Origin of the sequence: Janthinobacterium sp. 1_2014MBL_MicDiv (assembly GCF_001865675.1) — a bacterium.
Classification (GTDB): Bacteria; Pseudomonadota; Gammaproteobacteria; order Burkholderiales; family Burkholderiaceae_D; genus Janthinobacterium.
Window position 1 is genome coordinate 5,464,479 of the sequence record NZ_CP011319.1, and the last position, 115,343, is coordinate 5,579,821.

Sequence of the window (115,343 nt, forward strand, 5' to 3'; positions counted from 1 at the left end):
ACCTGGGCTTGCGCCAGAAGGTCACGCCGGACCCCATGCTGGGCCGGATGACCTCAACCATGCGCTTCCTGACGGTGGCGACGGCGCCGCTGGGCGCGCTGGCCGCCGGCTGGGTGGCCGAACACTTCGGCGTGCGCAGCGGCCTGGCCTGCATTGCGGCCGGCAGCATTGCGCTGACCATTGCCATGGTGTGGGGCACGCCGCTGCGTAGCGTGCGCACCTGAAGCGGAGAACGGGCATACACTGTGAAAGATTGCCTTGACGACACTATTCACGTCTAAGCCTGCGAGGTTTGATTTACATCAAGGTTTTGCTTGAGGTAAATCCATAAGCTGTCTGACATCACTTGAGGAGCACGCCATGTTTAACACCATCTTATTTCCCACCGACGGCTCGCCGCTGTCCGACAAGGCCGCCGAAACGGCCATCACCTTCGCGCAATTGAACAAGGCCAAGCTGGTCGCCATCAGCGTGGTGCAGCCGTTCCCGTTTTCGCCGATGGCGGACGGCGGCATCGTGCTCGACGCCAGCCTGTATGAACAGCAAATGCAGGAAGCATCGCAGCGCGCCATCGACAAGATCAGCGTTGCCGCGCGCGCCGCGGGCATTCCCTTCGAGGGCGTCGTGGCCGTCTCGCCCAGTCCGCACGAAGAAATCGTCAACGCGGCGCAAACCTATCATTGCGACATCATCCTGATGGCTTCGCATGGACGCAAGGGCTTGAACAAGCTGTTCGTCGGCAGCGAGACGCAGAAAGTGCTGGCGCATACCCACCTGCCAGTCATGGTCCTGCGCTAAACCATCACCTTCCGGCGCCGCCAAGGCAACCTTAGCGCGCCGGCGCCTGCTTGGGCAGCAATACCCACACGGCGCCGCTCTGCTTCATGCGGCCCGCATTCTCCGCCGCTTCCGCGCCAAAACCAAAGAAGTAGTCAACACGAATGGGGCCGCGAATGGCGCCGCCCGTATCCTGTGCCATCACCAGGCGTTGCATCGGGATATCGCTATTGGCTTGCGTGGTCGACAGGAAGACGGGCGCACCGAGCGGCAGGAAGCGTGAATCGACGGCCACCGAGCGCTGCGGCGTCAGCGGTACGCCCAGCGCGCCTTTCGGCCCCACCTTCGGATCGGGCAAGCGCTCTTCCTTGAAGAATACATAGCTGGGGTTGGCGTTGAACAATTCATCCTTGCGCGTGGGATGGCCGGCGATCCACGCCTTGATACCCTGCGCGGACGCCTGGCTCAGGGTCAGCTCGCCCTTGTCGACCAGGTAGCGGCCGATCGACTTGTACGGATGGCCATTCTGCTCCGCATACGCCACGCGCACGGTTTCCTGGGTGTCGGTCAGCTGTACGCGGCCGGAACCCTGTACTTGCAGGAAGAATGCCTCCACTTCATCATCGACCCACAGCAACTCCTTGCCGGTGACGGACGTGGCCCGCTCGATATCGGCGCGGGTCGCGTACGGCACGACTTTCTTGCCGACCAGCTTGCCGCGCAGGCGCATGTTTTTCAGTTCCGGATACACGCTGGCCAAGTCCACCGAAATCAGGTCATCCGGCACCTTGTACAGCGGCGTCTGGTATGGGCCGCCACGCTTGCGCGCGCCATGCAGCAACGGTTCGTAATAACCGGTCACCAAGCCAGTATTGACGCCATCGGCGGCCACGACTTGATTTGGCACAAAGAAGGTTTCGAAAAACAGGCGGATCGCCTTGTCGCTGTCGGCATTCACCTGGCGCGCGATCGTGCACGATTCCTTCCAGTCGGGACGCTTCACCAGCACGCCGCACGAAGCCATGAAGGCGGGCCAGGCGGCGCGCAAGTCATCGCGGGCCCAGCCAGGCAAGGCGGCAAACTTGGCGGGCACGAACGTGGGCGCCGCCGCATCCGTGGCATCCTTCGCTTCAGGCGTACCGGGCTTGGACGGCACGGGCTTGACGACGCTCGGGGCGATGGCGGGCGCCTTGCCGCCGGCGGCAGCGGGCGCCGTGGGCGGCGTGGTACAGGCAGAAAGGGCAAGCGCGACGGCGCCGATTGAAACGAGTAGACTACCGCGTGTAAATGCGCTGCGGGTATGGAAGCTGCGAGTAAATAACATAGGGGTGCGTATGTGGATCTTGATGATTGAGGCGTTGGTGGCGTTCTTCTTGCTGGCATTTATTGTCTGGTGGACCATGTATTCAGGCAAGAAACCCACGCCGCCAGCACGCAAACAAGTGAGCGAAGAAAAAAACGCCACTGAAAAACTGAAATGACAGGCGACGGCCCGCAGGCCTGACGCTCTTAATGCAGGGTGCGCGGCAGCGACAGCACGAATTCCGGGATGGCCGCCACGAACTGGTGCCCGTCTTCGGCCACGCAGAAGTACTCGCCGCGCATCGAGCCTTGCGGCGTGGCCAGCATGGTGCCGCTCGTGTATTCGAACTGCTCGCCCGGCTGCAGCAGCGGCTGGTGGCCGACGGCGCCCAGGCCGCGCACTTCCTCCACCTTGTCATTCGCATCCGTGATGACCCAGTGGCGCGAAATCAGTTGCGCGCCGACGGTCCCCGTGTTGACGACGCGAATCGTGTAGCTGAACACATGGCGGCCCTGCTCGGGCGCCGATTGCTCAGGCAGGTACTGCGTCTTGACCGTTACCGTAAATTCATAAGTCGCCATCATCGTTCCTATTCAGACATTGCCAGTCATATTGTGTGTCGCGCGCGCCTCACTGGCCATCGCGCGATGCGTATTCTGTGTTTCACCGTGCTGCAATCAGGCATGGCAGCGGCGTCAAGCGTAAAATAGCGCAACTTTGCATTTTCTATCCTTTGGCTACTTCACCATGACTACATTCCGTATCGCTCCCAGCATCCTGTCCGCCGACTTTGCCCGCCTGGGCGAGGAAGTGCGCAACGTCGTTACCGCCGGCGCCGACATCATCCATTTCGACGTGATGGATAACCATTACGTACCGAACCTGACCATCGGCCCGCTCGTGTGCGAAGCCATTCGCCCGCACGTGCAAGTGCCCATCGATGTGCACCTGATGGTCGAACCAGTCGATCGCATTATCCCGGATTTCGCCAAGGCTGGCGCGAACATCATCACCTTCCATCCGGAAGCGTCGCATCATATCGACCGTTCGCTGCAGCTGATCCGCGATAACGGCTGCAAATCGGGCCTGGTTTTCAACCCGGGCACGCCGTTGCACTACCTGGAACACGTGATGGACAAGATCGACATCATCCTGATCATGTCCGTCAATCCGGGCTTCGGCGGCCAGTCCTTCATTCCGCAAGCGCTGAAGAAAATCGCCGAAGCGCGCCGCATGATCGACGAATCGGGCCGTGACATCATGCTGGAAGTCGACGGTGGCATCAAGATCGACAACATCGCCGCCGCCGCCGCCGCCGGCGCCGACACCTTCGTCGCCGGCTCGGCCATCTTCGGCAAGCCGGACTACAAGGCCGTCATCGACGCCATGCGCGCCGAGCTGGCAGCGGTAGCGGGCGCCTGATGCAGACGGGCACGGTGAAGCACCACGTACTGGCCGGCGTGCGCGCCGCCATCATCGACCTCGATGGCACGATGCTCGACACCGTGCCCGATTTCCACATCGCCATCAATGGCATGCGCGCCGAATTCGATCTCGCGCCCATCAGCGCCGACGCCATCGAGCTGATGGTGGGCAAGGGCTCGGAAAACCTGATCCGCACCGTGCTCGCCCTCGACTTCGATGCGGCCGGCGTGGAACAGCGCTTCGAACAGGCGATGGAAGCCTATCAGCGCCACTACCTGGCCATCAATGGCCAGTACAGCACCCTGTACCCGGATGTGGAAGCGGGATTGGCGGCGATGAAGGCGGCGGGCCTGCGCCTGGCCTGCGTCACCAACAAGCCGATCGCCTTCGCCCTGCCCCTGCTGAAACTGAAAAATCTGGATCAGTATTTCGAGATCGTCTACGGCGGCGATTCGCTGCCGAGGAAGAAACCGGACCCGCTGCCGCTGCTGCAAGTGTGCGCGGACTTCGACCTGGCGCCGGCCAAAGTGGTGGCCATCGGCGACTCCTCGAATGACGCGCAAGCGGCCCGGGCTGCGGCTTGCCCCGTTTTGACGGTACCGTATGGCTACAATCACGGACACTCTATACACGATACCGATTCCGATGGTATAGTAAAGACACTGCTCGAAGCAGCCCGTTTTATTAGCATGCAAAATTAACCGGCATACTGACCAAACCCAACACCATATCGTGAACACGTTTCTCATCAAAAAACACAATGTCACCCAAACCGGCTCGATTGAGGCCTGGCTTTGGCGACGCTGGCAATCCTGGCAGGCCTAAGGGCCGAGCCGTTACGATTGCTGCCGGCTGCACACGCATACTTTGCGCATTTAGCGTGCACCGGCAAGTTTTTTGATAACCCACCGCAGGGTTTGTGCACTATGCACACGCATACCCTGACGGCATGGAGAGAAACATGACCGAACTCGAATTCAAATCGCTGGCCCAGCAAGGCTACAACCGCATCCCCCTGATCGCGGAAGCGTTCGCCGACCTGGAAACCCCGCTCACCCTGTACCTGAAACTGGCACAGGCCCAACAAGGCGGCAAGAACACCTTCCTGCTCGAATCCGTCGTCGGCGGCGAACGCTTCGGCCGCTATTCCTTCATCGGCTTGCCCGCCACGACCGTGCTGCGCAGCTATGGCAAGCGCACCGAAATCGTCAAGAACGGCGTCGTGATCGAAGAACACGAAGGCAATCCGCTCGACTTCATCGAACAGTTCCAGTCGCGCTTCAAGGTGGCCCTGCGCCCCGGCATGCCGCGCTTCTGCGGCGGCCTGGCCGGCTACTTCGGCTACGACACCGTGCGCCACATCGAGAAGAAACTCGCCGGCGGCGCGCCGAAAGACGACTTGAAGCTGCCCGACATCCAGCTGATGGTGACGGAAGAACTGGCCGTCATCGACAACCTGTCCGGCAAGCTCTACCTGATCGTGTATGCCGACACCACGCAGCCCGAATCGTTTTCGAAAGCGCAGCAACGCCTGAAGGACTTGCGCATGATGCTGCGCCGCGGCGTCGATGCCCCCGTCACCAGCGCTTCCGTGCGCACGGAAACCATCCGCGATTTTTCCAAGGAAGACTACCTGAAGGCGGTCGCCAAGGCGCATGAATACGTGATGGCGGGCGACCTGATGCAGGTACAGATCGGCCAGCGCATCCGCAAGCCATATGTCGATTCGCCGCTGACCCTGTACCGCGCCTTGCGTTCGCTCAATCCGTCGCCGTATATGTACTTCTATAATTTCGGTGACATGCAGATCATCGGCGCCTCGCCGGAAATCCTGGTGCGCAACGAAAAGACGGCGGACGGCGGCAAGAAAGTCACCTTGCGCCCGATCGCCGGCACCCGTCCGCGCGGCGCCACGCCGGAGCGCGACGCCGAGCTGTCGGCCGAGCTGCTTGCCGATCCGAAAGAGATCGCCGAGCACGTGATGCTGATCGATCTGGCGCGCAACGATATCGGCCGCATCGCCGAAACGGGCAGCGTGCAAGTCACCGACCGCATGGTCATTGAAAAATACTCGCATGTGCAGCACATCGTCTCGAACGTGGAAGGCAAGCTGAAGGATGGCCTGTCGAACCTGGACGTGCTGCGCGCGACCTTCCCCGCCGGCACCCTGACGGGCGCGCCGAAAGTGCGCGCCATGGAAGTGATCGACGAACTGGAAATCACCAAGCGCGGCATCTACGGCGGCGCCTGCGGCTACCTGTCGTTTGGCGGCGAAATGGATGTGGCGATCGCCATCCGCACGGGCGTGGTCAAGGACGGCATGCTGTACGTGCAGGCCGCGGCCGGCATCGTCGCCGACTCGATCCCCGAGATGGAATGGCAGGAAACCGAAAACAAGGCGCGTGCCGTGCTGCGCGCCGCCGAACAAGTGCAAGATGGCCTGGATGGAGGGTTTTAAGATGCTGCTGATGATCGACAACTACGACTCCTTCACCTACAACATCGTGCAGTATTTCGGTGAACTGGGCGAAGACGTGCGGGTCTACCGCAACGATGAAATCACGATCGCACAGATCGAGGCGCTGAACCCGGACCGCATCTGCATCTCGCCCGGGCCGAAAGCGCCGGCACAGGCGGGCATTTCGGTGGAAGTGCTCAAGCACTTCGCCGGCAAGAAACCGATATTGGGCGTCTGCCTGGGCCACCAGGCCATCGGCGAAGCGTTTGGGGGCAAGGTCATCCGCGCCAAGCAAGTCATGCATGGCAAGACTTCCCTCATCGCGCATACGGGCGTGGGCGTTTTCAAAGGCATGCCCAGCCCCTTCACAGTGATCCGCTACCACTCTTTGGCGATCGAACGCGCCTCGCTGCCTTCCTGCCTGGAAGTGACGGCGTGGACGGACGACGGCGAAATCATGGGCGTGCGCCACCGGGAATTCGATATCGAGGGCGTGCAGTTCCACCCCGAATCGATCCTCTCGGAGCACGGCCACGCCCTGCTGAAGAATTTTCTCGAGCGCTGATTCCATGCGCACGCCCCGGCGTGCCGTCAGTGTCCTCCTGCGCCATCATTGAAGAAGGAAGCATCATGCCGATCACCCCACAAGAAGCCCTGCTGCGCTGCATCGAACACCGCGAAATCTTTCACGACGAAATGCTCTACCTGTTCCGCCAGATCATGTCCGGCGAAATGTCGCCCACCATGATCGCCGCCCTGACCGTGGGTTTGCGCGTGAAGAAGGAAACCATCGGCGAAATCGCCGCCGCCGCGCAAGTGATGCGCGAATTTTCCACCAAGGTGCCCATGGCCGACACCACCAACCTGCTCGACATCGTCGGCACGGGCGGCGACGGCGCGCACACATTCAACATTTCCACCGCCTCGATGTTCGTGGCGGCGGCGGCCGGCGCGCGCGTGGCCAAGCATGGCGGGCGCAGCGTGTCGTCCTCGTCCGGCAGCGCCGACGTGCTCGACTCGCTGGGCGTCAACATCAACCTGCAACCCGAGCAGATCGCCCAGTCGATCGCGCAAACGGGCATCGGCTTCATGTACGCGCCGAACCACCACGCGGCCATGAAGCATGCGGCGCCCGTGCGCAAGGAACTCGGCGTGCGCACGATCTTCAATATCCTCGGTCCGCTGACCAATCCGGCCGGCGCGCCGAACATTCTGATGGGCGTGTTTCACGCCGACCTGGTCGGCATCCAGGTGCGCGTGCTGCAGCGCCTCGGTGCGCAGCATGCGATCGTCGTGTATGGCCGCGACAATATGGATGAAGTGTCGCTCGGCGCCGCCACCCTCGTGGGCGAGCTGGTCAACGGCGAAATCCGCGAATATGAAATCCATCCCGAAGATTTCGGCTTGCAGATGATCGCCAGCCGCAACCTGAAAGTGGCCGATGCCGTCGAATCGAAAGCCAAGATGATGGAAGCGCTGCGCGGCGAACCCGGCGCGGCAAGCGACATCGTCGCCCTCAACGCGGGCACGGCGCTGTACGCGGCCGGCGTCGCCAGCTCGATCGAAGATGGCCTGGCGCGCGCGCGCGCCGCCGTCAGCTCGGGCGCCGCCATAGCAAAACTCGACCAATTCGTGCAGGTGACGCAGCAGCTGGGCACCCCGGCGCAAGCATAACCTCCCGCCACCTTGATAGAACAGCGACCATCATGTCCGACATACTCGATAAAATCCTGGCCGTGAAAGCCGACGAAGTGGCCAAGGCGAAAGCCCATCGCAGCCTGGCCAGCCTGCGCGGCGACGTGGAAAACGACCGTGCCCTGCGCGCCGACCTGCGCAATTTCGAGGCGAGCCTGCGCCAGCATATCGGCGACGGCAAGTCCGGCATCATCGCCGAAGTCAAAAAAGCATCGCCGTCAAAAGGCGTCATCCGTGCCGATTTCCGCCCGGCCGACATCGCCGCCAGCTATGCCGCCCATGGCGCGGCCTGCCTGTCCGTGCTGACGGACGAACAGTTCTTCCAGGGCGCCGTGGACTACCTGAAGCAGGCGCGCGCCGCCTGCGCCATTCCCGTGCTGCGCAAGGACTTCATGGTCGACATGTACCAGATCTATGAAGCGCGCGCCATGGGCGCCGACTGCATCCTCCTGATCGTCGCAGCGCTCGACCATGGCTTGATGGCCGAGATGGAAGCGTGCGCCCACGAACTGGGCATGGGCGTGCTGATCGAAAGCCACGACGGCGACGAGCTCGATGCGGCGCTAAAGCTCAAGAGCGCCCTGATCGGCATCAACAACCGCAACCTGCGCACGTTTGACACGTCGCTGGAGACCACCATCGGCCTGCTGCCGCGCATTCCGCAAGACAAATTGATCATCACGGAATCGGGCATCCACAGCACGGCCGACGTCCAGCGCATGCGCGAAGCAAGCGTCCATAGCTTCCTCGTGGGCGAGGCCTTCATGCGTGCGCCCGACCCTGGCGTGGAACTGGAACGCCTGTTCGCCTGAGAAGTGGTAGTCTGGCGGTCATGAGACAGCTACTGACCGTCCTTGCCGCCGCCACGCTGCTGGCCGCGTGCCAGAAGGCCCCCGCGCCCATCGCGCAGGCGCCGGCCCGCGCGCCGACGGCGAGCACGCCGCGGCCAGGGCCGGTCCAGCCACCGGCCACCATCGACGCCTACAAGCTGCTGGTGGCGCAGCAAATCATGGACGCCAATCCCCAGCATACCTTCAGCGGACGCCTGCCGCCCATGCTGCCGGCCATCGTCGTGCTGGACCTCAGCGTGGAACGCGATGGCAGCCTGAAAAATGTCCGCGTGCACCGTTCGCGCGACAACGAAGCGTCGAAGGCGGCGCTGGCCGCCGTGCGGCGCGTGCCCGCTGCCTTCCCGCCCGCAGCCCAATTGATGCGCGGCCGCGACAAGACGCTCGATTTCTCCGAAACCTTCTTGTTCAACGACGAGTATCGCTTCCAGCTGCGGACGTTGTCCGGACCACAGTAGTCACTTCGCAGACATCGACTTCGATGCGGTCGCGGCCATTTTCCTTGGCCTGGTACAGGGCCGCATCGGCGCGCGACAGCAACTGGTCCAGTTCCTCCTGCACCGACGCCTGGCAGGCGATGCCGATGCTGACCGTGCATGGCGGTAATCCCCGTCCATTCGGTTCGCGCAGCAGGGCGCGGATGCGTTCGGCCACGCCGAGCGCGTTGTGCGGCGCCATGTCGGGCATCAGCACGATGAATTCCTCGCCGCCAAACCGCGCCACGCAATCCGATTCGCGCAGGGCGCCGCCGATGATGGTGGCCACATGCGCCAGCACCTTGTCGCCCGTCGCATGGCCATAGCGGTCGTTGATCGACTTGAAAAAATCCAGGTCGATGCTGAGCAAGGTCAAGGGCCGGAGATTGCGCCGTGAATTGGCCTTTTCGCGCTCGTACACATCGCCGAAACCGCGCCGGTTCAACACCTGCGTCAACGGGTCATGCGTCGAACGGCGCTCGAGTATCATCTGCAGGCGGCGCGTCGCCACCGTCATGAAGCCCACCGTCAGCAGCAGCGCCATGAAATTGGCCACCGCCAGGTAGATGCTGGCCAGCGTGCCCGTCACCAGCAAGTCCACGCTGGTGCCGCCATGCAGCAGGGCCGAGCAGCCGCGCGCCAGCACCACGCCCGCCTGCACCAGCATCAGGGAGCCGAAGAACAGGCTGGAAAAATGGCGTTCGCCGTACGCGTACACCAGCTGCGCCTGGCGCGCATAGAAAAAGAAGACAATGCAGGAAAAAACCGCCACGCGCCGCGAAAAGTCGGGCGTCGCAAGCAGCCACCAGGCGATGCCGGCGGTGCCGAGGCAACACGCCGCAAGATAGAAGCGCAGGCTGGGCGCCTGCTCGTAGAATTTTTCCGTGCCCAGCATCGACAGGCCGATGCCCAGCATCAGCGTCACGTTCGCCCCCAGCAGCGCCACCGCATCGGGCAGGGAGCCGCGCGCGCCAAACAGGAACGAGGCGCACACCAGCAGCAGCAAGCCGGCCGACCAGTGGCCCAGCCCATGCACCTCGCGCCGGAAGCTGCGGTACACGGAAAACATGACCACGCTCATGGCCCCGCACATCAGGGTCGTCATCAACATGATGGTGCGGGGGTCGAGAGTTTCCACGGTCTGGCAAAGTCCAAGAAATCAATAGGGACGCCTGTCCAATTCGAGACTACGATTTTGCAAGGCGCTGTAGAGCAATTTTAGTTCAGTTATGGAAAATTTAGTTCAGTGAAGGCAAATATGATGTTGCTGTTGCAACGATGCCGGCGCCTTCTCCGCCACTTCGACACGGTCGCGTCCCAGCTGCTTGGCGCGGTACAACGCCTTGTCCGAACGCAGCAGCAGGCTGTCCAACGTTTCCCCGCCTCCAGCCTGGCAGGCAATGCCGATGCTCAGCGTATAGCGCGGCAGGGCGGCATCGGGGCGCGGCTGGCGCAAGGTGTCCTGGAGGCGCTGCGCCACCAGTTCGGCGCGCGCCAGCTGCGTATCGGGCAGCAGCACGACAAATTCCTCGCCGCCGAAACGCGCCACCGCGTCGCTGTCGCGCAAGACGCTGCGGATGACGCCGGCCACGTCGACCAGCACCAGGTCGCCCACGGCATGGCCATGGCGGTCATTGATGGCCTTGAAAAAATCGAGGTCGATGCTCAGCACAGCCAGCGACTGCTCCGCACGCCGCAAACGCGCGCTGACGCGCGCATGGAATTGAGCGAAACCGCGCCGGTTCAGGACGGCCGTCAGCGGGTCGTGGTTGGAGTGCTGCTCGAGTATCGTCTGCAGGCGGCGCGTGGCCACCGCCATGAAGCCGACCGGCAGCAGCAGGGTCATGAAAGCGAGTATCGCCAGATACAGGCTGTGGTGCGGGCCGCCATGCAGGATGTCGCTGCCGGCGCCCCCCTCTTGCAGTGCGCTCAAGCCGCGATGCAGCATCGACAGTGTTTGCACCAGGGCCAGCAGGCCAAAAAAAACCGTGGAAATATGGCGCTCGCCATGCCGCGCGATGACAAGAAATTGCGCGGCATGCAAGGCCAGCATGAGAAAGGAGAACAGCGCCACGCGCATGGCAAAGTCGGGACGCAGGTACAGCCAGCACAGCATGACCAGCAGTCCCAGCAGCCACACGAGGTGAAACAAACGCCAGCTGGGGCGCACGCCATAGAAGCGCTGCGTGCCGATCAGCAGCATGCCGACACCGCACAGCAGGACGGAATTAGCCACCGGCAACAGGAGTTCCGGCACGACCCTGCCGCGCAAGGCAAACAGGCCGCTGGCCAGTATCAGGCCCAGCATGCCTGTCACCCATTCGCGCAGCCCCTGCACACTTTGGGGGAAGCTGCGCTGCGCGGAAAACATCACCACGCACATGGCGCCCGTCATCAGGGTGGACATCAGGACGATGGTGGCGGGATCAAGTTTCACGGAGGAGTCGGCACGGTCAACGGATGGATCGCGCCGCACATGCTTGCAGGCACGAGGAATTTCGTGCGAGAAATTGTACCGTGAAAAACAGGCTGGCAACCGCCGGCAGGGAAATCTTGTGCGTAGCACTATCCTCCCTGCCGGCCCAGGCAACAGATGCCAGAAATTACGCGGCGCTTGGACGCTTCGGTCCCGTGGCTTTTTTCGGCGCCGGCAACAGGGCCAGGCTGACACCCGGCACGCGGTCGCCCTGCAACACGGCCGTCAGCGTCATCAGCTCGTCACGGCGGAAGGCGTGGATGGCCACCTTGGCGCCGACCGCGTAGCGGCCCAGCAAGGTGTCGAGGTTGGCCGGGTTGCCCGTCACACGCAAGCCATCGACGGCCACCAGCACGTCGCCGGCCGACAGGCCAGCCAGATGGGCGGCGCCGCCCTGGTGCACCTGCGCCAGCCTGGCGTCGTTGCCGTCGCGGCCCAGGTTGACGTCGAGGCTGGCTTTTTCCGCCTTGCGCGCATCGCTGTACTTGACGCCGAACGGCGCCAGCAGGCGCGCCAGCGGCACATCATCGGTGCCGCGGATGTAGCGCTCGAAGAACGGTTTCATGCGCGTGCCGGAAATCTCATCGAACAGCGCTTCGACTTCGGCCGGCGTGACGCCGCGCGCTTTGCCCTTGTAGAAATCGCGGCCATAACGCTGCCACAGCGCCTGCATCACGTCGTCCAGCGACTTCGCGCCATGCGTCTTGGTGCGCAGGGTCAGGTCGAAGGCCAGCGCGATCAGCGAGCCCTTGGTGTAGTAGCTGACGATGGCGTTCGGCGCGTTTTCATCCTGGCGGTAGTACTTGCCCCAGGCGTCGAAGCTGGAATCGGCCACGCTTTGCTTGTTGCGGCCGCTGCCGCGCAGCACGCTGTTGACGGTCTTGCCGAGCAGCTTGAAGTAAGCCGCCTCGTCGATCAGGCCCGCGCGCACCAGCATCAGATCATCGTAATAGCTGGTGAAGCCCTCGAAGAGCCACAGCAGCGGCGAATAGCTTTCCGCCTGCAGGTTGTACGGCGCGAAAGCGGCCGGCTTGATGCGCTTGACGTTCCAGGTGTGGAAGTACTCGTGGCTGCACAGGCCGAGGAATTTCAGGTAGCCGTCGCCGATTTCCGTGCTGGTCGACGCCGTCGTCGGCAAGTCGGCGCGCGCGCAGATCAGCGCCGTCGAGGCGCGATGCTCGAGGCCGCCATAACCGTCGCCGACGGCCATCGTCATGAACACATAGCGGTCCATCGGCGCTTTTTTCGTCTTTGGCTCGAAGAAGGTGATCTGCGTTTCGCAGATGGCTTTCAGGTCGCGGCACAGACGGTCCAGGTCCAGGTTCGGCACCTTGCCGGTGACGACGATATCGTGCGGCACGCCATGCGCGCTGAAGGTGGCCAGGGCGAAGTCGCCCATCTCCACCGGGTGGTCGATCAGTTCATCGTAGTTGACCGCCTGGTAGCTGCCGAAGCCATAGCGCCTGGCCTTCAGTTCCGGCAAGGTGGTGGCGACTCTCCAGGTCTTGCAGGCCGCGTCTTTCGGCTGCAGGATATGCACTTCATGCGGCTCGGCCTCCTGGCCCAGCACGCGCAGGAACACGCTGGTGCCGTTGAAGAAGCCATGGTTCTGGTCCAGGTGGGCGGCGCGCACGGACAGGTCCCAGGCGTAGACGTCGTATTCCACCGTCAGGGCGCCCTTGCACGGCGCGGCTTGCCACGAGTGCTTGTCCAGCTTGGTCAGCGCCACGGCCTTGCCTTCGGACTCGGCGCGGATGCTGACGATGTTGCGCGAAAATTCGCGGATCATGTAGCTGCCCGGGATCCAGGCCGGCAAGGCAAATACCTGGCCGATGGCTGCCGGCGACTTGACCGTCAAGGTCACCTTGAACATGTGGCCGGCCAGGTCGGCCGCGGCGATGCTGTAGATGATGCCCGCAGCCGGCATGGTTTTCACTGCGGTTTTCGCCGCGGCTCTGCTTGTGACTTTGCCGCTCGCCTTGGCTGCCGCCTTGGCGATGATTTTCTTGATCGGTGCTTTCTTCATGTTTTCCTCGTGTCTGGCCTGTCTTCCCGGGAGCGCCACTGCCCCGCCTTACAAATCGTCAGGTGTATCAATATCGCGCAAGATGCCGCTGTCGTCCACCGCCACTTCGCGCACGGCATGGCCGCGCACGATGCTGCGCGCACCCTGGTCGCCGTCGAGCGCCAGCAGCAGCGGCAAGTGAACGGCGCTGAACGCGACGGGATTGCCGCGCCGGCCCTGGAAGACGGGCACCGCGATGCGCGCGCCATCGGCAATGGCGTGCGACAAGGCGGCGATTGTAGCCGCTTCCACCCAAGGCATGTCGCCCAGCGCGATCAGCCAGCCCGGCGCGCCGCGCACATGCTCGATGGCGCAGGTGAGCGAGGCGGCCATGCCCATGTCGGCATCATGGCAGACGCGCACTTCGCAGCCCAGCGCGCCCAGCACGCGCGCCACCTGCGTGTCATCGGCGCGCACCACGGCCAGCACGCGCGGCAGGGCCGCCAGCATGGCGCTGGCCGCCGCCGCCACCACGGGCAAGCCCGCGTACGGGCCGTCAGGCAGCGGCTGCAATAATTTATTCTGTACGCCGGAAGGGTCGAACCTGCGTCCCCTTCCGGCTGCCAGCAAGATGCCGACCGTACTCAAAAGACCACTGCCATCATGCGGTCGCCAGGTCAAACGGCAGCTTGCGCAGGCGCTTGCCCGTCAGGGCGAACAGCGCATTGGCGAATGCGGGCGCCAGCGGCGGCACGCCAGGCTCGCCCATGCCCGTCGGCGCATCGCCCGAGGCCACCAGGTGCACTTCGATCACCGGCATGTCGGGCATGCGCGGCACGGGGTAATCGCCGAAGTTCTGCTGCTCCACCACGCCATCCTTGAGCGTGATGGCGGCGCCGGGAATCGTCATGCCCAGCGCCATCAGCGCGGCGCCCTGCACTTGCGCCTCGATCGTCAGGGGATTGACGGCCAGGTTGCAATGCACGCCCGCCCACACCTGGTGCAGCTTGGGCGCGCCTTCCACCACCGAGGCCGTCACCACGTAGGCAACCACGGAATTGAACGATTCGTGCATGGCCACGCCCCAGGCTTGCCCCTTCGGCAGCTTCTTCTTGCCATAGCCGGACTTGGCCACGGCCAGGTCCAGCGCGGCGATGTGGCGCGTATGCTTGGCGTCGATCAGCTGCTTGCGGTAGGCGACGGGGTCCATCTTCGCCACGTGCGCGGCCTCGTCGATCAGGGTTTCCATGACGAAGGCCGTGTGCGTCGAGCCGACGGAACGCCACCACAGCACGGGCACGTTCGCCTTGGCCGTGTGCACGGACAGCTTCATCGGCAGGGTGTACGGCTCGCCCATGCCTTCGACCATGGTGCCGTCGACGCCGTTTTTCACCATGAACGCTTCGAACGGCGTGCCGGCCATGATGGACTGGCCCACGATGGTGTGGTCCCAGGCAAGGATTTTTCCCTTGGCGTCGAGGCCTATCTGCGCGCGGTGCACATGCGATGGCCGGTAGTAGCCGCCCTTGATGTCATCCTCGCGGCTCCACATCAGTTTCAGCGGTCCGCTCTTGCCCGCCGCCCGCCAAGCCTTGGCGACGTTGACCGCTTCGACCACGTAGTCGGACGACGGCACGGCGCGCCGGCCGAAGCCGCCGCCTGCCATCATCGTGTGCAGGGTAACCTGCTCGGGTTTCAGCCCGGAGGTGGCGGCGATCGCCGCCTGGTCGCCCGTCTGGAATTGCGAGCCGACCCACATCGTGCATTTGTCGGCCTGCAGGTCGACCACGCAGTTGAGCGGCTCCATCGGCGCGTGCGCCAGGTAGGGAAACTCGTAGACGGCTTCGATCTTTTTCGGCGCCGACGCCAGCTTGCCCATGTCGGCAGGTCTGGCGACGGTGCCCGGCGTTTTCGCCAGCGCCTTGAAGGCCGCCAGCTGCTGGACGCTGCTGACCTTCTCCACGCCACTGGTATCCCACTCGATCGCCAGCGCATCGCGGCCCTGCTTGGCCGGCCAGTAGCCGTCGGCGATCACGGCCACGCCGCTGCCGCCACGGTCGGTCTTCACTTCCAGCACCTCGAGCACGCCCTTGATGGCCTTGGCCTTGCTGGCGTCAAATTTCGCCACTTTTGCGCCAAACACGGGCGGGCGCGCCACCACGGCCACTTTCGCGCCAGGCGGCTTGAAGTCGATGCCGAACTGCTGCTTGCCGGTCGACTTGGCGGCCGCGTCGAGGCGCTTCACGGGCTTGCCGATGATGGAAAATTCGCGCGGATCCTTCAGCTTGACTGTGGCGGGCACGCTCTGGCGCATGGCGGCGTCGGCAAATTCGCCATAGGTCGCCTTTTGTCCGCCAGGCCCATGCAGCACGCCCTTGGCGGCGCGCACCTGGTCGGGACTGACTTTCCACTGCGCGGCGGCGGCGGCCACCAGCATGGCGCGCGCCTTGGCGCCGATTTCGCGGTACTGCGTAAACGAGTGGGCGATGCTGCCCGAGCCGCCCGTCATCTGCATGCCGTAAGCGGCATCCTTGTACTGCTCGCCGGCCGGCGCCAGCGCGCCCTTCACTGTCGCCCAGTCGGCATCGAGTTCCTCGGCGATCAGCATGGGCAGGCTCGTTTGCACGCCCTGGCCAAATTCCAGCCGGTTCACCTGCACCGTCACCGTGTTATCGGGCGCGATATGCAAAAAGGCGTTCGGCGCGTACACGGGCTTGGCGGGGGCGCCATCGGCCGCCAGCGCCAGCTTGCCGGCGCCAGGCAGGAAAAAGCCCAGCATCAAGCCGCCGCCGGCCACCACACCAGCCTTCATGAAACCGCGCCGCGACACGCCATCGGCCACCGCCACCGGCGCCGACGCCAGCGCCGCGCCCAGGGTCACTCCGCCATGCTGCAATGCTTCCTGATTCAACCATTCGATACGCATGTCGCTCTCCTCAGGCCAGGGTCTTGGCCGCGTCCTTGATGGCTGCGCGGATCCGTTGATAGGTGCCGCAGCGACAGATATTGCCGCTCATGGCGCCGTCGATATCGGCATCGCTGGGCGACTTGTTCGTGCGCAGCAGCGCCGTGGCGCTCATCACCTGGCCGCTTTGACAGTAGCCGCATTGCGGCACGTCGTGGCGCACCCATGCCGCCTGCACCGCCTTGCCGACCTGGTCGTTCTCCATCGCCTCGATGGTGGTGATCTTTTGCGCCCCCACGGAGGAAATCGGCGTGATGCAGGAGCGTATGGCCTGGCCATCGAGATGCACCGTGCAGGCACCGCACAGGGCCATGCCGCAACCGAACTTGGTGCCCGTCATGTTCAGATTATCGCGCAGCGCCCACAGGATGGGCGTGGATGGATCGGCGTCGACCTGCGTGTCGCGTCCGTTGATATTCAATGTAATCATCTGCTGCTCCCCCTTTGAATTGTTATTGAGTCTACAAACAACACCTGATCATACGACAGCGGAAAAAAATGCAAAAAAAAAGCGCACCTTGCGAGGGCGCGCCGTCCAGCCTTCCTGGCGACAGCCCGGATTACTTAATGGTCGAGAATTTCTGTTCCAGCGTTTTCGCATCGACCGCGCCCGGGATGCGGCTGCCGTCGGCAAAGAAGATGGCTGGCGTGCCCGAGACGCGCAATTGCTGGCCCAGGGCGAGGATTTTTTCATGCGGATTGGCGCACGTGGCGGCCACCGTAGCCGGCGCCTTGCCGTTCAGCATCCAGTCATCCCAGGCCTTGTTGCGATCCGGCGCGCACCAGACATTGCGCGACTTGACGATGGAATCGGGCGACAGGATGTTGTACATGAAGGTGTAGACGGTGACGTTGTCGATTTCCTTCAGCGCGTTCTGGCGGAAGCGCTTGCAATAGCCGCAGTTCGGGTCTTCGAATACGGCGATCACGCGCTTGCCATTGCCCTTCACGGTCTTCATGGCCGAATCGAGCGGCAGGTCGGAGAACTTGATGCGGTTGACTTCGTCCAGGCGCACCTTGGTCAGGTCCTGCGACGTCTTGGCGTCGAAGACGTGGCCGACGAACAGGTATTGCGCGGCCTTGTCCGTGTACAGGATGTCGCCGCCCGTGCGCACTTCGTACAGGCCGCCGTACGGGGTTTCCTTGACCGAGTCCACCTTGGCGCCTTCGCCCAGGCGCGGCTCGATCAGTTTCTTGATGTTCGCTTCCGTAGGCGTTTCCGCGCCGGCGCACGACATCATCAGGCCCGAGGCCAGTACCAATGCGATTCTGCTCATTTTTATCACTATCACTTCTCCACTTGAAACGCCTGGCGGAACTGGCATCTGGCCCGGCGCAGTTATCTCTTTAACAAAACGATCGCCGCAGACCAGCTGCGGCGACCTTGAATTTTCACACCTGCCATTATCCAGCGATATCTTAAGACTTACTGATTTCCGAGGGCATGCGAAATCATTTTCCGCTTCAGGGCCGGCAATTTATCCAGCAAGTTTAATCCCAAATTGCGAACCACGCGCAGCGGTTCCAGATCGGCGCCGAACAAGCGCGCCAGACCATCGGTGGCCAGCTGCATCAGCAGCACGTCTTCCTTGCGCGCGCGCGCATAGCGGGCCAGCACGCGCTCGTCGCCAATGCCGCGGTGCGCCTCGCGTTCGGCGATGGTCTTGACCAGCTGCGCCACGTCGGCAAAGCCCAGGTTCATGCCGTGGCCCGCCATCGGGTGCACCACGTGGGCGGCGTCGCCCACCAGGGCCACGCGCGGCGCCACCATGGCATGCGGGCGCATCAGGGTCAGCGGGAAGGCGCGCACCAGCTCCGGTTGCAGCGGTGTCAGCTTGCCCAGTTTGTCGTGGCAATAGGCGGCCAGGCGCGCAGCCAGGGCGTCGGCCGATTCGTTCATCAATGTATCAGCCAGCGCATCGGGTGCCGACCAGACCAGCGAGACGCGCTCGCCCGGCAATGGCAGCAGCGCGACGATGCCTTCGCTGCCCGTGAACCACTGGTGGGCCGCGCCATGGTGCGGCTTTTCGCAGGCGAAGTTGCTGACCACGCCGCGCTGGCCATACGCACGGTAATCGAGGCCGATGTCGCACTGGCCGCGCACCCAGGACTGGGCGCCGTCCGCGCCGACGACCAGCGCACAAGTGATGGTGTCGCCGCCATCGAGGTGCACGACGGCCGAATCATTCGTCCATTCCAGGCGGCTGGCGCGGCCTTGCACGACGTTGACGTTCGGCGCGAACTTCAGGGCGGCGTCCAGCGCCTGGCCCAGGTTGCGGTCTTCGACGATCCACGCCAGGGTGCCCACATGGGCGCCGTAGGCGTCGAAACCGAGTCCGCCCGCCTGCGCGCCGTCGCCGTTGACCAGCATGGCGTCGACGGGCGCCACCCGGTCGGCCGCCAACGCGCCCCACACCTTCAGCGACGACAGCAGCTGGTGCGCCGTGTGATTGAGCGCATACACGCGCACGTCCCAGCTCGGCTCGACCGGCTTGACGGCGGAAGCGGCTGCGGGCGCGCTGGCCGGGCATAACAGGGTGACGCTTTGTCCTGCCTGGGCAAACGCCAGCGCCGTGGTTTTCGCGATGGCGCCGTTGCCGACGATGCAAACGTCGCTGTGGCTATGCATGAAGCGCCGCATGGTAGGGGGAGTGGGACTGTTCATGCGGCCATTATAGCGTTTGCCCCACCGGTTTCAGATAGTCCGGAAGTACAGGACGCCTGCTCCAGGTCAAGCGGCGCCATGAAACACGGGCAATACGTGGTCCGCGATTTCCTGCAGCGCCTCGGCCAGCGGACGGCGGTTCTGCCGCAGCTGCAAGCCGATATGCCGCACGCCGGCCTCGCGCATGGCCTGCAATTCCGCGATCAGGCCGTCGCGCCCCGTGCGCCCGCCGAAACGGAAGCGCTGCAGCGGCATGGACGCATCCTCGTCCAGGTCCAGGTGGATGAAGCTGACGTACGGCTTGTCGCCGCCGGCCACGGCGCGCCACTGCGCCGCACGCCGCGCATGGTCGTCCGGCGTGCCCGGATAGGCGAGCCAGCCATCCATCTGCGCGCCGATCCAGGCCGGCGTTTGCTGCGCCAGCCCCGCCACCAGCAGCGGCAAGGGCGCCCCCGGCCTGGGCAGCAGGCGGATGCCGGGCGGCAGATGCGTCAGGCCCCAGTCGCGCAGCATGGCGACCTGCTCGCGGAAGGCGGCGCCGCGCTGCCCGAAGTCGCGGCCGAACACGGGATACTCGACGGGTCGGTCGCCGCTGGCCACGCCCAGCAGCAAACGCCCGCCACTGAGCTGGTCGACGCTGGCCGCCGCCTTCAGGGTCAGTACGGGCTCGCGCAGGGGCAGCACGACGGCTGCCGTGCCCAGCAAGATGTTCTCCGTGATGCCGGCCAGGTAGCCGAGATAGGTAAACACCTCGAAGACCTGGGCCGCGTCGCCGAACGACGGGTCGTACAGGGGCACGTCGCGCAGCCACAGCGCCCTGAAACCGAGGCGGTCGGCCAGCTGCGCCAGTTCCGCGTGCCGGCGCAGGTCCGGCTCGCCCGGCACGCGGCTGGATGCCGCATTCGCCTGGCGCCCCGTGGACGACCAGTCATTATCGAGCGGCAGTTCCAGGCCGATGCTCAGACTCCCCTGCTGTCCCAGCTTGTGCATCGCAGTCATGGCGCCCATATCAATCCCACTGCGGCGCCAGGCCGTCCGGGTTGGCCAGGCGCTCGCCGCGCTCCAGCGTGGCCATCTGCGCCATCTCTTCCGGCGACAGGGTGATGCGCCGGAAATGCAGGTTCGCTTCCAGGTTGGCGCGTTTTGTGGAGGATGGAATCACGGCAAAGCCCTGTTGCAGCGACCAGCTCAAGGCCACCTGCGCCGGCGTCACGCCGTGCCTGGCGGCGATGGCCGCAATCACGGGATCGGCAACCACCTTGCCATAGGCGAGCGGCATGTAGGCCGTGATGTGGATGCCCTGGCTGCGCGCGAAGTCGATGGCCTTGCGGTTTTGCAGGAAGGGGTGGATCTCGATCTGCTGCGTGGCGATTTCCGCCGCACCCACCGTGGCGATGGCCTGCCGCAGCTGCGCGTTGGTGAAATTCGATACGCCGATGGCCCCGGTCAGCCCCTGCGCCTTGGCTTCCGCCAGCGCCGCCATGTACTCGGCGACGGGAATGGCGTCCTGCGGCGAGGGCCAGTGGATCAGGGTCAGGTCCAGCTGCTCGAGCTGCAGCTTGTGCAGGCTGTCCTTCAGGCTGGGAATCAGTTTGTCGCGCTGCAGGTTCTCGATCCAGATCTTCGTCGTGACGAACAGCGCGTCGCGCGGCACGGGGCTGGCGGCGATGGCCTGGCCCACTTCGGCTTCGTTGCCATAGATTTGCGCCGTGTCGATATGGCGGTAGCCGACGTCGAGGCCCGTGGTGACGGAATCGATGACGACCTGGCCCTGCAGGCGGAAGGTGCCCAGGCCGATGGTGGGGATGGCGGTGTGTTGGGTAATGGCATTCATGCGGTATTCCTCTCAAGTCAGTAACGATGAGCACACTATGCGCCCATCCTTTGTTGAGAAAAATACCGCTCACCTCAAATAATATTTGACCCACAAGCAAATAAATACAGACATCGCCGGAAAATCCAGGAAAAGTCGCCGCCAGCCCTTGCATTCGCGTTTTGGTCTGCTATAATTCGCCACCTTGGCCTGGTAGCTCAGTCGGTAGAGCAGAGGATTGAAAATCCTTGTGTCGGTGGTTCGATTCCGCCCCGGGCCACCAAGAATACGCAGAACATATCAGAACGCCAACCTTCGGGTTGGCGTTTTTGTTTGTGGGCCACGCAAAAACGGGCCGTTTCCGGCCCGCAGCGGCTCCAGTCCGGCGCCGTCAGCGCCGGGCAAGCATCCCTCTTACCACATCAAATCATCAGGAATCTGGAACGCCGCGTACGGATCGTCCTCGTCCACTTCGGTGCTGGCCTGCTTCACGCGCACGACGATGGCGGCGTCGCGTTCGGCGATCTTGTCGGCGATGATGCGCGGCACCAGTTCCACGGCGCCACCCAGGCAGACGATCACCAGGCGGCCCGCCACCAGATGCGCCTGCACGGCGGCCGTCACGTAGATGCGCTCGATCTTGTTATTAAATGTAAAGTTGTACGGCACGTCGCCGTGGTTGCCCTTGCTCTGGCGGTTCTGTTGCACCAGCTGCGCGATCTGCGCCACGATGGCCTTCTGGTTCGCGGCCGCGTCGCGCTGGGCGTTCAGTTCACGCGCCCGCTCGGCGTTCTTGCGCTGCGTCTCAAGCGCGGCCAGGCGCACCTCGTCGACGCTTTGCGTGCCGCTCTTACGCTCGTCCTTTTTTTGCTTGCTCTTGTCCTGGTTGGCCAGCTTGACCTTCTTCTTGTCGACCAGGCCGGCCTTTAAAAACTGCTCTTGCAACGAGACCATAACTACTCCGTATTGAGGGTGCGCCGGCCAAGGCAGCGGCATCGGCCGGTGGAAAGACGCTAGCATAGCAAAAAAAGGCGCGCCCGCCGCCGCCGCGTGGCGGCCCGGGCCAGCTCCGCGCCGGTATGGCGCCACGCCCTCATGCATCGGTAACAAAAAGACACACTCAATTGGATTTTTTGTTGATAAATGTCATATAGTTAGTTACGTTTTGCATATCGGCATTCCCATGCCGGTTGCATGCCCCTTCCCTAGCCCGCGTCTACAAGGATTTGCCATGAAACAATTAATCGCCCTCTGCATCGCCGCCGCGTTTGCCGGCTCTGCCTTTGCTGCCGCGCCGGAAGCGGCCCCTGTCGCCAAGACGGCGCAACAGTCGAAGATGACCACCTGCAATGCAGATGCCGCCGGCAAGAAAGGCGATGAACGCAAGGCGTTCATGAAGGAATGCCTGAGCGCCAAGCCGGCACCGGCCATGACGCAGCAAAACAAGATGAAGGCGTGCAATGTTGACGCCAAGGACATGAAGGGCGACGAGCGCAAGGCCTTCATGAAATCGTGCCTGAGCGCGCCCAAGAAATAAGCGCCAGCGCGCGTTTCGCCCCACAGCGCCAGCCGGAAGGCTGGCGTTTTCATTTCCACCGTACGGAGTTCCTCTTGTCCTGTCCGCATTCCTTCTGCCTCTCTTCCGCCGGCCGTCTGCTGGCCACGGCTGGCCTGGCCGTCCTCTTGCAAGGCTGCAACACAACAACACCGGCGCCGAGCGCCACACCGGCCGTCGTCGTGCCGGCCAGCATGCCGGCCGGCTGCGCAGCGCCAGCCTGGCCGCTGGAGGCGAAACGGCACGGCGCCCAGGGCAGGGTCACGCTGCGCTTCACGGTGGAAGCGGACGGCAAGGTCAGCAAGGCGGCAGTCATCCGCTCCAGCGGTTATCCCGCCCTCGACCAGGCGGCCCGCGAGGCGCTGGCCAAGTGCGTATTCAATCCCGAAACGCTGGACGGCAAGCCCGTCGCCAGCAAGGTAACCATGCCCTACCAGTGGATCAATGAATGATCGGCATTGAACGCTGGCTATCATGATTAATGATCAAGATGACATGAGGATTGATAGCGCGTAATATTTACTCAGCAGTATGAACGGCGCGGCAATAGCTCACCCAGGGGGAAGGACGGCAGCGTGGCGATATCGAGCGATCTCGCGCACTGGCGCGGCCTGGTCTTTACCCGCCTGCTGCAGGTGGTGTTGCTGCTTGGCATCGTGACTGCCATTCCCAGCGCGCTGCTGGCCGCGCGCGAAGCTATCTGGTCCATAGTCGCCCTCGACATACTGGCCATCGGCTGGATCGGCGTCATCTGGCATCTGCGCGCCATGCCCTACCGCTGGCGCGTGTGGCAATTCCTCATCGTCGCCTACCTGGTGGGCGTCGGCCTGCTGCTGAAAATCGGCCCCGTCAGCCAGATCTACATGATGATCATGCCCGTGCTGGCGGCGCTGTTGCTGGGCATGCTGCCAGCGCTGTCGACGCTGGCGCTGACCTCGCTGACCATCTTTTTCCTGGGCCTGCATCCCGACGTCGCCCTGCACATGCACGGCGTGCCCGACTCTCCCGTGCTGCGCGCGCTGATCGTGGCCCTGAACTTCCTGTTCATCGCCGCCGTGCTGACCCTGTCCTGCGCCTTCCTGCTGCGCCACCTGGAACGCAGCGGGCAGGCCCTGTCGCAGCTCAACGCCGAGCTGGGCCTGACCGCCACGGCGCTGGCCCGCCTGAACGACATGGTGATGATCGCCGAGGTGGCCGACGCCCATGCCGGTACGGGCGCGGCGCCTGCCACGCGCATCATCTTCGTCAACGACGCCTTCGAACGCAGCAGCGGCTATGCGCGCGCCGAGGCGCTGGGCCGCAGCCTGCTGTTCCAGCAGGGCCCCGCCACCGATGCGGACGAACTGGCGCGCATCGCCGCCGCCATGGCCGGCGCCCAGCCGGCACGCGCGGAATTGCTGAACTACGACAAGAGCGGCAAGGCGTACTGGGTGGAAGTGGAACTGGTGCCGTTCACGGATGCGGACGGCAGGCAGACGCACTGGGTGGCCGTCGAGCGCGAGATCGACGAACGCAAGAAATCGGAAGCGGACATCCACCGCCTGGCCTTCTACGATGTGCTGACGGGCTTGCCCAACCGGCGCCTGCTGATGGACCGCATCGGCCACCTGCTGGCCGCCGCGCCGCGCGACCATACAATCAGCGCGCTGATGTTCATCGACCTCGACCACTTCAAGCACATCAACGACGCGCGCGGCCACGCCACCGGCGACGCGCTGCTGCGCATGGCGGGCGAACGGCTGGCACAGCTGATGCGCAAGGCCGACACGGTGGCGCGCCTGGGCGGCGATGAATTCGTCGTGCTGCTGGCGCACCTGGCCGCCGACGTCGACAGCGCCGCCCGCGCGGCGGCCCAGGTGGCCGAGAAAATCCGCGCCGCCATCGCGCGCGACTTCGATATCGGCGGGCAGTCCTACCACTGCTCGGCCAGCATCGGCGTGACCCTGCTGCCGAAAGCGGGCCAGCAGGCGCACGACCTGCTGCGCGAAGCCGACATCGCCATGTACCGCGCCAAGGCGGAAGGACGCAATGGCATCGCCTTTTTCGAGGCAGCCATGCAGGCGGGCCTGGAGCGCCGCCTGACCCTGGAACGGGCGCTGGCGCGCGCCCTCGATGCGGGCCAGCTACGCATGCACGTGCAGTCGCAGGTCGACCGCCACGGCCGGGTGACGGGCGCCGAATTGCTGATGCGCTGGCCGCAGCCGGACGGCAGCCAAATCGCGCCCGGCGTGTTCATCCCCATCGCCGAGGAATCGGGCCTGATCGTCAGGCTCGGGCACTGGGCCCTGCGCGAGGCGTGCCGCGCCGCCACGCTGCTGGCGCAGGCCGGATCGCCCATCGCCGTGTCCGTGAACGTCAGTCCGGCGCAGTTTCGCCAGCCCGATTTCGCCGCCCGCGTGCAGGCCGCGCTGGCCGAGCATGGCACGCCGGCCACCGCCCTGATCCTGGAACTGACGGAAGGCCTGCTGATCGACCAGCGCGACGCCTCGCTGGCGCGCATGCGCGAACTGGCAGCCCTCGGCATCCGCTTTTCCATCGACGATTTCGGCACCGGCTATTCCAGCCTCGCCTACCTGACGTCGATGCCGCTGTACGAGCTGAAAATCGACAAGCGCTTCATCCGCGACGCGCGCGACACGGCCATCGTGCAGGCGATCCTGGCCATGGCGCGCCACCTGGGCTTGCGCGTCGTGGCCGAAGGCGTGGAAACGCAGGAGCAGGCCGATTTCCTCACCGCCCACGCCTGCGACGGCCTGCAGGGCTACCTGATTGCGCGGCCCATGCCGCTCGACGACTTTGTCGCTTGGCTGGCCCGGCCCCGCTCTTAGCTTTCCGACATTTCCTGCATGAAACTCCTCCGCTAGAATACCGGCCTCATAGCCTGTACCTTCACCATCTCCTCGTTAAAGTGATCTCCGATGCGTCTGGTTCTTCCCCTGTTGGCCCCTTCCCTGCTGCTGTCTCTGCTGGCCGCCGCCCTTCCCGCCGTCAGCGCGGCCCCCACCACCACCGCCCCCACGCCGATCACGCTGGACCAGGCCATGGCCGATCCCGACTGGATCGGCACGCCCGTCGAAGCGGCATGGTGGGGCTGGAATGGCCAGCTCTACTACAAGCAGAAACGCCTCGGCTCGCCCCTGCGCGACACCTATCAATTGCCAAACGCCAGCGCCAAGCTCAATAGCGGCAAGAAAGTCGACGATGCGCAACTGGCGAACCTCGACGGCCAGCAGATGGTGCTCAACCGCGCCGGCACGCGCGCCATCCTGCTGCGCAACGGCGACTTGTTCGAGCGCGACCTGAAAAGCGGCAGCTTGACCCAGATCACGCGCGGCGTCTCGGCCATCAGCGACCCGCAATATTCAAACGACGGCGCCGCCGTGCAGTACCGCAGCGGCACCGACTGGTTCAGCTGGAACCGTGCCGAGCGCCTGAGCGCCCCCGTCGCCCTGCTGCGCGCCGCCAAGGACCCGGACGCCAAGCCGGAAGCGGACGCCTTGCGCGAGCTGCAGCTGCGCCTGATCGTCAACCTGGCGCGCCAGAAGGAAGACCGCGAGGCGAGCCGCGAACGGCGCCAGGAAGAGCGCCGCCTGGACAGCACGCGCGCGCCGGAACCGCTCTACCTGGGAGACAAGGTGACGATTTCCGGCAGCGCCCTGTCGCCGGACGGCCGCTGGCTGCTGTTCGTCACGCAGGACAAGGCCGCCGAAAAAGGCAAGCTGGGCAAGCTGGCCCGCTACGTCACGGAAACGGGCTACCCGGAAGCGGACGACGAGCGCACGCGCGTGGGCCGCAACATGCCCATCGCGCAAAGCCTGAAACTGGCCGACCTGCGCACGGGCCAGGTACGCGAGATCGGCTTCGACAGCCTGCCCGGCATCGCCACCGACCCGCTGGCCTCGCTGCGCGCCGAACAGAAGCTGCCGCCCCTGAAAGGCAACCGTGGCGTGCGCGTCGATGCGCAGCGCGACGGCATCGCCTGGACCGATGACGGCAGCAAGGTAGCAGTGCGCATCCGTGCCATCGACAACAAGGACCGCTGGATCGCCAACGTCGACCTGGCCAACGCCGCCCTGCTGCCCGTGCACCGCATCAGCGACACGGCCTGGGTCAACCGCCGCGCCGACGAATTCGGCTGGCTGCCCGACAACGCCACCCTGTGGTACGTGTCCGAGGAAAGCGGCTATGCCCACCTGTACACGAAGACGGGCGCCGCGCCCGCGCGCGCCTTGACCAGCGGCCAGTGGGAAGTGAGCGCCGTCGAATGGAGCCGCGACGGCAAGACCGCCTACTTCATGTGCAACCCGCAGGCGCCAGGCACGTACGAAGTGTGCGCCAGCACGGCCAGGGATGGCGGCGCGCGCGAAGTGACGAATCTGAAAGGCGTGGAAAACTTCGGCCTGTCGCCCGATGGCGGCAAGCTGCTGCTGCGCTATTCCACCAGCTATATGCCGGCCCAGCTGGCGACGGTTGCCGTCGCGGGCGGCAAGGCGACGATCCTGACGGATACGCGCAGCGACGCCTTCAAGGCGCGCAACTGGGTCATGCCGCAGCTGGTGCAAGTGCCGTCCACGCATGGCGCGGCCCCCATCTGGGCCAAGCTGTACCGCCCCGCCAAACTGGAAGCCGGTAAACAGTATCCGATCGTCATGTTCGCGCACGGCGCCGGCTACCTGCAGAACGTGACCGAGCGCTACCCTGTCTACTTCCGCGAACAGATGTTCCACAACCTGCTGGTGGAACAGGGGTATATCGTGCTCGACGTCGACTACCGCGCGTCGCTCGGTTACGGCAGCGCCTGGCGTACGGCCATCTACCGCCAGATGGGCCACCCGGAACTGGAAGACTTCATTGATGGCGCCAATTGGCTGGCTCGGCAGCATCAGGGCGACATCCGGAACGTGGGCATCTATGGCGGCAGCTACGGCGGCTTCATGAGCCTGATGGCCCTGATGCGCGCACCGGACGTGTTCAAGTCCGGCGCCGCCCTGCGTCCCGTAACGGACTGGACCACCTACAACCACGAGTACACGGCGAACATCCTGAACACGCCGGACGTCGATCCGCAAGCGTATAAAATCTCGTCGCCGATCGAATACGCCGACAAGCTGACGGGCAACCTCTTGATCGCCCACGGCATGATCGACGATAACGTGTTTTACCAGGACTCCGTGCGCCTGTCGCAGCGCTTGATCGAGCTCAAGAAGGACAACTGGGAAATGGCCAGCTACCCGATGGAGCGTCACGGTTTCGTGCAACCGGAAGCGTGGTATGACGAGTACCGCCGCATCTATCAGTTGTTCCAGAGAACATTGAAATAAACCGCGATGCCCGCTTGATGCGGGCATTTTTTATGCCGGCGCATTCGGCGGCACGGAAGCAACGGAAGGGGTCAGACCCGCCGGATCTGTCCCCGGGCCAATCACTCAGTCAAACGGCACGGGCCGCGGCGTGGTATCCGACGATGGCGGCAGGATCGGCAGCACGATGTGCGGCTGCTTGCCCGTCAGGGTTTTCAGGAAGGCCACCAGCTTGGCGTTCTCGTCCGGCGTAAACGTGCGGCCCAGCTGCAATCGGCCCATGACGTCGACGGCCTGCGTCAGGGTCGCCGCCTCGCCATCGTGGAAGTAGGGGTAGGTCAGCTCCACGTTGCGCAGGGTCGGCACCTTGAAGTTGAAACGGTCCCCATCCTTGCCCGTCACGGCCGAGCGCCCTTCGGCCGTCATCGCCGTCTTGTACGGTTCCACCACGCCCATCTTCTGGAAGGTATTGCCGCCCACGGCAGGGCCGTTATGGCAGGCGATGCAGCCGCTCGACTTGAACAGCCGGTAGCCGGCCAGCTCATCCTTCGTCAGCGCGCTTTTCTTGCCGCCTAGCCATTGATCGAAACGGGACCCGGGCGTCACCAGCACTTCCTCGAAGGCGGCGATGGCGCGCGTGACTTGTTCGATGGTCAGTTTATCCTGGCCAAACACATGCCGGAATTGCGCGCGGTAGGCGGGAATCGAGGCCAGCACGTCGATGGCAAGCTCGTGCGTAAAAGCCATCTCGCCGGGATTGGCGATGGGGCCGCCCGCCTGCTCCTGCAAGTCCTTGGCGCGGCCATCCCAGAATTGCGCCACGTTCATGCTGGAATTGAGCACCGTCGGTGAATTGATGGGGCCGCGTTGCCAGTTGTGGCCGATCGACGTCTTGATGTTATCGGTGCCGCCCATGCTCAAGTTATGGCAGCTATTGCAGGAAATAAAGCCCGAGCGCGACAGGCGCGGGTCGAAAAACAGCTTCTTGCCCAACTCGACCATCGCCGGATTGCCCACCTTGGCGGCGACAATGGGCTGGATCGGTTCTTTCTCGGCGGCATGCAGGGGGACGCCGAATGCGAGGCTGGCGATGAAGAGGAAGGGGGATATGGTGCGGCGCATGGTCTAACTCCTGGAAACATTCCCGAATCGGCGGCGCGCGCCGGCGCGGGAATGCAGCGCGCCGGCCCGGTCGCCACCCGTACATCGCGGATTGGATGTTAATTTATATTAACTTTGACGAGTTGATAATGAAAATGACGGGGATCAAGGTTCTCGCCTAGCGCGAATCGTGCTTGCCATTTACGCAAGCGTGGCACATGATGAAGGCATGACGACATCCACCACCTCCGCCCTGCTGCGCGCCGCGTGCGCCAGCTTCCTGCTGCTGGCCGCCAGCGCCTGCGGCAGCGCCCCCACGCAAGACGATGCGCCGCCCGCTCCCGGCAATGCCGGCTTGCTGGCGCAAATCCAGGCGGAAGTGGGCACCGCCGCCTGCGATTCCACCCAGCAATGCCAAACCATCGCCATCGGCGCCAAGGCGTGCGGCGGCCCCGAGCGCTACCTGGCCTGGTCCAGCAAAGTTAATGATGGCAAGAAACTCAAGGCACTGGCCCAGGCGCAAGCCGAAGCGAGCCGCAAGCAGCAGCAAGCCGATGGCATGATGTCGACCTGCTCCATCGTCACGGATCCGGGCGCCACTTGCGAAGCGGGACGCTGCGTGCTGCAAAAGAGCGGCCTGGGCGGCAACTCCGCGCTATAGCCGCTGGCGCAGCGGCTAGTGGGGGATTGCAACCTGTCAGGACTGCAGCTGCAAGGTCTTGACGATCCTGCTTTCCACCTTCTCGCCCGCGCCCGACATGGCGCTCTTGCTTTCCTTGCGCAGCAACAATAAATGATCGCCGCTGACGCCGTACTGGCGCGTCTCGTCCGTTTTCTGCGTAAAGCTGACGACGACGAAGGCGCGCCCGCTCACGTCGACATGAAAACGGCTGGCCAGCGGCATGCCATCGGCGGCGATCCACACGTCGATACCGCCATCGAATTTCTTCACATACTTGCGGTCCTTCTCCGGCACCTTGTCGAGCGACAGGGTAAAACTGAGCAGGCGCGCCGGCTTGCCCTTGTAGCTGTCCATCTTTTCGCCACTGAACACGGCTTCGTCGATCTCGCGCGACAGGGCGTCCGCTGCCGACACCATGGAGCGCAGCTCCGACGCCTTCATTTCCCCCAGCGCAAAGCCGATCGGCGTCTTGCCCTTCGGATCCTTCACCTTGGCGCGCTGCTCGGCCTCGACTTTCGCCAGCAAGTCCTTGCTGTAGAGCACCTGCAAGCCGGCCGGCCCGCCCTCGACGGCCACCGTGGCCTGGCCGCTATCCTCTTCCGCCTCCTTGCCCTCGCCCTCGCGGCGCCAGGTCTTCGATTCGACTTGCGCCTTGATCGGCGCTTGTCCCTGCAGCCGGGCCAGCGCCGCATTCAAATCGGCCAGCCCATCGGCCCGGGCAGTCCCGCACGCCACGCTGAACAAGCCGCCCAGCACCAGCCATTGCACGCCATTACGTCGCTGCATCGTCGCATCCTCATGGTACATTGGGATGCCAAAACACCATGTTTTGGCTATCTGTTGCATTTGAACACAGCCAGCCCTGGTCAGGTGGAATCTCTTTCTGCTATAATTCGCCGCCTTGGCCTGGTAGCTCAGTCGGTAGAGCAGAGGATTGAAAATCCTTGTGTCGGTGGTTCGATTCCGCCCCGGGCCACCAAGAATTCAGTAGCACATAGAAAAAAGCCAACCTTCGGGTTGGCTTTTTTTTGACTTGCCCGCATCCATCCTAGCGCCAGTCACACTGGTAAGCCACGCTGCGCTGCACAGCTTGCAAATACATCCACACACATTATGCCAATTCATCACCTTGAATTTTAAGCAAAATATTGCCTAAAAGATATATACTTTCCATTAACAGTCTGACTCTGGCAGGGGCATGGCCGTTCAAGCGTGGCGCCACCAGGCATCACTTGAAAAATTAAAAATGGATAGAATAGATGAAGACTCTGGCAATAGCGCTTGGTTCGTGCATGCTCGCTGCATGCGGTGGTGGTGGTAATGGCGGCGGTGGTGACTCGCCGCCGCCCCCTGGCACTTCCACAAGCGTAACCGTCAGCGGTACTGCCGCAACTGGCAAGGCCATAGCCGGCGCCATTGTTAATGCGAAGTGCCAGACAGGCGCAGGTAACACCACGACGCTGGCCGACGGCAGCTACAGTCTTGTGGCCCCCAATGGCAAACTCCCTTGTCTACTCCAGATCACCGATCCGGCAGATGGATCAAAATTACATACACTCGCCCTGGGAAGCGGCAGCGCGGCTTCCGCCAACATTACACCGCTGACCGAAATGCTGACGGCAAGGGTATTGACGAATGAACCTTCCGTCTCTTTTGCCGCCTTTGACGCGGCTGTTACCAGCAGCAGAATCAGCGCCAGCACGGTAAAAGCCGCGCAGAGCGACGTAGGCGCGGTGCTGGCCGGCATCGTCGACACGAACCAGCTCGCTGATTTTATTGCCACGCCGCTGAAAGCCGCTACGCAAGGCAATCCAGCCGGCGGAGATATGCAGGACAAACTCCTCGACGCGCTCAGGATAAAAATCAACGCCGCCCAGCTTACCCAAGTCGTGGCCGCGCTGGCCAGGATCCGACATACCGACGATATCAGGCAAATCATCGCCGAGGTGGCCGCCGTTCCGCCTGTTGCCCAGGCCGGGGCTGCACAAAATGTCCTCACGGGAGCTGTTGTCACCCTCGATGGCAGCGCCAGCTCGGCGGATGCAGGGCGCAAGCTAAGCTATGCATGGACCCTGCAATCCAGACCGGCAGGCAGCGCGGCAAGCCTGTCTGCACCAACCTCCGCACGGCCCACTTTTACGGCGGACTTGGCAGGCGAGTATGTTGCCAGCGTCATTGTCCATGACGGCAAAGTCAGCAGCAACGCGGCAGCTGTCACCATTACGGCCAGCACGGCCAATGCGGCGCCCGTGGCGAATGCAGGCTCCGCGCAGTACGTCTTCTCCGGCAGCGTCGTCAAACTCGATGGCAGCGCCAGCTCGGACGCCAACGGCGATGCACTGACTTTTTCCTGGGACCTGATGGCCAAACCGGCGAACAGCTCGGCGACCCTGTCTTCGTCCACCTCGGTCAAGCCTACATTTACCGCCGATGTAACGGGCTCGTATGTCGTCAGACTCAATGTCAACGATGGCAAAGTCAGCAGTGCAGGCGCAACGGTCGCGATCATCGCCAGCGCGATTGACAAGGCAGGTCCTGCCGTCACGGCCATCACCGTCACGCCCGCGAACGTCGACGTCTCGCTGACAAGCCAGCAGGTGAGCGCCACCGTCACCGTGCGGGATGCCACCGGTGTCAATCTCAGCGCACTCCCCAGCCCTTATTGGCACCATGTAGCCGATACGGTCGGCACGCGCATCGATAGCAAATGGGTACTGCTCTCGGGCGACGCGAAGCAGGCTATTCTTCGTTCGACAATCACAATCCCTGCAGGCGCCAAAGCCGGGCAATGGGAGATTGGCACGACCGCTTTTCGTGACGTGGCCGGGTATGCCAGTACGACTGGGGGATACGAACAGGGTTTCACCGTGCACAACACGCAAGGCAATGACACGTCGGGACCTGCCGTATCGGACATCATCGTGAGCCCCTCTTTCGTTGAGGTCTCCCAATCAAGTCAAGTGGTGACGGCCACGGTCGCCGTGACGGACGCCACCGGGATAAATCTCCATGCCCTGCCCAGTCCCTACTGGCATCACGTGGCGGATATCGGCGGTACCCGCATCGATAGCAACTGGGTATTGGTTTCCGGCGATGCCAAGCGTGCCACTTTCCGTTCGACTGTGACAATACCGGCACAGACAAAAAATGGGCAATGGGTATTGAGTTCACCAGCGTTTCTCGACGTGGCAGGATACACCAGCATGAATGGTGGCCAGCAAGTGACTTTCAGCGTGCAAAACACGCAAGGCAATGACACATCAGGGCCTGTCGTTTCGGAAATCACGGTGAGCCCCCGCTCCATTGACGTCTCCCAGGCAAGTCAAGCGGTGACGGCCACAGTTACCGTGACGGATACCACCGGCATCAATCTCAATGCCCTCCCCTCCCCCTTTTGGTATAACGCGGAAATTGACACTCCCCGCATCGATAGCAACTGGGTGCTGGTCTCCGGCGATGCGAAACATGCTACCTTCAATTCAACGGTGACCTTACCCGCAGGAACCAAAGGTGGGATATGGAAAGTTGTCTCGACAGCGTTTCGTGATGTGTCTGGATATACCAGCACGAATGGCGGATACGAGGGCGGCTTCACCGTTAAATAACGGTTGGGGAGGCAAGTGTCCTATGCCACCCCGGCAGCATTAGAAGTAACGCCAATCCGGACCGGTTGGCGTTCTCGAATTAAAGTGTCTTTTATCCTGACAGGTTAACTGATCGCCTCCTCGGCTGAGAAAGCTGCCCGGCATCGCCCCTATGCGCTGTACCGCACAGTAACATTCGGCAGATCGGCCTACCCTGTTCCTATTACACAGGGAGATATCGCATGCTCAAGATTGCTCTGCTGGTGGCCCTGCTGGGCCTGCTTCTACTCTTCGCGCCCGGCCCCGCGCGCCGCGCCCTGCTCACCCCGCGCCTGCTGGCGCTGTTCAATCGCATCCTGCCCACCATGTCGGACACGGAACGCGACGCGCTCGAGGCGGGCACCACGTGGTGGGATGCGGACCTGTTTTCCGGCCGGCCCGACTGGTCCAAGCTGCTCGCCTATGGACGCGCCTCGCTCACTGCCGAGGAACGCCACTTTCTCGACCACGACGTCGAGCGGCTGTGCGAATTGGTCAACGACTGGGAAACCCAGCAGGAGCAAGACTTGCCGGCCCAGGCCTGGACCTACATGCGGGAACACGGTTTCCTCGGCATGATCATCCCCAAACAATATGGCGGCAAGCAATTCTCCGCCTACATGCACTCGCAAGTGGTGATGAAGCTGTCGAGCCGCTGCTCGGCGCTGGCCGTCAGCGTGATGGTGCCCAATTCGCTGGGACCGGCCGAACTGCTGCTGCACTATGGCACCGAGGAACAGAAGGATTATTACCTGCCGCGCCTGGCCGCCGGCGTCGAAATTCCCTGCTTTGCGCTGACCAGCCCGTATGCGGGTTCCGATGCGGCCGCCATCCCCGACCTGGGCGTGGCGTGCATGGGCATGCATGAAGGGCGTCCCACCCTGGGTTTCCGCCTCAGCTGGAACAAGCGCTACATCACGCTGGCGCCCGTGGCGACCTTGCTGGGGCTGGCATTCCAGACCAGCGACCCCGACCACCTGCTCTCCGGGGACGACACTCCCGGCATCACCTGCGCCCTGATTCCCGCCAGCCACGACGGCGTCGTGATCGGACGCCGCCACCACCCGCTCAATGCCGTATTCCAGAACGGTCCCACCTCGGGCCAGGACGTCTTCATTCCCATCGACTGGGTCATCGGCGGCCAGGCGCAAGTGGGCAAGGGCTGGCGCATGCTGATGGAATGCCTGGCAGCCGGGCGCGCCATTTCGCTGCCCTCGTCCAGCGTCGGCATGGGCAAGATGGCCGTGCGCGGCACCAGCGCGTATGCGGCCGTGCGACGCCAGTTCAACATGCCGATCGGCAAATTCGAAGGGGTGCAGGAAGCGCTGGCCCGCATGGGCGCCAATCTGTACTTGATGGATGCGGCGCGCACGCTGGCCGCGCACGCCGTCGACCTGGGCGAGAAGCCGGCCGTGATTTCCGCCATCGTCAAATACCACGTCACGGAACGGGGCCGCGCGCTCGTCAATGACGGCATGGATATTCTCGGCGGCAAGGGCATTTGCATCGGTCCCAACAATTTCCTCGCCAGCGCCTACCAGCAGATTCCCATCGCGATTACCGTCGAAGGCGCCAACATCCTCACCCGCAGCCTGATCATCTTCGGCCAGGGCGCCATCCGCGCGCATCCGTATGTGCTCCGGGAAATGGCCGCCGTGGGCGAAAGCGACCACGCCAAGGCGCTGCGCGATTTCGACGCGGCCTTCTTTGGCCACGTCGGCTTTGTGCTGGGCAACCTGGCCCGAGGGCTGTGGTACGGGCTGGGCGGCGCGCGCCTGGCCGCCGTGCCCGCTGCCGGCGCGCCCGAGCTGGCGCCCTATTACCGCGCCCTGACGCGGCTGTCGACGGCGTTTGCCGTCATGACGGACATGTCGATGTTCGTGCTCGGCGGCGAACTCAAGCGGCGCGAGCGCCTGTCCGCGCGCCTGGGCGACGTGCTGTCGCAACTGTACCTGGCCTCGGCGGTGCTGAAGCGCTACGAGGACGATGGCAGGCCGCCGGCCGACCTGCCCTACGCGCACTGGGCGCTGCAGGACGCGCTGCTCAAGGCGCAGCAGGGCTTGACGGGCGTGCTCGAGAATTTCCCCGCGCGCGTGCTGGCCGCGCTGCTGCGCGTGCTGCTGTTCCCCGTCGGCCTGCCCCACCGCCCGCCATCCGATGAACTCGGCAGCGCGGTGGCGCACGCCATGCAAACGGCCGGCGCCGACCGCGAACGCCTGCTGGCCGATGGCCATGTCGCCAGCGAGGGTAGCCACGGCGGCGATCCGCTGGCCTGCGCCGAGCGGGCGCTGGCCTTGCTGCCGGACGTGCTGCACATCGAAAAACGCCTGAAAGACACGCCCGAAGGTGCGGCCCTCAGGCACCTGCCGCAAAGCCTGCACGCCATGCAGCAGTGGCTGGCGGCGGCCAAGGCGGCAAGCTCGGTCAGCTGCCAGGAGCACAACACCTTGCTGGAATTTGCGCGCCTGGTCGATGGCCTGATCCAGGTCGATGATTTTCCGCCCGCTGCGGCGCCGCAGGCACAGGGCGGCGGCGCCGCGCACCGGCTGGATGACGAACCGGCTGGCGAGAGCCGCGCGGCCTAGGCCTCGCTGGTTTGCGGCCTATACTGAATTGAGCGGGTGCGGTGCCCGCTCAATTCAGAAAGGAGTCGATCATGACACGCAAATTCATCGATTGCCGGGAATTCCCTAGCGACATGCATTGCTCGGTGGCCATCTCGGCCGACAGCGAGGAAGAGCTGCTGGGCATTGCGGTAGAGCACGCCGTCTCGGTACACCATCACCAGGATACGCCGGCGCTGCGCCAGCAGCTGCGTCAGATGTTCAAGGATGGCATGCCGCCCGAACATCTGCCCATGAGCGGGCAGGCCGGCAGCAGCGGCGCCTCGCACGCGCACTAGCCAGCGGGGGCCGCCGCCGGCTTCTGCAGGCGCAAGCCCAGCACGAGGGGCACGAGGGCCACATACACGGCGATCACCGACAGCCAGATCGCGCCGGGCCAGTGCGCCCTCACGCCAAAATAGATGCTGGAAAACACCAGCGGACAGAAGACCGACGCCAGGCTCACGGCCGAGGCCAGCACGCCCTGGAACTGCCCTTGCAGGCCTTCATCGACCTGGCGCGTCGCCAGCGATTGCAGGGCTGGCGCGCCGATGCCGCCCAGGGCGAACACGGGCATGATGGCAAAGATCATCCAGCTTTGGCTGGCGAACGCCATGACGACCAAGGCGAGGCAGGCGCAGGCGAGGCCCGCCAGGATGGTGGCGCGCTCGCCCAGCAGTTTCACGGCCGGGCCGGGCAAGAAGGCCTGGGCCAGCGCCTGGCACACGCCGTATGCGCCCAGCGACAGGCCGATCCACAGCCCGTTCCATGCGAAGGCGTCGTGGCCCCACAGCGCCCAGCACACGCCATACACTTCGCCGGCCGCGCTGAAGGTAAAGAAGATGACGGTGATCGGCAGCAAGCTCTTGTCTGAAAACACCCAGCGCAGCGGCCGCAAGGGATTCAGCGCCGCCAGGTCGAACGTCCCGCGCGTCGGCGTGCGCGAGGGGTGGCGTGATTCGGGCAGCAGATACCAGGCCAGCAGCAAGTTGCAACCGTTCAACGCGGCCGCCGCCATGAACGGCAGGCGCAAGCCGTAGTCGCCGAGTGCGCCGCCCAGCACGGGACCGATGATGAAGCCCGCGCCGAACATGGCGTTGAGCAAGCCGAAACGGCGCGCCCGCGTTTCTTCTGCGGAAATATCCGTGATGTAGGCGGTGGCCACGGAAACGTTGGCGCTCGTCAGCCCGGCGATGGCGCGCCCCAGCAACAGCATCCACAGGCTCGGTGCAAAGGCGAGAAACAGGTAGTTGACGGCCGCTCCGGCCAGCGACAGCAGCAGCACGGGCCGCCGGCCCAGACGGTCGCTCAGCGCGCCCAGCACGGGCGCGAAAACAAATTGCATCAACGCATACAGGGCCGTCATGACGCCGATGTAGGGCGCCACGTTGTCGGCATGCGTGACGTCGCGCAGCAGCGCGGGCAAGATGGGAAAGATCAGGCCGATGCCGACGGCGTCGAGCACGACGGTGGCGAAGATGACAGGCAGCGCCGCCACGGAAATGGATAATTTCATATACTCAATCTAAATATGTACTCAGTACATAAATAGTATACCCAGCCTTGCCGTGCCATCAAGCGTTATCTGTACTCAGTACACTTCGTGTATGATCGCGGCAACATGACGATTCCTTCCGACCTCCGCTCCCGCAAACGCCTTGCCACACGGCAAGCCATCTCGAATGTCGCCACGCGATTGTTCTTCGTGCGCGGTTTCGACCAGGTGACGGTGGACGAGATCGCGGCGGCGGCCAGCGTGGGGCGCATGACGGTGTTCAACCACTTCCCGCGCAAGGAAGACATGTTCTTCGACCGCGAGGAAGAAGGCCGCGAACTGCTGCGCGCCGCCTTGCGCCAGCGCGATCCCGCCGTGGCGCCCCTCGACACCCTGCGCCTGCTGGCGCACCGGCTGGTGGCCGAAGACAGTCCCTACATCACGTTTTCCGCCGCCGGCCAGGGTTTTATTGCCACCATCGCGGGCAGCGACACCTTGAAAGCGCGGGCGCGGGCGATCCGCGACGAGCTGGCGCAAGTGGTGGCGACGGCGCTGGCCGAGAGCACGCAGAGCGAGGCGCACGATCCCCAGGCCCAGCTGGCGGCGCATCTGCTGCTGGCCACCTGGAGCACGGCCCTCATCGAGGCGCACCGGGCCTTCCGCCAGCATGGCGACGCGCAGCAGGCGAAAAGCCTTTTTCTCGCCATCGTGGAACGGGGCCATGCCGGCCTCGACGCGGCCATGGCGGGCACGCCTTACGCCTGAGAAGTCCAGCATCGGCGCGGAATGGCAATTCCTTGACGCCAGGCAAGGCGCCACGGCGCCAGCCCGCCTACAATCGCCGGCTTTGCCCTTCGCCCATGCGCCACGCTCCCGAACTCCTCCTGCCTGCCGGCTCGCTTGCCAAGATGCACGCCGCCTTCGACTTTGGCGCCGATGCCGTCTATGCGGGCCAGCCCCGCTACAGTTTGCGCGTGCGCAATAATGATTTTTCGACCTTGCAAGCCTTGCAGGAGGGAATTGATGGCGCGCATGCGCGCGGCAAGCAGTTCTTTGTCGCCAGCAATATCTTCGCCCACAACGCCAAGCTGAAGACCTATCTGCGCGACATGGAACCGGTGATCGCCATGCGGCCCGACGCGCTGATCATGGCCGATCCCGGCCTGATCATGATGGTGCGCGACAAGTGGCCGGAGATCCCCGTCCACCTGTCCGTGCAGGCGAACGCCGTCAACTGGGCCGACGTGAAGTTCTGGCACCGCATGGGCCTGACGCGCGTGATTTTGTCGCGCGAGCTGTCGCTCGACGAGATCGAGGAAATCCGCCAGCGCTGCCCGGAAATGGAACTGGAAGTGTTCGTCCACGGCGCCCTGTGCATCGCCTATTCGGGCCGCTGCCTGCTGTCCGGTTACTTCAACCACCGCGACCCGAACCAGGGCACGTGCACGAATTCCTGCCGCTGGGATTACAAGGTGAAAAATGCCGCGGAAGACGCCAGCGGCGACCTCGGCGGCATGCAGGTGGTGCCGCTGGAATTTCATCAGGCGCTGGCCGAGGCCGACAACAACGCGTTTTCCGCCCTGCACCAGCAGCCGCGCCACCCGTTGGCCGACCAGCCCTACCTGATCGAGGAAGCGCAGCGCCCGGGCCAGCTGATGCCGATAATCGAAGACGAGCACGGCACCTACATCATGAACTCGAAGGACTTGCGCGCCGTCGAACATATCGAACGCCTGGTCGCCATCGGCGTCGATTCGCTGAAGGTCGAGGGCCGCACCAAGTCGCTGTACTACGCGGCGCGCACGGCGCAGGTGTACCGCCAGGCCATCGATGACGCGGTGGCGGGCCGCCCCTTCGACATCGGTCTCCTGGGCCAGCTGCAAGGCTTGGCCAACCGCGGCTACACGGACGGTTTCTACCAGCGCCACCACACGCAGACGCACCAGAACTACATGCGCGGCGCCTCCGAGGCGGATCGCAGCCAGTACGTGGGCGACGTGCTGGGCGTGACGGACGGCTGGGCCAGGGTGGAAGTGAAAAACCGCTTCGCCGTGGGCGACCGCCTCGAGGCCGTGCATCCGGGAGGCAACCGCGACGTCACCATTACCCGCATGCTCAGCGATGACGGCAGCGAGATCCGCGTGGCGCCCGGCAGCGGCCACTTCGTGCGCATCGAACTCGACGGGGCGCTGGACAAGGCCTTGCTGGCCCGTTATTTGTAACCGCCAGTCGGCGGCGCGGGGTGGCGACCAGTTTGTAAGTGTTTGATTTGACAAGAAAAATTCCGCCTGGCACTGCCTAAATAATTTGTTTAGGCTTCAACATTGCTATACGATACGGCCACCCTGCGCCCGGGGCCGTTATCGGCACCCGGTGCGTCCCTGACACGTTCACCGGAATCCCCGATGCCACCTGCCACTACCGCCCTGATCACCAATGACGCCGTCGTCCTCGGCCTGCTCGCCATGACCCTGGGAGGCGTCTTCTGGACGGCCGCCCGCTCCGACGGCTTCTGGAAAAAGTTCTACACCTATATCCCCTCGCTGCTGATGTGCTACCTGATACCGGCGTTGCTCAACACGTTTGGCATCATCGACGGCAACGCTTCCGGCCTGTACGCCGTGGCGCGCGACTACCTGCTGCCCAGCGCGCTGGTGCTGCTGTGCGTGGCCATCGATTTCGGCGGCATCATCCGCCTCGGCCCCAAGGCCATCATCATGTTTCTCACAGGAACACTGGGCGTGATGCTGGGCGCCCTCGTCTCGTTCGAAGCACTGCGCCTGATCCATCCGGAAACCGTGGCCGGCGACACGTGGCGCGGCATGACCACCGTGGCCGGCTCATGGATAGGCGGCGGCGCCAACCAGGCCGCCATGAAGGAAGTGTTTGAAGTGGACGCCACCCTGTTTGGCCAGTTCGTCGCCGTCGACGTGCTGGTGGCCAACGTCTGGACGGCCGTGCTGCTGTTCCTGGCCGGCCGCGCGGGCGCCTTCGACCGCTGGACCGGTGCCGACCTGACGGCCATCAATGCGCTCAAGGACAGCATCGAAAGCTACCGCGCCCAGCACGCGCGCGTTGCCAACCTCACCGACATCATGATCATCCTCGGCGTCGGCCTGGGCGTGACGGGCCTGTCGCACTTCCTCGCCGGCCCCATCATCAGCTGGATCAGCACCCTGCCGGCCGCATGGCGCCTGCAGGATTACAGCCTGACGTCGACCTTCTTCTGGATCGTCGTGCTCGCCACCACCTTCGGCTTGCTGCTGAGCTTTACCCGGGCGCGCAGCCTGGAAGGCGCGGGCGCGTCGACCATCGGCTCGGCCATGCTGTACGTGCTGGTGGCCACCATCGGCATGCACATGGACTTGAAAGCCCTGTTCGACAAGCCCTTCCTTTTCCTGCTGGGCCTGATCTGGATCGCCGTGCACGGCGGCCTGATGCTGCTCGTCGCCAAGCTGATCCGCGCGCCCCTGTTCTTCATGGCCGTCGGCTCGCAAGCGAACATCGGCGGCGCCGCCTCGGCTCCCGTCATCGCCAGCGCCTTCCACCCGTCCCTGGCCCCCGTCGGCGTGCTGCTGGCCGTGCTCGGCTACGCGCTGGGTACCTATGGCGCCTACATCACGGGCTTGATCCTGCGCAGCATGGCGGGCTGATAGCGGTCCTGGCGTGTGCCAGACAAGCTGCATGAGACGCGACAACGCCAGCCTGCGGGCTGGCGTTGTCATTTCTGCACGGGATATGGCGGCGACCGCTGCGTGCAAGCGCGCGCCTCTCGCCCGATGGCGGCAGTAACCGCCGGTAGCGCCACATGGCGATAACGGCGCGCCATGGCGTGCGCCAGCCTTCGCGTGACGCCGAAACGGCAGCGTCACTTGGTAGTGTTTCCAGGCAGACCAGTTCCCCTTGCAGCGGCCGCAGAAGCCCGCGGAAAACGCCCCACAATGTAGCAGAAACCCCTCAAAACCAAATTTCCGCACTATTTTTGTGCGAAATCTGCGATGATAGTTGCCCAAATAACCGATTACCTCCATGGAATTCTGATGAAATACGCATCTGCTCACGAGTATGTCCAGCATGTCGCCGCACGCAATCCAGGTCAACCCGAGTTTCTGCAAGCCGTCACCGAAGTCATGGAGAGCTTGTGGCCGTTCCTGGAACAGCACCCGAAATACGCGGAACAAGGCTTGCTGGAACGCTTGATCGAGCCGGAACGCGTGGTCATGTTCCGCGTCTCGTGGGTCGACGACCATGGCCAGGTGCAAGTCAATCGCGGCTACCGCATCCAGCACAGCATGGCCATCGGGCCGTACAAGGGCGGCATCCGCTTCCACCCGTCCGTCACCCTGTCCGTGCTGAAATTCCTCGCCTTCGAGCAGACGTTCAAGAATGCGCTGACGACGTTGCCGATGGGCGGCGGCAAGGGCGGTTCCGACTTCGATCCGAAGGGCAAGAGCCCGGGCGAAGTGATGCGCTTCTGCCAGGCCTTCGTGAGCGAACTGTTCCGCCACGTGGGATCGGATACGGACGTGCCTGCCGGCGACATCGGCGTGGGCGGACGCGAAGTGGGCTATATGGCCGGCATGATGAAAAAACTCAGCAACCGCGCCGACTGCGTATTCACGGGCAAGGGCGCCAGCTTCGGCGGCTCGCTGATGCGCCCGGAAGCGACGGGCTACGGCACCGTGTATTTTGCCGAGGAAATGCTGAAAACGCGCGGCCGCTCGTTCGAAGGCATGCGCGTCTCCGTCTCCGGTTCGGGCAACGTGGCGCAATACGCGGTGGAAAAAGCCATGGCCATGGGCGCCAGGGTGGTGACCCTGTCCGATTCGAGCGGCACCGTCATCGACGAGGAAGGTTTCACGCCGGAAAAGCTGGCCATCTTGATGGAGATCAAGAACCACCTGTACGGCCGCGTCAGCGACTACGCCGAACGCACGGGCACCCGCTTCGAGGCGGGCGTATCGCCATGGCATGTCCCGGTCGACATCGCCCTGCCCTGCGCCACGCAAAATGAGCTGGGCATCGACGATGCGCGCCGTCTCATCGCCAACGGCGTGCAGTGCGTGGCCGAAGGCGCCAACATGCCCACCACCATCGAAGCGGCGAAGGCCTTCGAGGCGGCCGGCGTGCTGTATGCGCCGGGCAAGGCCAGCAATGCGGGCGGCGTGGCGACGTCAGGCCTGGAAATGAGCCAGAACGCGGCGCGCATGTCGTGGCCGCGCGAGGAAGTCGATGCCCGCTTGCTGCAGATCATGCAAGGCATCCACGCCGCGTGCAAACAGTACGGCACGCGCGCCGATGGTTCCGTCAGCTATGTGGATGGGGCGAATATCGCCGGTTTCGTGAAAGTGGCCGATGCGATGCTGGCGCAAGGGGTCATCTGAGCGTAGGTCGGATTAGGCGCAAGGCGCCGTCATCCGACAACCTTGCTGGCGCGGCCAGTGGTGACGTCGGATTACGCGCGGCGTTGCCGCGCTAGTCCGACCTACGACATTTCGGGCTTCATCAGGCTCTTGCGGCTGATCGTGCGGCCCGACACCATGAACTCGCCATTGCCGCGGTAATGCAGGGTTTCGGGCAGCTTGGGCGAGGTGGCCACGTGGGCCTTCACGCACTCGAAGATGAAGAAGCCCCCTTTCGGGTTGCCCGCCACCTGCGCCAGCTTGCATTCGAAGTTCGCGTAACACTCGGCGATCAGCGGTGCGCCCACCTGCTCGGCCGGCTGCGGCGTCAGGCCGAAGGCCGTGAACTTGTCCGTGTCGGCGCCGCTGCAATTGCCGATAGCCACCACCTGGTCGACCATGTCGGCCGTCGGCAGGTTGATCACGCATTCCATGCTGCGCTTGATCATTTCATAGCTGTGATTGGCGTCGGAAATGAAACAGCCGAGCAAGGATGGCGTAAATTCCATCAGCATGTGCCAGCCCATGGTCATGACATCGCTCTCGCCCTTCCACGTGGAACTGACCAGCACCACCGGCCCCGGTTCGAGGAAGCGGCGGATGTCGGCGACGGGATAATCTTCTTTGTGGTAATTTTTCATCTAGTCTTCCTGGACTTGGTAGGCCATAGCATAGACCAATGGCGCCATGCCGGGCGCGCGGCAGGCCAGCGGCGGCCTTGTCTCTTCCATGCCGCGATTTGTGCAGTTCATCGCAAATTTCTCCCTGCGGGAGAACTTGCGCCCTAGAATACACTGATCAACTATACAAGGAAATCGCCATGCGCCATCTGTTCCTGCTGTCCGTCCTCTCCCTTGCTTCCCTCGCCCATGCCGACGAGCAGACGCGCGCCGTGGGCGCCTTCAATGCCATCGATATCCGCGGCCCCATCAGCATTGAAGTCGAATCGGGCAAGGAGCAGAGCCTGCTGCTGCGCGGCGACCAGAAGTTCCTCAGCGGCGTCATCACGGAAGTGGTCGATGGCGAACTGAAAATCTCGATGAAGGACAAGAACATCAAGAAAACGGAGGGCGATCCGCGCGTCATCATCACCATGCCGACCTTGCGCAAGCTGATCGCGGAAGGCGCGGGCGAGAAGATATTGACCAAGCTCAATGGTCCACGCGTCGATATCAGCTACAAGGGCGCGGGCCGCCTGGCCGCCGATGGCCAGGTCGACTGGCTGCGCCTGAAGGCGCAAGGCGTGGGCGAAGTCGATACGAAAGCCTTGCTGGCGAAAAACGTCGACGTCAATTTCGAGGGCATCGGCTCCGTCAAGGTGTATTCCTCGGGCGAACTGAACGCCGTCGTGCGCGGCATGGGCGAACTCACCTATTACGGCAAGCCGAAGATCGTGCACAAGTCGATCGCCGGCATCGGCAGCGTCAACGCCGCCAAGTAAGCTTTCCTGAAAAAACAAGGCCATCAGGCCACTGGAGACCGCATGACCGCAACACCGGATACCGAGGCGCCGCTCGTGCTGCGCGAGGACGAGGACGGCCTCGTCACCCTGCGCCTGAACCGCCCGCTGCAGTTCAACGCCCTGTCCGAAGCCATGCTGGCGGCGTTGCAGGCGGAACTCGACCTCATCGCCGGCCAGCCGCACGTGCGCTGCGTGGTGCTGGCGGCCGAAGGCAAAGCCTTTTGCGCGGGCCATGACCTGCGCCAGATGCAGGCCACGCGCCAGCTTGCGTACTATCAAACCCTGTTCGCCCAATGCTCGCGCGTGATGCAGGCGATCCAGGCCCTGCCCGTGCCCGTCATCGCCCGCGTGCATGGCATCGCCACGGCGGCCGGCTGCCAGCTGGTGGCCAGCTGCGACCTGGCCGTGGCTGGCGCATCGGCCCGCTTTGCCGTCTCCGGTATCAACGTGGGCCTGTTCTGCGCCACGCCATCGGTGGCCCTGTCGCGCAACGTGTCGAGCAAGCGGGCCTTCGACATGCTGGTGACGGGCCGCTTCATCGACGCCGACACGGCAGCCGACTGGGGCCTGATTAACGAAACGGTGGCCGACGCGGCGCTCGACGACGCCGTGGCGCGCCTGGCGCAGCAGATCATGGCGAAAAGCCCGACGGCCATCCGCTACGGCAAGGCCATGTTCTACCGCCAGCGCCAGCTGCCGCTGGACGACGCGTATGCGTATGCGGGTGACGTGATGGCGCGCAATATGATGGAAGAGGATGCGGAGGAAGGCGTCACGGCCTTTTTGGAAAAGCGGCCGCCCGGCTGGGCGCGGCCGTGAATACCTGACCGCAGCTGCTGCGCGTCGGCATAGGCAGCCTGCGATGCGCACTGCCTCGGCGGCCCCGTGCTCCAGCACCGGCCGCCCCTCCCTTCCGCCCGCGACGGTGCTGTCAGGGACGCCTGGACTTCGTGCGCTTAACGGCCGTCCTTCATCTGCTGCTGCACGGACAGGCTCAGCTTGCCCAGGTCTTCCTTGCCCAGCAGCGGCAATTGCGACAGCAGCTGCATCAGGGTGGAGCTGCCCGTCACGTCCAGCTCGGACGACTGCACCAGCACCGTGCCGGCGCCCGTGAAGTCGATCTGCTTTTCCTCGCCCGACAGGGTAAATCCCGTCAGCGCGCCGGCCGCCGAGGCCCAGCCCTGCACGTGGGCGTAATCGTAATGGTAGGAGGGGCTCGGGCAATCGGCCCAGCCCAGCACGGCCTGCTCGTCGACGCGGCACGGCAGTTCGAGGAAGTGCACGGGGCCGTTCGACGAGGCGATCACCTTACCCGTGCCGATCATGGTGAGGTAGCCGGGCAGGGTCGATTCCTGGCAAATCACATCCTTCGTAAACCCCAGCAGGTTTTTCGCGCGGATGGTCATGTTGGCATTGTCCAGGTCATAGCAAGCCAGGTCGTTGCCATTGTCGCCGAGGATCAATTGGCCCTGCCCTTGCGCCACGACAAAGTGGTGGATGTATTTCGGCGCATTGAAGGCATTGCGCACGATCAGGTCGAGCACGCTGCTGCCCATGGCTTCGAAGCGCAGTTCGCCATAGAAGGCGATCATCTTGCCCTTGCGAATGAAGATCTGTTCCTTGACGTCGATGACATACGAAAAACGGTTCAGGTTATCGTTTTTCGGCAAGGTATCGGGGGTGTAAATCGTCATGGCTTACCTTTCGCTCGCTTGGATGTAGACCGTGCCCTGGCCCGTGAACTTCACCTGGTACGATTCGCCCGACGCCTGGCCGACAAAGGTCTTCCAGTTCAAGTCCGTGACGATGGTCGAGTTCAGCTGGCCCGTGTGGCCGATATAGGCTTGCGGATCGACAAACACGGGCACGTCCGGCGTGACGGGCAAGCCGATGGCATTGCCGTCGGACAGGATCGCCACTTCGCCCGTGCCCTGGAAGGTGGTGGTAAACAAGCCCTGGCCCGTAGCCATTCCGCGCACTATGCCCTGCACGCCGCCCTGGTTGCCGAGGAACATGGTGCCGGCCGTCAGGCGCGCATCGAAGGCCAGCAAGGAGTCGCTTTCCACATAGAAGGTTTCGCCGCGCACGGGAATGATGGTGACGAACAGGCCCGCGTGCGCGTAAAACACGCTGCCGCGGCCCGTGGCCGACATCAGCGCGTAGCCTTCATTGGTGACGGCGCGCATGGCCAGGCTTTGCACGCCCTGGCCCGCCAGGAACGAGCGGCTGAACGCGACGTCGCCCTGGTAAGACACCATGGCGCCCTTGCGCGCGAATACTTCTTCATTGCTGAGTTTTACCTCAAGCATCTTTTCATTGATTTGCTGATAGACAGGCATCGCTGATCCTCGCTGGCTTAACGTTCGGCGGGCTGGATGAACACCACGCCCTGGCCTGTGAATTTATGCTGGTACGACTCGCCCGAACTCTGGCCGATCATCGTGCGCCAATTGACGTCGAAGACGAATTCCTGGCGGATGTCGCCCTTGAAGCCGACGAAGGCGTCCGGGTCCACGCGCAGCGGGTGCGCGGGCGTCACTTCCAGCATGATCAGGTTGCCGCGCGAAATGACGGCCAGGTTGCCATGGCCTTCGACGGTGGTGGAAAACAGGCCCTGGCCCGAGCTGGCGCCGCGCAGGCCGGCAAAGCTGGTGCCCGTCTTCAGGCTCGTGTCGTAGGCCAGCAGGCTGCTGCTTTCGATGGTCAGCTTTTCGCCCGCCAGCGCAATGACGGTGATTTCCGCCGCATTCTGTGCGAAAAACACGGTGCCGCTGCCGGACGCCTGCATCACCTGCATGCCTTCGTTCGTCACCTTGCGCTTGAGCGCGCCAAGGATGCCCTCGCCACCGAGCAGGGATTTTTCAAATTTGATGCTGCCCGTATAGGCGACCATGGCGCCGGCGATGGCCAGCACTTTTTCATCCTGCAGGCGCACTTCCAGCAGGCGGTCGGTATTGGTGCGGAAACTGGTCACGCGCGACTCCCCAAGAATGCCAGGCCACAAAGCCATGGCTGACCGACAAGATACCGGCGCCGCCGACGCCGCGCAAGCGCTATTCCTGGCGAACGGGGGCCGCCCATAAAAAAAGGCGTGCCCGGAGGCACGCCTTGCGCTCAATCAAGCCGCGTTTATTGCGCCAGCGCCTGCTTGTCGCCGCGCGCGTTCTGGAACAGCGGCACGGGATCATCGGTATTGACCTCGACCACCGTCACGCCCTGCACCACGCCAGCGACCTGATAGCCGACGGCGCCCAGGTGGCGCTTGCCGGCCGCCAGGTTGGACCAGCCCAGGGACACGGAAGCCGTGCCGCCCGTGAAGGCCGTGCCCGGCATCAGCGCCTTGAAGCCGCCGTTGGCAACGCCCGGCGCCAGCACCCACGACGACAGCGTGTAGGTGGCCTGGCCGTTTTGCGGCGCAAAGCCGATCAGGCACACCTTGTACGTGCCGGCGGCAGGCAGGCGCAGTTCCACCATTTCGTTGGAACTTTGATTGCCGCTGCTACGCACCAGCACGTTGGCGGCGTTGTACACCTCCATGTCGAGGTCGGTATTTTCGCCACCCGAGGTTTCCGCGTCGTAGGTGGCGAAGCGCGCGGCCAGCGTGCCCGCCGGGATCACCACGTTATGCACATTGACGCCCGTGCCGCCACCGGCCTTGCAGGCGGCCGATGCGGCGGCGCCCGTCGATGCCTGGCCGATCGTGCGCGTCTGGCGCACGGCTTCGATCAGGCCCGACTTGATGCCGACCAGCGGCCCCGTGAAGCCCGTGCCCAGGGTCAGCACCTTGCTGCCCGTGGCCGCTTCGCTGCTGACCAGCGGCGAGACGGCCAGTGCCGTGCCGCGCGCCGTCAGCGGGCTGCGCACCGTGTGCGTGCCATCCGTCCAGCTCAAGGCGCCATACACCCAGGTATCGGCCGGCGCCGTGGTGCGCGTCAGCTTGACCTGGAACTGCGCCTTGGCGCCCGGCGCCAGGTTCAGGCTCGCCGGGGTGACCGCCACCGTGTAACCGGGCAGGCTGGCGGAGGCCGTGTACACGGCGCTGCTGCTGCCCACATTCGTCACCGTGCGCGTCAGCGTTTGCGTGCCCAGCACATTGGCCGCCGTCAGCGACGGCAGGTTCAGGTTGTAGGCGGCGATGGTGCCGGTGGTGGCGCAATTGGCGGAATACTGCGTGCGGATATTCAGGCCGCACAGGAAGCGCGCATAGTCGATTTCCGACAGGTCATACACGAGGCCCGGATCGGCTGCGCTGTTGGGCGCGATATGGCCGGCGCCCTGTCCCCATGGCAACTGGCCCGAGGTCTTCGCCGTGGCATCCCAGGACACGGAACCGTTCAAGCCGTCGGAATAGGTGCTGAACGCCGTCGTCATCAGCGCCGACTTGATGGCCGCGGGCGACCAGTCCGGATGCTGCTGCTTGAGCAGTGCCGCCACGCCGGCCACGTGCGGGCTGGCCATCGAGGTGCCGGAATAGAAGTCCCATTCCGCCACTGGCGCCACGCCGCCCGCCGCCACCGCATCGCGCTGCGCCTGCGTCAGGTCGGCCGTCACGCCGGCCAGCACGTTGGTGCCGGGCGCCGACAGGTCCGGCTTCAGGATGTTGGCGTTGGCCACGTTCGGTCCGCGCGAGGAACGGTCGCTGACGATAGGCGCCAGCACCGTGGTGTCGGCGATCGTATGCACTTCGCCCAGCGCCGCCGTGCCGTCAGGGTTGCCGGCCATGAAGGCTTTAAGCGCATCGCCCTGCGCCTGCGCCAGGTGCACGGTAGACAGCACGTGCGCCTGGTTGATGATGGTGTTGGCGCCGCCGGCCACGTTGGCGATGATCATGCCCGCCGCGCCAGCCGTCTTCGCATTGCCGCTCTTGTTGACCAGCACGTTGCCGCCGCGGTCGCATACCAGCACCTTGCCCGCCACCTTCGCCGGGTCGAGATAGGCGGACGTGGCGTCGGCCGCGCCATAGCAGCGCAGCAGGTTGACGTCCGTCGGCGAGACGCCGGCCAGGCCCGCGTCGCGCGAACGGATCAACGGCAGCGCCGGCGTGTTCGCATTGCTCGAGGCGCCCTCGATCTTGCTGCCGTTGCTGAGGATGACATTGCCCGCATACAGGCGGTTATGGGTGGAGTTGGCCACCGTCGCCAGCCATGGGCTGATGTGCGACACGGGCGCCGGCACATCGGGCGCCGGCGTGGCCGGGCCGGAGTTGCCGCCCGAGGTGGCGACGAAGACGCCCGCGTTGGCGGCACCCAGGAAAGCCTGTTCCGTCGCTTCGTCAAACGCGCCGCCGCCCGCATTCGGGCCGATCGAGAAATTGATGACGTTGACGCCATCCTTCACGGCCTGGTCGATGGCGGCCACGCTGTCGGCCGTGGCGCAACCGTTGCGGCCCGTCGAGGCGGCCGTCCAGCACACCTTGTACGCGGCGATGCGGGCGCGCGGCGCCATGCCCGACACCTTGCCCAGCGACACGCCGCCCGAAGTGGCGATGGCACCATTGTTGCCGCCGGCCGTCGATGCCGTATGCGTGCCGTGTCCGCCATGGCCCGTCAGACCGGCCACGGAATCGCGCGGCGAACGGAATTCCGTCCAGTGCAGTGCCGACGTGGCGGCGCGGTAAAAGCGCGCACCGATCAGCTTATTGTTGCAATTGTCTGCGGAAAAGCCTTCGCCCGTCTGGCAGCTGCCCTGCCAGCTGGCCGGCGGCGCGCCATACACGACGTTATTGCCGCTGTGGCTGGGCACGCCATTCTCGTCGAGGCGGTCGGCAAACGCCGTGTTCTCGGGCCAGATGCCGCTGTCGACGATGCCGATGATGATGTCTTCGCCCGCATGCGTCTTGCCGCCCAGCTGTTCCCAGATGCCGCCCGGCTTGTCGAGGCCCAGGAAGCTGGGTGTGTAGCTGGTGTCGAGCTGCAGGATGGAGTCGGCGCTGATGTTGAGCACGGCGCTGTTTTTCTTCAGCGCCCGCACTTCATCGTCCGTCAGCAAGGCGGAAAAGCCGTTGAAGACGACGTTGTACTGGTGCGTGATTTCGGCCGCGCTGACGGTTTCGGCCACGGCGGCCTGTTTGGTGTCGAGATAACTGAGGTAAGCCTGCACATCGGCGGCGCCCACATTGATGCGCGCGCCGGGCGCCGGCTGGGTGGCGGCCAGGCCATCGACCTGGCCCGTGTAGCTGGCGGCCGGCTTGTCGGCCAGCTGCACGATGTAGGAGCGGCGTTCCTGGGCCTGTGCCGATTGGGCAAGGCTGGCTGCCAGCATGAGGATGGCGAGCGAGACGGGACGTAATTTCATGCTCAGGCTCCTTGCACGGTGGCGGTGGCGACGGCCTTGGCGGCGCGGCGGCGCGAGACCATGCCGATGGCGCCCAGTCCTGCCAGCAGCAGCAGGTAGGTCGACGGTTCCGGCACGGCGCTGACATTGATGTTGTCGAGCGCGAACTGGCCCTGGTTAAACGCGGGGAAATCGAGCGAGTTGCTGCAAATGCCGCTCTCGTTGAAGATGCAGGCATTGAAAGTCAGGCCCGTGAAGGCGTAATTGCTGAAGCCGCTCAACAGCGAGGCGCTCTGGAAATAGTAATTGCCATCGCTGCCCTGGCCCGGGAACGCCAGCGAGGTATTGATCACCTGGCCGTTGGTCAGGGTACCGCTCAGCTGCAGCTGGCCCCAATTCTGGTTCGGCAAGCCGGAGATGGGAGCGATGAAGGAATAGTCGAAACCGGTGAGGCTGAAAGCCTGGTGGTCGGCACGGGAAAAATTCACGCCGCCATCGTTGAGGATGGCCAGGTAGTTGCCGGTGCCGCCTTGCGGACAAGCGGCGATATCGCACGAGGATGCCGCGCGGCCATCGAGGATGGCGCCCACGCCGCTGACGCCGCCGCCAGCGGCCGTGGTCGGATCGGCAAGAAACAGCAGGTTGTAGCTCGACGTATTGAGCGTCTGGCCGCTTGCATAAATATCGGGGCGCAGCGAGTCGAAACTGATGACATCCGCCATGGCCGGTGCCGCGGATAGCAGCGCCAGCGTGGCAAGAGCGGAAAACAGGGTTTTGCGACCGCGGGTAGCGGATGGGTGAGGAGCGGCGGGCGATACCCGCGCTGCATACGATGAGCGATTCATTCTATTCCCTTGATTGTTGTGGATAGAGAGGTCGGCAGGTCTGTGCCCGCTTTCAGCTTTTTCACAAAAGTGTCAACAAATATAGCAAATCACATAAAACAAATAACATATTTTTAATATCGTTTATTTATTTTTTATCTAACTTCCCGAAACTTTGTTTTGTTTTCCCTATGAAAGTTTGTCCATTCTCGACGTTACATTCAAACAACAATTTCCTTGTCGTCAAACGTGCGCACCGGCATGCGGACACAACTTCGGATAAGCTCGAAAACCGCGCCTGGCGTCATGGCCGGATCGCGGCGCCACCTCGCGTCGGTGCGGCGCAGCGTCACATCGCGGTACACCTGTTCCATCCTGGAACAGGCATCACGGCCCCTTCGCGCGCCGGCCCCGCCCCACGGCCGGTGGCATGAAGATTGCACAACCTCGGCATTACCGTGCTCAGGGAGCGTGCATCATGGAATACGATCAACTTGGCGCCCAGGCAAGCGCGCGCTCCCGGCCACGCCGGGCCGTTTTGCTGTGCGGCACGCTGGCGCTGGCGCTGGCATTTTTCCTGCTGGCCGCCAGGCTGGACCTGGCCGAGCGGCTGGCGCATGCGCTGCGGCGCCAGGAACACTGGCAACTCGATGAACTGGCCCTGAGCCTGCTGTTGCTGGCGTTGGCGCTGGCCGGCTGCGCCCTGTGGCGCGGGCGCCAGGTGGCCGCCCTGCTGGCGCACAACCGCGCCCTGACGCAGCGCCTGCTGCGCGCCCAGGAAGACGAGCGCTGTGCGCTGGCGCGTGAATTGCACGATGAAGTGGGGCAAAACTGCACGGCCATCCGCGCGGCCGCCAGCTACATCCTGCGCGCCGGTGCCGGCGACCAGGCCAATGTGCAAGCTAGCGCGGCCAGTATCGCCGGCGCCGCCGAAGCGCTGCACGCGATGGTGCGCAGCATGCTGCGCCGGCTGCGCCCGCCCGTGCTCGACAGCCAGGGCCTGGAGGCGGCCCTGCAGGCGCTGTGCGACGGCTGGGCCGCGCAGCACGGCATCGCCTGCCATTTCGCGCCGCACGCCATTCCGGCCGACCTCGACGACGGCACGGCCATCGCCATCTACCGCCTGGTGCAGGAAGGCTTGACGAACGTGGCGCGGCACGCGGGCGCCCGCCGCGCCACGGTGGAATTGCGCGCCGATGCGCACGGCACCTTGCACCTGGCCATCGAAGACGATGGCCATGGCTTGCGCCAGGACAAAACGGAAGCTGGCGGCTTCGGCATGCTGGGCATGCGCGAGCGCGTGGCGGGCCTGCGCGGCCATATCCACTGGATCAGCACGCTGGGTCGTGGCTTGCGCATCGAAGTGGCGATGCCGCTGGCGGGCGTCGCGCCACGGTGGGCCGCATGAGCACGGGCATCGGCGTGGCCGCGCGGCCGATCCGCGTGATGCTGGTCGACGACCACCCGGTCGTGCGCTCGGGCTACCGCCGCCTGCTGGAACAGGGCGCCGATATCGCCGTCGTGGCCGAAGCGGGCAATGGCGAGGCGGCGTATGCCCTGCATGGACAACACGCGCCCGACGTCTGCGTGACGGACCTGTCCATGCCCGGCATCGGCGGCCTGGAATTGCTGCGCAAGCTGATCGCCCGCGACGCCGGCGCCCGCGTGCTGGTGTTCACCATGCACGACACGCCCCAGCTGATCGCGCGCGCGCTCGACGGCGGCGCCTGCGGCTTCGTCAGCAAGCAGGCCGATCCGGAGCACCTGGTCGAAGCCGTGCGCGCCGCCCATGCGGGCCGCCGCTACCTGGACCCGCACAGCGCGCCCGGCGTGCGGCATGACACGGCCGGCGCGGAAATGCAGCGCTTGAGCAGCCTGAGCCAGCGCGAGTTCGAAATCTTCCGCCTGCTGGCCCAAGGTCGCAGCGCCGCCGACTGCGCCCGCCTGCTGCACCTGAGCAGCAAGACGGTGGCCAACCACCAGACGTGCATCAGGGACAAGCTCGACGTGGCCGGTCCCGCCGCCCTCGTCCACCTGGCGCTGCGCCATCGCGTCATCGAACACATCCACCCTTAAAACGCGTAACGCATGTCCACATTGATCGCACGCGGCGCGCCGGCCGCATAAAAGGTCGCGTTGACCATCGGATATGCGCCCCCCACGGCCGGCAGCGGCCGCGCGGCGAAGTTGCCGTTGGCGTCGAAACCCGTCGCGCCCAGCTGGGCGGCCGTGGCGTACTTGCGGTCGAACAGGTTGCTCACCTGGGCAAACACGCTGAGCCGGGGCGTCAGCTGGTATCTGCCATTCAGCTCGACCACGGCGTAGCCGCCGCTCTTGCCCGCGCCCAGGTAGGACGCGCCGCCCGGCTGGTGCCGGTTGTTTTCATTGCCGCGCGCATACGCGCCCGACACGGCCGTCATGGCCAGTCCCAGCGTCCAGTCGCGTCCGCCCGCGTAATCCACGTGCGCCTTCAGGAGATGGCTGGGCGTCAGGGGAATCCGGTTGCCCGGCGCGATGACGATATGGCCTTCCAGGCCGGGGGCTTCCGCATCGCTGCTGCTGTTGGCGCTGCCGTTGACGGTTTCGCGGCTTTGGTACGTTGCCTGCAGCCACGTGTAGTTGACGCCGAAATCCAGTCCCCCTTCCTTGCCATCGAGCGCCAGTTCCACGCCCTGGTGGCGCGTCTTGCCGAAATTTTTGAAGTAGCCGAAACCGGCCTGGTTGTCGGCCACGAACAGGATGTCGTCATGGTTTTCCGCGCGAAATACGCCCGCGCTCCACTTCGCCATGCTGCCCCACTGGCCGCGCACGCCCGCTTCCCACGTCTTCGTCACCACCTGTTTCAGGGGCGGGTCGCCGGCCATGGCGTTCGGCAATCGGCATGGGTTCTCCGGGTCGGCGCAACCGAGCTCGATGGCCGTCGGCGTGCGGCTGCCTTCGTTGTAGCCGAGGTAGGCGCTGCTGCCCGCGGCCGGCGCGTAGGCCAGGCCGATGGCGGGATTGAAGCGGCTGTAGCGGTGGTCGCCGTCGAGCGAACCGCTGCCGCCGCCGGGCGTGATGGCATCGCGGTTGCGCACCGTGCTGCGGTTGTAGCGGCCCGACACGGTCAGGGTCAGGTCTTGATTGAACGCCATGCTGTCGCTCGCATACACGCTCCATGTGCGCATGCGCCCGCGCAAGTCGACGCGGTTGTCCACGGGCGTGCCATCGTCGTCGATCTGCGTGCCGTCGGCAAAGAAATTCACGGGCGTGATGCTGCGGTCCGGATTCAGATAGCCGAACTGGCTGGTCTGGCGGAACGTGGCGTGGCTCGCATCATAGGCGGCGCCGCCCGTGACGGCATGGCGCGTGCCCGCCACGCCGGCCAGCCAGGTGAATTGGCCGGAAAAGCCATGGTTGTCCTGCTGCGTATGACTGCGGTTGAGCATGCCGTTGCATTTCTCGGCCGGCTCGTCGTTCAGCAAGACATTGGCTATGCAGCGCCACTTGGGAAACGGCGTGTTGCCCGCGTTCGCCCCGCTGGCGGGAAAACCCGCATAGCCGGCCGCCGCCAGGGCGGCCCGCTCGGCCGCGCCCGGCTGGTAGACGGACTGGTCCAACGACTCGTCGTTCAGGTCGCCATTAAACGTGTGTGTGTCGATCTTGCGGTAATACGCATTGGCGGACAACAGCAAGCTGTCGCTGGCCTGGTGCCTGGCCGTCAGGTTCAGCATGGTCGCCCTGTTCTGCGTCAAGTCCGGCTTCGTGTAGACGCTGCGGTAATCGCGCGCCAGCAGGCGCTGTTCCTGTAAGCCATTGCCCGTCAGCGCATTGTCCGCATGCGCCAGCGTGGCGGCGACCTGCGTGCGCGCATCGCTCCAGCCCAGCTTGCCAAAGGCCTGGCGCACGTCCGACGGCGAATCGTCGCGCCAGCCCTCTTCCTTGTAACGGTTGCCCGTCACATACCAGTGCCAGCCCTGCGCATTGCTGCCGCCGTGCTCGAACTCCACGCCGCGCCGTTGATTGGCGCCCAGGCGCGCCTCGACGGCCGTGCCGGGGCTGTTCCTGCCATCCTTGCTCTGGATGGCCAGCGCGCCGCCCAGGGTGTTCAAGCCGAACAGCGGGTTCGAGCCCGGCATCAGGGTCAGCGAGGCGATTGCCATGCGCGGGATCAGGTCCCAGCTGACGACGTCGCCAAACGGCTGGTTCAAGCGCATGCCGTCGAGGTAGACGGAGAGGCCCTGCGGCGTGCCCAGCAATGGCGACGCCGTGTAGCCGCGGTAGCTGACGTCAGGCTGGAACGGGTTGTTCTGCACCTCGTTGACGACCACGCTGCCCAGGTTGCGGCGCAGAAAGGCCGACAGGTCCAGCGCGCCGCTGCGCGCGATCTGCTGCGCGTCGGCCGTCTGCACGGGCGCGGCGATGGCATCGCGCGCCTGCTCCACGGTGGGCAGCGGCATGCTGCCCGTGATGATGACGACAGGCAAATCGCCCGAGGTGGCCAGGTTCGCGGCCAGGCTGGCGGCAGCCGGCTCGGCGGCGTGCGCCTGGCACAGGGCCAGGGCGGCGGCGGCAAATACGGTCGGTTTCATGCAGGTCCCCGTTGTATAGTGGTTTTTATTACTGCCCAGTATCGGGCAGCCACCAGGGGATGGACTAGGGAAAAACTCCCGCCGTGCAGGATATGGACGGGATACTCAGCGCTGCAGCGGCAAATAGCTCTGCTTGAGCTGGCGCAAGACAAAACTCGATTTGCTGTGGCGGATGCCGGGAATCTTGTACAGGCGCTCGCGCAGCAGGCGTTCATAGTCGCGCGTGTCGCTGACGGCGATGCGCAGATAGTAATCGTAGTCGCCGGAAACAAGAAACGCTTCCAGCACTTCCGGGATCATGGCCAGCGCGTGGCCGAACTCGAACAGGGCCTGGTCGGAATGGTCGTCCAGGGTCACTTGCACGATGACGGTATCGGCCAGCCCCACCTTGGCCGCGTTCACGTTCACCGTGTAGCCCTCGATGACGCCGTCTTCCTCCATGCGCTTGATGCGCGCCCAGCACGGCGACGACGTCAGCCCCACCTTGGCGCTCAAGTCGTGCAGGCTGATGCGGGCATCCTGCTGCAGGGCCGTCAGGATGGCGAGGTCGAATTTATCGAGCTTCATTCTGCATTCCTCTATTTGAACAGCAAATTTTGCTGAATACGGCATTTTATACGAGAAAACCAGCAGCCTTTTCTGTGGCATCAGGCAGAAAATAAGGCCATGAAACCCGACCACGCCGCCCTCCTCGCCCCGCCCTCCTCTTCCCCTGCGCCGCGCAACGGCGCCAGCGTGCTGATCGACACCCTGCTGGCGCTGGGCGTCGACACCGTCTTCGGCTACCCGGGCGGCGCCGTGCTGCCCCTGTACGACGCGCTGCACGCGCAGCCGCGTTTGCGCCATGTGCTGGTGCGCCACGAGCAGGCGGCCGTGCACGCGGCCGAAGGTTATGCGCGCAGCACGGGCCGGCCCGGCGTGGTCTTCGTCACGTCCGGGCCCGGCATGAGCAATACCACCACGGGACTGCTCGACGCCCTGTGCGATTCGATTCCCGTCATCTGCATCAGCGGCCAGGTGGCCACCACCAGCATCGGCACGGACACCTTCCAGGAATGCGACGCGCTCGGCATTTCGCGCCCCGTCACCAGGTGGAACCGGCAAATCCGCACGGCCGATGAAACGGCGGCCGTCGTGCGCGAGGCCTACGCGCAAGCCACGCAGGGACGGCCCGGCCCCGTGCTGATCGACTTTCCCAAGGATCTGCAGCTGGCGCCCGTCGCGCACGGGGCAGCGCTGCCGCCCATCGCCGCCATCGCCACGCCCCTGCCCGCGCTCGCCGACCTCGAACGGGCCGCCAGCCTGATCGCCGGCGCGCGCCAACCCGTGTTCTATGGCGGCGGCGGCCTCATCAACTCCGGCCCCGCCGCCTGCGCCGCCTTCGGGCAACTGGTGAAACTGGCGGCCGCGCCGTGCACCCTGACCCTGCTGGGCCTGGGCGCCTTTCCCGCCTCGCACCCGGCCTTCCTCGGCATGCTGGGCATGCACGGCACGCTGGAAGCGAATCTGGCCATGCACCACGCGGACCTGATCGTCTGCGTCGGCGCCCGCTTCGACGACCGCGTCACCGGCAGACTGGACGCCTTCTGTCCCGGCGCGAAAATCATCCACGTCGATATCGATCCGGCGTCGATTGGCAAGGTGGTGCGCGCCGACGTGGCCCTGCGCGGCGATTGTGCGCCCATACTGGATGCCCTGCTGGCGCAGCTGCGCGGCCGGCTGCTGGCGGACCGCCAGCCGTGGTGGCAGCGCATCGACGGCTGGCGCGCGCAGGATTGCCTGGCGTTCGACGACACGCCGGACGTGATCGCGCCGCAGGCGCTGATGCAGCGGCTGCAGGCGGCGCTGGACGGGCAGGACGCCATCGTTTCCACCGACGTGGGCCAGCACCAGATGTGGGCCGCGCAGCACCTGCGCTTCGAGCAGCCGGGGCGCTGGCTGACGTCGGGCGGCGCCGGCACCATGGGCTACGGGCTGCCGGCCGCCATCGGCGCGCAGGTCGCCCACCCTGACCGCCGCGTGGTGTGCGTCAGCGGCGACGCCTCGATCCTGATGAATATCCAGGAACTGGCGACGGCCGTGCAGCACCGCCTGCCCGTGAAAGTGGTGCTGTCGAACAATGGCTACATGGGCATGGTGCGCCAGTGGCAGGAACTCATCCATGGCGGGCGCTACAGCCACAGCTATACGGAAGCGCTGCCCGACTTCGTCGCCCTGGCGCGCGCGTTCGGCTGGCAGGCGCACACGGTGAGCCGGCGCGACGAGCTCGACGCGGCGCTGGCCGCCTGCCTGGCCTCGAACGGCCCCTGCTTCCTCGACGTGCGCGTGCATGGCGAGGAAAATTGCTTCCCCATGCTGGCTCCCGGCGCCGGGCACCATGAGATGACTTTGTCCAAGGGAAAGGTGTACGGCGAGCGGTAGGCCGGATTAGCGGCAACGCCGCGTAATCCGACCTCCCCACCGACCGCGCCAACGTCGGCTTACGCTCCTCCGGACTTCACCCGACCTACGCCCATATACGATAAACCCAGTAACTTTCATCGTCGCGGCTGGCGCGCGCCAGTTCGGTGGGACTCAGGCCCGTGATGGCGCGCACCTCGCGGCACAAATGGGCCTGGTCGGCGTAACCACCTTGCAAGGCGATATCGCTCCATGAGGCGTTGCCTTGCAGCATGGCCTCTCGCGCGTCGAGAAACGACTGTTCCGCGCGGCGCATGCGGCGCAGGGTGCGCATGGGCTGGCCGGCCCATGCCTTGATGCGGCGCTCGATATTGCGCGCGCCACTGGCCAGGCCCATCGATGCCGCCTGCACGCCCAGGCGGCGCACCCAGTCCTGGATGGCGCCGGCCGGCTGGTCGCCGCTCTTGCGCGCCACCGCCCAGCGCGGCGCCAGGAACGCTTCCACCAGCGCGATGCGCGCCGCGTCGTCGGGCGCGGCCAGCACGGCGTCGGACAGCGCCAGCCAGTCGACGTCGAACAGCGGTTCGAGCGGGCGCACCTGGTCGAACAGGACTGCCATGTCGATGCCCGTCAGCGCATGCAGGGCGGCCGGATACAGCATCACCATGAACGAGTGCACGGGACCGGGGTTGTAGCTGACCAGCGGATAGCCGCGCGGGCCGCTGAACAGGGCGGGCGGCATGCGCACCTGCAGCAGGTCGGGGCCGGGCGCCGCCGCCTCGACCTCGCCCGCGACGGTCCACAGCAGACAACACATGGGCGTGGCGGGAAAGCGGTTCAGGCGCTGCGCCGGCGGCAGCGGCGCGCAAGGCGTGGTGTCGCGCACGAGGAAGGCGCGCACGCAGGAAGCGAGCGCGGTGCGCGGCGCGATCAGGCGCGTGACGGGTGTGGCGGCGGGAGTCGGTGTGGAAGCCATGGCAACCATTGTAGCGGGATTTTTCGCCGCCCGACGATGTCGTAAACGTTCAATACAGGCAGGCCGCAATCGCGTAGAGTATGGTTATTGTTGCAAGCAATCCTCATACTTTCACCGTATCGACAGGAGACGTTCATGCCGCCACTCGACCACGCCGCCGCGCCCGCCATCGCGCGGCCCTTGCGCCAGATCCGCCGCTTGCCGGGGCCGTTCGCCCTGCCCATCGTCGGCAACAGCCTGCAAATCAAGCTCACGCGCATCCACCGCGACGTCGAGCAATGGGTGCAGCGCTACGGCCCCTACCTGCGCGCCTGGTTCGGCCGCACGCTGGTGCTGGTGGTGGCCGACAGCGAGGCCGTCGCCGCCGTGCTGCGCGACCGGCCCGACGGTTTCCGGCGTCCGCTCAGCAGCTTCATCGTCTCCGAAGAGATGGGCGGCATCCCCGGCCTGTTCCTGGCCGAAGGCGCGCAGTGGCGCAACCAGCGCCGCATGGTCATGGCCGGCATGGCGCCGGGCGCCATCAAGGCCTACTTCCCGGCGCTGGTATCGGTGGCGCAGCGCCTGCGGCGGCGCTGGCATCTTGCCGCCACGCAAGGCCAGGCCATCGATCTCGATGGCGACCTGAAACGCTATACGGTCGACATCATCGCCGGGCTGGCCTTCGGCACGGAAGTCAACACGCTGGAATCGGGCGAGGACGTGATCCAGCGCCACATGGACGACATCCTGCCCGCCGTGGCGCGGCGCAGCCTGTCGATGTTCCCGTACTGGCGCTACGTCAAGCTGCCCATCGACCGGCGCCTCGACCGCGACGTGGCGGCCCTCTCCGCCGCCGTGGCCGACCTGGTGCAGCAAGCGCGCACGCGCATGGCGCACGATCCGGCGCGCCGCGAGCGTCCGCCCAACCTGCTCGAAGCGATGATCGCCGCCGCCGACGAAAAGGACAGCGGCGTGGACGACCGCGCCGTGGCGGGCAATGTGCTGACCATGCTGCTGGCCGGCGAAGACACGACGGCCAACACGATTTCCTGGATGATCTATCTGCTGCAGCGCCATCCGCGCAGCCTGGCGCGGGCGCGCGAGGAAGTGCGGCGCCTGGCGCCCGACGCGGCGCACTTCACGATCGAGCAGATGGATAGCCTCGACTACCTGGGCGCCTGCGCCAGCGAAGCCATGCGCCTGAAACCCGTGGCGCCCTTCCTGCCCGTCGAAGCGCTGCGCGACACGGTCATCGCCGACATCGCCGTGCCGGCCGGCACCCTCGTGTGGTGCGTGATGCGCAACGATACTGTCGCCGACGCCCACTTTCCCGACGCGCAGGCGTTCCAGCCCGAGCGCTGGCTGGCGCAGAGCGGCGAGGCGAACAACAAGCGCGCCTCGATGCCGTTCGGCGCCGGCTTGCGCACGTGTCCGGGACGCTACCTGGCCTTGTTGGAGATCAAGATCGCCATGGCCATGCTGCTGGGCAGCTTCGACATCGCCGGCGTCGACACGCCCGATGGCGGCGAGGCGCAGGAACTGATGGGCTTTGTGATGTCGCCCATCGGCCTGTCGCTGCGCCTGGCGCGGCCGCAGTGATACCATGGGGGCAATCTCCGTCTACCTGCTTTCACCATGCAAATTCTCCTGGAATCGCCGCAGCAAGCCGATGTGCAAACCCTGATCGCCGAGCTTGATGCCTATCAACAAACCCTGTATCCGGCCGAGTGCGTGTATGCGCTGGACCTGGCATCGCTGCCGCCGGAAACCCTGCTGTTTGCCGTCGCCCGCGATGCGGCCGGCGCGGCGCGTGCCTGCGGCGCCATCGTCGTCACGCCCGCTTTCGGCGAGGTCAAGCGCATGTATGTGCACCCGGACAGCCGTGGCCTGGGCCTGGCGAAACGCCTGCTGGCCCTGCTGGAAGAACAGGCGCTGGCGCGCGGCTGCCGCCTGCTGACGCTAGAGACGGGCATCCACCAGCCCGACGCCATCGCCCTGTACGCGCGCCACGGCTACCAGCGGCGCGGGCCGTACGGCGACTATCCCGACGATCCGTTCAGTGTCTTCATGGAAAAACCGCTGCAGGCCGCCGCATGAGCGCGCCCACCGACAGCCTGCTGGACATCCGCGCGCGCCTGCGCGCCTTTGCCGACGAGCGCGACTGGGACCAGTTCCACACGCCGAAGAACCTGGCCATGGCCCTGTCCGTGGAAGTGGCGGAACTGGTCGAGCACTACCAGTGGCTGGCCACGGGCGCGGATGCGGAACTGGACGAAGCGAAGCGCGCGGGCATCCGCCATGAACTGGCCGACGTGCTGATGTACCTGGTGCGCCTTGCCGACAAGAGCGGCGTCGACCTGCACGCGGCCGTGCTGGAAAAGATGACGCTGAACGCGCAGAAATATCCGGCGCAGCAGGTGCGCGGCGATGCGCGCAAATATAGCGAATACTAAGAACCTATCCCAGCAGATGAATACGTCCCCTGCCGGCGCCCCTCAGAAGCGGGGACTGCGTTGTTCGTCATTGCGTGGCTCGCCACGCGTCCGCCTCACGCCTTGTCCGCGCTCCTGATCGACTGCCAGCAGAAGACGCTCCCTACTGGGATAGGCTCTGAGCCCCCCCCCCCACCCGTGCGTGGCCGCCGCGCAAAAAGGCGTAGCATCAAGCCATGCGTATTCATCTTTCACTGCTACTCGCCAGCTTGCTCCACGTCACTCTTGCGCTGGCGCAAACCGCGCCCGTGCCGCAGGTAAAAGTGGACGCCACGCGCGACCCCGTGGACAAGTCCTACCGCAAGATGCTGCAGGGCGTGGACCGCTTCGAGCGCGACCATGCGCTGGCGCCACAGGCCAGCCTGCGCTTTCGTCTGCTGCCGCGCCAGCCCGGCGTGGACATGACGGGCGTGCAGCTACGCATCGCCGGCGACACGGTCAGCATTCCCCTGCCCCTGGCCGACGACAACAGCTTTGCCCCCGTGCGCAATGCGCAGGCCGCGCGCGAGGATGCCGTGCTGATCGCCAACCGCAAGGCCACCACCATGAGCTGGCGCGCGCAGGTGATCACACCCGGCTTGCCGCCCGGCACGCGGCGCCTGGGCGACCTGCGCCTGGAATGCCGCGCCGGCATGGATTCCGGCCTGATCTCGAACGACCCGCAGATCATCGCCTGGCTCTCCAGCATGCTCTACAGCACGGACAAGGTGTGTTCCGAGCCGGACGGCAACTATTTATTCTTCACGGAGCGGCCCCTGTTCGGCGTCACCCTCGTGCATGGCGAGCGCCGCCTGGCCCTGCCCTTCACCATGCTGTACGCGGGCGGCGAACAAACCCCGGCCTCGCTGCCCTATTGCGATTGCCAGGTCTTGCTTGACCGCACGTATTACGCGCCCCTGTGGGACGCCGGCTGGCCCGACGATACCTTGCTGGAATTTACTTACATGGACGAGGTGGCGCCATGAAGTGGCTGACCGTATGTGCCCTGGCATTGCTGGCCGCCTGTTCCGGCACACGTGCCTTGCAGGCAAGCAGAAGCGTACCGTACGCAACGCTGGAGCAGACGGTGCAGCCGGGCAGCAGCACGCGCGAGCAGGTGCGCGCCGCGCTCGGCGAAAGCACGTCCATCCGTTTCGACAGCGGCAATGAAGTGTGGATGTACACCTACCCGGCCACCTCGGGCGCGCAGGGCGAATATGTCATTCTGTTTGGCGGGGATGGTGTGGTGAAGAAGGTGCGCAGCGCAGAGGTGTACCGGCCACAGAAGTGAGCCCGCCAGCGGTGCGCTGGCGGGGCAGTCATGCTAGCGTGCCTTCAGCAAGGCGCGCGACGCCATGCCGGCGCCCACGCTGCGGCCCACGCCCGTGGCCTTGCGCTTGGGCGAGGCTTTCAGCTTGAAGATGCCAATCGACTGGGCCACGCTGTTGGTGCGCTGCGCCAGGTTGGCCGCCGCCGCCGCGGCCTCTTCCACCAGCGCCGCGTTCTGCTGCGTGATGCCATCCATGTGGATGACGGCCTGGTTGACCTGACCGATGCCCTGGTTCTGCTCGCGCGTGGTGGAGGAAATCTCGTCCATCACTTCCGTCACGCGGGCCACCGAGGCGATCACTTCCGTCATGGTGGCGCCCGCATTGCTGGTCAGCACGCTGCCCGCGTTCACGGTGGCGATCGAATGGTCGATCAGGTTCTTTACTTCCTTGGCCGCCGTTGCCGAGCGCTGCGCCAGGCTGCGCACTTCGCCGGCCACGACGGCAAAGCCGCGCCCGTGCTCGCCCGCGCGGGCCGCTTCCACGGCCGCGTTCAAGGCCAGGATATTCGTCTGGAAGGCGATGCCGTCGATGAGACCGATAATATCGAGAATCTTGCGCGACGAAGTGCTGATCTCGTCCATCGTCGTGACGACTTCGCTGACGATGGTGCCGCCCTTGGCGGCGATGGTCGACGCCTGCGCCGCCAGGTCGTTGGCCGTCGCCACGTGGTCGGCGCTGTTTTGCACGGTGGACGTCAGTTCTTCCATGCTGGCCGCCGTCTGCTCGAGGCTGGACGCCTGCGATTCCGTGCGGCTGGACAGGTCCATATTGCCCGTGGCAATTTCAGCCGTGGTGATGCGGATATCCTCGAAGTTGGCGCGCACGTCGCCAATGATGCTGTGCAGGTTGATATTCGTCTGGCGCAAGGCGGCCATCAATTGACCCATGTCATCATCGCGCACCTTCTCGATGACTCCCGTCAAGTCGCCGCCCGCCATCTTGCGCGCCACCGTGATGGCGTCGCCCAGCGGCGCGACGAGGGAATTGTGCAGATGGGCCCAGAAATACAGCATCAGCGCCACGGCGGCGGCGGCGGCGCCGCTGAGCCAGCTGCGCGTGGCCGTGCTCGTGTCGCCGTCGATATTCCACACGGCGCAGCCGAGGATGGCCAGCACCACGCCAAACACGGCGCAATGCAGGGCGATATCCTGCGACAGGCTCAGCTTGCGCCATTCGGCCAGCTTGGCGGCCCAGCCCTGGCGCACGACGCGGCCATTGCGGATCGCCAGGTTGCCGGCATTGCCGTCCTTGAAACTTTTGTATAGCGCCGCCGCTTCGTTGATCTGCTCGCGCGTGGGCTTGGTGCGCACGGACATATAGCCGATCGGGCGGCCATTTTCGATGACGGGCGTGATATTCGCGAAGACCCAGTAGAAGTCGCCATTCTTGCAGCGGTTCTTGACCATGCCGGTCCACGGCATGCCGCTCTTGATCGTCTCCCACAGGTCGGCGAATGCTTCGACCGGCATATCGGGATGACGCAGGATATTCTGTGGCGCACCCAGCAATTCCATTTCGGAGAAACCGCTGACCTCAATGAAATACTGATTGGCGTAATTGATGTTTCCCTGTAAATCCGTGGTGGAAACAATCGTCATGCCTTCATTTAATACGTATTCATTCTGCGTGATAGGCGTGTTGACCCGCATCCGTCGCTCCTCTATTTTTTTCAACTAGCATAACAAAAAGATAAAAACAATATACCACATCAAGCAGCAGCGAGATATCGCCGAGATGACAGTGACGCCCGTCAAACAATACAATAAAAATCAATTATTTTATGTTTTAGGATTTACTTTGATTCAACTTGATTGATTTTATTGAAATGCAAAATTTTAATGGCGCGCGTATGAAATAATTAATTGAAAATTATTTATTGTTGTCGCAGGCGATAAAGACGGCGCATCGGCCGATAAAAAGACGGCGATGTGCTGCCGCAATGGCGGCACGCGCAGACACCTGCCAGCCAGCATAACGCGGCGACAAGGTTCGTTTCTTGAGGGAAAATAAAAAACTGGCGCAAACGCGCCAGCCAGGGATCTGTCTCCAATCCGCGACACAGGCGCCGGGGAGGCGCCTGCGGGGATGGATTACTTAAAGGTCTTGCGCGGCGACTTCGGACGCGGTGGCGCAGGCTTGCGCTCCGTCGTGCCATCGTCGAGGCTGATGCGCAGCTTCTGGCCCGAGACGACGACCGATTTCAGGTGGTCGAGGATTTCCGGCGGCATGCCTTCCGGCAAGTCCAGCACGCTGTAATTGTCGAAGATGTCGATGCGGCCGATATGCTTGGCTTCCAGGTTCGCTTCGTTGGCGATGGCGCCGACGATATTGCTTGGCGTCACGGCGTGCTCGCGGCCCACTTCGATGCGGTACGCCGTCACGCCCGGGCGTGGACGTTCCTTCTTCGGTGCGCGCACTGGCGCATCGCCCGCGTCGGCCGGTGCATCCTTGAATGCGGGCGCCGACTTGGCGGCGAACGGCTTGCGCGGCGCGGCTGGCGGCGCCAGGTCCGGTGCATCGCCATCGCGGCTGATGCGCAGTTGCTGGCCCGCCACCCACACGGTCTTCAGCTGGTCCAGCAATTCTTTCGGCATGCTGTCTGGCAAATCCAGGACGCTGTAGTCGTCATAGATTTCGATGCGGCCGATGTTTTTCGAATCGATGCCCGCTTCGTTGGCGATGGCGCCGACGATATTGCCCGGTTTGACGCCATGTTGATGACCTACCTCAATACGGAAAGTCTGCATGCCGGCGTCGGCTGGACGCGAAATGCGTTCCTTTTTCGGGAAGGCCGGGCGTTCGCTGCGCTCGTTGCGGTCGAAACGGTCGCCGCGTTCCGGACGGTCGTTGCGTTCGAAGCGGTCTTGGCGCACGGGACGGTCATCCTGCCACGTGGCTTGCTCGCGCGCCTTGTTCTTGTCCAGCAACAAAGGCACATTGCCACGCGCCATCTTCGCCAGGGCGGCGGCGATTTCGATGGCAGGGATATTCTGTTCGCGCTCGAAATCCTCGATCAGCGACTGGAACTGCTCCAGTTCGCCCAGGGCCAGGGTTTCGCTGATCTGTTCCTTGAACTTGGCGATACGCACGTCGTTGACGGCCTGGATCGTTGGCAGTTCCAGCATGCCGATCGGCTGGCGGGTCGAGCGTTCGATGGCTTTCAACAAGTTCTTTTCACGCGGAGTGATGAACAAAATCGCTTCGCCGCTGCGGCCGGCGCGGCCCGTGCGGCCGATGCGGTGGGTGTAGCTTTCCGGATCGTGCGGCACGTCGTAGTTGACGACGTGGCTGATGCGCTCGACGTCCAGGCCGCGGGCGGCCACGTCGGTTGCGACCAAAATGTCGATCTTGCCGTCTTTCAACTGCTGGATCGTGCGCTCGCGCTGCGCTTGCTGGATGTCGCCATTGATGGCGGCAGCCGAGAAACCGCGCGCCTGCAGCTTGCCGGCCAGCTCTTCCGTACCCAGCTTGGTGCGGGCGAAGATGATCATGCCGTCGAACGCTTCCGCTTCCAGGATGCGGGTCAGCGCGTCGAGCTTGTGCATGCCCGACACCAGCCAGTAGCGCTGGCGGATGTTGTCGGCCGTGCCCGTCTTGGCGGCGACCGTCACTTCGGCCGGATTGACCAGGTAGGTCGTGGCGATGCGCTTGATGACGGAAGGCATGGTGGCCGAGAACAGGGCCGTTTGATGGCCTTCCGGCGTTTCTTGCAAGATGCGTTCGACGTCGTCGATAAAGCCCATGCGCAGCATTTCATCGGCTTCGTCGAGTACCAGGGTTTTGAGCTTGGACAGGTCGAGCGACCCCTTGTCCAGGTGATCGATGACGCGGCCCGGCGTGCCGACGACGACGTGCACGCCGCGGCGCAGCGCCGACAGCTGCGGGCCGTAGCTTTGGCCGCCGTAGATCGGCAGCACGTGGAAGCCGGGAATGTGGGCGGCGTACACCTGGAACGCTTCGGCGACCTGGATGGCCAGTTCGCGCGTCGGTGCCAGGACCAGGGCTTGGGGTGAGCTTTGTTTCAGATCGATGCGCGACAGGATAGGCAAGGCGAAGGCGGCGGTCTTACCCGTGCCCGTTTGCGCCTGGCCCAGCACGTCGCGGTTGGCGAGCAATAATGGAATCGTGGCCGCCTGGATAGGCGACGGTGTTTCGTAACCGACATCCTTGAGCGCGCGAACCAGCGGCTCGCTCAGTTGAAGGTCGGAAAATAAGGAAATTGGTGTATCAGACATGAAATCACTCACAAGTTCGCTCGAATCGCCCAATGCGAAAGAGTGTAGCCGCTAGTTTACTCTTTACTGGACCTTACCGGGTGGCTGGAGGCCGCAGAACGCCGTTTTTTGCGGCATATCGGCCGAAAAAACCCGGAAACATCGGCGATCCGCACGCAATTGGCGCGTGCTTTTACCAATATTGAACGATATATAACAATACGGCGGCTACGTAAATTCCAGACTGCAACACTCATGGCGAACACGGCGCCAGGCACGGTCCCGGCCATGGCGATAGAGTAAGATTGCCGCTGCTTTGCTTTCCCGTATTCACTTTTGGAGTTGTCATGCGTTCCACCTTTGTCCTCGCCGCCAGCCTGCTCGGCACGGCTGCCCTCGCCCAACCGCTCGTCGCCGAAGCGCCGCTGCGCGCCCATCTGTCCTTCCTGGCCGACGATTTACTGGAAGGACGCGGCACGGGCCAGCGCGGCGGCGACCTGGCCGTGCGCTACCTGGAAACGCAGGCGGCCGTGATCGGCTTGCAGCCCTTGCAGGACGGCACCTACCGCCAGGCGCTGACCATCGTCGGCAGCAAGGCCTTGCCATCGAGCACAGTGACCTTCAGCGCGGGCGGCAAGACCTTGTCTCCCGCCTTCGGCAAGGACATCGTCTTTGGCGCCGCCAACGGCCAGGAAAAGGTCGCGTTCGACGCACCCGTCGTGTTTGCCGGTTACGGCATCCGCGCGCCCGAGGAACGCTGGGACGATTTCAAGGGCGTCGACCTGAAGGGCAAGCTCGTCGTCATGATGGTCAACGACCCGCAGCCGACCGCCGCCGAGCCGCAGCGCTTTGCCGGCAAGTCGCTGACCTATTACGGCCGCTGGGTCTACAAGTACGAGGAAGCGCTGCGCCAGGGCGCCGCCGGCGTGCTGCTGATCCACACGACGGCGTCCGCGTCGTATCCGTGGTCGGTGCCGGCCAACGGTTTCGGCCATGAACGCTTCAGCCTGGCTGGCGCGGGCAACGCCATGGAAGGCTGGCTGCAGGAAGACATGGCGCGCGCCCTGTTCCAGCAAGCCGGGCAAGACCTGGACGCCCTGCGCGCGCAGGCCGAAACGCGCGACTTCCGCCCCGTGGCGCTGGACGCCACGGTGAAAGTCCGGCTCGACAGCCAGATCCGCAGCATCGAACAATTCAACGTGGCCGGCATCGTGCCCGGCACCGACCCGAAGCTGAAGGACGAAGCCGTGATTTACTCGGCGCACTGGGACCATCTGGGCAAGGATGATGCAGGCAGCGTCCGCGCCGGCCAGAGCGACCATATCTACAACGGCGCCATCGACAACGCCTCGGGCGCGGCTGCCCTGCTGGCGATGGCGCAAGTGGCCGTGAACCAGCCGGCGCGCCGCACGCAGATCTTCCTGTGGCCGGCCGGCGAGGAAACGGGCATGCTGGGCAGCACGGCCTACACGCGCAATCCGCTGTGGCCGCTGGCCAAGACGGCCGCCGACCTGAACCTGGACAGCATGAACTTCGTCGGCAAGACGCATGACATCGGCGTGGCCGGCGCCGAGCGCAGCAGCCTGTACGCGAGCGCCGGCAAGGTGGCCAAGCGCATGGGCTTGCGCCTGGCACCGACCATTCCCGACCTGTCCGGCGCCTTTTACCGGGCCGACCACTTCGCGTTCGCCAAGGCCGGCGTGCCCGCCTTCAACGTGGGCTCGGCCGTGTTTTCCGGCGACGGTTCGTTCGACTTCGTCCGGCAGCCGAAGGAATCCAGCGAGCGCCTCGTCGCGTTCAAGAAGGATTACCACCAGGTCACGGACGAGTACAAGCCGTCGTGGGATCTGTCGGGCATGGTGCAGCAGGCGCAATTCACCCTGAATCTCGGCTATGAAGTGGCAAATGAGAAGAACTTGCCTACATGGAACAAAGGCGAGGCGTTTGGCAAGGTGAAGCGCTAAGGGTTCCTGAAATAAAAAAACACCGGCCTGTGCCGGTGTTTTTTTAAGCGTGCAGGACAAAATATTCAGGGCCAGGCGTGTTGCCGAAGACAGTACGCATGTACGGCAAGGCAACGCAACAACGCCATGGACTGTTTGTCAGGCGCTCTAGATCGCCATGATGCGTTTCAGGTCGACGAACGCCGTCTCGTACAGATGCTGGAAGGCGCCCACCATGACCTCTTCCACGCCTTCGGCCGCGTCGAACTCGCCCGACCACTCCGCCACGCACACATCCGCGCCCGGCTCGCCCGTGACGCGCAGGGTGGAACGGTAATTCTTGACGGGGATCGGGCCCGAGACGATGGTGTAGCTATAGCTCTTGTCCGCCTCGCTGTAGCTTTGCAGGCGTTCGGCGATGACGGCGCCGTCCGTGGTCTTCAGGCGGCGCACGCGGCCGCCATGTTCGGACAGGCTGGTCTTGATCGAGCTCGACCATTCAGCCAGCGACTGGAAGCCGCCGATAAAATCCCACACGCGTTCGGCGCTTGCCGCCAATGTTACAGAAACAATTACTTGGGCCATCTTTAATTCGGTTCCTCATCCAGGTTTGCCGGGCGTGGCGCCCGGCCGGCCGGAGTTGCCCGGCACAGCCGCTATTTTAGCGCCCATGCGGCTTCGCTGCTGGGCGCGTATCGACATGGACGTGGGCAGCCGGCCGGCCTGGTGCGGCAGTCTTACAGGTTTTCCGCGAGGAAAATCAAGGAATTGCCATGCGCCAGGGCGGCGGCGCGCTGCTGGTAGCTGTCGCGGTGGGTGCAGTTGAAACCATGCTCGGCGCCCGGATAGATATGGATTTCCACGTCTTGCCGGTCCTCGAAGCGCTCGGCGATCTTTTGCACGGCGTCCATCGGGATATGGCTGTCCTGGCCGCCGAAATGCATCAGCAGCGGCACCTTGATCCGCTCAGCCAGGTCCAGCTTGTTCTGGATGCCGCCGCCGTAATACGCGATGGCGACGTCGACCAGGCCCGCCGCGGCGGCCTGGAACGACAGCCGGCCGCCGAAGCAGTAGCCGACCGAGGCCAGCTTGCCCGTCACTTCCGGACGCGCGCGCAGGGCGGCGACGGTGGCGGCGATATCGCCCACGGCGTGCTCGTTGTCGGTCGCCTGCATCAGTTCGACGGCGCGCTTCCAGCCCGCCGCGTCATAGCCCAGCTCGATGTGCGCGCCGGCGCGCCAGAACAGGTCGGGCACCAGCACCACATAGCCATCGGCCGCGTACTGGTCGGCCACGGCGCGGATGTGCTCGTTGACGCCAAAGATTTCCTGCAACAGGATGATGGCCGGCCCCTTGCCGACGTGCGGCACGGCCAGGTAAGCCTGGAAGGTGCCGTCCGGGCCGGCGATGTCGATCCACTGCGAAGTTGTACTCATGGAAACTCCTGTCTGAATGAGGGAAGGTGAGCGGGAATGCCACAGCCAGGCATGTTACTGGTTTTTCCCGCTTTCTGCCCCGGGCCGTCCCATGCGCACGATCTGCCTCAATACCACGCTACGCCTCAATACATTTCGCGCAGGTAAATCACAGGACCAGACTTGAAGACGCCAAAGACGACGATGCCCACCGTGCTGGGCAGATAAACCATGCCGGGCACGGACACCTCGACGCTGCCGACCTTGCCCGCTCCGGGCGCCTGGATGGTCAGCAGCTTATTCTTCGGCAGCTCTCCCTTATTGACGGTATAAGTACCGCCTTCCACTTGCAAGGCGGCGCAATCGAGGGTTTTCTTGCAATTGGCCAGCAACACCTGGGCCTGGGTAAACTTGCTGCCACTGTCGGCCAGGTTGATGGACCACATCTTGCCGTCCCAGTACTGGGCTTGCACGGGCAGGCGCACGGGATAGCGTTCCGAACCATAGCCATGCGGCACCATCAAACGCCCCGACAGCACGGTCAGCACGCCTTCCGAGCCGGCCGCCGCCGGCGCCGAACTGACGCTGGCGCCGCCGTTGGTGCTGCTGGCGCGCAACAGCACGTCGGTGGGCGCCACCATCACCGGCACGCCGCTGGCGCCGGGAAAGCGGTAGGCCAGCGCGGACCGGGCCACGCCCAAGGTGAATTTCGTGGCCGCGATGCTGGTGACGGTGGTTTGCGCATTGCTGCCATCGGTGAGCCGGCTGGCGCCCGGCGTGCCAGGCGGAAACAGCTGCTCGCCCTTCGCCGCATCCCAGCCCTGCACCTGCACGGCCGTCATGTAACTCGTGTCGCGGCCGTCAAAATTGAGCGTGCTCGCATTGGCCTGGTTCTGCGCCGTCACGCGCAAGCCGAAGGCCTGCCCCGAATACGCCGACACGCCCGCGGGCGGCACGCCGACCAGGCATTTCATGGCCGCCGTGCAGGGCGCGGCAAAGACGGCCGTGGGCGGCAAGTCCGTCTCGCCGGGCACGATGATTTCCGTCTTGTAGTGGTGGGGAATATAGAGCACATCGGCGCTGCTGCCCGTCGCCGGCAGCTGCGGCGCCGCGGCGCCCAGGTAGGTGGCCAGGCTGGCCGTGAAGCGTATCTGGCCCACTTCCGGCCAGCTCAGGTTGGACGCCGTGCCGACGCCATTGTTATTGTTAAACGTCAGGCTGCCCGCCACGGCGGGATCGCTGAAACCGGGGAACACGGGGGCGACGATGGTGCGCCCCAGCTCCACCGTTTGCGCCAGCGTTTCGCGGCCGAAGTTGCGCGTCACCGCGCCCGCCGCGTTCAGGGCCGAGACGCTGATGCTGGTCGCTGGCGCCACCGGCAGCACGGCCATGCCGGCGCGCTGCGGCGTGGCGATGGCGCTGAAGGCGAAGGCTTTCGGTCCGACGATGACCGTGCCGGTCCCTGTCATCGTCAGGCCGCTGTCGCTGCCGCTGGTCGAGGCATAGGTGGCCGTCAGGCCCAGCGCGCCCGCATCGGCGTACAGCAGGTTCGGCGTGGCCTGGCCATCGGCGTCGAACGCCAGCTGCACGGCGGCGCCGGCCGCGCTGCAGGCGCTGCCCGCATTGGCGCCCAGCGGCACGTACACGTTATCCTTGTTCTGTATGCGCGCCGGCAGGGTGCCCGTGGTGGGGTTGGCATAGGTGCAGCGCAGCTGCAGCGTCTTGGTCTGGCTGGCGAACAGCGGCACGCAGGCGCGCGGGTTCGACGCCGACGCCTGCAGGGCGCTGATGGCGATGCGTCCCTCCTGCTCCGCATAGCGGGGCGCGCCGCTGACCTGCAGCGCGCTCGTCACAAATGCCATCTGGCAATTCGTCAAGCTGTTGTCGACGCTGCTCTTGCACACCAGCGCACCCGTCGTGGCCGGCGTGCTGCTCAGGCCCAGGGCCACGTTGCCGGCCGCCGTCGTCTGCGCCACGCTGGAAACGGCCATGCCCGTGGCCGGCAAGCTGCCGTTGATCTGCGCCGTCGCGCCGCCCGGCGTCAGGGTCACTTGCGCCGCGCCCGTGTAGACGCTGCTGCAGGCGGCATCGGCGCAAGCCGTGACGGTCACGGGCGCCGGCGCGCAGGTCAGCGCCGCGGGCGGATGCGTGATCTGGAAATGGTGCGGCCCGGCCTGCGTGCTGGGGCCGCATTTCGGTCCCTGCGGCTCATTGAAGCCCCAGCCGCTGTTATTCGTCACGCAGCTGCACGGGTTGGACGGCGTGTACGCCTTGCAGGTGATGGTTTGCTGCACCCGGCCTTGCCAGCCCAGGGTGATGTGGTCGACCACGGCGTTGCCCGTGATATACGCGTTCGACGCATCCAGGGTGACGTTGCCGCCCTCCACGTCGCCCTTGATGCCATTGCCCGAGGCGATCGTCAGCGTATTGCTGGCCTTGACGTCGCCCGTGACGAGCAAGCCCGACGCCTTCAAGTCGATATTCGGCGCCGTCAGGTCGCCCGTCACCTGGCTGCCGGAACCGATGGTGATCGACGTCGTGGCCGTGATATCGCCCTGGATGCGGCTGCTGGCGGCCAGGATATTCACCGTGGCGCCGCTGATGGGCCCGTTGATGACGGAGCCCGAGGCGATCTCGACCAGGCCCTTGGCGCTGATGCTGCCCGTCACCTTGACGTTATTCGAGCCCATCTTGATGGTGGTGGCGGCGATGCTGGCGCTGAGGGTCTGCTCCTGCGCCCCCATGCTGAAGGTGCCGCCCTCGGCCGTCAGGTTGCCGCCCGTCACCTTCAGGTTGGGCGGGTTGATATCCTTGATGTCGAGGTTGCCCTTGACCGTCAGCGCGGCGCTGCCGCTCATCGTCAAGCCCTGGTTGTACTTCATCGTCAGCGAACTGTTGACCGTCACGCCATACGCGCTGGCGATGACGACGACGTCCGTATCGCCCAGCGGCAAGGCGGCGCACGTGTATTGCATGCCGGCCAGGGTGCAGCCGCCGACGGCGTTGCCATTGAAACTCAGGGTGGCCGCCTGGACCAGGCCGGTCCATAGCAGGAAGAACAAACCGGCAAGGAAAGTGTATGCGCGCACGATATCCAGAAATCTGATGAGTGGGAAGCCAGCCGCCGCGTCGATTGTTCCATGCTAATCTACGCCATCGCTGTTGTTGCATTATGGCAGTATTTTTCACCCTCGCGCATATCGCATGATCAAGCAAAGTCCCAAAGAATTTCCCCTGCGCACGGTCGATATCATCGTCTATCCGGGCTTCAAGGCACTCGAAGCCATCGGCGCCATGAAGGTGTTTGACTACGTCAATACCCATTTGCGCCTGCGCAAGCTGCCCGGCGGCTACGACGTGCGCATCGCCTCGACGGCCATCGGCCCGGTCGCATCGGACACCTTGATGTCGCTGCACGCGAGCAAGGCGCTCGACGCGCACCGCCTGCCCGACCTGGCCGTCATCGTCGGCTGCCACCATGTCGAACAGGTGTTGCACGACATCCCCGCCATCGCCGAATGGGTAGCCGAGGCGGCGCCGCGCATCGGCACCCTGGCCGCCCTGTGCACGGGCTGCTTCTTCCTGGCCGAAGCAGGCGTACTCGACGGCAAGAGCGCCGCCACCCACTGGAGCGCCGTGGACAGCCTGCGCCAACGCTATCCTTTGATACAGGTCAATGCCGATGCGATTTTCGTGCGGGAAGGCCGCATTTGGACGTCGGCCGGCGTGACGGCCGGCATCGACCTGGCGCTGGCCCTCGTGGAAGACGATTTCAGCCGCGATATCGCGCTGGAAGTGGCGCGCGACCTGGTGGTGTATCTGAAGCGGCCCGGCGGCCAGTCGCAGTTTTCCGTGCACCTGTCGAGCCAGATGACGACGCATCCCACGATACGCCAGCTGCAGGGCTGGATCATGGAACACCTGGGCGAGGAGTTGAACGTGCCGCTGCTGGCGGCCAGGCTGGCCATGAGCGAGCGCAATTTCACGCGCGTGTTCCAGCGTGAAACGGGCACCAGCCCCACGGCCTTCATTGAAACGGCCCGCTTCGAAGTGGCGCGCCGCTTGCTGGAAGACAATGTGTCCTCCTTAAAACAGGTGGCCGTGCAGGCGGGCTTGCACAGCGAGGACAGGCTGCGCCGCCTGTTTCAAAAGAAACTTGCCATCACGCCAAGCGACTATCGCGAACGCTTTTCCAGCACGGCGCGCTAGCCGGAGGAAGAATCAGCGCGGCTTGCCGTGACGTACGTGGCGCGTCGCCAGTTGGCGGTTCTGCCGGGCCAGCGGCGTAAACAGCAGCGCGCACAGCAGATACGTGGCCAGCAGCGCCAGCCAGATGGCGGGCGTGGCGAGGATGGCGGCCTTGCTCCACCATAGGGCCAGCAGGGAAGACAGGGCCGCGCCGAGGAAGACGGGCAGCATGCGGCGCAAAGTGGCGAGGTAGGCAGTGGCAAACATGAACGGCTCCCAAAGCAAGGCGGATGCCTTCACACTAGCAGGGGCAGGCAGCGAAGTACAGCCTGCCGCCCTGCCCCGTCCGTCAAGTGTTGCGCAATGAGTACAGTCAGCTCAGCCCAGCACGCTTAATACAGGACGACCGAACGGATCGATTCGCCGCTCTTCATCAGGTCGAAGCCCTGGTTGATATCCTCGAGCTTCAGGCGGTGCGTGATCAGGTCGTCGATATTGAGCTTGCCTTCCATATACCAGTCGACGATCTTCGGCACGTCCGTGCGGCCGCGCGCGCCGCCGAAGGCCGAGCCGCGCCATTCGCGTCCCGTCACCAGCTGGAATGGCCGCGTGGAAATTTCCTGGCCGGCCGCCGCCACGCCGATGATGAAGGACTTGCCCCAGCCCTTGTGCGTGCACTCGAGCGCCTGGCGCATCAGGGTCGTGTTGCCCACGCATTCGAACGAATAGTCGGCGCCGCCGTCCGTCAGCTGCACGATGGCGTCGACGACATTCTCCACTTCGTTCGGATTGATAAAGTGCGTCATGCCGAACTTGCGCGCGATGGCCTGGCGCGCCGGGTTGATGTCGACGCCGATGATCTTGTCCGCGCCGACCATCTTCGCCGCCTGGATCACGTTCAGGCCGATGCCGCCCAGGCCGAACACGACCACATTGGCGCCCGCCTCGACCTTGGCCGAGAACAGCACGGCGCCCACGCCCGTCGTCACGCCGCAGCCGATGTAGCAGACCTTGTCGAACGGCGCGTCTTCGCGGATCTTGGCGAGAGCAATTTCCGGCACGACGATGTAGTTGGAAAACGTCGAGGTGCCCATGTAGTGGAACAGCGGCTGGCCGTCGATGGAAAAGCGCGAGGTGGCGTCCGGCATCAGGCCGCGGCCCTGGGTCGAGCGGATGGCCTGGCACAGGTTCGTCTTTTGCGACAGGCAGAACTTGCACTGGCGGCATTCCGGCGTGTACAGGGGGATGACGTGGTCATCCTTTTTCAGGCTTTTCACGCCCGGCCCCACGTCGACGACGATGCCGGCGCCTTCATGGCCAAGGATGGACGGGAAGATGCCTTCCGGGTCGGCGCCCGACAAGGTGTAGTAATCGGTATGGCAAATGCCGGTGGCCTTGATCTCGACCAGTACTTCGCCCTCGCGCGGGCCGGCCAGGTCGACTTCTTCTATCGTCAGCGGAGCGCCCGCCTTCCAGGCAATCGCGGCTTTCGTTTTCATGTGATGTGTTCCTGCTCGGTTTCAGATGCATCATTATCGGGCCCGCGTGGGCGCCACGGTGCAGGCGACGCCGCGCTTGTCTGAAAACGCGGCGCATTTGTCCGATGGCGCCGCACGGTGCAGCAGCGCACGGAAGCGCGGCGGCCACGCGGAGTATGCTTGCGCAAGCTCAATCTTGCCGGCACAAAAACGCGCATTCTAGGCACAAGCCATGCTTCATGCGCCGTACCGGCCCGCTCCGCCATTCCGTCCTTGCCGCAGGAGACTGACATGCGCCATCCACGTTGCCGACATTCCCCCACCTGGCTGGCCCTGCTGCTGGCCTGCTGCCTGGCCTGCTGCCTGGCCCTGCTGGCATCGTGTGGCGGCGGCGGTGGCCACCCTGCGCCGGCCGCCGGCACCGGCAGCCTGAGCGTCAGCATCGGCGGCTTGCCGGCCGGCGTGGCGGGCGCCGTCACGGTCGGCGGCCCTGGCGGCTACAGCAAGACACTGACGCTTTCCGGTACCCTCGATGGCCTGGAACCCGGCGCCTATACGCTGGTCGCCGCCAGCGTGGTTCAGGGCACGGGCAGCCTGACGCCCACGCCCGTGACCCAGCAAGTGCAGGTGAGCGCCGGCGCCACGGCCAGGGCCAGCGTCGCGTATGCGGCGACCGCACCGCTGGCCCTGCGCCTGCAGGAGGTCGTGTCCGGCTTGAGCGCGCCCATCTTCCTCACGGCGCCGCCCGGCGACAGCCGATTATTCATCCTCGAGCGCGCCGGGCGCGTCCGCGTGGTGCAAAACGGCAGCCTGCTGGCGACCCCCTTCCTCGACATCAGCACCCTGACCACCACCAGCGGCGAGCGGGGCCTGCTGTCGCTGGCCTTCCATCCGCAGTACGCGAGCAATGGTTATTTCTTCCTGTATTACAGCAACCTGGCCGGCGATATCGTCATCGAACGGCGGCAAGTGTCGGTGGGCAACGCCAACGTGGCCGATCCCCTGTCCGCGCTGACCATCCTCACCATTGCCCACCCCACGTTCGGCAACCACTATGGCGGCCTCCTCAGCTTTGGTCCGGACGGCTACCTGTATGCGGGCACGGGCGATGGCGGTAGCGCGGGCGACCCGCCCGGCAACGCGCAAAACACCAACGTGCTGCTGGGCAAATTGTTGCGCCTGGACGTCAGCGCCAGCAGCGTAGCCCAGCCTTACGCCATTCCCGCCGGCAACCCGTTTGCCGGCACGGCGGGCGGGCGCGGCGAAATCTGGGCCTATGGCTTGCGCAACCCGTGGCGCTATGCGTTCGACGTGCCGGCCCAACTGCTGTACATCGCCGACGTGGGCCAGTCCAGCCGCGAGGAAATCAATGTGCGCGCCGTGGGCCAGGCCGGCAACAACTATGGCTGGAACATCATGGAAGGCACGCAGTGCTACAACAGCAGCAGCTGCAACCAGGCGGGGCTGGTGCTGCCCGCCGTCGAATACGGCCATGACAGCGCGGGCGGCTGCTCGATCACGGGCGGCTATGTGTACCGGGGCGCGGCCTTGCCGGAACTGGCGGGGCAATACCTGTATTCCGACTATTGCAGCGGCTGGCTGAAAAGTTTCGGCTACAGCAATGGCGCCGCGTCGGCCGTGAAGGACTGGGGCATCGCCAACGTGGGCAATATCATGTCCTTCGGCCAGGATGCGCAAAACGAGCTGTACATGCTGAGCGCCACGGGCACGGTGTACCGGATCGTACGCCAGTAAGCATCCGAAATAAGCGTGTGCAAGCCGTACTGGCGGCACACGCCTGAGGCGGTGTTTTTCGACGGGACGCGGGGAACCGGCTAGAATTGGCTTTTTTCGCCGCGCTCCGCGCACCAGCTCAAGAGAACACCATGGCCCGTTTGAAACTTGAATTTCCTGAAGACCAATACTGCTATTCCTCGCAACTGACGGTGCGCACGACGGACATCAATGCCGGCAACCATCTCGGCAACGATTCCATGATTTCCATGATTTCCGAGGCACGCGCGCGCTTCCTGTTCGAATATGGCGTGCGCGACATCGAAGCGGACGGCACCGGCATCATCGTCACCGACCTGGCCACCACCTACCGCGCCGAAGCCCATGCGCGCGACCAGCTGCTGTTCGAAGTGGGCGTCATGGATTTCAACAAATATGGCGGCGACATCACGTTCCGCATCACGCGCCCGCGCGACAACACCCTGATCGCGATGGCCAAGTCCGGTTTTGTATTCTTCAACTATAAGCTCAGCCAGGTCGTGCCCATGGCGGAAGACTTCGGCAGCAAGTTTCCACAAGTGAACTGGATCGATTAATTCGCTCGCCATGCTGTATGCTTGCCAGGAAGATAATTAATTCTGGAGCGGCATGCGAGTACCGATACGGGCAGGACTGTGCCTCAGCGTGGCGTTGTTGGGCGCCGTGCCGGGCGCGATGGGCGCGCCGCCAACCGTGATCCTGTATGGCGACGATGACTACGCGCCCTACAGCTACGTGGAGAACGGCGTCTTCAAGGGCATGTATGTCGATATCCTGCGCCAGGCGGCGGGCAGGATGCCAGGCTACCGGCTGGAACTGCAGCCGCGTCCGTGGAAACGGGGCCTCGATGCGCTGGAAAAGGGCCAGGTCTTCGGCCTGTTTCCGCCTGGCCGCAAGACGGAGCGGCCGTATGTGCAGCCTTACTCGGCCATGCTGTACCGCGAATCGGTGGTGCTGTTCTGCCGCGACGCCGTCATGCGCACGCCGCGCACGCATTTCCCCGCCGACTTTGCCGGCCTGACGATCGGCGTCAACGCCGGTTTCCTGCTGTCGGAAAAATTGATGGCGCCCGCGCGCCAGGGACTGCTGCGCCTGGAAGCGGCCAAGGGCAACGAGGCAAACCTGAAGAAACTCGCGCTGGGACGCATCGATTGCTACGCCAGCGACCGCGGCGCGGCGCGGCATACGGCGCGGCGGCTGCGCGGCGAGCTGGCCCGCCACGGCTTTGCCTTGCGCGAGGTGCTGGAACTGTCGTCCGAAGCCACCTATATCGCCTACAGCGCGCGCAACACGCCGGCCTACAAGGCCGATTTCATCGCGCAGATGAATGCCGCCCTGCTGGCGCTGCGGCACAATGGCCAGCTGGGGCGCATCGAACAGGCGTATCTGCGTTGACTAGCGGCGCTGCACTTCGCGCTGCTGCAAGGTCATGACGGGCTTGCTGCGTCCCTGCGGCTTGATGTCGAAGGTGTTCTTGAACCAGTCGTCGATCATCTGCTTTTCATAGCGCAGGGAGTCGCCGCTGGAATAGCGGTTGATGCGCTGCAAATACGACATATCGGACAAATACGCGTTGCCGCTGGCGATCACCTTGCCATTTTGCTCGAGCGCATAGCGCAGGCGCAGGCGCGGCCAGTCCGTGCGGCCATTCATGATGCGCAGGTCGGAAGCGCCACGCCGCGACAGGTCTTCATGGCCAGCCAGGTCGACGTCGGTGATCTCGATCCTGAGTTCCTGCCCAGGCCGCAAACTCTTGCCCAGGAACTGGAAATGCTCGGCCAGCCCGGCAAGCACGTCATCGCGGTCGCGCGTGCTGAACGGCACATCCGTGTAATTGTCCGGCTTGTCGAAGTGCACCTGCACTCCCGCCCAGGCGCCGCTGCTGGCAAGCAATGCCAATGCGGCCACCCAGGTTTTCGTCGCGTTGGAAATACGCATATCCATTCCTTTCAGAAAGTCTCATAGACAGGCAAGCGCTGCGCTGAACGCCATGGCTGCATCGCAGTCCAATATAACCCGAAGTGGAAATTTCCGTAGCGCAATACACACTGCTCCAGGCGAGTGGCCTGTGCGGCCATGCTCGCCCTTTGCTGCGCTTACTTGCCGGCCTTGGCCTTGGCCTTGGCGCCAAATGTCTTGGCGAACCAGTCGTCTATCATCAATTTTTCGTAGCGCAGCTTGTCACCCGTGGAGTACGGATTAATGCGCGTCATGTACGCCATGTCGGACAGGGCCGCGTCGCCACTGCTGATGACCTTGCCATCCTCTTCCAGCACATAATGCAGGCGCATGCCTGGCCAATCCGTGCGGCCATTCATGATGCGGATATCCTGGGTGCTGCGCATGGCAGGATTTTCACGCCCGGCGAGGTCCAGGTCATTGACGTCGATTTTCAGGTTCTGGCCTGGCTTGAGCGACTTGCCCAGTTTATCGAAATGTTCCGCCAGCTCCTTCAAGGCGCTTTCACGGTCGCGCTGCTCATATGGCAAATCGGTAAATTTCTCGGGTTGCTTGAAATTTACCTCGGTTCCCGCCCATGCCGCACTACCGGCAAGCAGGGCAACGCCCGCGATCAAGGCACACGTCATTTTCTTTTGCATGTTCATCCCTTTCAATAAATGGTGGTGGCCCGCAGGCCCTGTCTCTATTCCTTCAATATATAACCGCCTCGCCTCCCTCTGCATAAAATTCATACCTTGTTACCTTATTTATCAAAAAACAAGATCTGGCTTCAGCTATAACATATTTTTTCAGATTTATTGGCAATATTAATTAAAACGAAGTATTGTCTTGAAAATATAGTTGCCTAAGCGATAAAGTATAGATAGTGTCAGCGCCACGGATTTAAAGTGTCATTTTGATATTCGTGTTGCATGAATTGGATCAATTATTCTTGCTTGTTGTTAATACTTAGCTGTCAGTCTACAATCGACAAAATGCGCCCGAAAAACGCGCAACGCCGGTCATGGCGCACAGGAAATCCTGGCGCGGGCGTCTCAGCATTGCGTCAGTTATGCCTTTTAGCGGAACTCGCCCTTATGTCATTTTTGTCTTCAGCATCGCCCAAGTTACCTCCCTGGAAAGTCCTGCTCGTCGATGATGAACCCGACATCCATGACATCACCGAACTGACACTCAGCCGTTTCCGCCTGGAAGGCCGCGCCCTCAGCTTCGTGCATGCGTACAGCGGCGCCGAAGCCAAGCAGGTGCTGGCGCGCGAGGACGGCATCGCTCTCGTCTTCCTCGACGTGGTGATGGAGCGCGAAGACAGCGGCCTGGAAGTGGCGCGCTGGATGCGCGAAGACCTGGGCAACCAGTTCACGCGCATCGTGCTGCGCACGGGCCAGCCGGGCCAGGCCCCGGAAGAGCGCGTGATCGTCAACTACGACATCAACGACTACAAGGAAAAGACGGAACTCGACCGCACCAAGCTGTTTACCACCACCTTTGCCGCCCTGCGCGCCTACCGCGACATCATGAAGGTGGAAGAGGCGCGCCTGGCCCAGCTGCACTACCGCGAAGGCCTCGAGCGCGTCATCGCCGCCTCGGCGCACATCTTCAAGCAGCGCAACCTGCGCGACTTCGCCAGCGGCCTGCTGCAGCAGGTGGTGGCCCTGCTGCGCCTGGAAACGAGCATGCTGCTGCGCCTGCGCGGCGCCAGCGCCATTTCCGGCGAGCAGGATTATGAAATCCTCGCGCAGATCGGCGACCTGGACGCCGATGGCGGCATGCTCAGCCCTTCCCTGCTGTCGCAGCTCGACGATGCCAAGAGCAACAAGATTTCTCGCCTGCATGGCGACACCTATGTCGGCTACTTTCCCAACAGCAGCGGCAAGGCGTCCCTGCTCGTCTTGAAAGGGGTGGAAGAAATTTCCGACCTCGACGCGCAATTGCTGGAAGTGTTCTGCTCGGGCGTGGCGATCGCCTTCGACAACATCCTGCTGACGCAGGAAATCACCGATACCCAGGCCGAACTGATCCTGCGCCTGGGCGACGTGGTCGAATCGCGCTCGCACGAAGGCGGCAACCACGTGCGGCGCATGGCCGAAGTGTGCCAGCTGCTGGCGCAGGCGTCCGGCATGTCGGACGAGGAAACCATGGTGCTGCGCCACGCGGCGCCCATGCACGACATCGGCAAGATTTCCACGCCCGACGCCGTGCTGCTGAAACCGGGCAAGCTCGACGCGGCCGAATGGGAAATCATGAAGCAGCACCCGACGGTGGGCATGTCCATCCTCGACGGCTCGCAGCGCCCGCTGCTGAAGGCGGCCGCCGTGATCGCCCACCAGCACCACGAAAAGTACGACGGCAGCGGCTACCCGCAAGGCCTGGTCGGTGAAAACATCCATAAATACGCGCGCATCGCCGCCGTCGCCGACGTCTTCGACGCCCTCATGCACAAGCGCTGCTACAAGGACGCCTGGCCCCTGGAGCGCGTGGTCAGCTACCTGCGCGAAGTGAGCGGCAGCCACCTCGACCCGCAATATGTGGAATTGCTGATTGCCAACCTGGATGAGGCGCTTGCGCTGAATCAGCGTTTCCCGGATTAGCATGCGTACGTCGGATTACGCGGCTGCGCCGCTAATCCGACCTACGTGGCTGCTACAAGGACGCCTGGCCCCTGGAGCGCGTGGTCAGCTACCTGCGCGAAGTGAGCGGCAGCCACCTCGACCCGCAATATGTGGAATTGCTGATTGCCAACCTGGATGAGGCGCTTGCGTTGAATCAGCGTTTCCCGGATTAGCATGCGTACGTCGGATTACGCGGCTGCGCCGCTAGTCCGACCTACGTGGCTTCGGCCCAAGCCCCAAACACGGGCGTTCCGGGCCAGGCGTCTCCGGCCCGCCGTTTTCAGTTTTCAAGCGCTTTTCGGCTCCAGCGGAAAACGGATTTTATAGTGCAACCCCATCCCCGGCGCGCTGACCACCTTCACCGTGCCGCCCAGTGGCCCCGTCACCAGGTTGTACAGGATGTGCGCGCCCAGGCCGCTGCCGCCGGAACCGCGTTTCGTCGTGAAGAAGGGGTCGAACAGCTGGCCCAGGGTGGCGCTGTCCATGCCCATGCCGTCGTCGCTGTAGTCGAGTTCCAGCAGCTCGCCGGCCGTCCTCGCGGACAGCTTGATCCTGCCCGGCTCGCCTTCGGCAAAGCCGTGCACGAGCGAATTGACCACCATGTTGGTGACGATCTGCGACAGGGCGCCCGGATAGCTGCGCAATTGCACCTCGGGCGCGCAATCGATATCCACCTTGACGGGCTTGCCCTTGAGCTTGGGCTGCAGCGAGAGCAGGATTTCATCGAGGTACTTGCGCAGGTTAAAGCTGCGGATATCGTCCGAGGACTGGTCCACGGCCACCTGCTTGAAGCTGCGCACGAGCGCCGCGGCGCGCTGCGTGTTGGTGGTCATGATGCGCAGGGTCTGGTCGATGATGTCGAAAAACTGCCGCAAACCGTCTTCATCGAGCTGGCCGCCGTCCAGCTCTTCGCGCGTGAGCTTCAATTCCTGCACCAGGTGGCTGGTGGCCGTCACGCAAATGCCCAGCGGCGTATTGATTTCATGCGCCACGCCCGCCACCAGGCGCCCCAGCGAGGCGAGCTTTTCCTGGCGCACCAGTTCCGACTGCGCCTCCTGCAGCGCGTGCAGGGCGCCGTTCAGGGCCGCGTTCTGCTCTTCCAGCGCCGCCTTGGCGTGGCGCATGGCGCTGTCGGCCTGGATGCGCGCCATCGCCACGGCCACGTGGCTGGCCATGAAAGCCAGCACGTCCAGTTCCGCCTGGCCATACACGACGGACGTGTCATAGCTTTGCACGATGATCACGCCATACTTGCGCTCGCCCAGCAGCATGGGCGCGCCCATCCAGCTGGCGATGCCGACATTGCCCAGCGGCTCGTCCATCTCGCCGCTGGCCACCAGCGCCGCGTAGCTGTCCGCATCGAGCAGGCAGGCCTGGCGGCGCGCCAGCACATACGAGCTCATGCCGATGCCGTAATGAAAGCGCTTGACGGGCGCCTGCGCATCCTTTTCATCGACAAAATACGGGATCGTGATGTCCTTGTTGTCCGGGTGATACAGGGCGATGAGGAAATTCTTCGCCGTCACCAGCTCGCTGATGATGGCGTGCAGCCGCGCATACAGGGTCGTCGCGTCGGCCGCCTGCGCCGACAGGTTGGCGATTTCATACAGCGCGTGCTGCAGGTTTTCCGCGCGGCGCCGCTCGGCCACTTCGTGGGCCAGCAGGGCCGTGCGCTCCTGCACCGCCTTTTCCAGCCGGTCCATGCTTTGCATGCCCTGCAGGGCGCTCGACACGTGGGTGGCGATCAGCGCGAACAGGGCCTGGTCTTCCAGGCTGAAACGGTGTTCGGCATCATAGCTCTGGATGACGATGGCGCCCAGCACCTGCTGCTGCTGGTCCAGCAGCGGACAGCCTATCCAGTGCTCGGCCGCCGTGCCGCCGCCCCAGGCGCCGCCATCGATGGCGCGCATGGCGTCGTCGTCCGCCGTCATCACCAGCTGCTTGCGGTTGACGATGACCCAGGCCGTGGGCGACTGCGCGGCGCTGGCCAGGCGCACGCCCACGTCCGGGTCGGGCGCGGCGTCGAATTCGTCGACAAAGTAGGGAAAGCGCACGAGACCGTCGTCGCGGTCGCTCAGCGCCACATAGAAATTGGCCGCATACATGATGCGCCCCAGCGCCGCGTGCACCGCCTGCAGGAATTCGCTGATATCGCTGCAGGTGCTCGAGCGCTGCCCGATTTCCAGCAACACGGTTTGAACGGCTTCCAGGCGGCTGAGACGGCTTTCCATGGGTGTACTTGTGCCTTGTGTCGATATGTTCTGAAAATCAATATTATCAGTTCAGCCCCTCCTTGGCACGGCATAAAACCAGGAAATTGCCTTGAGACAAGGCAGCACACGCCACGCCGGCATTTGCCACGCTGGCGATACAGTGGCAGACTAGGCCCTCCCTACAGTTCAGATCGTCCTCATGACCGCCACGCTCCGCGCCGCCCTTCGCCCCTATACCCTCGCCGGCCTGCTGGCGTTTGCCGCGCTGGGCATGCCGCCGCTGTGCGCCGCACCGGGCGCGCGGGCGCCGGCGGCGGAAACGGCCGATGGCGGACGCTATTTCGGCCCCCTCGTCGACGGCAAGATGCATGGCCAGGGCCGGCTCGAATACGCGAGCGGCGCGTTTTACGCAGGCGGCTTCGCGCGCGGCGTGTTTTCCGGCCAGGGCCAGCTGCGCCAGGCCTCGGGCGTGGAATACACGGGCGCCTTCCGCCAGGGCGCCTTCGACGGCCTCGGGCGCTACACCTCGCCCAAGGGCGAGATTTACACGGGCACCTTCGTCAAGGGCAGCTTTGATGGCCCAGGCCGCTTCCAGGGCGCCGACGGCGCCACGTTCGAAGGCAACTTCCAGCACTGGCGCCCGCATGGCGCCGGCAAGCTGACCGACACCGATGGCACCGTCTTCGAAGGCCAGTTCGTGCAAGGGCAGGTGCTGGGCAAGGCGCGCGTCACGACGGCCGACGGCATCCACTATGAAGGCCCGCTGAAAGACTGGAAATTCGAAGGCGAAGGCGTGCTGCGCACGGCCGACGGCGACGAATACCGGGGCGGCTTCAAGAATGGCCAGTTCGACGGCAAGGGCGTGCTGCGCTACGCCGTGGCGCAGGCCGACGGCCGGCGCGAAGACAACGGCAACTGGACGGAGGGGCAACTCGACGACCCGGCCGCCGACAAGCTGACGCGCGACAACATCGAACTGGCCCTGTACGGCCAGCAATCCTTGCTGGAACGCGCACTGGCCGGTGTACTGCCGCGCGACCCGGCGAAGAAGATCAATCTGTACCTGCTGGGCGTGGCCGGCGACGGCGCGCAGGAAGTGTTTCACCGCGAAACGAGTTTCGTGCAGCGCCAGTTCGACCGCGACCATGGCACGACGGGCCGTTCCTTGACGCTCGTCAATAGCCGCAACACGGTGGCGCAGCTGCCGATGGCCACCCTCACCAGCATCCGCGCCAGCCTCGACAGCCTGGGAGCGAAGATGGACAAGGCCAACGACATCCTGTTCCTCTTCCTCACCAGCCACGGCTCGCCCGAGCACGAACTGGCGCTGGCGCAAAACGGCATGGACCTGCACAGCCTGCCCGCGCAGGAACTGGCCAGCATGCTCAAGCACAGCGGCATCCGCTGGAAGGTCATCGTCGTCTCGGCCTGCTATGCGGGCGGCTTCATCGCGCCCCTGAAGGATGACAATACCCTCATCATCACGGCCGCGCGCAGCGACCGCACCTCGTTCGGCTGCGACGACCAGAACGATTTCACGTATTTCAGCGAAGCGTATTTCAAGGAAGCGCTGCCGCACAGCGCAGGCTTCGCCGAAGCCTTCGACAAGGCCAAAGTGCTGGTGCAGGCGCGCGAAGCGGCCGATTTCAGCGCCGGCGGCGCGGACGCGGAAGAGCATTCGGAGCCGCAGATGTTCCAGGGCAAGGCCATCAGCGCCCACCTGAAGGCGTGGCGCGCCCAGCCGCGTTAAGCACAGCACGGCCGCCCGCCTTTCTGTACAATAGCCGTCACCATGCGTAAATTCTTCCTCATTTTGCTGCTGTTCGTGCTTCCGCTCCAGATGTCCTGGGCCGCGGCGAGCGCGTATTGCCTGCACGAGGAAGGCAAGGCGGCGCAGCACCTGGGCCACCACAACCACCAGCACAAGGCGGAGGCCAAGGCCGATGCGGACAAGCAGCCAGCCGGCGACAAAAAAGTAGCTGACAAGCAATCCAAAGGCCAGCCGCACAGCGACTGCAACGTCTGCCATGGCATCGGCCATGCCTGGCTGCCAGCCGGCTCCAGCCTGCCCATTGGCGACACGGCGTCCGTGAATGCGGACACGTCGCCCTTCTTTTACGCCTCCCACATCCCGGACGTTCCCAAGCGTCCCGACTGGTCGTCGGCCGCCTAGGCCGACGGGACGTCTCCCTTGTTACCTGCCGCCACGCGCCCCTGATCGTCCCGGGCGCCAGCCGGCGCGTCCCGTCGAATTCATTTCCATGTTCTGGAGAATTCGATGTACCGACCCCTCTCTCTGTTATTGCTCTCTGTCGGCCTGCTGGCCGGCAACTTTGCCCACGCGCAAACACCGCCGGAACCGGCCGCCCCGCTGACCCTGCCCGCCGCGCTGGCCCTGGCCGACGGCGGCAACGCCACCCTGTCGGCCGCCCGCCATGAAGTGGCGGCACAGGGCGGCGCCCTGCAGCAGTCGCGCGCCCTGCCCAACCCGGAACTGCAGACCGTGCTGGAAGACACGCGGCGCGCCACGCGCAGCACCACCGTGCAGCTGAACCAGTTGATCGAACTGGGCGGCAAGCGGGGCGCGCGCATGGCCGTCGCCCAGCGCGGCGAAGACCTGGCCCAGGCGGGCCTGTCGCTGCAGCAAGCCGACACGCGCGCCGCCGTCACGACCGCGTTTATCGACGTGCTGGCAGCGCAGGAAGGCTTGCGCCTGGCCGACAGCGCGCAGGCGCTGGCCGCCCGCGCCAGCGACATCACGGCGCGCCGCGTCACGGCCGGCAAGGCTTCGCCCGTCGAGGAAACCCGCGCCCGCGTGGCCGAAGCGAGCGTCAAGCTGGAACTGAACCTGGCGCGCAGCGCCCTGGCCAGCGCGCGCCAGCGCCTGGCCGCCCTGTGGGGCAACGCCACACCCCGCTTCACCGTGGCGCTGGGGCAGCTGGAAACCTTGCCGGAGCTGCCACCGGCCAGCGCACTGGCGGCGCGCCTGCAGCAAGCGCCCGCCGTGCGCCAGGCGCGCAGCGCGCTGGCGCAGCGGCAAGCCATGCTGGACGTGGAACAGCGGCGTGCCACGCCCGACGTCACGGTCAGCGTCGGCATGAAGCGCTCGGAAGAGCTGGGACGCAACCAGGCCATCCTCGGCCTGTCGCTGCCGCTGCCCCTGTTCGACCGCAACGCGGGCAACAAGCTTGAAGCACTGCGCCGCAGCGACAAGGCCAGCGACGAGCTGGCCGCCGCCCAGATCGCCGTGCAAACGGCCGTGGCCGCCGCCAGCGAGCGCCTGGCCACGGCCAGGCTCGACGTGGAAAGCTTGCGCAGCGACATCTTGCCGGGCGCGCAAAGCGCCTACGACGCGGCCAGCAAGGGCTTCGAATTCGGCAAGTTCGCCTTCCTCGACGTGCTCGACGCCCAGCGCACCCTGCTGCAAGCCAAAAACCAGTACCTGCGCGCGCTGACCGAAGCACAGCATGCCGCCGCCGACATCGAGCGCCTGCTGGGCGCGCCCGCCTCCCTGTAAGGAATAATCCATGAAAATCAAACTCGACAAGAAACAAGGCGTCGCCATCGGCGCCATCGTGGCTGCCGGCATCGTGCTGGCTGTTCTGATCCTCGGCACGGGCGGCTCCGGCAGCGCTCCCGCCCCCGCCGCCAAGGTGGAAGAACACGGTGAAAAGAAAGACGAACACGGCCACGCGGAAGTCGAAGGCAAGCTGGAGCTGACTGCCGCGCAAGGCAAGGCGGCCGGCGTCGTCATCGCCACGGCCGCGCCGGGCCGCATCCAGACCACGGTGGCCCTGCCCGGTGAAATCCGCTTCAACGAAGACCGCACGGCGCACGTCGTGCCGCGCCTGGCCGGCGTGGTGGAAGCCGTGCAGGCGGACCTGGGCCAGCTGGTGAAGAAGGGCCAGATACTGGCCGTCATCGCCAGCACGGAACTGTCGGAACAGCGCAGCGAATTGCTGTCGGCGCAGCGGCGCCTGTCGCTGGCCCGCTCCACGTATGAACGCGAAGAAAAACTGTGGCGCGAGAAAATTTCGGCGGAACAGGATTATCTGCAAGCCCAGCAAACGTGGCGCGAAGCGGAAATCGCCGTGCAGAACGCGCAGCAAAAACTCAGCGCGCTGGGCGCCAGCGGTGCCAGCAAAGGGCCACTGAACCGCTACGACATCCGCGCGCCATTCGATGGCATGGTACTGGAGAAACATATCACCCTGGGCGAAGCCGTCAAGGAAGACGCCAACATCTTCGTCATCTCCGACCTGTCGACCGTGTGGGCGGAAATCGCCGTGCCGGCGAAAGACCTGGCCACCGTGCGCATGGGAGGCAAGGCCGAAGTCAAGGCCAGCGCCTTCGATGCCAGCGCGCAAGGCACGATCACCTACGTGGGTGCGCTGCTGGGCGAACAGACGCGCACGGCCAAGGCGCGCATCAGCCTGGCAAACCCCGCCATGGCCTGGCGCCCCGGCCTGTTCGTCAGCGTGGAAGTGGTGGCCGGCGAAGCCGACGCGCCCGTCACCGTGCTGACGCAGGCGATCCAGACGGTGGAAGACAAGCCCGTCGTCTTCGTCCAGCTCAAGGATGGCTACCAGGCCACGCCCGTGATCCTGGGCCGCAGCGATGGCACCTTGACGCAGATCAAGCAGGGACTGGCCGCCGGCACGCCGTACGCGGCGCAAGGCAGCTTCGTCCTGAAATCCGAGCTGGGCAAGGACTCCGCCGGGCATGAACACTGATCACGTGGACAAAGGAAACCATCATGTTTGAACGCTTGATCCGCTTTGCCATCGCGCAGCGCTGGCTGGTGATGCTGGCCGTGGCCGCCATGGCTGGCCTGGGCATCTACAGCTACCAGAAGCTGCCCATCGACGCCGTGCCCGATATCACCAATGTGCAGGTGCAAATCAATACCCAGTCCGCCGGCTACTCGCCGCTGGAAACCGAGCAGAGGGTCACCTTCCCCATCGAGACGGCCATGGCCGGCTTGCCGAACCTGGAGCAGACGCGCTCGCTGTCGCGCTATGGCCTGTCGCAGGTGACGGTGATCTTCAAGGATGGCACGGACATTTATTTTGCCCGCCAGATGATCAACGAGCGCCTGCAGGAAGCCAAGGAAAGCCTGCCGGCCGGCATTACGCCGAAAATGGGGCCCGTCTCCACGGGCCTCGGCGAAATCTACCTGTGGACGGTGGAAACGCAAGACGGTGCGAAAAAGCCGGACGGCACGCCGTACACGCCAACGGACTTGCGCGAAATCCAGGACTGGATCATCAAGCCGCAGTTGCGCAATGTCACGGGCGTGACGGAAATCAATGCCATCGGCGGCTACGCCAAGCAGTACCAGGTGGCGCCGTATCCGGAAAAACTGGCCGCCTACGGCATCAGCCTGCAAGACGTGGTGACGGCACTCGAACGCAACAATGGCAACGTGGGCGCCGGCTACATCGAGCGGCAGGGCGAACAGCTGCTGATACGCGCGCCGGGCCAGGTGGCGTCGAAGGACGACATCGCCAACATCATCGTCGCCAACGTGCAGGGCGTGGCCATCCGCATCCGCGACGTGGCCGACGTGCTCATCGGGCGCGAGCTGCGCACGGGCGCGGCCACGGAAAACGGCCGCGAAGTGGTGCTGGGCACGGTCTTCATGCTGATCGGGCAAAACAGCCGCGCCGTCTCGCAAGCCGTCGACAGGAAGATGGTGGAGATCAACCGCAGCCTGCCGAAAGGCGTGCACGCCGTCACCGTGTATGACCGCACGGTGCTGGTAGACAAGGCCATCAACACGGTGAAGAAAAACCTGCTGGAAGGCGCCGTGCTGGTGATCGCCATCCTGTTCCTCTTCCTCGGCAATATCCGCGCGGCCGTCATCACGGCCATGGTGATTCCGCTGGCCATGCTGTTCACGTTTACGGGCATGGTGCAATACCACGTCAGCGCCAACCTGATGAGTCTGGGGGCGCTGGACTTCGGCATCATCATCGATGGCGCCGTGGTGATCGTGGAAAACTGCGTGCGCCGCCTGGCCCATGCACAGCAGAAACTGGGACGGCCGCTGACCCTGCAGGAACGTTTTCACGAAGTATTTGCCGCATCGCAAGAGGCGCGCCGCCCCCTGCTGTATGGTCAGCTGATCATCATGGTCGTGTACCTGCCCATCTTCGCCCTCACCGGCGTGGAAGGACGGATGTTCACGCCGATGGCCCTGACGGTCGTCATCGCCCTGCTCGGTGCCATGCTGCTGTCGATTACCTTCATTCCCGCCGCCGTGGCGCTGTTTATCGGCGACAAGGTGGCGGAAAAGGAAAACGCCATCATGCGCGCGGCCAAGCGCTGGTATGCGCCGCTGCTCGACAAGGTGATGCGCAACACGCCCGTCGTCTTGACAGGCGCGGCGGTGGCCGTCGTGCTGTCGGGCTTGCTCGCCACGCGCATGGGCAGCGAATTCGTGCCCAGCCTGAACGAGGGCGACATCGCCATCCAGGCCCTGCGCATCCCCGGCACCAGCCTGACGCAATCGCTGGCCATGCAGCAGCAGCTGGAACGCAAGCTGATGGACAGCCACAAGGAAATCGCGCGCGTGTTCGCCCGCACGGGAACGGCCGAGATCGCCTCCGACCCCATGCCGCCGAATATTTCCGACGGCTACATCATGCTCAAGCCGCGCGATCAGTGGCCGCAGCCGAAGAAGTCGCGCGAGCAATTGCTGGCGGAAATCGAGGCGACGGCCAGCAGCTTGGCGGGCAACAACTACGAGTTTTCGCAACCGATCCAGCTGCGCTTCAATGAGCTGATTTCCGGCGTGCGCAGCGACGTGGCCGTGAAACTGTTCGGCGACGACATGGCCGTGCTCGACGGCACGGCGGCGAAGATTGCCGGCGTGCTGGGCAAGATCCCGGGCGCCACGGAAGTGAAGGTCGAGCAGACGACGGGGCTGCCCATGCTGACGGTGCAGATCGACCGCGAGCAGACGGCCCGCTATGGCCTCAACATTGCCGACGTGCAAGCGGCCATCGCCACGGCCATCGGCGGCCAGGAAGCGGGCACCCTGTTCCAGGGCGACCGCCGCTTCGACATCGTCGTGCGCCTGCCCGACAGCCTGCGCAGCGACCTCGAGCAATTGAAGCGCCTGCCCATCGCCCTGCCCCTGGGCGCGGCGGCGGAAGGCCGTGCCCGCTTCATCCCGCTCGGCGAAGTGGCCAGCCTGCAAGTGGCGCCGGGGCCGAACCAGATCAGCCGCGAAGACGGCAAGCGCCGCATCGTCATCAGCGCGAATGTGCGCGGGCGCGATATCGGCTCGTTCGTGGCCGATGCGACGCAACAGCTGCAGGCGCAGGTCAGCATTCCTCCCGGCTACTGGACCAGCTGGGGCGGCCAGTTCGAGCAGCTGCAATCGGCCACCAAACGCCTGGAACTGGTGGTGCCGGTGGCGCTGGCCCTCGTCTTCGTCTTGCTGTTTGCCATGTTCGGCAACGTCAAGGATGGCTTGCTGGTCTTTAGCGGCATCCCGTTCGCCTTGACGGGCGGCATCATCGCCCTGTGGCTGCGCGACATCCCCATGTCGATCTCGGCGGCCGTGGGCTTCATCGCCCTGTCCGGCGTGGCCGTGCTGAACGGCCTGGTGATGATCGCCTATATCCGCCAGCTGCGCGAACAGGGCATGTCCCTGCAGGACGCCATCCGCGAGGGGGCCATCACGCGCCTGCGGCCCGTCCTGATGACGGCCCTGGTGGCGTCGCTGGGCTTCGTGCCGATGGCCATTGCCACGGGCACGGGCGCCGAAGTGCAGCGCCCGCTGGCCACCGTGGTGATCGGCGGCATCCTGTCGTCGACGGCCCTGACCCTGCTGGTGCTGCCGCTCTTGTACCGGCTGGCGTACCGCCGGCAAGAGGAGGTGGAAATGCGCACCGCGCCCGAAGGCGCGGCGGTACAGCTGAGTAAATAGAACGAGAGGCGCGCTACCGCAAGCGGCTTAACCCGGCCGGCGGTAGCCGCCTTCGATCCAGTTCGCCGCCGCAGTGGCATTGAACTTGAAGGCGGCCGAGGTGCGCACCTTGGCGATCTGTTCGCCGTCGGCGTCGTAGGCGCTCAGCTCGGCGTACGGGTGGTCTTCATCGGGCACGATGTCGAACATCACCTTCACCTGGCCCTCGTCGGTGGCGACAAACAGGTTCTTGTGCAGTTGCGCATGCAGCTGCTGTTCATGGCGGCGCAGCACTTCCGAGGCCGTCTTGACCAGCGTGTTGAAGGCGTTGACGTCGAGCGGCTTCGGGTTTTTCTTGTCGCGGCCCATGGTCCACGGCCCCACCAGGGCCGGTTCCGGTTCGCCATCCTTGATCATGGCCACGGCCCAGCCCTCATCTTCCTCATTCTTGATCACGCGCGCCGTCCAGCCATTGCCCACCCACAGGCGCGGTTCCTGGATCGGGGCGTCACTGTCCTGCGCGGACGGTTCGTCGGAAAAGGCGGAGAAATCGGTACTCATGGCGGTGCTCGTGGTGGAAGGTCGGGGCTAGCATGATAGTCGAAATCGGCCGCCCGTGCCGTCTTGCCTTGCCGTAAGCAGCCGCCCGCCATAGTCGATCCCGGCAATAAGGCAAGGAGACAAATTAGTAGACTTATTCTAGTGATCGGGCTTTGATATTGCTCAAGTAAACCTATTATTCATTTGCAATCTGAATTGTGTTTTTTATATTTCAAATATTGCATTTAGTAATGCTTGGCCACAAGAAATTTTCTCCCCATGCGACGCCCTCGCCCCGGCCGCCGCACGGCACCGCCATGCCAGGCACTCCTATCGCCCATGACCGCTGCATACACCTATAATCATCAGAGGGACTCAACATGAAAATCTTGACTACGCTGGCCCTGGTCACGCTGACAGCCGCGACCGCGACTGCAAGCGCCGCCCCCACCTTCACTGCCGGCGGCACGGCACTGGCAGGTGAAGGCCTCGTCACCTCCGTCGCCGGCGCCACGACGATCAACTTCAACGATGGCTTACTGCCAAGCAACTACACGGGCGCCGTGTTTACCAGCAACCACCCCAGCTATGCCGCGCAACCGCCCAACGATTTGACGCCCTTCTATTCCGTCGGCGTTTCCGATGGCCAGATCACGCCGGGGATGGCCACCTTCAGTGGCGGCCTCAGCTATTTTGGTTTCTACATGGGATCGCCCGACACGTATAACAGCATCGTCTTCACCATGGGCGACAGCAGCACGGTCGTCCTGACCGGTTCGCAAATGGCGGCACTGGGCGGCGTCAGCCCGAATGGCGACCAGTCCGTCGGCCTGTACATCAACGCCTGGGCCGGCCAGGGGGCGAGCTTCACCTCGGTCGCCTTCCACTCGCCGAACACGAACGCGTTTGAAAGCGACAACCACGCCTACATCGCCGCCGTACCGGAACCGGGCACGTATGCCATGCTGCTGGCCGGCCTGGGCCTGCTGGGTTTCATGCTGCGCCGCAAAGCGTCATAACACGGCCATGCGCAAGCCAAAGCCCGCGACGCGGGCTTTTTTCACGACCAGCCATCGCCTGGACGGCAACGCTCTGGAGCAGCCTCAACACATGGACATGGCGGGCCGGTTCGGCCACGTCAGCGGCGGGCCCGGCGGTATCCAGCGCGGGTCGATGGCCGGCAGCGGCGCATGGTAGTTGAAGGGCGTGATGATGATCGGTGGAATCGCCGATGGCGCGCCGACGGGCTCGGCACAAGACTGCGTGGCGCTGCGCTGGCGCGTGCTGCGATGGTCCAGGGGGGATAGCGATTGATCCCCGGTATCTGCAAACAAAAGCATGTTGCCCTCCTTGCGAGACTGAGGTATTCAGTATAGGACGGCTTGCGCGTATTACAAGAAAAGAAATCTTGTTCCCGATCAGCGTTTCCTGCCCGCCGCCGACCTTCCATACCGTGAAAATGACCGCCTGTCGCACGCCGCTGGCGGCCCTCCCGGCACGCCACTACAGTGTGACCATGCTGCAACCGATTCCCATCACACAGAGGCTGTCATGAAAAAAATTCTCGCGTTTTCCCTGATCTTCGTCCTCGCCTACATGTTGCTCGACAAGATAGGTTCCCACGATATGATCATGCACATCGACGGCGACGAAGTCGACGGCCCGCTGGGCGCCCTGTGCGCGCTGGTCTTCGCCGGTGGCGGCTTGCTGATCGCGGCCATCGCGCTGGTGTTCGCCGCCGTCGTCACGGGCGTGGTCCTGGCGGGCGTGGGCATGGTGCTGGTGGCCGTCGTCGCCTTTTGCGTGCTGCTGGCGCTGCTGCTCAGCACACCCGTGCTGCTGCCGCTGCTGATCCCCGTCGCCATCGTCTGGCTGCTGGTCAGCCGCAACCGCAAGCAGGCGCAAGCCCGCCAGCACAGCCTGTAATCACTGCGCCATGAACTTGCTGAGCACGCCGTCGCTGCCGCCATCGTTCTGCTCGATGCGGTTGCGCCCGCCCCGCTTGGCACGGTACAGCGCCTCGTCGGCGCGCGCCAGCACGGCGTCGCAATCGGCATCGGTACCGGCCATGGCCGCCATGCCGATGCTGACCGTGACGGTGATCACGATGCCGCCGTCGGTGGTCAGCGCGCTGTCCGCGACGCGCCGGCGCAAGCGCTCGGCGAATATGGCCGCCGCCGGCAAATCCGTCCCCGGCAGCAAGATGGCGAATTCCTCGCCGCCCACGCGGCCCGGCACATCGACCTTGCGCAGAACCTGGCACATCAGCGCGCCCAGATGGCGCAGCACGGCATCGCCGACGGCATGGCCATGGTCATCGTTGACACGCTTGAAGTGATCGATATCGAGCATCAGCACGCTGGCGCAACTGGCCAGTTCACGTTGCAAGCGGGCATGCTCATTTTCCAGCGCTGCCATGAACTGGCGCCGGTTCGGCAAGTTGGTGAGGAAGTCGGTGGTCGCCAGTTGCAGCAATTCCGCATTCATGCGCTTGCGCTCGGTGATGTCGAGCGATGACACCATGACGAAGTCCAGGCTGTCCGCATGCCCCGGCATCACCAGCAGGCTCAGTTCATTCTGCCGGACCGCGCCATCGAGACGCACGAAGCTGCTTTCGCACTCGTACAGGTGAGCGCCACCAGCCAGCGCCAGCAACGCGTCGCCAAAGCGCGGCAAGGCGCTGTCGTCGAAATTTTGCGCCAGGCCCAGCGCGCCACGGCGCTGGTCCTCCTCGTTGGCGCGCACCTGCGCCAGCGCGGCACCATTCGCGTCGATGATGCGCACCAGCCCCGCCAGCCGCGGCAAGGCGGCCGGATCGGCCTGGAAGTAAGCGCCCAGGTCGCTCACGCCCGATGCCGTCAGCGCATCGAGCGCGGCGCGCACGGCCGACCAGTCCTGTTCCCACAGGGCCACGGGCGCATGGTCGTACAGGCTGCGGAAACGCGCCTCGCCGGCCCGCAGCGCCAGCGCCACCTGCGCCTGCTCGATGGCCATGCCGGCCAGGTGCGCCGCCTCGCCCAGGCGCGCCAGATGGGCCGCGCCGGGCAGCGCGGGCTGGCGGTGATACGCCATCAATACGCCCAGCAGCTTGCCCGAGCCGCCACGCACGGGTTCGGCCCAGCACGAGTGCAGCTGGGCCCGCCACGCCAGGTCCATCGTCCCCAGCTCATCGGCCTCGGCATGCAGGTCGGCGACGATCACGCGCTGGCCGGCGCGCAGCGCTTGCGCGGCGATGCCGTGCACGCCCTGCAGGGTGTCGAGATCGTGGCCATGGCTGGCCAGGTTGAAAAACGCGGGCAAGCCCGGCGCCGCGCCCAGCACCAGGCGGTGGCGGCTCTCGTCGAGCAGCAGGATGCTGCACAGCATGGCCGGATGGTCGGCTTGCACGCTGAGCACCACGCTTTCCAGCACGCGCTCGAGCGGCGCGCCCGTGGCCAGCATTTCCAGCACCTGGCGCCGCGTGTGCTCGCGCCGCTCCATCTGGCTGCGCTCGCTGATATCGCGGAAGGTCCACAGCCGCGCCTGCTCGTTACCCAACTGCATGCTGCGCACATACTGCTCGATCACCCGCCCATCGCGCAGGTGCAGCACATCGCGCCGCTCGCGGTGGCCGTGCGGCGCATGGCCACGCGCGCCGAGGAACGGTGCAGCCTGCTCGAGCTGGCTGGCGACATGGCGCACCAGCGCCTCGCCATCGGCTTGCCAGTCGAGCGCATCGGGCACCTGCCACAAGTCGCGGAAGCGCCGGTTCGACGTGAAGATGCGGCCATCGAGGCTGTCGACGAGGATGCCGTCGATGGTGGAATCGAGGATGCTGCGCAGCATGGCCTGGCTGCGCTGGGCCGCGCTGGCCATCGCCAGCACGCTGGCCTGCCCCTGCTCGAGCTGGCCGGCCAGCTCGCTCGAGCGCGCCAGCGCCGCCTGCGCGCGGGCCCGGCTGGCCGCCAGCAGCCACGCCGCCATGGCCAGCGCCACGCTGACCAGCACGCCCGTCCAGGCCACCGCCAGCGGCCGCTCCAGCAGCTCGCCATCGAAACCGGGCATGGCGCGCACGCGCAAGGTCCACGCATGGCCGGCGATCGTGAGGGCCTGCCGCGACGCCAGCGCCGTCGACGCCTGCGCCGACAGCGCGCCCGGCAGGCTGTCGTACATGAGGGCCGCCTCGTCCAGCTGCGCGCCGTCGTAGATTTCCAGGTCCAGCTGGCGCGACGCCTCGCCGCCCACGCCCGCCATCAGGTCGCCCATGCGAAACGGCGCAAAGACCCAGGCCCGCAGGGCGGCGCGCCGCTGTTCCTGCGTGCCATGCGGCAAGCCATTCTCATACACGGGCAGCACGATCAGGAAGCCATACACCCCGCTATTGCCGCCATCCTGCACCAGGCGGATCTTGCCCGTCATGGCGGCCTGGCCCGTGTCGCGCGCCTGTTCCAGCGCCGCGCGGCGCACCGGTTCGGACAGGATGTCATAGCCGAACGCCAGCAGGTTGCTGTCGCTCAAAGGTTCCAGATACGTGATCGGCGCATGCCAGGCGCGCTGGCCCGGCGGACGCACGGCGTAGCCGGCATAGCCCTCGGCGCGCACGCTGGCCTCGTGCCGCGCGCGCGCGCTGCCGGGCAGCAGCGGCAGGAAGCCGACGCCGTGGATGCCGGGAAAATGACGGTCCACCTGCTGCACGGCCAGGTAGGCATGGAATTCGCCGCGCGTGACTTCCTGCGAGCTCGCATACAGGCCCTGCACGCCATGCAGCACCTGGATATAGGTCTGCATGCGACTGACGATGCTGCCCACCAGTTCGCGCACGCGGAAATCAAAATCGGCCCGCACCTGCTGCTCGCTGGCGTCACTGGCGTTGCGCCAGGCGCCATACGTCAGGCCCAGGCACAGCGCCAGCACCAGCATGGCGCACAGGCGCGGGCCCACCCAGTGCGATACCGGCTTGGAAAACCACGACGAGGGCGCGCGTGTTTGCATGACGGACTGAAAGCTGAACGACAATCACACCGCGGCAGCGCCCGGAACGGCGCTGGCAGCGGGCTGAACAACTACCATCAGTAGTTGATGAGAATGATAGTACGTTACAGCAGGATGGCTTGCAATGCCGTATTTTGTGTAAAAAAGACTACATCTTGCGAAGTTGCAACTGAGTTTTCCCGGCATAAAGTCGTCGCCACCATAAATGATAATGATTCTCATTTATAATTATCATCCCGCTTCTCCTCCACGCCGCCAACATGCCCTCCCCGCCGCTTCTCCCCAACGACGCTTCCTGGCAACTGCCGCTGGCCACGCCCAGACTGGAACTGCGCGCCGGCACCCTGTCTTTTGCCGAGCCGGCGCACAGCATCGAGCACAACGAGGCAGGCCTGAAACTGGTGCTGGTACTGGGCGGCCAGCTTGACTATCAATTGCAAAGCGGCGGCGCCGTCAATGTCGAAGGCCCGGCCTTCCACATCAGCCTGAGCGAAACGCCATTCGCCGTCAGCCACTGCTATGCCGCACGGCAAGCTCTGCAGTATCTGAGCGTGCGCATGCCGATGGATGCCCTGCACGACACTTTCGGCGCCGAACTGGGTTCGTTGGCGCGGCGTATCGCCCCGGCCACGCGGCAGGCGATGGCGACGGCGAACGGGCGCGCCGGCAAGGCGCTGCAGGCGCTGGGCAGGCAGATCATGCTGTGTCCGCTTGCCGGGCCGCTGCGCCAGCTGTATTTATCCGGCAAGGCGCTGGAACTGACGGCCGCCGTGATGGACGGCCTGGCGGACACGCGCACGCACGCGGCGGCGCCCGGCACGCGACAGCTGCGCAGCCTGCAGCAGGCGCGCGACATCCTGCTGCAGCGCCTGCACGCGCCGCCCACCCTGCCGGAGCTGGCGCGCCTGGCCGGCACCAACGCCAGCACGCTGAGCCAGGGCTTCCGCCAGCTGTTCGGTACCAGCGTCTTCGCCTACGTGCGCGAGCAGCGGCTGGAACTCGCTTACCGCATGCTGGCGTCCGGCAACATCAGCGTGGCCGACGCGGCGCACGCCTGCGGCTATACGGACTCCCATTTCAGCAAGGTCTTCCGGCAGCGCTACGGCGTTTCCCCCAGCGACATGCGCTGCGCCTGACGGAATACGCGCAATCGCCAGGAAAACAGCGGCAATCCTTAACGCGCCGGCACCGGCACTCCGTACCATATTGAGATTGATTCTCAATACGAAAGGTGCGGTTTTTCATGGCAATGTTTTTTCTTCCCCCACGCGGCCTGCGCTGGTTCCGGCATACCCTGCACCTCATGGCCGCGCTCGCCACCAGCCAGCTGGCGCAGGCGGCCGACGCCCCCGAGCCCGAGGCCAGCCTGCCCGTCATCGCCGTCACGGCCACGCGCGAAGCGGGCGCGAACATGGGCAAGACGGGCGCCTCGCTGAAGGAGACGCCGCAGTCGCTCAGCATCATCAGCCAGGAACGCATGCAGGAGCAAAACCTGCATACGCTCGACGATGTGCTGCAGCAAGCGACGGGCACCACCGTGCAGCCGTTCCAGCTGCTGACCACGGCCTACTATGCGCGCGGTTTCAAGATTGATTCCTTCGAGCAGGATGGCGTCCCCATACTGATGGGCAACATGGCCAGTCCCCAGCAAGACATGGCGATGCTGGAGCGCGTGGAAATCCTGCGCGGCGCCAACGGCTTGCTGCATGGCAGCGGCAACCCTGCCGCCACCGTCAACCTGGTGGCCAAGCGGCCGCAAAAGACCTTCGCCGCGCAAGGCGCGCTGTCGGCTGGCAGCTGGGACCGCCGCCGCGGCGAAGCCGACTTCGGCGGCCCCCTGAACGCCGCTGCCACGCTGCGCGCGCGCGTCGTCGCCACGCATGAGGAACGGGGCTTTTTCTACGACGTGGCGCAACAGAACAGCAGCAACCTGTATGCCGTAGGCGAACTGGACCTGGCGCCCGGCAGCGTGCTCAGTGTGGGCGCCCAGAAACAGCGCATCCGTTCCATCACCAACATGGCGGGCGTGCCGCGCTATGCGGACGGCGGCGATATCGGCTTGCCGCGCTCCACCTATCTCGATGCGGCATGGGACCAGTTCGACTGGGATACCCAGCGCGTCTTCGCCAGCCTGGAACAGCATTTTGCCAATGGCTGGCAAGCCAAGGTGCAAGCGAATCACTTGTCCGGCGACTCCTTCCTGCAATACGCGGGCGCGTATGGCGCCGCGCGCCGCGACCAGCGCCCGTCCTCGAGCGTAATGGGCGCCGCCTACCGCTTCGACAACCGCCAGAACAGCGTGGATGCCTATGCCAGCGGCCCCTTCAGCCTGGGCGGCCGCCAGCATGAGTTGTTGCTGGGCGCCAACGTCCAGCACACATCCAGCGAGCAGTTCTCGGCTAGCTTCCTGCCGCCGTTCAAAGGCACGTATGACGTGTTGCACTGGAACCCGTACGCGCTGGCGGAACCGGCCACGGGCGCCTATGCCTCGCGCGGCCCGACCACGGTCAGCCAGTGGGGCGCCTACGCCATGGCGCGTTTCCACCTCAGCGATGCGCTGACGGCCATCACGGGTGCGCGCCTGAGCCGCTGGAAGCAGGAAACGCGCACGGCGACAGTCGAACCGGACACCCAGCTGACGCCGTACGGCGGCCTGGTCTACGCCCTCTCGCCGCAATGGTCGGGCTATGGCAGCTACACGCAGGTATTCCAGCCGCAAAGCCAGACCAGCATCGACGGCAAGACGCTCGATCCCGTGACGGGCAACAACCTGGAAGCGGGCGTGAAAGGCACGCTGGCCAATGGCAAGCTGGACGTGTCCCTGGCCGTCTACCAGATCCGCCAGAACAAGCGGGCCCAGGAAGACCCGAACTTCCCCTGCGCGGGCAACGTCTGCTACTACATCGCGGGCGGCGAAGTGCAGAGCCGCGGCCTGGAAGCGGAGGCGAACGGCCAGCTGACGCCCGACCTGAACCTGTCGGCCGGCTACAGCTACAACACGACGCGCTACCTGAAGGACGCCCAGTCGCAGGGCCAGGCGTTTGCCAGCTTCGCGCCCGCCCACATCGTGCGCGCGTGGGCCAACGCCACCCTGCCGTGGGGCACGCGGCGCCTGAGCGCCGGACTGGGCTTGCAGGCGCAGAGCCGCTACAGCGTCACCTCGGGCGGCGTGACCTTGCGCCAGGGCGGCTATGCGCTGGCCAATGCCCGCCTGGGCTGGCGCATCGACCGCCATTTTACGGCCGCGCTCAACGTCAACAACCTGTTCGACAAACACTATTACCAGAGCCTGTCCGGCACGGCCTGGAACAACCGCTATGGCGAGCCGCGCAGCGTGATGCTGTCCGTGCGCGCCCAGTACTGAGGTCCCCCATGAACGACGACAACTGCACCCTTTTCCCCCTCGACGGCCACCTGCTGGCGCTGCACGCCGACGCGCTGGCGCAGGCCATGCCCTACCATGCACGCGGCAAGAGCCGCGCCGACTGGATCATCGGCGTCAAGCACGTCAGCGACGCGCAATCCGTGCATGGCGACCATTGGGAACGCCACCCGCGCGGCGATGAAACCCTGTGCCTGCTCGAAGGCAGCATCGAACTGGTGCTGCAGGCGGAGGACGGCGCGGAACGCCGCATCGCCATGCAGGCGGGACAAGCGTGCATCGTGGCGCGCGGCACCTGGCACCGGCTGCAGGTGCACGCGCCCGGACGCCTGCTGTTCATCACGCCCAGCATCGGCAGCGAACACCGCAAAGTGGGCGGTGCCGCATGAGGCCGGCGCTGCAGCGGGCTCACCTGTGGCTGATGGTGGCGGCCCTGTACTTCACGCAGGGCGTGCCGCTTGGACTGGCCATGGAAGCGCTGCCGGCCATGCTGCGCCGCGACGGCGCGCCGCTCGACAGCCTGGCCTTTTTGCCGCTCGTGGGCTTGCCCTGGGTGCTGAAATTTCTCTGGGCGGCGCAGGTCGACAACCGCTGGAATGCGCGCCTGGGCCGGCGCCGCAGCTGGCTGCTGCCGATGCAGGCGCTGGCCACCGCCTGCCTGCTGGGCGCCGCGCTGCTGGGCCTGTCCGCCGCCAGCGCGCCGCTGATCGTCGCCCTGGCCGCGCTCGGTTCGCTGGCCAGCGCCACGCAGGATATCGCCACCGACGGCATGCTGGCCGAACGCTTCGACGGCGCCGCGCTGGGCCGCGCCAATGCCTTGCAGGTGGGCGGCACAATGGTCGGCTTCTTCACGGGCGGCTCCGGGGTGTTGATGCTGTCGGGCATGTTCGGCCAGCGCGCGGCGCTGCTGGCGCTCGCGGCCATCGGCGCGGCCAGCCTGCTGCTCGTCGTGTCGTGGCGCGAAACTGCGCTCGGAGCCGCGCGGCCCGCTGCGGTCCCGGCAGCGCGCAAGGCCAGCTTGCGCGGCTTCATCGGCCGCCCCGGCGCGCCCGCGCTGCTGGGCATCGCCTTCCTGTCGTCGATGACGGCCGTCGCCGGCTATGGCCTGTCGAAACTGCTGCTGGTCGACGCCGGCTGGCCGCTGGAAGCCGTCGGCCAGGTGGGCGTGGCCGGTGGCATGGTCACAGTGCTGCTGGGCTGTGGCGGCGGCGCCTGGCTGATCGGCCGCCATGGCGCCCGGCGCGTCTTCCTGCTGGGCATAGGCGCGTCGGCCGCCGCGGCCGGCCTGTGGCTGTGGCTGGCCGCCATGGCGGCGCCCATGCCGTCCAGCCTGGTCTGGCTGGCGACGGCGCTGGGCTGCTTTGGCGCCGGTTGCGCATCCGTCTCCATGCTGACCATGGCCATGCAATTTGCCAGCCAGAGCGGCCAGGCGGGCACGGACATGACGGCCGTGCAAAGCATGCGCGACGGCGGTGAAATCCTCACCTCGTCCACCCTGACGGGCGTGGCGGCCGCCGCCGGCTATGGCGGCAGCTTTGCCCTCGGCATCGCCTGTGCGCTGCTGGCCATGCTGCTGGCGCGCCGCCTGGCGCAGCAGCGCCAGCCGGCCTGAATGCCGTGCTGTACAGTGATGCCCATTACAGACTCAGGAGCATCGCTTGCTCGACGACCGCTGGCAGGGCACGCTGTGGCTGGCGCCTGACTTTGCCATCCTGCATGGCGAAGCGGGCGCCACGGACAGCCACGCCCATTATGCGCACCAGCTGATGCTGAGCACGGGCACGCCCTTCACCGCAGAGCTCGACGGTAGCATCCATACGGCGCAGCGCCTGCTGGTGGCCAGCCTGCGCCCGCACGCCATCGTGGCCGCGCCGGCTCCCCTGTTCACCATCTATGCGGAGCCCCAATGCCTGGGCGTGGCGGCCCTGCTGGCGGCGCAGGACGGCGTGCACGAGCCCACGCTGGACAGCCTGGCCGCCTCACTGCAGGCTCAGCCGCGCCAGCAGCTGGCCGACGCGCGCCTGCAGCGGGCGCTGGACCAGGTCGATGCCTTGTTGTCCGGCAAGGTCAGCGCGTCCGCCGTGGCCGACGCGGCGCATTTGTCGCTGAGCCAGCTGGAGCGCCTGTTCAGTGCGCAGCTGGGCTTGCCCGTGCGGCGCCTCGTGCTGTGGCGCCGCCTGCGCCTGGCCATCCGCTTTATCCTGCTCGGCAATACCTTGACCCACGCCGCGCACGCGGCCGGCTTTGCCGACGCCGCGCATTTTTCGCGCACCATGCGCAGCCTGTTCGGCGTGCGCGCCGACCGCAGCTTGCGCCAGCTCAACGTCAAGCTGCTCGATTAAGCGCCGATTTCAAGCCGGCCGGCAATTCGGGCGCGCGCACGCCCTCTTCCGCGCGGAACGGCTCGAGCAGCTGCGCGCCATATGCGACGGGATAATCGGGGCGGCTGCCGATGCCGAGGTCATCGCCCGTCATGCGGTAGGCGGGGGCGTCGAAGCGGGTGCCCAGCAAGCGATCCCAGCAGGTAAAGAACAGGCCGAAATTCACGTCGCCTGCCGTACCGTATTTCATGTGGTGGAAACGGTGCAGCGGCGCCCAGGCAAAGATCTGGCGCAGCGGGCCCATGCGCATGTCGACGTTCGCATGCTGCAGCAACAACTGGATGGCCACGGCAAACGCCAGCACGGCCATGACGCTTTCCGGGATGCCCAGCAGCAGCAAGGGCAGCATGCCGCCCGCCGCTTCCAGCAGCAGGTGCAAGGGATGTTTCATCCAGCCATTGAAACCGTACAGGCGCCGCACGCTGTGGTGCACGGCGTGCAGTTTCCACAGGAAATAATAACGGTGGCTCAGGTAATGCACGACGGTGATGCCGCAGTCGGCGATGAGTATCGCCAGCAGCAACTGCCCCCAGAACGGCCAGGCGCCGGGCCAGAAGTCCCCCAGCGCCATGTGTCCGGCCAGCAGGGGAAAGGCGGCCAGGCCCAGCAGGTACAACGCTTCATTGACGAGCGCGTGCAGGCTGTCGCGCCAGCCATCGCCATGCGCATGGTTCCACGTGCCGTCATACGGCAGATAACGCTCGGCAAGAAAGGACGTCAGCAGGGCCAGCAGCAACAGCGGCGGCAAGACCCAGAACGCATGCTGGCGGTACGCCACCAGCCAGGTGGCGGCGCCGATGAAGCCGGCCCAGAACACGGGGCCGTACAGCGCGGCAAAGAGGGATTTCATGGCAAGGTTCTCCTGTGGCAAAAACCACAGCATGGCCGTCCTCCCTGCCGCGCCGCTTGAAGAAACGGCGCAAACTGCGTATTGGGCAGCTTACTCGGCCGCCTTTTTCGCCGCGTATTGCTGATAGCCGTTGGCGCGCAGGGCGCAGGCCGGGCAGGTGCCGCAGCCATAGCCCCAGGCGTGCAGCTCGCCGCGCTCGCCCAGGTAGCAGGTGTGCGTGCCGCTGCGGATCAGGTCGACCAGCGGCTGGCCGCCCAGGTCTTCCGCCAGGTCCCAGCTTTGCGCCTTGTCCAGCCACATCAGCGGCGTTTCCAGTTTCAGGCGCGTGTTCATGCCCAGGTTCAGGGCCACTTGCAGCGCCTTCATCGTGTCGTCGCGGCAATCCGGATAGCCGGAGAAATCCGTCTCGCACATGCCGCCCACGAGCACCGTCAAGCCGCGGCGGTAGGCCACGGTGGCGGCCACCGTCATGAACAGCAAGTTGCGCCCAGGAACGAAGGTGTTCGGCAAGCCGTTTTCCTGCATGACGATCTCGACGTTCTGCGTCATGGCCGTATCGGAAATGGCGGAAATCAGCGACAGGTCTATCATGTGATCAGGGCCGAGGCGGCTGTCCCACTCGGGCGACTGCTGGCGCATCTGCTCGAGCACGCCGGGACGCACCGTCAGCTCGATCGCATGGCGCTGGCCATAGTCGAAGCCAATCGTTTCCACGCGGCTATAGTGCTTGAGGGCCCAGGCCAGGCAGGTGGTGGAATCTTGCCCACCGCTAAAGAGCACGAGTGCGGAGTCAGTTGCTAGCATAATTTCTTTCTTTTCAGTTTTATTCTGTCCAATAGTGCGCGGGGAAACATGATTCCCCGTGCAAAAAATACTTATTCGTCCGCCATCAGTTTACCTATTCCGGTAACATGCAGTCAGCATTTACTCATCTGGAGCACCATGTTTTCTGCACGACCCATACGGCACACAGCCGCCGGCAAGGCGACACGACCACGAATTTTGGCACAAGTAGTGACAAAAGTAATGGGTCAACTGACACTGGCGGCCGCCGGCAGTGCCATCCTGCTGTTTCCGCTCGCCAACGCCAGCGCGCAGGAAACCACGCCAGATGCCGCAGCAGACAGCGCCAGCGCCACGGAAGCGGCGCCGGCACCGCTGCAATACGAGGTCAAGGTCAACGCGCCCGGCGATCTCGATGAGTTGCTGGAAAAAAACCTGGACCTGGAACGCTTCCGCGGCAACCCGCGCATGGACCGCGAGCAATTGCAACGTCTCGTGCGCGATGCTCCTGAGCAAGTTAAAAATCTCGTCGCCACGGCCGGCTATTACACGCCCGTCGTGACCGTGCGCGTCGACACGACGGGCGCCAAACCCGTCGTCATCGTCGACGTCGAGCCGGGCGAAGCGGTGACCGTCGGCCAGGTCGAGCTGGAATTGCGCGGTTTCGATCCCACGCCGCCGCTGGCCGCCTCCGAACCCTACGATACGGAAGCGCTCAAGCGCAGCTGGTCCCTGAAGACGGGCAGCGTGTTTCGCCAGTCGGACTGGGAATCGGCCAAGCGCGCGCTGCTGCGCGAAGTGGTGCAGACGCGCTACCCGCGCGCCCAGCTGGTCGACACGCAAGCCGTGGTCGACCCGGAAACGCACAAGGTGTCGCTGCTGGTGGTGCTCGACAGCGGCCCCGAGCTGCGCTTCGGCGAGCTGCGCATCGAAGGCTTGAAACGCTATCCTGAAAGCATCATCCGCAACCTCGACAAGATCCGCCCCGGCGAGTACTACAGCGAATCGGCGCTGCAATCGTTCCAGGCGCGCCTGCAGGACACCGGCTACTTTGCCAGCGTGGAAGTGAGCGCCGACATGAGCAGCATTCTCAGCGAACAGATCGAGGCGGGCCAGGAAAGCCAGCAAGCCGATGCGGCCGGCGCCGCGCCCGTGGAAAAACCGGCCAACCGCGGCCCCGCGCCGCAACTGCCGCTGGTGGTGCGCGTGACGGAAAACAAGCAGCAAAACGTCAGCGCCGGTCTCGGTTTCAGTACGAACACGGGGAATCGCGCCCAGCTCAACTACGACAACCTGAATGTGTTCGGCACGCGCTTCAAGAGCGCGATCACGATGGAAACGAAGAAACAGGCGGCGCACGCCAACTTCTATTTCCCCACCACCGAGCGCGGCTACAACGACAGCGCGGGCGCCTCGTTCGAGCGCAGCGACATTTCCAATGAAATCACGGCCGTCACCACCATCTCGGCCAAGCGCAACTGGGGCGGCACCAACTTGGAGCGCAGCCTGACGTTCGAGTTCCTCAGCGAAGACAAGACCGTCGTCGGCCTGGAACAGACGCGCAGCAAGAGCTTGCCGCTGACCTATGCCATCACCAAGCGCAGCCTCGACAGCCTGCTGTTCCCCACCAAGGGCTATGTCATCAACGCGCAGGTGGGCGGCGCGCTGCTGCCCGTGCTGACGGACGAGCGCTTCGTGCGCGTGGCCGGCAAGGCCGTGTATTACCGGCCGCTCGGTGAAAAAGGCGAACTCATACTGCGCGGCGAAATGGGCGCGCTCGGCTCGAAAGAGAAGCGCGGCGTGCCGGCCGTCTACCTGTTCCGCGCCGGCGGCGACCAGTCGGTGCGCGGCTATGCCTACCAGGAACTGGGCGTGAAGGAAGGCGACGCCACCGTCGGCGGGCGCTACATGGCCACCGCCAGCGCCGAATACCAGTACTGGTTCAAGCCGAAATGGGCCATCGCCGCCTTCTACGACGCCGGCAACGCGGCCGATACCGTCAAGGCGCTGACGCCGAAATCGGGCTACGGCCTGGGCGGGCGCTACCGCAGCCCCGTCGGCCCCATCAATGTCGACGTGGCGTATGGCCACGCCGTCCACGCCTACCGTTTGCACTTCTCTCTGGGATTCACTTTCTGATGTCCGATATTACTACCGAGTCCCCCAACGGCGCCGCGCCGCCACCGCCGCCGGCGAAAAAGCCGCGCCGCTGGCTGCGCTACCTGCTGATCGCCGTCGCCAGCCTGGCCGTGCTGCTGGGCGCCGCCTTCTGGTTCCTGGGCCGCGAATCGACGCTGCAAATGCTGGTGCAAAAGGTGGCCAGCGCCAGCGGCGGCGAGATCGCCGTCACGGGCGTGTCCGGCTCGCTGTACAACCGCATGCACCTGGGCCACGTCAGCTACCGCAGCAAGACGCAGCACATCACGGCCGACAACATCGACATCAACTGGTCGCCGTTCCAGTTCTTCTCGGAAGGCATCGCCATCAGCGAACTGCACGTGGCCAGCCTGTCCGTGGAAACCACGGCGCCGTCCGACGAGCCGTCGACCATGCCCGCCAGCCTGGCCTCGCCGTTCAAGGTGGGCATCAGCGATGCACGCCTGGACAAGGTGACGCTCGTCAGCGCGGGCGGCAACACGGTGTTTGAAAAGATACATTTCACCTTGTCCGGCGACAAGACCCAATGGCAGCTGGAAAACGCCACGGCCCTGACGCCGTTCGGCCAGGCCGCGGCCAGCGCGACGATCGCCGCCACCCAGCCATTCAAGCTCAGCGGCAAGGCCAGCTTGACGCAGCTCAATCCGGCCGCCGGCGAAAAGCCGGCCGCCCTGGCCCTGCAACTGGGCGGCGACTTGAACGTGCTGAACGTGACGGCCAAGGGCAGCGCGGGAGCGGCCACGGCCGACGCCCAGCTGGCACTGGCGCCGTTCGACCCCGTCATCATTCTGCGCTCGGCCAGCATCCGTGGCCGCAACATCAATCCGGGCAAGTTCGACGCCACCCTGCCACAGGCGGACCTGAGCCTGGAACTCGATGCCGCCATCGACACGCGGCCTAACGCGCAGACGGTGTCGGGCAAGCTGGCCATCCTCAACCACGCCACGCCGGGCCCCATCGACCAGCAAAAGCTGCCGCTGCGCCAGTTCGAGGCGCGCCTGGGCGGCACCCTGACGGCCACCACGCTGGAGTCGGCCATCATCGACTTCGGCAACGCGGGCAAATTCACGGGCAGTGGCAAGCTCAACCGCGACGCCGCCGACGCCCCCATCGGCAATGCACAGTTGACCTTGCACACGGACAAGATCGACTTGCAGCATATCTACAGCAGCATCAACAGCACGAAGATCGTCGGCGACATCGTGCTCGACAGCGACGGCAAGACGCAAACCCTGCGCGCCAGGCTGGGCGAAGCCAAGCTGCGCCTGGACGTGGAGGCCACGCTGGCCGACTCGCTGGTGCAGCTGCGCAAGGCCACCTTGCAAGCAGGCAAGAGCAACGTCAACGCGACGGGCCAGATCAGCCTGAAAGACGCACAGGAATTCAAGGCTGTCGCCACGGCCAGCCGCTTGAACCCGGCCGATTTCGGCGCCTTCCCCGTGGCCGACCTGAACCTCGACGTGCGCGCCAACGGCCACGTGGCGCCGCAATGGCTGGCCAATGCGGACTTCACCGTACGCCCCAGCAAACTGCTCGACCAGCCCTTGTCGGGCAAGGGCAAGCTGACGGCGGACGCGGCCCACTTCAGCGGCATCGACGTGCAGTTGGCGCTGGGCAAGAACAACGTGACGGCCAAGGGCAACTTTGGCGGCGCCGGCGAAAAACTCAACTGGAATGTCGATGCGCGCCAGCTCTCCGCCGTACAGGCCGACTTGCTGGGCAGCGTGCTGGCCAGCGGCGTCGTGCAAGGCACCCTGCAGCAGCCGCGCACGAGCTTTGTTGCCGATGCAAAAGGATTGGGCCTGGCCAGCGGCAAGCGTCCCGCGCCAGACAGCGCCATCCACGCCAGCGGCGAAGTGGGCTTGACGGGGCCCAAGAAAGAAGCGGAATTGAAAGTGACGGGTTCCTTGCAAAAGATCAACCCGGCCGCCTTCGGTGCGGACTTGCCCAGTGGTAATGTCAATGCGGATTTCACCGGCAGCGGCCGCCTGACGAGCGACTGGCAAGTGGCCCTGAACCTGGGCTTGCGCGAATCGACGCTGCAAAACGCCCCGCTGGCCGGCTACGCCAAGCTGTCGGCGAATGCGAAACGCATCGACAGCGTCGATACGGAACTGCGCCTGGGCCCGAACAGCCTGCAAGCGAAAGGCGCGCTGGGCGGCGCCACCGACAAGCTGGCGTGGAAACTCGATGCGCCGCAACTGTCGACCCTGGGCCCGCGCTTTGCCGGCGTGCTGCATGCGGCCGGCGCCGTCTCGGGCAAGCTGGAGGCGCCCGCCGCGCAACTGACGCTCGATGGCAAGGATCTGACCTTCTTTGGCGACCAGCAATTGAAGGCCGTGAAAGGCAGCGCCAGCGTGGGCGCCGGCCAGGGCGCGCTCGACCCCATGGTCAGCGAGCTGGAAATCACGGGCTACAGCACGCCCACCTTCAAGCTGGCCAACGCCCGCCTGGGCACCACGGGCACGCGCGGCAGCCATACCGTGAGCCTGACGGCGCGCAACGACGATTTCGATGCCAGCGTGCAAATCAAGGGCAGTCAGAGCGGCGCCAGCTGGATCGGCAGCATCGACAGCCTGCAAAACAAGGGCCGCTATGCGCTCGTGCTGCAGGCGCCCGTGCCCGTGAAAGTGGCCGGTCCGGCCGGCAGCGGCGTGGCGGGCCTGGGCCAGCCCGAGCAGATCAGCGTGGGCAACACCGTCATCAAGTTGCCGGCAGGTAGCATCACCATGCAAAGCCTGGCCAAGAACGGCCCGCGCTGGACCAGTGCCGGCCAGGCGGCCGGCGTGGCGCTGACCTATCTGGCGCAAGTGATCCCGTCGCTGCAAGCCAATGCGCGCAGCGACCTGACCCTGGGCGCGCAATGGTCGCTCGACATGCAGGTGCCGACAGCGAAGCAGAAAGAGCCGTCACTGGCCGGCATGCTGCACGTCTACCGCGAAAAAGGCGACGTGACGGTGGGCGTGGAACAGCCGCTGGCGCTGGGATTGCGTACCCTCGATGCGCGGGTGGATGTAGCGAACCAGCAACTGCGCCTGGCCGTGAAACTGGACGGCGCGCGCGCGGGCCAGAGCGACATCAACGCCACCGTGCAAATGCTGGGCGGGCGCATCAGCAACGACAGCGCCCTCTCCCTGACGGGCACCACCAGCATCGATTCGCTGGCCTGGCTGGCGCCGCTGACGGGGCAACCCGGCCTGGAACTGGGCGGCGCCTTGAAGGTCGCCCTGTCCGGCAGCGGCAGCATCGGCGCGCCGCAATTAAATGGCGACATCAACGGCAGCAAGCTGCTGGTGAACTGGGCCGACCAGGGCTTGAAGCTGCGCAATGGCGTGCTGCAAGCCAAACTGGCGGGCGATCAATTGCAATTGCAGCGCCTGAGCTTTGACGGCGGCGACGGCAAGGTGCAGGCTGACGGCTGGGTACGCTTTGCGAATGGCGAAGCGAGCCTGGAACTGAAATTGATGGCCGACCGCCTGCAGGCGCTGTCGCGCCCCGACCGCACGCTCGTATTGTCGGGCAACAGTACCCTCGTGCGTAACGACAAGCGCTTCAGCTTCGAGGGCAAGTTCAAGGCCAACCGCGCGCTGATCGAACTGGCGCCGCAAGACACGCCCACGCAAAGCAGCGACGTGGTGGTGCTGGGCAAGGAGGTCAAGGGCAGCAAGGAAGCGCCGTCGCTGCCCCTGAATATCGACCTCGAATTCGACCTGGGCAATGCCTTCCACCTGCGCGGCATGGGCCTCGACGCCGACCTGGCCGGCAATGTACGCGCCAGAGTCATCAACCGCGCCGCGCCGCGCGTGACGGGCAGCATCCGCGTCGCCAGCGGCCAGTACGCGGCATACGGCCAAAAACTGTCCATCGAGCGGGGATTGATCAACTTCACGGGCGCCTACGACAATCCGGCCCTGAACATCCTGGCCGTGCGCAAGCGTCCCGAAGGCGAAGCGCTGTCGGAAACGAATGTGGAAGCGGGCGTGGAAGTGCGCGGCACGGCGCAGGCGCCGACGGCCAAGCTGGTCTCCACGCCGAGCGTCTCGGACAGCGACAAGCTGGCCTGGCTGATCCTCGGCCATGGCGCGGAAACGGCGGCCGGCGATGAGATGGCCCTGCTGACGACGGCCGCGGGCGCCCTGTTCGGCGGCTCCGGCGGCGGCTTGCAGGGCAAGCTGGCCAGTTCGCTGGGACTCGACGAGGTGGGCCTGTCGCAGGCGCAAGGGCTGGAAAGCACGGTCGTCACCGTCGGCAAGCGCCTGTCGTCGCGCGCCTACCTGACGTTCGAGCAAGGCACGAGCACGGCGACGAGCCTGGTCAAGCTGCGTTACAAGCTGAACCGCCGCATCACCTTGCAGTTCCAGACCGGCACGAACAATGCGCTGGACGTGTTGTATACCTGGGCATTTGATTAAATCAGGGGTCTGACCCCGAACCAGCAACAACAAAGGGCGCCTCGGCGCCCTTTTCCTTGATCTGCCGCAAACGGCTTACTCGGCCACGTCGAGGCCGCGTTCGATCATGCCTTCGACATAGGCGCGCAGGTATTGTTCCAGCGCCGGGCCGGACAGCACGTTGGCCGTCAGCGCGCCGTGCGGCGAGCCTTTCAGCACGCCATCGTGGTACACGCGCGCAATCCATGCCACGTCCGTGCCGGGCGTGTAATCGAGTTCGTAGTCAAACGATTCGCCGCTGACCTTGCGTGTGTAGACTTCCTTGACAATTGCCATCTAAAACAGCCTTTCTTGACGAGATTAACTGGGGTGGGGGTGCGGCACGGGATCATCCTGCGGCACCGGGTGCACGGGCCCAGGCTGGTGCCCGGGCGCCTGCTGCGGCTCCGGCGCCGGCATCGGTTCATCGACAGGCGCCGGATCGGGCGCGCGGTGGGCATCAATGGCAAACGCTGACATGGCTGGCCTCCCTGCGGATAAGGACAAAGGAAGACCATACCACGAGATGCGCGCCGCCTGTCCCTATTTGCCTGCCGGCTTGACGTCGGCGGCCACCGGCTGGGCGTTCTTCACATATTTCTCCAGCCAGTTGTTGCTTTCGTACAGCATCTGCATGATCGATTCGCGCGCGCGGTAGGCGTGGCTTTCATTCGGCAGCATCACCAGGCGCGCCGTGCCGCCCAATCCCTTGACGGCCTGGAACATGCGCTCGCTCTGGATGGGGAAGGTGCCCGAATTGTTGTCCTGCTCGCCATGGATCATCAGCAGCGCATCCTTGATCTTGTCGGCATAGTTAAATGGCGACATGGCCTGGTAGACGGCCGGCGCCTGCCAGAACGAGCGCTCTTCCGACTGGAAGCCGAACGGCGTCAGGGTGCGGTTGTAGGCGCCGCTGCGGGCGATGCCGGCACGGAACAGGCGCGTATGCGCAAGCAGGTTGCCCGTCATGAACGCGCCATACGAATGGCCGCCGATGGCGATACGGTTACGGTCGGCAACGCCACGGCGCACCACTTCCTCGACGGCTGCCTCGGCGTCGGCCACCAGCTGCGGCAGGTAGGTGTCATTCGGCTCCTGCTCGCCATTGCCGACGATAGGGAACGATGGATTGTCCAGCACGGCATAACCCATGGACAGGAAGGCGGCCGGGCCCCAGTAGCTGACGGCATTGAATTTATACGGCGAGCCCTTGGTCTGGCTGGCGGCGCTGGCCGTCTTGAATTCCTGCGGATACGCCCACATCAGCGTGGGCAGCGGGCCGTCGCGTTTGGCATCGTAGTTCGGCGGCAGCATCAGGGTGGCCGTCAAGTCCACGCCGTCGGCGCGCTTGTAGCGGATCAGCTCTTTCTGCACCTCCTTCAATTGCGGCAGCGGATGGGGGAAGTGCGTGAGCGGCGTCAGCGGTGCTGCGCCCTGCTTGAGGTTGCGCACATAGTAGTTCGGCTGCTCGGTCGGCGATTCGCGCGTCGACAGCAGGCGGCTGCCGTCCTCGTCCAGCACGGCCACCACGTTTTCATAGTAGGGCGCGGCGCTCTGGAACAGGCGTTCCTTTTTCTTCGTCGCCAGGTTCAGGCGGTCGATGAAGGGACGGTCGCCTTCGGTGGAAGCACCGGCGCCGTCGAGCAGGATCGCGTTATCAACGGAGATCAGCAGGCGCGGCAGGCCGGCCGCGTCGGCGCGCATGACGGGCTGGCCCGGATCGTTATAGCGGTCTTCGAACGAACCCGCGTACACGAGGTCGCCGGGCGTACCCGCCGTCGCGGACGGCTGGTCCGGATTGATGCGCCATTGCTTGACGGCGCGCGTCTTGTACCACGCTTCGCTGAGCAGGGCCAGGTCGCCGCGGCCCCAGGCCACGCCCGCATAGCGCGAACCCAGCCTGGCCAGCACGGCCGGCTTGGCCGTGAACGGCGCCGCCTGCGTGTAGACGATGTCGCGGATCTCCAGCGCGCCGGCCGGGTCGCCGCCATCCTGCGCTTCGGCCCATACCAGGGTGGCGGGTGCATCGACCCGCCAGCTGACGTCGCGCACGCCGGCGGAGACGGCGTCATTACCGGGTGGCAAGCCCTCCTCCAGCGGCTTGCGCGCCAGCACGTGCAGCGCCTTGCCCGCCAGGTCGCGCACCTCGATCGTGTGGCCGAAGTCGCGCGCCGGCACGATGTAGGAATACGGCCGCACGATGCTGGTCGTCAGCAGGTGCTTGCCATCGGGCGAAGCCGAGACGCGCGAAAACTGGCCGGGCTGCCCCACCAGGCGCTGCTTGCCCGCCACATCGAGCAAAGCCAGCTGCACGGTGGTGTAGTGTTCGAACAGCTGGGCGTCCTGCTCGTTCTTCAGCAGGTCGGGATAGGTGCGCAGCTGCTTGACGGCACCGCCGGGCAGGCTGTCCTGGATGGACGGGCCCGTCGGGATACCGTTCGGCACGGGCGCCGCCCCCAGCTTGGCCGGTTTCAGCTGCACCAGCAGCGTCTTACTGTCCGGCATCCAGGAAAAGCCGCGGCCATACACGGTCGACAGGGGGGAGCTGGCCAGCTTGCGCGCCGCTTTGGTCTGCACGTCGAGCAGCCACAGTTCCACGCCCGATTCCTTCACGCCCTTGGCGGCATCGGCATAAACGATGTGGCTGAACGCCAGGTAGCGCTGGTCGGGCGACCAGGCCAGGTCGGCGATGCGCGGCGATGCGGGCAAGCCGCTGACCTTGATCTCCTTTTGCGTATCGATATCGAGCAAGCCCAGGCCCGTGTGAAAACTGAAACGGCTGGCCGAATACGTGCGCGGGTTGATGCGCAAGCCTGCCAGCTTCAGTTCCGGCTGCGCCACTTCGCTGATGCTGGGCAAGGATGGCGTCGCTAGCACGGCGGCCAGGTTGCGTTTCGGGCTCAGGTTCAGGGTCGGTGCGCGCGGCGCATCGACGATGGCTTGCAGGGGCGCCGGCGGCTGTTGATAAGCGCCATCTTGTGCCATGGCCAGCGAGGACGAGGCCATCAAGCCGACAGTGATGGGCAGCAGGGGGAAACGAGTAGACATGACACTCCAGGGACGTGGATAAGAAACAGTGACTGAGCGCAGCGTGCCGCTCGTGGCGGCACGGCATGACAGGGCATAGTGCTTTCATGCCATGTAAATGTCAATAAGCAACTTTTGCCTGCCGCCCCGCTTCG

Annotated in this window: 95 protein-coding genes and 2 tRNA genes (1 of these 97 only partly in view); 54 read left to right on the forward strand and 43 right to left on the reverse strand. The window is 64.8% G+C overall.

Going from position 1 to position 115,343, the window contains the following annotated elements; all coding sequences use genetic code 11:
* Together YQ44_RS23655 and YQ44_RS23660 are read left to right on the forward strand one after the other, a co-directional pair.
* Positions 1-224: the end of an MFS transporter gene (locus YQ44_RS23655; protein ID WP_232250982.1), read on the forward strand. 1,081 nt of this gene lie to the left of the window's left edge; only the last 224 of its 1,305 coding nucleotides appear in the window; the start codon falls outside the window, past its left edge; it ends in the stop codon at positions 222-224.
* Positions 225-360: 136 nt separating this feature from the next.
* Positions 361-798: a universal stress protein gene (locus YQ44_RS23660; RefSeq protein ID WP_071325467.1), complete on the forward strand. Its 438-nt coding sequence runs from the start codon at positions 361-363 to the stop codon at positions 796-798.
* Positions 799-829: 31 nt separating this feature from the next.
* Here YQ44_RS23660 and mltA read toward each other — a convergent pair whose 3' ends face one another.
* Positions 830-1,933: a murein transglycosylase A gene (gene mltA / locus YQ44_RS23665; RefSeq protein ID WP_335589240.1), complete on the reverse strand. Its 1,104-nt coding sequence runs from the start codon at positions 1,931-1,933 to the stop codon at positions 830-832.
* On the opposite strand from mltA, the gene YQ44_RS29175 reads away from it, so the two are divergent.
* The gene (locus YQ44_RS29175; RefSeq protein ID WP_156894963.1) at positions 1,923-2,258 is read left to right on the forward strand and encodes a hypothetical protein; all 336 of its coding nucleotides are present in this window, start codon (positions 1,923-1,925) and stop codon (positions 2,256-2,258) included. The genes mltA and YQ44_RS29175 overlap by 11 nt on opposite strands.
* Positions 2,259-2,286: 28 nt before the next feature.
* Here the strand turns inward: YQ44_RS29175 and apaG are convergent, their stop codons facing one another.
* Complete coding sequence (gene apaG, locus YQ44_RS23670) at positions 2,287-2,661, reverse strand: Co2+/Mg2+ efflux protein ApaG (protein WP_071326722.1); 375 nt, start codon at positions 2,659-2,661, stop codon at positions 2,287-2,289.
* Positions 2,662-2,827: 166 nt separating this feature from the next.
* Here apaG and rpe point away from each other — a divergent pair, with 166 nt between their 5' ends.
* The 7 genes from rpe to YQ44_RS23705 all read left to right on the forward strand — a co-directional run bounded on the left by rpe (position 2,828) and on the right by YQ44_RS23705 (position 8,964).
* The gene (rpe, locus tag YQ44_RS23675; RefSeq protein ID WP_071325468.1) at positions 2,828-3,502 is read left to right on the forward strand and encodes a ribulose-phosphate 3-epimerase; all 675 of its coding nucleotides are present in this window, start codon (positions 2,828-2,830) and stop codon (positions 3,500-3,502) included.
* Positions 3,502-4,206, forward strand: a complete 705-nt coding sequence (locus YQ44_RS23680; protein WP_071325469.1) for a phosphoglycolate phosphatase — start codon at positions 3,502-3,504, stop codon at positions 4,204-4,206. Before rpe ends, YQ44_RS23680 begins: the two co-directional genes overlap by 1 nt.
* 260 nt (positions 4,207-4,466) lie before the next feature.
* Entirely contained in the window at positions 4,467-5,963 is a 1,497-nt protein-coding gene (trpE, locus tag YQ44_RS23685) for an anthranilate synthase component I (protein ID WP_071325470.1), read from the forward strand.
* 1 nt (position 5,964) lies between these two features.
* Complete coding sequence (locus tag YQ44_RS23690; RefSeq protein WP_071325471.1) at positions 5,965-6,528, forward strand: anthranilate synthase component II; 564 nt, start codon at positions 5,965-5,967, stop codon at positions 6,526-6,528.
* 65 nt (positions 6,529-6,593) lie between these two features.
* Complete coding sequence (gene trpD, locus YQ44_RS23695; protein WP_071325472.1) at positions 6,594-7,637, forward strand: anthranilate phosphoribosyltransferase; 1,044 nt, start codon at positions 6,594-6,596, stop codon at positions 7,635-7,637.
* 32 nt (positions 7,638-7,669) lie between these two features.
* Complete coding sequence (gene trpC / locus YQ44_RS23700; protein WP_071325473.1) at positions 7,670-8,470, forward strand: indole-3-glycerol phosphate synthase TrpC; 801 nt, start codon at positions 7,670-7,672, stop codon at positions 8,468-8,470.
* Positions 8,471-8,490: 20 nt separating this feature from the next.
* On the forward strand, positions 8,491-8,964 hold the full coding sequence (locus YQ44_RS23705) for an energy transducer TonB (RefSeq protein WP_071325474.1): 474 nt from the start codon (positions 8,491-8,493) through the stop codon (positions 8,962-8,964).
* Here the strand turns inward: YQ44_RS23705 and YQ44_RS23710 are convergent.
* The 10 genes from YQ44_RS23710 to dkgB form a co-directional block, all read right to left on the reverse strand.
* A complete protein-coding gene (locus YQ44_RS23710) occupies positions 8,915-10,120 on the reverse strand; it encodes a GGDEF domain-containing protein (RefSeq protein ID WP_232250983.1) in 1,206 nt (401 codons plus the stop codon). The genes YQ44_RS23705 and YQ44_RS23710 overlap by 50 nt on opposite strands.
* A gap of 105 nt (positions 10,121-10,225) precedes the next feature.
* On the reverse strand, positions 10,226-11,419 hold the full coding sequence (locus YQ44_RS23715; RefSeq protein ID WP_232250984.1) for a GGDEF domain-containing protein: 1,194 nt from the start codon (positions 11,417-11,419) through the stop codon (positions 10,226-10,228).
* Between the two features lie 166 nt (positions 11,420-11,585).
* Complete coding sequence (locus tag YQ44_RS23720; RefSeq protein WP_071326724.1) at positions 11,586-13,385, reverse strand: M61 family metallopeptidase; 1,800 nt, start codon at positions 13,383-13,385, stop codon at positions 11,586-11,588.
* 147 nt (positions 13,386-13,532) lie between these two features.
* Positions 13,533-14,111 (reverse strand): nucleotidyltransferase family protein, encoded by a 579-nt coding sequence (locus tag YQ44_RS23725; RefSeq protein WP_071325476.1) that lies wholly within the window; start codon positions 14,109-14,111, stop codon positions 13,533-13,535.
* A gap of 13 nt (positions 14,112-14,124) precedes the next feature.
* The gene (locus tag YQ44_RS23730) at positions 14,125-16,389 is read right to left on the reverse strand and encodes a xanthine dehydrogenase family protein molybdopterin-binding subunit (protein WP_071325477.1); all 2,265 of its coding nucleotides are present in this window, start codon (positions 16,387-16,389) and stop codon (positions 14,125-14,127) included.
* A 10-nt stretch (positions 16,390-16,399) separates the two neighbouring features.
* Positions 16,400-16,858, reverse strand: coding sequence for a (2Fe-2S)-binding protein (locus YQ44_RS23735; protein WP_071325478.1), 459 nt, complete (start codon positions 16,856-16,858; stop codon positions 16,400-16,402).
* A gap of 130 nt (positions 16,859-16,988) precedes the next feature.
* Entirely contained in the window at positions 16,989-17,705 is a 717-nt protein-coding gene (locus YQ44_RS23740) for a DsbC family protein (RefSeq protein WP_034785648.1), read from the reverse strand.
* A 149-nt stretch (positions 17,706-17,854) separates the two neighbouring features.
* Entirely contained in the window at positions 17,855-19,057 is a 1,203-nt protein-coding gene (locus tag YQ44_RS23745) for an FAD-dependent monooxygenase (RefSeq protein ID WP_232250985.1), read from the reverse strand.
* 102 nt (positions 19,058-19,159) lie between these two features.
* Positions 19,160-20,092 carry an LLM class oxidoreductase gene (locus YQ44_RS23750; protein ID WP_071326725.1) on the reverse strand — a complete coding sequence of 311 codons (933 nt, stop codon included), beginning with the start codon at positions 20,090-20,092 and terminating at the stop codon, positions 19,160-19,162.
* A gap of 10 nt (positions 20,093-20,102) precedes the next feature.
* On the reverse strand, positions 20,103-20,927 hold the full coding sequence (gene dkgB, locus YQ44_RS23755) for a 2,5-didehydrogluconate reductase DkgB (RefSeq protein WP_071325480.1): 825 nt from the start codon (positions 20,925-20,927) through the stop codon (positions 20,103-20,105).
* 186 nt (positions 20,928-21,113) lie between these two features.
* Here dkgB and YQ44_RS23760 point away from each other — a divergent pair.
* A tRNA-Phe gene (locus YQ44_RS23760) sits at positions 21,114-21,189 on the forward strand.
* A 131-nt stretch (positions 21,190-21,320) separates the two neighbouring features.
* Here YQ44_RS23760 and YQ44_RS23765 read toward each other — a convergent pair.
* A complete protein-coding gene (locus YQ44_RS23765; protein WP_071325481.1) occupies positions 21,321-21,860 on the reverse strand; it encodes a DUF2058 domain-containing protein in 540 nt (179 codons plus the stop codon).
* Between the two features lie 277 nt (positions 21,861-22,137).
* Between YQ44_RS23765 and YQ44_RS23770 the strand changes: the two genes are divergently transcribed.
* From YQ44_RS23770 to YQ44_RS23785, 4 genes are all read left to right on the forward strand, one after another.
* Positions 22,138-22,443, forward strand: a complete 306-nt coding sequence (locus YQ44_RS23770; RefSeq protein WP_071325482.1) for a PsiF family protein — start codon at positions 22,138-22,140, stop codon at positions 22,441-22,443.
* A gap of 74 nt (positions 22,444-22,517) precedes the next feature.
* Positions 22,518-22,913, forward strand: a complete 396-nt coding sequence (locus tag YQ44_RS28460; RefSeq protein ID WP_156894965.1) for an energy transducer TonB — start codon at positions 22,518-22,520, stop codon at positions 22,911-22,913.
* 123 nt (positions 22,914-23,036) lie between these two features.
* Positions 23,037-25,289 (forward strand): putative bifunctional diguanylate cyclase/phosphodiesterase, encoded by a 2,253-nt coding sequence (locus YQ44_RS23780; RefSeq protein WP_071325483.1) that lies wholly within the window; start codon positions 23,037-23,039, stop codon positions 25,287-25,289.
* A gap of 90 nt (positions 25,290-25,379) precedes the next feature.
* The gene (locus YQ44_RS23785; RefSeq protein ID WP_071325484.1) at positions 25,380-27,782 is read left to right on the forward strand and encodes a S9 family peptidase; all 2,403 of its coding nucleotides are present in this window, start codon (positions 25,380-25,382) and stop codon (positions 27,780-27,782) included.
* Positions 27,783-27,887: 105 nt separating this feature from the next.
* On the opposite strand, the gene YQ44_RS23790 is transcribed toward YQ44_RS23785, so the two are convergent.
* Complete coding sequence (locus YQ44_RS23790) at positions 27,888-28,883, reverse strand: cytochrome-c peroxidase (RefSeq protein ID WP_071325485.1); 996 nt, start codon at positions 28,881-28,883, stop codon at positions 27,888-27,890.
* A 208-nt stretch (positions 28,884-29,091) separates the two neighbouring features.
* Here YQ44_RS23790 and YQ44_RS23795 point away from each other — a divergent pair, with 208 nt between their 5' ends.
* Entirely contained in the window at positions 29,092-29,523 is a 432-nt protein-coding gene (locus tag YQ44_RS23795; protein ID WP_071325486.1) for a hypothetical protein, read from the forward strand.
* Positions 29,524-29,559: 36 nt separating this feature from the next.
* Here YQ44_RS23795 and YQ44_RS23800 read toward each other — a convergent pair whose 3' ends face one another.
* Positions 29,560-30,330 carry a hypothetical protein gene (locus tag YQ44_RS23800; protein ID WP_156894966.1) on the reverse strand — a complete coding sequence of 257 codons (771 nt, stop codon included), beginning with the start codon at positions 30,328-30,330 and terminating at the stop codon, positions 29,560-29,562.
* A 117-nt stretch (positions 30,331-30,447) separates the two neighbouring features.
* Between YQ44_RS23800 and YQ44_RS23805 the strand changes: the two genes are divergently transcribed.
* The 4 genes from YQ44_RS23805 (at position 30,448) to YQ44_RS23820 (ending at position 36,069) form a co-directional block, all read left to right on the forward strand.
* Positions 30,448-30,523: transfer RNA gene (locus YQ44_RS23805), tRNA-Phe, on the forward strand.
* 280 nt (positions 30,524-30,803) lie between these two features.
* Positions 30,804-33,149, forward strand: a complete 2,346-nt coding sequence (locus YQ44_RS23810) for a PKD domain-containing protein (protein ID WP_156894967.1) — start codon at positions 30,804-30,806, stop codon at positions 33,147-33,149.
* A 221-nt stretch (positions 33,150-33,370) separates the two neighbouring features.
* Positions 33,371-35,752 (forward strand): acyl-CoA dehydrogenase, encoded by a 2,382-nt coding sequence (locus tag YQ44_RS23815; protein WP_071325488.1) that lies wholly within the window; start codon positions 33,371-33,373, stop codon positions 35,750-35,752.
* A 71-nt stretch (positions 35,753-35,823) separates the two neighbouring features.
* On the forward strand, positions 35,824-36,069 hold the full coding sequence (locus YQ44_RS23820; RefSeq protein WP_071325489.1) for a DUF1059 domain-containing protein: 246 nt from the start codon (positions 35,824-35,826) through the stop codon (positions 36,067-36,069).
* Here the strand turns inward: YQ44_RS23820 and YQ44_RS23825 are convergent.
* The gene (locus YQ44_RS23825; protein ID WP_071325490.1) at positions 36,066-37,286 is read right to left on the reverse strand and encodes a TCR/Tet family MFS transporter; all 1,221 of its coding nucleotides are present in this window, start codon (positions 37,284-37,286) and stop codon (positions 36,066-36,068) included. The genes YQ44_RS23820 and YQ44_RS23825 overlap by 4 nt on opposite strands.
* Positions 37,287-37,391: 105 nt before the next feature.
* Between YQ44_RS23825 and YQ44_RS23830 the strand changes: the two genes are divergently transcribed.
* The 4 genes from YQ44_RS23830 to gdhA all read left to right on the forward strand — a co-directional run bounded on the left by YQ44_RS23830 (position 37,392) and on the right by gdhA (position 42,649).
* On the forward strand, positions 37,392-38,030 hold the full coding sequence (locus YQ44_RS23830) for a TetR/AcrR family transcriptional regulator (RefSeq protein ID WP_071325491.1): 639 nt from the start codon (positions 37,392-37,394) through the stop codon (positions 38,028-38,030).
* A 95-nt stretch (positions 38,031-38,125) separates the two neighbouring features.
* On the forward strand, positions 38,126-39,487 hold the full coding sequence (gene trhP, locus YQ44_RS23835) for a prephenate-dependent tRNA uridine(34) hydroxylase TrhP (protein ID WP_071325492.1): 1,362 nt from the start codon (positions 38,126-38,128) through the stop codon (positions 39,485-39,487).
* Positions 39,488-39,670: 183 nt separating this feature from the next.
* Positions 39,671-40,918, forward strand: a complete 1,248-nt coding sequence (locus tag YQ44_RS23840; RefSeq protein WP_071325493.1) for a DUF819 family protein — start codon at positions 39,671-39,673, stop codon at positions 40,916-40,918.
* A 387-nt stretch (positions 40,919-41,305) separates the two neighbouring features.
* On the forward strand, positions 41,306-42,649 hold the full coding sequence (gdhA, locus tag YQ44_RS23845) for an NADP-specific glutamate dehydrogenase (RefSeq protein WP_071325494.1): 1,344 nt from the start codon (positions 41,306-41,308) through the stop codon (positions 42,647-42,649).
* Positions 42,650-42,750: 101 nt separating this feature from the next.
* On the opposite strand, the gene YQ44_RS23850 is transcribed toward gdhA, so the two are convergent.
* Positions 42,751-43,308, reverse strand: a complete 558-nt coding sequence (locus tag YQ44_RS23850) for a flavin reductase family protein (RefSeq protein ID WP_071325495.1) — start codon at positions 43,306-43,308, stop codon at positions 42,751-42,753.
* Between the two features lie 179 nt (positions 43,309-43,487).
* Here YQ44_RS23850 and YQ44_RS23855 point away from each other — a divergent pair, with 179 nt between their 5' ends.
* Both YQ44_RS23855 and YQ44_RS23860 read left to right on the forward strand, forming a co-directional pair.
* On the forward strand, positions 43,488-44,108 hold the full coding sequence (locus YQ44_RS23855) for a head GIN domain-containing protein (RefSeq protein WP_071325496.1): 621 nt from the start codon (positions 43,488-43,490) through the stop codon (positions 44,106-44,108).
* 42 nt (positions 44,109-44,150) lie between these two features.
* The gene (locus tag YQ44_RS23860) at positions 44,151-44,948 is read left to right on the forward strand and encodes an enoyl-CoA hydratase (protein WP_071325497.1); all 798 of its coding nucleotides are present in this window, start codon (positions 44,151-44,153) and stop codon (positions 44,946-44,948) included.
* A 137-nt stretch (positions 44,949-45,085) separates the two neighbouring features.
* Here YQ44_RS23860 and YQ44_RS23865 read toward each other — a convergent pair whose 3' ends face one another.
* The 5 genes from YQ44_RS23865 to YQ44_RS23885 all read right to left on the reverse strand — a co-directional run bounded on the left by YQ44_RS23865 (position 45,086) and on the right by YQ44_RS23885 (position 51,124).
* Positions 45,086-45,823, reverse strand: a complete 738-nt coding sequence (locus tag YQ44_RS23865) for an AIM24 family protein (RefSeq protein ID WP_071325498.1) — start codon at positions 45,821-45,823, stop codon at positions 45,086-45,088.
* Positions 45,824-45,826: 3 nt separating this feature from the next.
* Positions 45,827-46,468 (reverse strand): AIM24 family protein, encoded by a 642-nt coding sequence (locus YQ44_RS23870; RefSeq protein ID WP_071325499.1) that lies wholly within the window; start codon positions 46,466-46,468, stop codon positions 45,827-45,829.
* A gap of 17 nt (positions 46,469-46,485) precedes the next feature.
* The gene (locus tag YQ44_RS23875; protein ID WP_198043804.1) at positions 46,486-47,103 is read right to left on the reverse strand and encodes an AIM24 family protein; all 618 of its coding nucleotides are present in this window, start codon (positions 47,101-47,103) and stop codon (positions 46,486-46,488) included.
* A gap of 155 nt (positions 47,104-47,258) precedes the next feature.
* The gene (locus YQ44_RS29700; protein ID WP_071325500.1) at positions 47,259-50,423 is read right to left on the reverse strand and encodes a S8 family peptidase; all 3,165 of its coding nucleotides are present in this window, start codon (positions 50,421-50,423) and stop codon (positions 47,259-47,261) included.
* A 2-nt stretch (positions 50,424-50,425) separates the two neighbouring features.
* Complete coding sequence (locus YQ44_RS23885; protein ID WP_071325501.1) at positions 50,426-51,124, reverse strand: NF038120 family PEP-CTERM protein; 699 nt, start codon at positions 51,122-51,124, stop codon at positions 50,426-50,428.
* Between the two features lie 580 nt (positions 51,125-51,704).
* Here YQ44_RS23885 and YQ44_RS23890 point away from each other — a divergent pair.
* Together YQ44_RS23890 and YQ44_RS23895 are read left to right on the forward strand one after the other, a co-directional pair.
* Complete coding sequence (locus YQ44_RS23890) at positions 51,705-52,634, forward strand: histidine kinase (protein ID WP_198043806.1); 930 nt, start codon at positions 51,705-51,707, stop codon at positions 52,632-52,634.
* Complete coding sequence (locus YQ44_RS23895) at positions 52,631-53,302, forward strand: response regulator (RefSeq protein WP_071325503.1); 672 nt, start codon at positions 52,631-52,633, stop codon at positions 53,300-53,302. Before YQ44_RS23890 ends, YQ44_RS23895 begins: the two co-directional genes overlap by 4 nt.
* Here YQ44_RS23895 and YQ44_RS23900 read toward each other — a convergent pair.
* Entirely contained in the window at positions 53,299-55,797 is a 2,499-nt protein-coding gene (locus YQ44_RS23900; protein ID WP_071325504.1) for a TonB-dependent receptor, read from the reverse strand. The genes YQ44_RS23895 and YQ44_RS23900 overlap by 4 nt on opposite strands.
* A gap of 105 nt (positions 55,798-55,902) precedes the next feature.
* Positions 55,903-56,364, reverse strand: coding sequence for an Lrp/AsnC family transcriptional regulator (locus tag YQ44_RS23905; protein WP_071325505.1), 462 nt, complete (start codon positions 56,362-56,364; stop codon positions 55,903-55,905).
* 99 nt (positions 56,365-56,463) lie between these two features.
* Between YQ44_RS23905 and ilvB the strand changes: the two genes are divergently transcribed.
* Positions 56,464-58,218, forward strand: coding sequence for a biosynthetic-type acetolactate synthase large subunit (ilvB, locus tag YQ44_RS23910; RefSeq protein ID WP_071325506.1), 1,755 nt, complete (start codon positions 56,464-56,466; stop codon positions 58,216-58,218).
* Between the two features lie 85 nt (positions 58,219-58,303).
* On the opposite strand, the gene YQ44_RS23915 is transcribed toward ilvB, so the two are convergent.
* Positions 58,304-59,173: a helix-turn-helix domain-containing protein gene (locus YQ44_RS23915; RefSeq protein ID WP_071326729.1), complete on the reverse strand. Its 870-nt coding sequence runs from the start codon at positions 59,171-59,173 to the stop codon at positions 58,304-58,306.
* 135 nt (positions 59,174-59,308) lie between these two features.
* Between YQ44_RS23915 and YQ44_RS23920 the strand changes: the two genes are divergently transcribed.
* The 5 genes from YQ44_RS23920 to bamE all read left to right on the forward strand — a co-directional run bounded on the left by YQ44_RS23920 (position 59,309) and on the right by bamE (position 62,914).
* Positions 59,309-60,751 carry a cytochrome P450 gene (locus YQ44_RS23920; RefSeq protein WP_071325507.1) on the forward strand — a complete coding sequence of 481 codons (1,443 nt, stop codon included), beginning with the start codon at positions 59,309-59,311 and terminating at the stop codon, positions 60,749-60,751.
* Positions 60,752-60,787: 36 nt separating this feature from the next.
* Positions 60,788-61,249 (forward strand): GNAT family N-acetyltransferase, encoded by a 462-nt coding sequence (locus tag YQ44_RS23925; protein ID WP_071325508.1) that lies wholly within the window; start codon positions 60,788-60,790, stop codon positions 61,247-61,249.
* Positions 61,246-61,605 (forward strand): nucleotide pyrophosphohydrolase, encoded by a 360-nt coding sequence (locus tag YQ44_RS23930; RefSeq protein WP_071325509.1) that lies wholly within the window; start codon positions 61,246-61,248, stop codon positions 61,603-61,605. The genes YQ44_RS23925 and YQ44_RS23930 overlap by 4 nt, the downstream gene beginning before the upstream one ends.
* Before the next feature lie 215 nt (positions 61,606-61,820).
* Entirely contained in the window at positions 61,821-62,609 is a 789-nt protein-coding gene (locus tag YQ44_RS23935) for a hypothetical protein (RefSeq protein ID WP_071325510.1), read from the forward strand.
* On the forward strand, positions 62,606-62,914 hold the full coding sequence (bamE, locus tag YQ44_RS23940) for an outer membrane protein assembly factor BamE domain-containing protein (RefSeq protein ID WP_071325511.1): 309 nt from the start codon (positions 62,606-62,608) through the stop codon (positions 62,912-62,914). The genes YQ44_RS23935 and bamE overlap by 4 nt, the downstream gene beginning before the upstream one ends.
* A 33-nt stretch (positions 62,915-62,947) precedes the next feature.
* Here bamE and YQ44_RS23945 read toward each other — a convergent pair whose 3' ends face one another.
* Together YQ44_RS23945 and YQ44_RS23950 are read right to left on the reverse strand one after the other, a co-directional pair.
* Positions 62,948-64,603, reverse strand: coding sequence for a methyl-accepting chemotaxis protein (locus YQ44_RS23945; RefSeq protein WP_071325512.1), 1,656 nt, complete (start codon positions 64,601-64,603; stop codon positions 62,948-62,950).
* A 441-nt stretch (positions 64,604-65,044) separates the two neighbouring features.
* Entirely contained in the window at positions 65,045-67,189 is a 2,145-nt protein-coding gene (locus YQ44_RS23950) for a DEAD/DEAH box helicase (protein WP_071325513.1), read from the reverse strand.
* A 326-nt stretch (positions 67,190-67,515) separates the two neighbouring features.
* Here YQ44_RS23950 and YQ44_RS23955 point away from each other — a divergent pair, with 326 nt between their 5' ends.
* On the forward strand, positions 67,516-69,132 hold the full coding sequence (locus tag YQ44_RS23955) for a M28 family peptidase (protein ID WP_071325514.1): 1,617 nt from the start codon (positions 67,516-67,518) through the stop codon (positions 69,130-69,132).
* 147 nt (positions 69,133-69,279) lie between these two features.
* On the opposite strand, the gene YQ44_RS23960 is transcribed toward YQ44_RS23955, so the two are convergent.
* The 3 genes from YQ44_RS23960 to YQ44_RS23970 form a co-directional block, all read right to left on the reverse strand.
* Entirely contained in the window at positions 69,280-69,696 is a 417-nt protein-coding gene (locus tag YQ44_RS23960) for an SRPBCC family protein (RefSeq protein WP_071325515.1), read from the reverse strand.
* 152 nt (positions 69,697-69,848) lie between these two features.
* Positions 69,849-70,547, reverse strand: a complete 699-nt coding sequence (locus YQ44_RS23965) for a dienelactone hydrolase family protein (protein ID WP_071325516.1) — start codon at positions 70,545-70,547, stop codon at positions 69,849-69,851.
* A 125-nt stretch (positions 70,548-70,672) separates the two neighbouring features.
* Complete coding sequence (locus tag YQ44_RS23970; RefSeq protein WP_156894968.1) at positions 70,673-73,615, reverse strand: DUF6701 domain-containing protein; 2,943 nt, start codon at positions 73,613-73,615, stop codon at positions 70,673-70,675.
* 115 nt (positions 73,616-73,730) lie between these two features.
* Between YQ44_RS23970 and YQ44_RS23975 the strand changes: the two genes are divergently transcribed.
* On the forward strand, positions 73,731-74,735 hold the full coding sequence (locus YQ44_RS23975; protein ID WP_071325518.1) for a GlxA family transcriptional regulator: 1,005 nt from the start codon (positions 73,731-73,733) through the stop codon (positions 74,733-74,735).
* Between the two features lie 12 nt (positions 74,736-74,747).
* On the opposite strand, the gene YQ44_RS23980 is transcribed toward YQ44_RS23975, so the two are convergent.
* Both YQ44_RS23980 and YQ44_RS23985 read right to left on the reverse strand, forming a co-directional pair.
* Complete coding sequence (locus YQ44_RS23980; RefSeq protein ID WP_071325519.1) at positions 74,748-74,981, reverse strand: hypothetical protein; 234 nt, start codon at positions 74,979-74,981, stop codon at positions 74,748-74,750.
* 125 nt (positions 74,982-75,106) lie between these two features.
* On the reverse strand, positions 75,107-76,213 hold the full coding sequence (locus YQ44_RS23985; protein ID WP_071325520.1) for an S-(hydroxymethyl)glutathione dehydrogenase/class III alcohol dehydrogenase: 1,107 nt from the start codon (positions 76,211-76,213) through the stop codon (positions 75,107-75,109).
* A gap of 270 nt (positions 76,214-76,483) precedes the next feature.
* Here YQ44_RS23985 and YQ44_RS23990 point away from each other — a divergent pair, with 270 nt between their 5' ends.
* The 3 genes from YQ44_RS23990 (at position 76,484) to YQ44_RS24000 (ending at position 79,360) form a co-directional block, all read left to right on the forward strand.
* Complete coding sequence (locus YQ44_RS23990; RefSeq protein ID WP_071325521.1) at positions 76,484-77,947, forward strand: PQQ-dependent sugar dehydrogenase; 1,464 nt, start codon at positions 76,484-76,486, stop codon at positions 77,945-77,947.
* A gap of 131 nt (positions 77,948-78,078) precedes the next feature.
* Entirely contained in the window at positions 78,079-78,522 is a 444-nt protein-coding gene (locus YQ44_RS23995; protein ID WP_034784316.1) for a thioesterase family protein, read from the forward strand.
* A gap of 52 nt (positions 78,523-78,574) precedes the next feature.
* Positions 78,575-79,360, forward strand: coding sequence for a substrate-binding periplasmic protein (locus tag YQ44_RS24000; RefSeq protein ID WP_071325522.1), 786 nt, complete (start codon positions 78,575-78,577; stop codon positions 79,358-79,360).
* Here the strand turns inward: YQ44_RS24000 and YQ44_RS24005 are convergent, their stop codons facing one another.
* Positions 79,361-79,903 (reverse strand): DUF3016 domain-containing protein, encoded by a 543-nt coding sequence (locus YQ44_RS24005; protein WP_071326730.1) that lies wholly within the window; start codon positions 79,901-79,903, stop codon positions 79,361-79,363.
* A 158-nt stretch (positions 79,904-80,061) separates the two neighbouring features.
* Positions 80,062-80,565, reverse strand: a complete 504-nt coding sequence (locus YQ44_RS24010) for a DUF3016 domain-containing protein (protein WP_071326731.1) — start codon at positions 80,563-80,565, stop codon at positions 80,062-80,064.
* 438 nt (positions 80,566-81,003) lie between these two features.
* Between YQ44_RS24010 and YQ44_RS24015 the strand changes: the two genes are divergently transcribed.
* Positions 81,004-82,515, forward strand: coding sequence for a DUF3369 domain-containing protein (locus tag YQ44_RS24015; protein ID WP_071325523.1), 1,512 nt, complete (start codon positions 81,004-81,006; stop codon positions 82,513-82,515).
* A 308-nt stretch (positions 82,516-82,823) separates the two neighbouring features.
* On the opposite strand, the gene YQ44_RS24020 is transcribed toward YQ44_RS24015, so the two are convergent.
* On the reverse strand, positions 82,824-84,767 hold the full coding sequence (locus tag YQ44_RS24020) for a GAF domain-containing sensor histidine kinase (protein ID WP_071325524.1): 1,944 nt from the start codon (positions 84,765-84,767) through the stop codon (positions 82,824-82,826).
* 181 nt (positions 84,768-84,948) lie between these two features.
* Between YQ44_RS24020 and YQ44_RS24025 the strand changes: the two genes are divergently transcribed.
* The 5 genes from YQ44_RS24025 (at position 84,949) to YQ44_RS24045 (ending at position 92,688) form a co-directional block, all read left to right on the forward strand.
* Positions 84,949-86,499, forward strand: coding sequence for a C13 family peptidase (locus YQ44_RS24025; protein ID WP_071325525.1), 1,551 nt, complete (start codon positions 84,949-84,951; stop codon positions 86,497-86,499).
* Positions 86,500-86,541: 42 nt separating this feature from the next.
* Entirely contained in the window at positions 86,542-86,922 is a 381-nt protein-coding gene (gene czcI, locus YQ44_RS24030) for a cation efflux protein, CzcI family (protein WP_071325526.1), read from the forward strand.
* A gap of 105 nt (positions 86,923-87,027) precedes the next feature.
* A complete protein-coding gene (locus YQ44_RS24035; protein WP_071325527.1) occupies positions 87,028-88,266 on the forward strand; it encodes a TolC family protein in 1,239 nt (412 codons plus the stop codon).
* 10 nt (positions 88,267-88,276) lie between these two features.
* Positions 88,277-89,482 (forward strand): efflux RND transporter periplasmic adaptor subunit, encoded by a 1,206-nt coding sequence (locus YQ44_RS24040; protein ID WP_071325528.1) that lies wholly within the window; start codon positions 88,277-88,279, stop codon positions 89,480-89,482.
* A gap of 23 nt (positions 89,483-89,505) precedes the next feature.
* A complete protein-coding gene (locus tag YQ44_RS24045) occupies positions 89,506-92,688 on the forward strand; it encodes an efflux RND transporter permease subunit (protein ID WP_071325529.1) in 3,183 nt (1,060 codons plus the stop codon).
* A 27-nt stretch (positions 92,689-92,715) separates the two neighbouring features.
* Here the strand turns inward: YQ44_RS24045 and YQ44_RS24050 are convergent, their stop codons facing one another.
* Positions 92,716-93,228 carry a hypothetical protein gene (locus YQ44_RS24050; protein WP_071325530.1) on the reverse strand — a complete coding sequence of 171 codons (513 nt, stop codon included), beginning with the start codon at positions 93,226-93,228 and terminating at the stop codon, positions 92,716-92,718.
* A 359-nt stretch (positions 93,229-93,587) separates the two neighbouring features.
* Here YQ44_RS24050 and YQ44_RS24055 point away from each other — a divergent pair, with 359 nt between their 5' ends.
* Positions 93,588-94,226: an Npun_F0296 family exosortase-dependent surface protein gene (locus tag YQ44_RS24055; RefSeq protein ID WP_071325531.1), complete on the forward strand. Its 639-nt coding sequence runs from the start codon at positions 93,588-93,590 to the stop codon at positions 94,224-94,226.
* A gap of 84 nt (positions 94,227-94,310) precedes the next feature.
* On the opposite strand, the gene YQ44_RS24060 is transcribed toward YQ44_RS24055, so the two are convergent.
* Positions 94,311-94,547, reverse strand: a complete 237-nt coding sequence (locus YQ44_RS24060; RefSeq protein WP_071325532.1) for a hypothetical protein — start codon at positions 94,545-94,547, stop codon at positions 94,311-94,313.
* A gap of 211 nt (positions 94,548-94,758) precedes the next feature.
* Here YQ44_RS24060 and YQ44_RS24065 point away from each other — a divergent pair, with 211 nt between their 5' ends.
* Positions 94,759-95,133, forward strand: coding sequence for a hypothetical protein (locus YQ44_RS24065; RefSeq protein ID WP_071325533.1), 375 nt, complete (start codon positions 94,759-94,761; stop codon positions 95,131-95,133).
* Here the strand turns inward: YQ44_RS24065 and YQ44_RS24070 are convergent, their stop codons facing one another.
* Positions 95,134-98,178, reverse strand: coding sequence for a CHASE domain-containing protein (locus tag YQ44_RS24070; RefSeq protein ID WP_071325534.1), 3,045 nt, complete (start codon positions 98,176-98,178; stop codon positions 95,134-95,136).
* Positions 98,179-98,438: 260 nt separating this feature from the next.
* Between YQ44_RS24070 and YQ44_RS24075 the strand changes: the two genes are divergently transcribed.
* The 5 genes from YQ44_RS24075 to YQ44_RS24095 all read left to right on the forward strand — a co-directional run bounded on the left by YQ44_RS24075 (position 98,439) and on the right by YQ44_RS24095 (position 103,902).
* Positions 98,439-99,314: a helix-turn-helix transcriptional regulator gene (locus YQ44_RS24075; RefSeq protein ID WP_071325535.1), complete on the forward strand. Its 876-nt coding sequence runs from the start codon at positions 98,439-98,441 to the stop codon at positions 99,312-99,314.
* 107 nt (positions 99,315-99,421) lie between these two features.
* Positions 99,422-101,542 (forward strand): TonB-dependent siderophore receptor, encoded by a 2,121-nt coding sequence (locus tag YQ44_RS24080; RefSeq protein WP_071325536.1) that lies wholly within the window; start codon positions 99,422-99,424, stop codon positions 101,540-101,542.
* A gap of 8 nt (positions 101,543-101,550) precedes the next feature.
* Entirely contained in the window at positions 101,551-101,949 is a 399-nt protein-coding gene (locus YQ44_RS24085) for a cupin domain-containing protein (RefSeq protein WP_071325537.1), read from the forward strand.
* A complete protein-coding gene (locus tag YQ44_RS24090) occupies positions 101,946-103,172 on the forward strand; it encodes a RhtX/FptX family siderophore transporter (RefSeq protein ID WP_071325538.1) in 1,227 nt (408 codons plus the stop codon). The genes YQ44_RS24085 and YQ44_RS24090 overlap by 4 nt, the downstream gene beginning before the upstream one ends.
* A gap of 46 nt (positions 103,173-103,218) precedes the next feature.
* Positions 103,219-103,902 carry a helix-turn-helix domain-containing protein gene (locus YQ44_RS24095; RefSeq protein ID WP_071325539.1) on the forward strand — a complete coding sequence of 228 codons (684 nt, stop codon included), beginning with the start codon at positions 103,219-103,221 and terminating at the stop codon, positions 103,900-103,902.
* On the opposite strand, the gene YQ44_RS24100 is transcribed toward YQ44_RS24095, so the two are convergent.
* Both YQ44_RS24100 and queC read right to left on the reverse strand, forming a co-directional pair.
* Positions 103,886-104,791 carry a sterol desaturase family protein gene (locus YQ44_RS24100; protein ID WP_071325540.1) on the reverse strand — a complete coding sequence of 302 codons (906 nt, stop codon included), beginning with the start codon at positions 104,789-104,791 and terminating at the stop codon, positions 103,886-103,888. The genes YQ44_RS24095 and YQ44_RS24100 overlap by 17 nt on opposite strands.
* 90 nt (positions 104,792-104,881) lie before the next feature.
* Positions 104,882-105,595: a 7-cyano-7-deazaguanine synthase QueC gene (gene queC, locus YQ44_RS24105; protein WP_071325541.1), complete on the reverse strand. Its 714-nt coding sequence runs from the start codon at positions 105,593-105,595 to the stop codon at positions 104,882-104,884.
* Between the two features lie 222 nt (positions 105,596-105,817).
* On the opposite strand from queC, the gene YQ44_RS24110 reads away from it, so the two are divergent.
* Positions 105,818-107,713 (forward strand): autotransporter assembly complex protein TamA, encoded by a 1,896-nt coding sequence (locus tag YQ44_RS24110; protein WP_071325542.1) that lies wholly within the window; start codon positions 105,818-105,820, stop codon positions 107,711-107,713.
* On the forward strand, positions 107,713-112,143 hold the full coding sequence (locus YQ44_RS24115) for a translocation/assembly module TamB domain-containing protein (RefSeq protein WP_071325543.1): 4,431 nt from the start codon (positions 107,713-107,715) through the stop codon (positions 112,141-112,143). Before YQ44_RS24110 ends, YQ44_RS24115 begins: the two co-directional genes overlap by 1 nt.
* A gap of 75 nt (positions 112,144-112,218) precedes the next feature.
* On the opposite strand, the gene YQ44_RS24120 is transcribed toward YQ44_RS24115, so the two are convergent.
* The 3 genes from YQ44_RS24120 to YQ44_RS24125 all read right to left on the reverse strand — a co-directional run bounded on the left by YQ44_RS24120 (position 112,219) and on the right by YQ44_RS24125 (position 115,209).
* Complete coding sequence (locus tag YQ44_RS24120; protein ID WP_071325544.1) at positions 112,219-112,458, reverse strand: hypothetical protein; 240 nt, start codon at positions 112,456-112,458, stop codon at positions 112,219-112,221.
* Positions 112,459-112,482: 24 nt separating this feature from the next.
* The gene (locus YQ44_RS29395) at positions 112,483-112,641 is read right to left on the reverse strand and encodes a hypothetical protein (RefSeq protein ID WP_198043807.1); all 159 of its coding nucleotides are present in this window, start codon (positions 112,639-112,641) and stop codon (positions 112,483-112,485) included.
* A gap of 63 nt (positions 112,642-112,704) precedes the next feature.
* Positions 112,705-115,209, reverse strand: coding sequence for an alpha/beta hydrolase family protein (locus YQ44_RS24125; protein WP_071325545.1), 2,505 nt, complete (start codon positions 115,207-115,209; stop codon positions 112,705-112,707).
* Positions 115,210-115,343: the final 134 nt, after the last annotated feature.

Bases quoted from the DNA above. Each gene is read 5' to 3' on its own strand.
- ilvB (WP_071325506.1), top strand. From the start codon at position 56,464: ATGAAACCCGACCACGCCGCCCTCCTCGCCCCGCCCTCCTCTTCCCCT.
- YQ44_RS24080 (WP_071325536.1), top strand. From the start codon at position 99,422: ATGGCAATGTTTTTTCTTCCCCCACGCGGCCTGCGCTGGTTCCGGCAT.
- YQ44_RS24090 (WP_071325538.1), top strand. From the start codon at position 101,946: ATGAGGCCGGCGCTGCAGCGGGCTCACCTGTGGCTGATGGTGGCGGCC.
- YQ44_RS23815 (WP_071325488.1), top strand. From the start codon at position 33,371: ATGCTCAAGATTGCTCTGCTGGTGGCCCTGCTGGGCCTGCTTCTACTC.
- YQ44_RS23930 (WP_071325509.1), top strand. From the start codon at position 61,246: ATGAGCGCGCCCACCGACAGCCTGCTGGACATCCGCGCGCGCCTGCGC.
- YQ44_RS23680 (WP_071325469.1), top strand. From the start codon at position 3,502: ATGCAGACGGGCACGGTGAAGCACCACGTACTGGCCGGCGTGCGCGCC.
- YQ44_RS23955 (WP_071325514.1), top strand. From the start codon at position 67,516: ATGCGTTCCACCTTTGTCCTCGCCGCCAGCCTGCTCGGCACGGCTGCC.
- YQ44_RS23765 (WP_071325481.1), bottom strand. From the start codon at position 21,860: ATGGTCTCGTTGCAAGAGCAGTTTTTAAAGGCCGGCCTGGTCGACAAG.
- YQ44_RS24125 (WP_071325545.1), bottom strand. From the start codon at position 115,209: ATGTCTACTCGTTTCCCCCTGCTGCCCATCACTGTCGGCTTGATGGCC.
- YQ44_RS23690 (WP_071325471.1), top strand. From the start codon at position 5,965: ATGCTGCTGATGATCGACAACTACGACTCCTTCACCTACAACATCGTG.
- YQ44_RS23915 (WP_071326729.1), bottom strand. From the start codon at position 59,173: ATGGCTTCCACACCGACTCCCGCCGCCACACCCGTCACGCGCCTGATC.
- YQ44_RS24120 (WP_071325544.1), bottom strand. From the start codon at position 112,458: ATGGCAATTGTCAAGGAAGTCTACACACGCAAGGTCAGCGGCGAATCG.
- YQ44_RS23960 (WP_071325515.1), bottom strand. From the start codon at position 69,696: ATGGCCCAAGTAATTGTTTCTGTAACATTGGCGGCAAGCGCCGAACGC.
- YQ44_RS24005 (WP_071326730.1), bottom strand. From the start codon at position 79,903: ATGCGTATTTCCAACGCGACGAAAACCTGGGTGGCCGCATTGGCATTG.
- YQ44_RS23840 (WP_071325493.1), top strand. From the start codon at position 39,671: ATGCCACCTGCCACTACCGCCCTGATCACCAATGACGCCGTCGTCCTC.
- YQ44_RS24055 (WP_071325531.1), top strand. From the start codon at position 93,588: ATGAAAATCTTGACTACGCTGGCCCTGGTCACGCTGACAGCCGCGACC.
- YQ44_RS23935 (WP_071325510.1), top strand. From the start codon at position 61,821: ATGCGTATTCATCTTTCACTGCTACTCGCCAGCTTGCTCCACGTCACT.
- YQ44_RS23895 (WP_071325503.1), top strand. From the start codon at position 52,631: ATGAGCACGGGCATCGGCGTGGCCGCGCGGCCGATCCGCGTGATGCTG.
- YQ44_RS23950 (WP_071325513.1), bottom strand. From the start codon at position 67,189: ATGTCTGATACACCAATTTCCTTATTTTCCGACCTTCAACTGAGCGAG.
- YQ44_RS24065 (WP_071325533.1), top strand. From the start codon at position 94,759: ATGAAAAAAATTCTCGCGTTTTCCCTGATCTTCGTCCTCGCCTACATG.
- YQ44_RS24110 (WP_071325542.1), top strand. From the start codon at position 105,818: ATGGGTCAACTGACACTGGCGGCCGCCGGCAGTGCCATCCTGCTGTTT.
- YQ44_RS23920 (WP_071325507.1), top strand. From the start codon at position 59,309: ATGCCGCCACTCGACCACGCCGCCGCGCCCGCCATCGCGCGGCCCTTG.
- trpD (WP_071325472.1), top strand. From the start codon at position 6,594: ATGCCGATCACCCCACAAGAAGCCCTGCTGCGCTGCATCGAACACCGC.
- YQ44_RS24045 (WP_071325529.1), top strand. From the start codon at position 89,506: ATGTTTGAACGCTTGATCCGCTTTGCCATCGCGCAGCGCTGGCTGGTG.
- YQ44_RS23865 (WP_071325498.1), bottom strand. From the start codon at position 45,823: ATGACGATTTACACCCCCGATACCTTGCCGAAAAACGATAACCTGAAC.
- YQ44_RS23770 (WP_071325482.1), top strand. From the start codon at position 22,138: ATGAAACAATTAATCGCCCTCTGCATCGCCGCCGCGTTTGCCGGCTCT.
- YQ44_RS23820 (WP_071325489.1), top strand. From the start codon at position 35,824: ATGACACGCAAATTCATCGATTGCCGGGAATTCCCTAGCGACATGCAT.
- gdhA (WP_071325494.1), top strand. From the start codon at position 41,306: ATGAAATACGCATCTGCTCACGAGTATGTCCAGCATGTCGCCGCACGC.
- czcI (WP_071325526.1), top strand. From the start codon at position 86,542: ATGCGTAAATTCTTCCTCATTTTGCTGCTGTTCGTGCTTCCGCTCCAG.
- YQ44_RS24070 (WP_071325534.1), bottom strand. From the start codon at position 98,178: ATGCAAACACGCGCGCCCTCGTCGTGGTTTTCCAAGCCGGTATCGCAC.
- YQ44_RS24010 (WP_071326731.1), bottom strand. From the start codon at position 80,565: ATGCAAAAGAAAATGACGTGTGCCTTGATCGCGGGCGTTGCCCTGCTT.
- YQ44_RS24075 (WP_071325535.1), top strand. From the start codon at position 98,439: ATGCCCTCCCCGCCGCTTCTCCCCAACGACGCTTCCTGGCAACTGCCG.
- trpE (WP_071325470.1), top strand. From the start codon at position 4,467: ATGACCGAACTCGAATTCAAATCGCTGGCCCAGCAAGGCTACAACCGC.
- YQ44_RS23855 (WP_071325496.1), top strand. From the start codon at position 43,488: ATGCGCCATCTGTTCCTGCTGTCCGTCCTCTCCCTTGCTTCCCTCGCC.
- YQ44_RS29395 (WP_198043807.1), bottom strand. From the start codon at position 112,641: ATGTCAGCGTTTGCCATTGATGCCCACCGCGCGCCCGATCCGGCGCCT.
- dkgB (WP_071325480.1), bottom strand. From the start codon at position 20,927: ATGAATGCCATTACCCAACACACCGCCATCCCCACCATCGGCCTGGGC.
- trhP (WP_071325492.1), top strand. From the start codon at position 38,126: ATGCGCCACGCTCCCGAACTCCTCCTGCCTGCCGGCTCGCTTGCCAAG.
- YQ44_RS23985 (WP_071325520.1), bottom strand. From the start codon at position 76,213: ATGAAAACGAAAGCCGCGATTGCCTGGAAGGCGGGCGCTCCGCTGACG.
- YQ44_RS23925 (WP_071325508.1), top strand. From the start codon at position 60,788: ATGCAAATTCTCCTGGAATCGCCGCAGCAAGCCGATGTGCAAACCCTG.
- YQ44_RS29700 (WP_071325500.1), bottom strand. From the start codon at position 50,423: ATGAAATTACGTCCCGTCTCGCTCGCCATCCTCATGCTGGCAGCCAGC.
- YQ44_RS23965 (WP_071325516.1), bottom strand. From the start codon at position 70,547: ATGAGTACAACTTCGCAGTGGATCGACATCGCCGGCCCGGACGGCACC.
- YQ44_RS23890 (WP_198043806.1), top strand. From the start codon at position 51,705: ATGGAATACGATCAACTTGGCGCCCAGGCAAGCGCGCGCTCCCGGCCA.
- YQ44_RS23905 (WP_071325505.1), bottom strand. From the start codon at position 56,364: ATGAAGCTCGATAAATTCGACCTCGCCATCCTGACGGCCCTGCAGCAG.
- YQ44_RS23995 (WP_034784316.1), top strand. From the start codon at position 78,079: ATGGCCCGTTTGAAACTTGAATTTCCTGAAGACCAATACTGCTATTCC.
- YQ44_RS24050 (WP_071325530.1), bottom strand. From the start codon at position 93,228: ATGAGTACCGATTTCTCCGCCTTTTCCGACGAACCGTCCGCGCAGGAC.
- queC (WP_071325541.1), bottom strand. From the start codon at position 105,595: ATGCTAGCAACTGACTCCGCACTCGTGCTCTTTAGCGGTGGGCAAGAT.
- YQ44_RS23980 (WP_071325519.1), bottom strand. From the start codon at position 74,981: ATGTTTGCCACTGCCTACCTCGCCACTTTGCGCCGCATGCTGCCCGTC.
- YQ44_RS23870 (WP_071325499.1), bottom strand. From the start codon at position 46,468: ATGCCTGTCTATCAGCAAATCAATGAAAAGATGCTTGAGGTAAAACTC.
- YQ44_RS23660 (WP_071325467.1), top strand. From the start codon at position 361: ATGTTTAACACCATCTTATTTCCCACCGACGGCTCGCCGCTGTCCGAC.
- YQ44_RS23745 (WP_232250985.1), bottom strand. From the start codon at position 19,057: ATGCATAGCCACAGCGACGTTTGCATCGTCGGCAACGGCGCCATCGCG.
- YQ44_RS23825 (WP_071325490.1), bottom strand. From the start codon at position 37,286: ATGAAATTATCCATTTCCGTGGCGGCGCTGCCTGTCATCTTCGCCACC.
- YQ44_RS23730 (WP_071325477.1), bottom strand. From the start codon at position 16,389: ATGCGTATCGAATGGTTGAATCAGGAAGCATTGCAGCATGGCGGAGTG.
- YQ44_RS23945 (WP_071325512.1), bottom strand. From the start codon at position 64,603: ATGCGGGTCAACACGCCTATCACGCAGAATGAATACGTATTAAATGAA.
- YQ44_RS23860 (WP_071325497.1), top strand. From the start codon at position 44,151: ATGACCGCAACACCGGATACCGAGGCGCCGCTCGTGCTGCGCGAGGAC.
- YQ44_RS24025 (WP_071325525.1), top strand. From the start codon at position 84,949: ATGACCGCCACGCTCCGCGCCGCCCTTCGCCCCTATACCCTCGCCGGC.
- YQ44_RS24100 (WP_071325540.1), bottom strand. From the start codon at position 104,791: ATGAAATCCCTCTTTGCCGCGCTGTACGGCCCCGTGTTCTGGGCCGGC.
- YQ44_RS23735 (WP_071325478.1), bottom strand. From the start codon at position 16,858: ATGATTACATTGAATATCAACGGACGCGACACGCAGGTCGACGCCGAT.
- YQ44_RS23740 (WP_034785648.1), bottom strand. From the start codon at position 17,705: ATGAGCAGAATCGCATTGGTACTGGCCTCGGGCCTGATGATGTCGTGC.
- YQ44_RS23790 (WP_071325485.1), bottom strand. From the start codon at position 28,883: ATGCGCCGCACCATATCCCCCTTCCTCTTCATCGCCAGCCTCGCATTC.
- YQ44_RS24040 (WP_071325528.1), top strand. From the start codon at position 88,277: ATGAAAATCAAACTCGACAAGAAACAAGGCGTCGCCATCGGCGCCATC.
- apaG (WP_071326722.1), bottom strand. From the start codon at position 2,661: ATGGCGACTTATGAATTTACGGTAACGGTCAAGACGCAGTACCTGCCT.
- YQ44_RS24085 (WP_071325537.1), top strand. From the start codon at position 101,551: ATGAACGACGACAACTGCACCCTTTTCCCCCTCGACGGCCACCTGCTG.
- trpC (WP_071325473.1), top strand. From the start codon at position 7,670: ATGTCCGACATACTCGATAAAATCCTGGCCGTGAAAGCCGACGAAGTG.
- YQ44_RS23785 (WP_071325484.1), top strand. From the start codon at position 25,380: ATGCGTCTGGTTCTTCCCCTGTTGGCCCCTTCCCTGCTGCTGTCTCTG.
- YQ44_RS23800 (WP_156894966.1), bottom strand. From the start codon at position 30,330: ATGCAGCGACGTAATGGCGTGCAATGGCTGGTGCTGGGCGGCTTGTTC.
- YQ44_RS24115 (WP_071325543.1), top strand. From the start codon at position 107,713: ATGTCCGATATTACTACCGAGTCCCCCAACGGCGCCGCGCCGCCACCG.
- YQ44_RS24035 (WP_071325527.1), top strand. From the start codon at position 87,028: ATGTACCGACCCCTCTCTCTGTTATTGCTCTCTGTCGGCCTGCTGGCC.
- YQ44_RS23990 (WP_071325521.1), top strand. From the start codon at position 76,484: ATGCGCCATCCACGTTGCCGACATTCCCCCACCTGGCTGGCCCTGCTG.
- YQ44_RS23850 (WP_071325495.1), bottom strand. From the start codon at position 43,308: ATGAAAAATTACCACAAAGAAGATTATCCCGTCGCCGACATCCGCCGC.
- YQ44_RS23975 (WP_071325518.1), top strand. From the start codon at position 73,731: ATGATCAAGCAAAGTCCCAAAGAATTTCCCCTGCGCACGGTCGATATC.
- YQ44_RS23720 (WP_071326724.1), bottom strand. From the start codon at position 13,385: ATGCCGGCTGCGGGCATCATCTACAGCATCGCCGCGGCCGACCTGGCC.
- YQ44_RS24060 (WP_071325532.1), bottom strand. From the start codon at position 94,547: ATGCTTTTGTTTGCAGATACCGGGGATCAATCGCTATCCCCCCTGGAC.
- YQ44_RS23810 (WP_156894967.1), top strand. From the start codon at position 30,804: ATGAAGACTCTGGCAATAGCGCTTGGTTCGTGCATGCTCGCTGCATGC.
- YQ44_RS24020 (WP_071325524.1), bottom strand. From the start codon at position 84,767: ATGGAAAGCCGTCTCAGCCGCCTGGAAGCCGTTCAAACCGTGTTGCTG.
- YQ44_RS23795 (WP_071325486.1), top strand. From the start codon at position 29,092: ATGACGACATCCACCACCTCCGCCCTGCTGCGCGCCGCGTGCGCCAGC.
- YQ44_RS23705 (WP_071325474.1), top strand. From the start codon at position 8,491: ATGAGACAGCTACTGACCGTCCTTGCCGCCGCCACGCTGCTGGCCGCG.
- YQ44_RS24015 (WP_071325523.1), top strand. From the start codon at position 81,004: ATGTCATTTTTGTCTTCAGCATCGCCCAAGTTACCTCCCTGGAAAGTC.
- YQ44_RS23885 (WP_071325501.1), bottom strand. From the start codon at position 51,124: ATGGCGGATGTCATCAGTTTCGACTCGCTGCGCCCCGATATTTATGCA.
- YQ44_RS23900 (WP_071325504.1), bottom strand. From the start codon at position 55,797: ATGAAACCGACCGTATTTGCCGCCGCCGCCCTGGCCCTGTGCCAGGCG.
- bamE (WP_071325511.1), top strand. From the start codon at position 62,606: ATGAAGTGGCTGACCGTATGTGCCCTGGCATTGCTGGCCGCCTGTTCC.
- YQ44_RS23750 (WP_071326725.1), bottom strand. From the start codon at position 20,092: ATGACTGCGATGCACAAGCTGGGACAGCAGGGGAGTCTGAGCATCGGC.
- YQ44_RS23830 (WP_071325491.1), top strand. From the start codon at position 37,392: ATGACGATTCCTTCCGACCTCCGCTCCCGCAAACGCCTTGCCACACGG.
- rpe (WP_071325468.1), top strand. From the start codon at position 2,828: ATGACTACATTCCGTATCGCTCCCAGCATCCTGTCCGCCGACTTTGCC.
- YQ44_RS24000 (WP_071325522.1), top strand. From the start codon at position 78,575: ATGCGAGTACCGATACGGGCAGGACTGTGCCTCAGCGTGGCGTTGTTG.